The sequence below is a fragment of the Rhodococcus jostii NBRC 16295 genome, assembly GCF_001894825.1.
Lineage (GTDB): Bacteria > Actinomycetota > Actinomycetes > Mycobacteriales > Mycobacteriaceae > Rhodococcus_F > Rhodococcus_F jostii.
This window is the reverse complement of record NZ_BCWY01000009.1, coordinates 1-101,676: the sequence shown is the minus strand read 5'-3', so window position 1 is coordinate 101,676 and position 101,676 is coordinate 1. Positions and strand designations below refer to the sequence as shown.

Annotated in this window: 83 protein-coding genes and 2 pseudogenes; 40 read left to right on the top strand and 45 right to left on the bottom strand. The window is 67.8% G+C overall.

Annotation, left to right across the window (positions count from 1 at the left end):
* Positions 1 to 34 precede the first annotated feature (34 nt).
* From RJ1_RS09190 to RJ1_RS09180, 3 genes are read right to left on the bottom strand one after another with little or no spacing between them, the layout of a single operon-like run.
* Positions 35 to 1,726, bottom strand: a complete 1,692-nt coding sequence (locus tag RJ1_RS09190; RefSeq protein ID WP_073359644.1) for an acyl-CoA dehydrogenase family protein — start codon at positions 1,724 to 1,726, stop codon at positions 35 to 37.
* A gap of 18 nt (positions 1,727 to 1,744) precedes the next feature.
* Positions 1,745 to 3,250 (bottom strand): class I adenylate-forming enzyme family protein, encoded by a 1,506-nt coding sequence (locus RJ1_RS09185; protein ID WP_073359643.1) that lies wholly within the window; start codon positions 3,248 to 3,250, stop codon positions 1,745 to 1,747.
* 20 nt (positions 3,251 to 3,270) lie between these two features.
* A complete protein-coding gene (locus tag RJ1_RS09180; RefSeq protein WP_073359642.1) occupies positions 3,271 to 3,906 on the bottom strand; it encodes a TetR/AcrR family transcriptional regulator C-terminal domain-containing protein in 636 nt (211 codons plus the stop codon).
* Positions 3,907 to 4,041: 135 nt separating this feature from the next.
* Between RJ1_RS09180 and RJ1_RS09175 the strand changes: the two genes are divergently transcribed.
* Complete coding sequence (locus tag RJ1_RS09175) at positions 4,042 to 5,853, top strand: ABC transporter substrate-binding protein/permease (RefSeq protein ID WP_073359641.1); 1,812 nt, start codon at positions 4,042 to 4,044, stop codon at positions 5,851 to 5,853.
* 4 nt (positions 5,854 to 5,857) lie between these two features.
* Positions 5,858 to 6,583, top strand: coding sequence for an amino acid ABC transporter ATP-binding protein (locus tag RJ1_RS09170; RefSeq protein WP_005249317.1), 726 nt, complete (start codon positions 5,858 to 5,860; stop codon positions 6,581 to 6,583).
* Between the two features lie 68 nt (positions 6,584 to 6,651).
* On the opposite strand, the gene RJ1_RS09165 is transcribed toward RJ1_RS09170, so the two are convergent.
* The 6 genes from RJ1_RS09165 to RJ1_RS09140 are packed head-to-tail and all read right to left on the bottom strand — an operon-like array spanning position 6,652 to position 14,386.
* Positions 6,652 to 10,041, bottom strand: a complete 3,390-nt coding sequence (locus RJ1_RS09165) for an NAD-glutamate dehydrogenase domain-containing protein (RefSeq protein WP_073359640.1) — start codon at positions 10,039 to 10,041, stop codon at positions 6,652 to 6,654.
* A gap of 43 nt (positions 10,042 to 10,084) precedes the next feature.
* Positions 10,085 to 10,948: a 5-oxoprolinase subunit C family protein gene (locus tag RJ1_RS09160; RefSeq protein ID WP_073359639.1), complete on the bottom strand. Its 864-nt coding sequence runs from the start codon at positions 10,946 to 10,948 to the stop codon at positions 10,085 to 10,087.
* Positions 10,945 to 11,595: a 5-oxoprolinase subunit B family protein gene (locus RJ1_RS09155; RefSeq protein ID WP_073359638.1), complete on the bottom strand. Its 651-nt coding sequence runs from the start codon at positions 11,593 to 11,595 to the stop codon at positions 10,945 to 10,947. Before RJ1_RS09155 ends, RJ1_RS09160 begins: the two co-directional genes overlap by 4 nt.
* Positions 11,592 to 12,347, bottom strand: coding sequence for a LamB/YcsF family protein (locus RJ1_RS09150; protein ID WP_073359637.1), 756 nt, complete (start codon positions 12,345 to 12,347; stop codon positions 11,592 to 11,594). Before RJ1_RS09150 ends, RJ1_RS09155 begins: the two co-directional genes overlap by 4 nt.
* Entirely contained in the window at positions 12,337 to 13,125 is a 789-nt protein-coding gene (locus RJ1_RS09145; RefSeq protein WP_073359636.1) for a putative hydro-lyase, read from the bottom strand. Before RJ1_RS09145 ends, RJ1_RS09150 begins: the two co-directional genes overlap by 11 nt.
* Positions 13,118 to 14,386, bottom strand: a complete 1,269-nt coding sequence (locus tag RJ1_RS09140) for an MFS transporter (protein ID WP_073359635.1) — start codon at positions 14,384 to 14,386, stop codon at positions 13,118 to 13,120. The genes RJ1_RS09145 and RJ1_RS09140 overlap by 8 nt, the downstream gene beginning before the upstream one ends.
* A 147-nt stretch (positions 14,387 to 14,533) precedes the next feature.
* Between RJ1_RS09140 and RJ1_RS09135 the strand changes: the two genes are divergently transcribed.
* Positions 14,534 to 15,247 (top strand): GntR family transcriptional regulator, encoded by a 714-nt coding sequence (locus RJ1_RS09135; protein WP_073359634.1) that lies wholly within the window; start codon positions 14,534 to 14,536, stop codon positions 15,245 to 15,247.
* 16 nt (positions 15,248 to 15,263) lie between these two features.
* Here RJ1_RS09135 and RJ1_RS09130 read toward each other — a convergent pair whose 3' ends face one another.
* Positions 15,264 to 15,959 (bottom strand): FadR/GntR family transcriptional regulator, encoded by a 696-nt coding sequence (locus RJ1_RS09130; RefSeq protein WP_073359633.1) that lies wholly within the window; start codon positions 15,957 to 15,959, stop codon positions 15,264 to 15,266.
* A 78-nt stretch (positions 15,960 to 16,037) separates the two neighbouring features.
* Here RJ1_RS09130 and RJ1_RS09125 point away from each other — a divergent pair, with 78 nt between their 5' ends.
* From RJ1_RS09125 to RJ1_RS09115, 3 genes are read left to right on the top strand one after another with little or no spacing between them, the layout of a single operon-like run.
* Complete coding sequence (locus RJ1_RS09125) at positions 16,038 to 16,793, top strand: (Fe-S)-binding protein (RefSeq protein ID WP_073359632.1); 756 nt, start codon at positions 16,038 to 16,040, stop codon at positions 16,791 to 16,793.
* Positions 16,790 to 18,271 (top strand): LutB/LldF family L-lactate oxidation iron-sulfur protein, encoded by a 1,482-nt coding sequence (locus tag RJ1_RS09120; RefSeq protein ID WP_073359631.1) that lies wholly within the window; start codon positions 16,790 to 16,792, stop codon positions 18,269 to 18,271. Before RJ1_RS09125 ends, RJ1_RS09120 begins: the two co-directional genes overlap by 4 nt.
* Entirely contained in the window at positions 18,268 to 18,879 is a 612-nt protein-coding gene (locus RJ1_RS09115; protein ID WP_073359630.1) for a LutC/YkgG family protein, read from the top strand. The genes RJ1_RS09120 and RJ1_RS09115 overlap by 4 nt, the downstream gene beginning before the upstream one ends.
* A gap of 43 nt (positions 18,880 to 18,922) precedes the next feature.
* Here the strand turns inward: RJ1_RS09115 and RJ1_RS09110 are convergent, their stop codons facing one another.
* Complete coding sequence (locus RJ1_RS09110; RefSeq protein WP_073359652.1) at positions 18,923 to 19,744, bottom strand: alpha/beta hydrolase; 822 nt, start codon at positions 19,742 to 19,744, stop codon at positions 18,923 to 18,925.
* Entirely contained in the window at positions 19,741 to 20,757 is a 1,017-nt protein-coding gene (locus tag RJ1_RS09105; protein ID WP_073359629.1) for a PHP domain-containing protein, read from the bottom strand. The genes RJ1_RS09110 and RJ1_RS09105 overlap by 4 nt, the downstream gene beginning before the upstream one ends.
* Positions 20,758 to 20,911: 154 nt before the next feature.
* On the opposite strand from RJ1_RS09105, the gene RJ1_RS09100 reads away from it, so the two are divergent.
* On the top strand, positions 20,912 to 22,981 hold the full coding sequence (locus RJ1_RS09100) for a PhoX family protein (protein ID WP_073359628.1): 2,070 nt from the start codon (positions 20,912 to 20,914) through the stop codon (positions 22,979 to 22,981).
* Between the two features lie 40 nt (positions 22,982 to 23,021).
* Here the strand turns inward: RJ1_RS09100 and RJ1_RS09095 are convergent, their stop codons facing one another.
* The 10 genes from RJ1_RS09095 to RJ1_RS09050 form a co-directional block, all read right to left on the bottom strand.
* Positions 23,022 to 23,837: an NmrA family NAD(P)-binding protein gene (locus RJ1_RS09095; RefSeq protein ID WP_073359627.1), complete on the bottom strand. Its 816-nt coding sequence runs from the start codon at positions 23,835 to 23,837 to the stop codon at positions 23,022 to 23,024.
* Positions 23,838 to 23,841: 4 nt separating this feature from the next.
* On the bottom strand, positions 23,842 to 25,791 hold the full coding sequence (locus RJ1_RS09090; protein ID WP_073359626.1) for a hydantoinase B/oxoprolinase family protein: 1,950 nt from the start codon (positions 25,789 to 25,791) through the stop codon (positions 23,842 to 23,844).
* Positions 25,788 to 27,890, bottom strand: a complete 2,103-nt coding sequence (locus tag RJ1_RS09085) for a hydantoinase/oxoprolinase family protein (RefSeq protein WP_073359625.1) — start codon at positions 27,888 to 27,890, stop codon at positions 25,788 to 25,790. The genes RJ1_RS09090 and RJ1_RS09085 overlap by 4 nt, the downstream gene beginning before the upstream one ends.
* Positions 27,891 to 28,068: 178 nt before the next feature.
* The gene (locus tag RJ1_RS09080; protein ID WP_073359624.1) at positions 28,069 to 28,722 is read right to left on the bottom strand and encodes an SRPBCC family protein; all 654 of its coding nucleotides are present in this window, start codon (positions 28,720 to 28,722) and stop codon (positions 28,069 to 28,071) included.
* Entirely contained in the window at positions 28,719 to 31,220 is a 2,502-nt protein-coding gene (gene cutA / locus RJ1_RS09075) for an aerobic carbon-monoxide dehydrogenase large subunit (RefSeq protein ID WP_073359623.1), read from the bottom strand. The genes RJ1_RS09080 and cutA overlap by 4 nt, the downstream gene beginning before the upstream one ends.
* Positions 31,217 to 31,861 carry a (2Fe-2S)-binding protein gene (locus RJ1_RS09070; RefSeq protein ID WP_073359622.1) on the bottom strand — a complete coding sequence of 215 codons (645 nt, stop codon included), beginning with the start codon at positions 31,859 to 31,861 and terminating at the stop codon, positions 31,217 to 31,219. The genes cutA and RJ1_RS09070 overlap by 4 nt, the downstream gene beginning before the upstream one ends.
* Before the next feature lie 2 nt (positions 31,862 to 31,863).
* Positions 31,864 to 32,775: an FAD binding domain-containing protein gene (locus tag RJ1_RS09065; RefSeq protein ID WP_073359621.1), complete on the bottom strand. Its 912-nt coding sequence runs from the start codon at positions 32,773 to 32,775 to the stop codon at positions 31,864 to 31,866.
* 76 nt (positions 32,776 to 32,851) lie between these two features.
* The gene (locus RJ1_RS09060) at positions 32,852 to 34,279 is read right to left on the bottom strand and encodes a uracil-xanthine permease family protein (protein WP_073359651.1); all 1,428 of its coding nucleotides are present in this window, start codon (positions 34,277 to 34,279) and stop codon (positions 32,852 to 32,854) included.
* 164 nt (positions 34,280 to 34,443) lie between these two features.
* Positions 34,444 to 36,144 carry a PucR family transcriptional regulator gene (locus tag RJ1_RS09055; RefSeq protein WP_073359620.1) on the bottom strand — a complete coding sequence of 567 codons (1,701 nt, stop codon included), beginning with the start codon at positions 36,142 to 36,144 and terminating at the stop codon, positions 34,444 to 34,446.
* 107 nt (positions 36,145 to 36,251) lie between these two features.
* The gene (locus RJ1_RS09050) at positions 36,252 to 37,355 is read right to left on the bottom strand and encodes an XdhC family protein (RefSeq protein WP_073359619.1); all 1,104 of its coding nucleotides are present in this window, start codon (positions 37,353 to 37,355) and stop codon (positions 36,252 to 36,254) included.
* Between the two features lie 177 nt (positions 37,356 to 37,532).
* On the opposite strand from RJ1_RS09050, the gene RJ1_RS09045 reads away from it, so the two are divergent.
* Positions 37,533 to 38,720 carry a CaiB/BaiF CoA transferase family protein gene (locus RJ1_RS09045; RefSeq protein WP_073359618.1) on the top strand — a complete coding sequence of 396 codons (1,188 nt, stop codon included), beginning with the start codon at positions 37,533 to 37,535 and terminating at the stop codon, positions 38,718 to 38,720.
* Positions 38,721 to 38,741: 21 nt separating this feature from the next.
* Here RJ1_RS09045 and RJ1_RS09040 read toward each other — a convergent pair whose 3' ends face one another.
* Positions 38,742 to 40,103, bottom strand: coding sequence for an amidase (locus RJ1_RS09040; RefSeq protein ID WP_073359617.1), 1,362 nt, complete (start codon positions 40,101 to 40,103; stop codon positions 38,742 to 38,744).
* 141 nt (positions 40,104 to 40,244) lie between these two features.
* Here RJ1_RS09040 and RJ1_RS09035 point away from each other — a divergent pair, with 141 nt between their 5' ends.
* Entirely contained in the window at positions 40,245 to 41,417 is a 1,173-nt protein-coding gene (locus RJ1_RS09035) for an MFS transporter (protein WP_073359616.1), read from the top strand.
* 60 nt (positions 41,418 to 41,477) lie between these two features.
* Here the strand turns inward: RJ1_RS09035 and katG are convergent, their stop codons facing one another.
* From katG to speB, 4 genes are all read right to left on the bottom strand, one after another.
* Positions 41,478 to 43,706: a catalase/peroxidase HPI gene (gene katG / locus RJ1_RS09030; protein WP_073359615.1), complete on the bottom strand. Its 2,229-nt coding sequence runs from the start codon at positions 43,704 to 43,706 to the stop codon at positions 41,478 to 41,480.
* Positions 43,707 to 43,742: 36 nt separating this feature from the next.
* On the bottom strand, positions 43,743 to 44,186 hold the full coding sequence (locus tag RJ1_RS09025; RefSeq protein WP_073359614.1) for a Fur family transcriptional regulator: 444 nt from the start codon (positions 44,184 to 44,186) through the stop codon (positions 43,743 to 43,745).
* A 132-nt stretch (positions 44,187 to 44,318) separates the two neighbouring features.
* Positions 44,319 to 45,065: a glycoside hydrolase family 25 protein gene (locus tag RJ1_RS09020; RefSeq protein ID WP_073359613.1), complete on the bottom strand. Its 747-nt coding sequence runs from the start codon at positions 45,063 to 45,065 to the stop codon at positions 44,319 to 44,321.
* Between the two features lie 47 nt (positions 45,066 to 45,112).
* A complete protein-coding gene (gene speB / locus RJ1_RS09015; RefSeq protein WP_240319854.1) occupies positions 45,113 to 46,228 on the bottom strand; it encodes an agmatinase in 1,116 nt (371 codons plus the stop codon).
* A gap of 108 nt (positions 46,229 to 46,336) precedes the next feature.
* Between speB and RJ1_RS09010 the strand changes: the two genes are divergently transcribed.
* From RJ1_RS09010 to RJ1_RS08995, 4 genes are all read left to right on the top strand, one after another.
* The gene (locus RJ1_RS09010) at positions 46,337 to 46,957 is read left to right on the top strand and encodes a helix-turn-helix domain-containing protein (RefSeq protein ID WP_073359612.1); all 621 of its coding nucleotides are present in this window, start codon (positions 46,337 to 46,339) and stop codon (positions 46,955 to 46,957) included.
* A gap of 93 nt (positions 46,958 to 47,050) precedes the next feature.
* The gene (locus RJ1_RS09005) at positions 47,051 to 48,508 is read left to right on the top strand and encodes an amino acid permease (RefSeq protein ID WP_073359611.1); all 1,458 of its coding nucleotides are present in this window, start codon (positions 47,051 to 47,053) and stop codon (positions 48,506 to 48,508) included.
* Positions 48,505 to 49,305, top strand: a complete 801-nt coding sequence (locus RJ1_RS09000; protein WP_073359610.1) for a carbon-nitrogen hydrolase family protein — start codon at positions 48,505 to 48,507, stop codon at positions 49,303 to 49,305. Before RJ1_RS09005 ends, RJ1_RS09000 begins: the two co-directional genes overlap by 4 nt.
* Positions 49,302 to 50,990 (top strand): flavin monoamine oxidase family protein, encoded by a 1,689-nt coding sequence (locus RJ1_RS08995; protein WP_073359609.1) that lies wholly within the window; start codon positions 49,302 to 49,304, stop codon positions 50,988 to 50,990. Before RJ1_RS09000 ends, RJ1_RS08995 begins: the two co-directional genes overlap by 4 nt.
* Positions 50,991 to 51,042: 52 nt before the next feature.
* Here RJ1_RS08995 and ggh read toward each other — a convergent pair whose 3' ends face one another.
* Genes ggh through RJ1_RS08980 form a run of 3 tightly spaced genes read right to left on the bottom strand, consistent with a single transcriptional unit; the run spans position 51,043 to position 54,675 of the window.
* Positions 51,043 to 52,380, bottom strand: coding sequence for a glucosylglycerate hydrolase (ggh, locus tag RJ1_RS08990; RefSeq protein WP_073359649.1), 1,338 nt, complete (start codon positions 52,378 to 52,380; stop codon positions 51,043 to 51,045).
* 47 nt (positions 52,381 to 52,427) lie between these two features.
* The gene (locus RJ1_RS08985) at positions 52,428 to 53,255 is read right to left on the bottom strand and encodes a class I SAM-dependent methyltransferase (RefSeq protein WP_073359608.1); all 828 of its coding nucleotides are present in this window, start codon (positions 53,253 to 53,255) and stop codon (positions 52,428 to 52,430) included.
* Complete coding sequence (locus RJ1_RS08980; RefSeq protein ID WP_073359607.1) at positions 53,248 to 54,675, bottom strand: amino acid permease; 1,428 nt, start codon at positions 54,673 to 54,675, stop codon at positions 53,248 to 53,250. Before RJ1_RS08980 ends, RJ1_RS08985 begins: the two co-directional genes overlap by 8 nt.
* A 166-nt stretch (positions 54,676 to 54,841) precedes the next feature.
* Here RJ1_RS08980 and RJ1_RS08975 point away from each other — a divergent pair, with 166 nt between their 5' ends.
* From RJ1_RS08975 to RJ1_RS08955, 5 genes are all read left to right on the top strand, one after another.
* Positions 54,842 to 55,048: a heavy-metal-associated domain-containing protein gene (locus tag RJ1_RS08975; protein ID WP_073359606.1), complete on the top strand. Its 207-nt coding sequence runs from the start codon at positions 54,842 to 54,844 to the stop codon at positions 55,046 to 55,048.
* 109 nt (positions 55,049 to 55,157) lie between these two features.
* Positions 55,158 to 56,063, top strand: coding sequence for a DUF8832 domain-containing protein (locus RJ1_RS08970; RefSeq protein ID WP_073359605.1), 906 nt, complete (start codon positions 55,158 to 55,160; stop codon positions 56,061 to 56,063).
* Positions 56,063 to 58,333 carry a heavy metal translocating P-type ATPase gene (locus RJ1_RS08965; RefSeq protein WP_073359604.1) on the top strand — a complete coding sequence of 757 codons (2,271 nt, stop codon included), beginning with the start codon at positions 56,063 to 56,065 and terminating at the stop codon, positions 58,331 to 58,333. Before RJ1_RS08970 ends, RJ1_RS08965 begins: the two co-directional genes overlap by 1 nt.
* Positions 58,330 to 58,650 carry a metal-sensitive transcriptional regulator gene (locus tag RJ1_RS08960; RefSeq protein ID WP_073359603.1) on the top strand — a complete coding sequence of 107 codons (321 nt, stop codon included), beginning with the start codon at positions 58,330 to 58,332 and terminating at the stop codon, positions 58,648 to 58,650. Before RJ1_RS08965 ends, RJ1_RS08960 begins: the two co-directional genes overlap by 4 nt.
* 36 nt (positions 58,651 to 58,686) lie before the next feature.
* A complete protein-coding gene (locus RJ1_RS08955) occupies positions 58,687 to 60,774 on the top strand; it encodes a heavy metal translocating P-type ATPase (protein ID WP_073359602.1) in 2,088 nt (695 codons plus the stop codon).
* A 111-nt stretch (positions 60,775 to 60,885) separates the two neighbouring features.
* Here the strand turns inward: RJ1_RS08955 and RJ1_RS08950 are convergent.
* Positions 60,886 to 61,811: pseudogene (locus RJ1_RS08950) on the bottom strand (DUF2252 family protein); the annotation flags it as partial.
* Between the two features lie 185 nt (positions 61,812 to 61,996).
* On the opposite strand from RJ1_RS08950, the gene RJ1_RS08945 reads away from it, so the two are divergent.
* From RJ1_RS08945 to RJ1_RS08920, 6 genes are read left to right on the top strand one after another with little or no spacing between them, the layout of a single operon-like run.
* Entirely contained in the window at positions 61,997 to 63,031 is a 1,035-nt protein-coding gene (locus RJ1_RS08945) for an extracellular solute-binding protein (protein ID WP_073359601.1), read from the top strand.
* Between the two features lie 41 nt (positions 63,032 to 63,072).
* The gene (locus tag RJ1_RS08940; protein ID WP_073359600.1) at positions 63,073 to 64,131 is read left to right on the top strand and encodes an ABC transporter ATP-binding protein; all 1,059 of its coding nucleotides are present in this window, start codon (positions 63,073 to 63,075) and stop codon (positions 64,129 to 64,131) included.
* Positions 64,128 to 65,927 (top strand): ABC transporter permease, encoded by a 1,800-nt coding sequence (locus RJ1_RS08935; protein WP_073359599.1) that lies wholly within the window; start codon positions 64,128 to 64,130, stop codon positions 65,925 to 65,927. The genes RJ1_RS08940 and RJ1_RS08935 overlap by 4 nt, the downstream gene beginning before the upstream one ends.
* A gap of 21 nt (positions 65,928 to 65,948) precedes the next feature.
* Entirely contained in the window at positions 65,949 to 67,301 is a 1,353-nt protein-coding gene (locus tag RJ1_RS08930) for a class-II fumarase/aspartase family protein (RefSeq protein ID WP_073359598.1), read from the top strand.
* Positions 67,302 to 67,316: 15 nt separating this feature from the next.
* A complete protein-coding gene (locus RJ1_RS08925) occupies positions 67,317 to 68,372 on the top strand; it encodes a LacI family DNA-binding transcriptional regulator (RefSeq protein ID WP_240319855.1) in 1,056 nt (351 codons plus the stop codon).
* Between the two features lie 10 nt (positions 68,373 to 68,382).
* Positions 68,383 to 68,634: a recombinase family protein gene (locus RJ1_RS08920; RefSeq protein ID WP_240319856.1), complete on the top strand. Its 252-nt coding sequence runs from the start codon at positions 68,383 to 68,385 to the stop codon at positions 68,632 to 68,634.
* Here the strand turns inward: RJ1_RS08920 and RJ1_RS47555 are convergent.
* The 3 genes from RJ1_RS47555 to RJ1_RS08910 all read right to left on the bottom strand — a co-directional run bounded on the left by RJ1_RS47555 (position 68,567) and on the right by RJ1_RS08910 (position 71,670).
* Positions 68,567 to 68,809: a hypothetical protein gene (locus RJ1_RS47555; RefSeq protein ID WP_240320048.1), complete on the bottom strand. Its 243-nt coding sequence runs from the start codon at positions 68,807 to 68,809 to the stop codon at positions 68,567 to 68,569. The two genes, RJ1_RS08920 and RJ1_RS47555, sit on opposite strands and share 68 nt — an antisense overlap.
* A 129-nt stretch (positions 68,810 to 68,938) precedes the next feature.
* Positions 68,939 to 70,645: an FAD-dependent monooxygenase gene (locus RJ1_RS08915; protein WP_073359597.1), complete on the bottom strand. Its 1,707-nt coding sequence runs from the start codon at positions 70,643 to 70,645 to the stop codon at positions 68,939 to 68,941.
* Positions 70,646 to 70,707: 62 nt separating this feature from the next.
* On the bottom strand, positions 70,708 to 71,670 hold the full coding sequence (locus RJ1_RS08910) for an MBL fold metallo-hydrolase (protein ID WP_005249229.1): 963 nt from the start codon (positions 71,668 to 71,670) through the stop codon (positions 70,708 to 70,710).
* Between the two features lie 254 nt (positions 71,671 to 71,924).
* Between RJ1_RS08910 and RJ1_RS08905 the strand changes: the two genes are divergently transcribed.
* Together RJ1_RS08905 and RJ1_RS08900 are read left to right on the top strand one after the other, a co-directional pair.
* Positions 71,925 to 72,206, top strand: a complete 282-nt coding sequence (locus tag RJ1_RS08905) for a type II toxin-antitoxin system RelE/ParE family toxin (RefSeq protein WP_073359596.1) — start codon at positions 71,925 to 71,927, stop codon at positions 72,204 to 72,206.
* Between the two features lie 58 nt (positions 72,207 to 72,264).
* Entirely contained in the window at positions 72,265 to 72,564 is a 300-nt protein-coding gene (locus RJ1_RS08900) for a HigA family addiction module antitoxin (RefSeq protein WP_073359595.1), read from the top strand.
* A gap of 91 nt (positions 72,565 to 72,655) precedes the next feature.
* Here the strand turns inward: RJ1_RS08900 and RJ1_RS08895 are convergent, their stop codons facing one another.
* Positions 72,656 to 73,711 (bottom strand): YeiH family protein, encoded by a 1,056-nt coding sequence (locus RJ1_RS08895; RefSeq protein ID WP_073359594.1) that lies wholly within the window; start codon positions 73,709 to 73,711, stop codon positions 72,656 to 72,658.
* Positions 73,712 to 73,812: 101 nt separating this feature from the next.
* Between RJ1_RS08895 and RJ1_RS08890 the strand changes: the two genes are divergently transcribed.
* Complete coding sequence (locus RJ1_RS08890) at positions 73,813 to 74,718, top strand: LysR family transcriptional regulator (RefSeq protein WP_073359593.1); 906 nt, start codon at positions 73,813 to 73,815, stop codon at positions 74,716 to 74,718.
* Between the two features lie 7 nt (positions 74,719 to 74,725).
* Here RJ1_RS08890 and RJ1_RS08885 read toward each other — a convergent pair whose 3' ends face one another.
* The 3 genes from RJ1_RS08885 to RJ1_RS08875 form a co-directional block, all read right to left on the bottom strand.
* On the bottom strand, positions 74,726 to 75,457 hold the full coding sequence (locus RJ1_RS08885; RefSeq protein ID WP_073359592.1) for a sulfite exporter TauE/SafE family protein: 732 nt from the start codon (positions 75,455 to 75,457) through the stop codon (positions 74,726 to 74,728).
* Between the two features lie 48 nt (positions 75,458 to 75,505).
* Positions 75,506 to 76,534: a phosphotransacetylase gene (locus RJ1_RS08880; protein WP_073359591.1), complete on the bottom strand. Its 1,029-nt coding sequence runs from the start codon at positions 76,532 to 76,534 to the stop codon at positions 75,506 to 75,508.
* Between the two features lie 86 nt (positions 76,535 to 76,620).
* Positions 76,621 to 77,991, bottom strand: a complete 1,371-nt coding sequence (locus tag RJ1_RS08875) for an aspartate aminotransferase family protein (RefSeq protein WP_174694954.1) — start codon at positions 77,989 to 77,991, stop codon at positions 76,621 to 76,623.
* A gap of 220 nt (positions 77,992 to 78,211) precedes the next feature.
* On the opposite strand from RJ1_RS08875, the gene ald reads away from it, so the two are divergent.
* Positions 78,212 to 79,333, top strand: coding sequence for an alanine dehydrogenase (gene ald, locus RJ1_RS08865; protein ID WP_073359590.1), 1,122 nt, complete (start codon positions 78,212 to 78,214; stop codon positions 79,331 to 79,333).
* 103 nt (positions 79,334 to 79,436) lie between these two features.
* A complete protein-coding gene (gene pdxR / locus RJ1_RS08860; RefSeq protein WP_073359589.1) occupies positions 79,437 to 80,900 on the top strand; it encodes a MocR-like pyridoxine biosynthesis transcription factor PdxR in 1,464 nt (487 codons plus the stop codon).
* A 25-nt stretch (positions 80,901 to 80,925) separates the two neighbouring features.
* Here pdxR and RJ1_RS08855 read toward each other — a convergent pair whose 3' ends face one another.
* The 3 genes from RJ1_RS08855 to RJ1_RS08845 are packed head-to-tail and all read right to left on the bottom strand — an operon-like array spanning position 80,926 to position 84,283.
* A complete protein-coding gene (locus RJ1_RS08855) occupies positions 80,926 to 82,533 on the bottom strand; it encodes an amidohydrolase (protein WP_073359588.1) in 1,608 nt (535 codons plus the stop codon).
* Positions 82,533 to 84,029 carry a sodium:solute symporter family protein gene (locus tag RJ1_RS08850; protein WP_073359587.1) on the bottom strand — a complete coding sequence of 499 codons (1,497 nt, stop codon included), beginning with the start codon at positions 84,027 to 84,029 and terminating at the stop codon, positions 82,533 to 82,535. Before RJ1_RS08850 ends, RJ1_RS08855 begins: the two co-directional genes overlap by 1 nt.
* Entirely contained in the window at positions 84,026 to 84,283 is a 258-nt protein-coding gene (locus tag RJ1_RS08845; protein ID WP_073359586.1) for a DUF3311 domain-containing protein, read from the bottom strand. The genes RJ1_RS08850 and RJ1_RS08845 overlap by 4 nt, the downstream gene beginning before the upstream one ends.
* Before the next feature lie 176 nt (positions 84,284 to 84,459).
* Between RJ1_RS08845 and RJ1_RS08840 the strand changes: the two genes are divergently transcribed.
* The 5 genes from RJ1_RS08840 (at position 84,460) to RJ1_RS08820 (ending at position 90,253) form a co-directional block, all read left to right on the top strand.
* Positions 84,460 to 85,725 (top strand): PucR family transcriptional regulator, encoded by a 1,266-nt coding sequence (locus tag RJ1_RS08840; RefSeq protein ID WP_083400588.1) that lies wholly within the window; start codon positions 84,460 to 84,462, stop codon positions 85,723 to 85,725.
* A gap of 131 nt (positions 85,726 to 85,856) precedes the next feature.
* On the top strand, positions 85,857 to 86,585 hold the full coding sequence (locus RJ1_RS08835; RefSeq protein WP_073359585.1) for a GntR family transcriptional regulator: 729 nt from the start codon (positions 85,857 to 85,859) through the stop codon (positions 86,583 to 86,585).
* Positions 86,586 to 86,634: 49 nt separating this feature from the next.
* Positions 86,635 to 87,417 carry an IclR family transcriptional regulator gene (locus RJ1_RS08830; protein WP_073359584.1) on the top strand — a complete coding sequence of 261 codons (783 nt, stop codon included), beginning with the start codon at positions 86,635 to 86,637 and terminating at the stop codon, positions 87,415 to 87,417.
* Between the two features lie 200 nt (positions 87,418 to 87,617).
* Complete coding sequence (locus tag RJ1_RS08825) at positions 87,618 to 88,889, top strand: hydroxyacid-oxoacid transhydrogenase (RefSeq protein ID WP_073359583.1); 1,272 nt, start codon at positions 87,618 to 87,620, stop codon at positions 88,887 to 88,889.
* On the top strand, positions 88,886 to 90,253 hold the full coding sequence (locus tag RJ1_RS08820) for an MFS transporter (protein ID WP_073359582.1): 1,368 nt from the start codon (positions 88,886 to 88,888) through the stop codon (positions 90,251 to 90,253). Before RJ1_RS08825 ends, RJ1_RS08820 begins: the two co-directional genes overlap by 4 nt.
* Before the next feature lie 73 nt (positions 90,254 to 90,326).
* Here RJ1_RS08820 and RJ1_RS08815 read toward each other — a convergent pair whose 3' ends face one another.
* Positions 90,327 to 91,082 carry a sulfite exporter TauE/SafE family protein gene (locus RJ1_RS08815; RefSeq protein ID WP_073359581.1) on the bottom strand — a complete coding sequence of 252 codons (756 nt, stop codon included), beginning with the start codon at positions 91,080 to 91,082 and terminating at the stop codon, positions 90,327 to 90,329.
* 180 nt (positions 91,083 to 91,262) lie between these two features.
* Positions 91,263 to 93,071 carry a sulfoacetaldehyde acetyltransferase gene (gene xsc / locus RJ1_RS08810; RefSeq protein WP_073359580.1) on the bottom strand — a complete coding sequence of 603 codons (1,809 nt, stop codon included), beginning with the start codon at positions 93,069 to 93,071 and terminating at the stop codon, positions 91,263 to 91,265.
* 199 nt (positions 93,072 to 93,270) lie between these two features.
* Here xsc and RJ1_RS08805 point away from each other — a divergent pair, with 199 nt between their 5' ends.
* From RJ1_RS08805 to RJ1_RS08790, 4 genes are read left to right on the top strand one after another with little or no spacing between them, the layout of a single operon-like run.
* Positions 93,271 to 94,104 (top strand): IclR family transcriptional regulator, encoded by an 834-nt coding sequence (locus RJ1_RS08805; RefSeq protein ID WP_073359579.1) that lies wholly within the window; start codon positions 93,271 to 93,273, stop codon positions 94,102 to 94,104.
* A 10-nt stretch (positions 94,105 to 94,114) separates the two neighbouring features.
* The gene (locus RJ1_RS08800; protein ID WP_073359578.1) at positions 94,115 to 95,095 is read left to right on the top strand and encodes an AAA family ATPase; all 981 of its coding nucleotides are present in this window, start codon (positions 94,115 to 94,117) and stop codon (positions 95,093 to 95,095) included.
* 10 nt (positions 95,096 to 95,105) lie between these two features.
* Positions 95,106 to 96,818 carry a cobaltochelatase CobT-related protein gene (locus RJ1_RS08795; protein WP_073359577.1) on the top strand — a complete coding sequence of 571 codons (1,713 nt, stop codon included), beginning with the start codon at positions 95,106 to 95,108 and terminating at the stop codon, positions 96,816 to 96,818.
* Between the two features lie 43 nt (positions 96,819 to 96,861).
* Positions 96,862 to 97,545 carry a phosphonatase-like hydrolase gene (locus RJ1_RS08790; RefSeq protein ID WP_073359576.1) on the top strand — a complete coding sequence of 228 codons (684 nt, stop codon included), beginning with the start codon at positions 96,862 to 96,864 and terminating at the stop codon, positions 97,543 to 97,545.
* A 61-nt stretch (positions 97,546 to 97,606) separates the two neighbouring features.
* Here RJ1_RS08790 and RJ1_RS08785 read toward each other — a convergent pair whose 3' ends face one another.
* Positions 97,607 to 98,662, bottom strand: a complete 1,056-nt coding sequence (locus RJ1_RS08785; protein WP_073359575.1) for a LacI family DNA-binding transcriptional regulator — start codon at positions 98,660 to 98,662, stop codon at positions 97,607 to 97,609.
* Between the two features lie 183 nt (positions 98,663 to 98,845).
* Between RJ1_RS08785 and RJ1_RS08780 the strand changes: the two genes are divergently transcribed.
* Positions 98,846 to 99,784 carry a dihydrodipicolinate synthase family protein gene (locus RJ1_RS08780; protein ID WP_073359574.1) on the top strand — a complete coding sequence of 313 codons (939 nt, stop codon included), beginning with the start codon at positions 98,846 to 98,848 and terminating at the stop codon, positions 99,782 to 99,784.
* 291 nt (positions 99,785 to 100,075) lie between these two features.
* Complete coding sequence (locus tag RJ1_RS08775; protein ID WP_073359646.1) at positions 100,076 to 101,251, top strand: Nramp family divalent metal transporter; 1,176 nt, start codon at positions 100,076 to 100,078, stop codon at positions 101,249 to 101,251.
* A gap of 41 nt (positions 101,252 to 101,292) precedes the next feature.
* Here the strand turns inward: RJ1_RS08775 and RJ1_RS08770 are convergent.
* A pseudogene (locus RJ1_RS08770) lies at positions 101,293 to 101,676 on the bottom strand (GABA permease); the annotation flags it as partial.

Sequence of the window (101,676 nt, the reverse complement as noted above, 5' to 3'; positions counted from 1 at the left end):
ACGAGTCTCTGGACTCCTTAACCACGCACGGGCGCTATGCGCGTTTGAGGATGGACCCGAGGTCGGCGGCCGGGGACAGGGTGCCGTACTCGTGGGTGCGGTCGGGGCCGAGGCGGGCGTCGACGAATGCGTCCGCGACCGAAGCCGGGGAGAACCGAACCAGCAGCGACGCCTGCAGCGCGAGGGCCATCGACTCGACGACGGTCCGGGCGCGCAACTGGGCGGCGGCGGGGTCGAGTCCGGCGAGGTCACCGAGTCGGCGGCGGACCCGGTCGAGGTGCGCGTCCAACACGGCGTTGCTGCCGCGCGCCAGGTTCACCTCGGCGTCGAAGGCCGCGACGCTGTCGGGTTCGCGGGTCATCGCGCGCAGCACGTCGAGGGCGATGACGTTGCCCGACCCTTCCCACACGGCCATGACGGGCTGCTCGCGGTAGCGGCGGGCGAGGGGGAAGTCCTCGGTGTAGCCGTTGCCGCCCAGGCATTCCAGCGCCTCGTACGCGTGGTGCGGGCCGCGCTTGCAGATCCAGTACTTCGCGACCGCGGTCGCCAGCCTGCGGAAGCTGCGTTCCTGCTCACTCGCGTCGTCGTCGTGAGCGCGGGCGAGGCGCAGGGCGGTGACCGTCGCCGCCTCGGACTCGAGCGCGAGGTCGGCGAGCACCGACGTCATGGCAGGCTGATCGGCCAGCACGGCACCGAACGCCGAACGGTGCCGGGCGTGCCATACCGCCTCGGCCACCGACTGCCGCATGCCCGCGGCGCTGCCGAGCACGCAGTCGAGGCGGGTGCGCGCCACCATTTCGATGATCGTCCGGACCCCGCGTCCGGGTTCGCCGACCATGACGCCGACGGTGCCGTCGAGTTCGATCTCCGAAGACGCGTTGGACTTGTTGCCGAGCTTGTTCTTGAGCCGCTGGATGCGGAAGACGTTCCGGGTGCCGTCAGGCAGAATCCGGGGCAGCAGGAAGCACGACAGGCCTTCGCCGCCTTCCCCTTCCGCCTGCGCGAGGACGAGGAACGCGTCCGACATCGGCGCGGAGCAGAACCACTTGTGACCGGTGAGCAGGTAGTCGGCGCCGGGACCGCCGCGGCCGGCGGGTTTCGCGACGGTGGTGTTGGCGCGGACGTCGGAGCCGCCCTGCTTCTCCGTCATCGACATGCCGAAGATCGCGGACGCCTTGCCGGGCGCATCGAGTTCAGGGGTGTAGCTGCGGGACAGGGCACGCGGCTTCCAGATCGCGGCGACGTCGGGTTGCACATCGAGGGAGGGGATGACGGCGTTGGTCATCGAGATCGGGCAGGAGTGTCCGGGTTCGATCTGCGCGAACATCATGAAGGCCGCGGCGCGCGCGACATTCGCGCCCGGCTTCGGGTCGGCCCACGCCGACGTGTGCGCGCCGTGAGCTACGGCCGCGGAGATGATCCGGTGATAGGCGGGGTGGTATTCGACCTCGTCGATCCGGTTGCCCCAGCGATCGAACGTCTTCAGCTCGGGGATCACGGTGTTGGCGAGTTCCGCGTCGTGCTGGAACTGCGCGCTGCCGACGAGTGCACCGATGTCGGTGAGTTCCGGAGTGGCCCAGTCGGCGTCGTGACGCGACACCGCCTCGGACAGCACCGTGTCGAGGGTGAACTCGTTGACGTCGGTGCGGGGCACCGACTGGTTGAGCACGGTGTGCGTCCGGTGCGGAGCGGGGTGGGTGACGTTCGTGTCGGAAAAGGTAGTCATGGCACTGTCTTTCGTGAGTCAGCTCGCGGAGCGGATCAGATGCTTCTGGATCTTGCCGGTGGGGGTGCGGGGCAGCACGGTGGCGAACACGTAGTCGCGGGGAATCTTGTAGCGCGCCAGCCTGTCCGACAGATAGCCGCGGAGGTCGTCGGCCCCCAGGAGGTCGGGTTCGCGCCACACGACGTGCGCGACGACGGTTTCGCCCCACTCAGGGTGTGGGCGTCCGACGACCGCGACATCTACGACGCCGGGATGGCCGGAGATGGCGTCCTCCACTTCCTTGGAATAGACGTTCTCGCCGCCGGTGATGATCATGTCTTTCGCGCGGTCGACGATGAAGAGGTAGCCGTCGTCGTCCTTGCGTGCGAGATCGCCTGTGCGGTACCAGCCGCCGTCGGCGAACACGGCCGCGGTGGCGTCCGGGTCGTCGAGGTAGCCCTGCATCACGGTCTCGGTGCGCAACCAGATCTCGCCGATCTCCCCGGCCGGCACCTCGCCACCGTCGCTCGCGGCCAGGCGCATGTCCACGCCGGCCAGCGCGACCCGGCCGATCGATCCTGCTTTCGCAAGCTGCTCCTCCGGGTAGAGGACGGCTCCGACGGGACCGGTCTCCGTCATCCCGTACACCTGGTAGAAGTGGGTGGTCCGGTACGACTCGACGAGCCGGCGCGCCACGTCCGCGCCGATCGGCCCGCCGCCGTACAGCCAGGCCCGGACGCTCGACAGGTCGTAGTCGGCGAAGTTCGGCACGGCATTCAGTGCCGTGGTGTAGATGACCGGCGGTCCGAAGCACAGTGTGATGCGTTGTTGCTGAACCGCTTCCAGGAAGTGGACGGGATGGTACTCGCGGACGAGTACGACGGTGCCGCCCATGTAGAGCGTTGCCATCAGCCAATTGTTCAGCGGGGACGCATGCCAGATCGGGACGGCCATCAGCAGCCGCTCGTCGCGGGTGATCGACAATCCGAGGGCCGCCGTGGTCGCCACGAGCACGACGTTGCGGTGACTGTGCACGCAACCCTTCGGCGCGCCGGTGGTGCCGGACGTGTAAAGAATCTCGGCCGGGTCGTTCTCGCCGACTTCGATGCCGTCGATCGGGTCGACGTCGGCGATCGCGTCGTCGAAGAAGGTGTACCCCTCCGCGGCGGTGTCGGTCGACAGCAGCTGCACCAGCGTTTCCAGCCGTTCGATCACGGGCGCGAGTTCGCCGTCGAAGACGCACGCCTTCACCTGCGCGTGCCGCAGGATGTAGTCGACCTCGGGGGCCTGCATCTTGTGGTTGACGGGCACCACCACCGCGCCGATGCGCCAGGCGCCGAGCATCGCGTAGACGAAGCCCGGGGTGTTGAAGCACATGACGGCGACGCGGTCCCCGTGCCCGACCCCCAGCCGGCGCAGCAGGGCGGCGGCGCGGCGGCTGCCGTCCTGCACGGAACCATACGTATGGTCGCGACCCTGGAAATGGAGGAAGGCCTTGCCGGGGGTCTTGCGGACGTTGCTGTCGAATACGCGAACGATGTTCATCGCGCTCCTTGGAGAGGGGTTCAGTCGATGGAGGTGTTGAGGACGGTCTCGGGGATCTGCAGATTCGCGAAGATGACGGCGACGGCCTCCTCGAGTGAGTAGCCGAAGCTCTCGCCGGTGGCGGTCTTCTGGATCACCAGTCCGAAGATCGCCGACCAGAACGCCTTCGCCTCGACGTCGATGCCGGCGCGCAGTTTCCAGCCGGTGCGCATCAGTGTGCGGATGAGCGCGTCCTCGCCCGAGGAATGCAGAGTGCGGAGGGTGTCGGTGATGAGGTCGCGGAGTTCGCCGCGGCGGCCGGTCATGAGCATCGCTTCCACGAACAGTTCGACGCTGGGCGCTCCGGGGCCGAGGAGAGAGCCGACGAGTTTCTCCGTGTAGTCGCCGACGGTCTCGGCGGTCGCGGCGTCGTCCTCGGCACGCTTGCCGGCGCGCAGCACGGCGGCGCACGCGACTTCGACGAAGAGCCGTTCCTTGGAACCGTAGTAGTAGGTCACCTGGTTGGGGTGGGCCCCAGCGGCCGCGCAGATCTGCGTGATCGCGACGCCTTCGCCGTGTTCGAGGAACAGTTCGGTGGCGGCGGTGAACAGGGCGTCGCGGGTCTGACGACCGGACTCCCGGGTTGCGCGCGCTGCTCGGCCCGTCTGCGACACCATGACCGCCCTTCTACTTGTTTGTACGGCAAACAATAACTCGACTTTGTTTGTATGACAAACAAGGAGAGTGACGGGCGTCGCGCCGGACCTCCTCCGACCCCGGAAATACCGACTGCCAGGGTTACGCTGCTCACCATGTTTTCTTCCGTCGGAGCGAAGATCCGTGTGGTGGTGGCGCTACTGCTCACCGCCCTGCTGGCGCTGACCCTGTCGTCGTGTTCGAGTGACAGCAGTACGTCGGGATCGGCGTCGCAGGATCTGTGTTCGCCACCCGGCGTGGGGGCGGCCACCGCTGCCCCGACCAACCTCGCAGCCTCGGGCGCCGCGGCCGAGGACAAATACACCACCCCCGGTGTCACCCCCCTCGACCAGATCGACGCGTCCAAGCTGAACCTCATCACCCCGGGCGTGCTGACCGTCGGCACGCTGTCCGACGCGCCGCCGAGCATCTGTGTGAACTCGGAGAACCAGTTCACCGGTTACGACAACGAACTGCTGAGGGCCGTCGCCGACAAGCTGGGCCTGCGCGTCGACTTCGTCGGCACCGAGTTCGCCGGCCTGCTCGCCCAGGTCGCGGGGCGCCGCTTCGACGTCGGATCCTCGTCCATCACCACCACCGACGAGCGCCGTAACACCGTCGGGTTCACCAACGGCTACGACTTCGGCTACTTCTCCCTCGTCGTCCCCAACGGCGGACCGATCCAGGGCTTCGACGATCTGACCGCGTCCACCCGCATCGGCGTCGTCCAGGGCACCGTCCAGGACGACTACGTCGTGAACACGCTGAAGCTGAACCCGGTGAAATTCCCCGACTACGCGACCGCGTACGCCAACCTGAAGTCCGGGCAGATCGACGCCTGGGTGGCGCCGTCGCAGCAGGCCGAGGGTGCCATTGCGCCGGGCGATCCCACGTCGATCGTCGAGAACACCTTCAGTGTCAACAACTTCGTGGGCTGGGCCGTCAACAAGGAAAATCAGCCGCTCATCGACGCCCTCAACTCCGGGCTCGACGCCGTCATCGCCGACGGCACCTGGGCGCAGCTGTACTCCGACTGGGTGCCCCGCGAACTGCCCGAGGGCTGGAAGCCCGGCAGCAAGGCGGCGCCGGCGCCCGACCTGCCGGACTTCGCCGCACTCGCCGCCCAGAACGCGGACACGACACCCGAAACCCCGGTCGCGGAACCCAAATCGACGCTCCAACAGCTGAAGGACACGTTCTTCAACTGGGACCTCTACACGCGGGCGTTCCCCGACCTTCTGAAGACCGGTCTGCCGAACACGTTGATCCTGGCGCTGGCGTCGGGCATCGTCGGCACCGTCCTCGGCATGCTGCTCGCGATGGCAGGCATCTCCCGCACCCGCTGGCTCCGCTGGCCCGCCCGCGTCTACACGGACGTGTTCCGCGGTTTGCCCGCCGTCGTCATCATTCTCATCGTCGGACTCGGCGCCGGACCCATCGTCAAGGGGCTCACCGGCAACAACCCGTACTGGCTCGGTGCGGCCGCGCTGTCACTGCTCGCGTCGGCGTACATCGGTGAAATCTTCCGATCCGGCATCCAGAGCGTCGAACCCGGACAGCTCGAGGCGTCCCGGGCGCTCGGCTTCAGCTACCGGAAGTCGATGACGCTCGTCGTCGTCCCGCAGGGTGTGCGACGGGTGCTGCCCGCGCTGATGAACCAGTTCATCTCCCTGATCAAGGACTCGTCGCTGATCTACTTCCTCGGCCTGCTCGTCAGCCAGCGGGAATTGTTCGCCGTCGGCCGCGACCTCAACGCCCAGACCGGCAACCTGTCGCCGCTCGTCGCCGCCGGCCTGTTCTACCTGGCGCTCACGATTCCGCTGACGCACCTCGTCAACTACATCGACAACCGTCTGCGCACCGGGCGCGCCGACACGTCCGGCACGCTCGACCCGGTGGAACAGTCCATCGTCGTGGAAAGGGGATAAGGCGATGGCCGTCTCTCTCACTGGCACCGACCTGCATCTCGCGTTCGGCACCAACAAGGTGCTCCGCGGCGTCGACCTCCACGTCGACGCCGGCGACACCGTCACCGTGATCGGACCGTCCGGCTCCGGAAAGTCCACGCTGCTGCGCGTCCTCAACCGGCTGCACGAACCTGATCAGGGCGACGTCCTCCTCGACGGAAAGTCGGTGCTGAAGGACAACCCCGACAAGCTGCGGCAGCGCATCGGCATGGTGTTCCAGCACTTCAACCTGTTCCCGCACAAGACCGTCGTCGACAACATCGCCCTCGGGCCCCGCAAGCTCAAGGGGATGTCCAAGGACGAGGCGCGGTCGCTGGCGCTCGAGCAACTCGAACTCGTCGGGCTCGCCAACAAGGCCGACTCGCGTCCCGGCAACCTGTCCGGCGGGCAGCAGCAGCGCGTCGCGATCGCGCGGGCCCTGGCGATGAAGCCCGAGGTCATGTTCTTCGACGAGGCAACCTCGGCACTCGACCCCGAACTGGTGAAGGGCGTCCTCGCCCTGATGGCCGACCTCGCCAAGGGCGGCATGACGATGGTCGTCGTCACCCACGAGATGGGCTTCGCCCGCGAGGTGTCCGACACCGTGCTGTTCATGGACCACGGTGCCGTCGTCGAGACCGGCAAACCGGATCAGCTGTTCGACAAGCCCGAGACCGAACGCCTGCAGCAGTTCCTGTCGCAGGTGCTGTAGGCCGCTGCGCGGCTCGTGCGTGGTTAGGGAGTCCAGAGACTCCTCAACCACGCACGGGCGCGAAGCGCCTACCGCGTCATCGCCCGGATCCGCCTGGCCGCGACGGAGATCAGCGCCAACGTGGGTTCGGTGGCGACCTCCGACTCGATCTCGGTGAGCAGTGCACGCGCGCGGGCGAGGCGGGCGGCGTTGTGCTGCTCCCATTGGTCGACCTTGTCGGATGCGTCGTCGCCGGGTTCGCTCACCGACAGCGCGTCGAGGGTGATCGCGCGCAGCGAGCTGTACAGATCGTCCCGCAGCGCGAGGCGCGCGAGGGCGTGCCACCGGTCCAGCCGGGGCAGGGCCGTGACCGCGGTGAGCGCGGTGTTGATGTGCAGGTGCGCGGACAGCGCGAAGTACAACTCCGCGACGTCCTCGGCGCGGTGCTGTGAGATCTCCGCGATGTCCACGATGTCGAGGAGGCAGTACGTGTGCAGGAGATCCGCCACGTCGGCGGCGATCCCGGGCTCCGCACCCCGTGACGTCAGGGCCTCGGTTCGACCCTCGACCGCGGTGATCTCGTCACCCTGCAACCATTCCCGCACACGCGGACCGAGTTCGCGGACGACCGGCCGGTAACGGGCGATGGTGGCCTCGAGAGGCAGCGGTTGCGGGCGGTGCGTGGTCAGCCACCGCGACGCCCGGTCGATCAGCCGCTGGGTCTGCACCGTCAGCGCGTTCGTCCCGGAGGCCGGCGTCGTGTCGGCGGCCGCCCGGATCCGTTCGAAAGTCGCTCCGAGGTCGAAGATCTCGGTGACCGCCGTGAAGGCGTTCACCGCCTCCGCGGAGTCGGCGCCGGTCTCCTCGCGCAGGCGGAAGGCGAACGTCATCCCCGCCCGGTCGACCATGTCGTTGACGACCGACGTGGTGACGATCTCCCGGCGCAGCGGGTGCACGGCGACCGTGTGCGCGTATTCGCGGCCGAGGCGCGGCGGGAAGTAGTCGTGCAGCCGGCCGGCGTACACCCGGTTGTCGGGCAGGGTGGTGCCCGACACCTCACTCTTGATGAACCGCTTGACCTGCGCGGTGAGCTGCGCCAGTTCCGGGCTCGTCAGCCCCTTCTGCTCGCGTTCGAGTGCACCGAACTGAGCGGACGTCGGGAGCACGTCGATCGCGCGGTCCACGTGCCCGCGGCGTTCCAGGTCGTCGACCATGCGGGAGTGGAAGCTGACGAGCGTGCCTGCCTGCGCCCGGTTCAGGCTCATCATCTCGTTCTGACTGCGGTTGTCGGCGAGGACGAGCCTGCTGACGTCGTCGGTCATGTCGGACAGCAGTTCTCGACGGTCCTGCGCGGCGAGGGAGTTGTCCGCGGTGGCGCCCGCGAGGGCGATCTTGATGTTGACCTCGTGGTCGGAGCAGTCGACCCCGGCCGAATTGTCGAGCGCGTCGGTGTTGACGCGACCTCCGTTGCGCGCGTATTCGATCCGGCCGAGCTGGGTCAGTCCGAGGTTGCCGCCCTCGCCGACCACCCGGACGCGCAGCGCGGGCGCGTCGAGCCGGACGGCGTCGTTCGACTTGTCGCCGACGTCCGCGTGACTCTCCGAGGTCGCCTTCACGTACGTGCCGACGCCGCCGTTCCACAGCAGGTCCGCGGGAGCACCGAGGACGGCACGGACGAGTTCGACGGTGGTCAGTGCCCGATCGGTCTCGATGCCCAGCGCGCGCCGGGCCTGCGGGGTGAGGCGAACCGACTTCGCCGACCGGTCGACGATCATGGCGCCCTCGCTCAGGACCGCGCCGTCGTAGTCCTTCCAACTGGACCTGCCGAGCGCGAACAGCCGTGCGCGCTCGTCCCACGACCTCTGCGGGTCGGGATCGGGGTCGATGAAGACGTGCCGATGGTCGAACGCCGCGATCAGCCGGATGTGCGGGCTGAGCAGCATCCCGTTGCCGAAGACGTCGCCGCTCATGTCGCCGATGCCGACGACGGTGAAGTCGTCGGTGCGGGTGTCGACGCCCATCTCCCGGAAGTGCTGCAGGACGCTTTCCCACGCGCCGCGGGCGGTGATGCCCATCGCCTTGTGGTCGTAGCCGACGGACCCACCGGACGCGAATCCGTCGCCGAGCCAGTACCCCCGCTCGAGCGCGATCGCGTTGGCGACATCCGAGAACGCCGCCGTCCCCTTGTCGGCGGCGACCACGAGGTAGGTGTCGTCTCCGTCGCGCCGGACGATGCCCTCCGGCGCCATCACCTGCCGGGTGGTGATGTCGAGGTTGTCCGTCATGTCGAGCAGGCTCGAGATGAACTCGCGGTAGCAGGAGATTCCCGCGGCCAGCATCGCCTCCCGGTCGGTGGCGGCATCACCGGACGGGGTGGGCGGGTTCTTGACGACGAAACCGCCCTTCGCTCCCGCGGGCACGATGACGGCGTTCTTGACGGCCTGCGCCTTGACGAGTCCGAGGATCTCGGTGCGGAAGTCGTCGCGCCGATCCGACCATCGGATGCCGCCGCGGGCGACGTCGTCGAATCGCAGGTGCACGCCCTCCATCCGGGGCGAGTACACGTATGCCTCGTATTTCGGCCTCGGCAGCGGCAATTCGTCGATCGACGAGGAATCGAACTTGAATGCGAGCGCTGTCGTGGGACGGTCGCCGGCGAAGTACGTGGTCCGGGTGGTGGCGCGGATCAGGGAGAGCAGTGCCCGCAGGATCCGGTCGGCGTCGATTCCGGCGACGGCGTCGATCGCGGCGAAGATGCGGCCCTCGAGGGCGTCCTCCGCGGCGGTGTCGCGTTCGACGCCCGGGTCGAGTCGGAGCGCGTGGAATTCGACGAGGAGTTGCGTGATCGCAGTGTTGCTCAGCAGCACTCGTTCGACGTTGCTGCGGCTGTACGGGAGTCCGGCCTGACGCAGGTACGCCGCGTACGCGCGGAGGATGGTCACCTGACGCCACCCGAGCCCGGCGTGCAGGACGAGAGTGTTGAACCCGTCGACCTCGGTCTCACCCGTCCACGCCGCGCGGAACGCGTCCGCGATCCGGCGGTCTCGAGTGACGCCGTGGCCGTCCGTCACGGCGACCAGGTCGACGGTCAGGTCGTAGATCCAGGCACGATGCCCGTCCGGGCGGGTCAGCGCCGCCGGACGTTCGTCGAGGGCGTTGACGCCCAGGCTGGACAGGATCGGCAGAACCTCGTTGAGCGGTGCGGGTTTTCCGACGGCGTAGATCTTGAGGTTCTCGTACGGCGCGGACGCCTCGGTGGTGGTGAACGTCAGCGCCACACTGTCGACGTCGAGTCGTTCCACCTCGACGATGTCGCGGATCGCCTGTGCCGGATCGGTTTCGGTGGCATAGCTGATCGGCAGCGCGGACGCATAGTGGCGTGCGACCGCGGTGCCCTGGCGGTGCGGTTCTGTGAGCAGCGTGTTGCGCCACAGCTCGTGGGACCAGGGGGTGTCGAGTTCCGTGCCGATGGTGTTCATGACGATGGGGTGATCTCCTGTAGTGGGATCGGACCGAAGCCGATCACGCAGTGATGAAGCGAATCAGTTGACCTGGTCGGGCCTGGGCGATCCGGTCGATGTCCTCGTCCGCGACGACGCCGATGACGGGGTAGCCACCGGAGATGGGATGGTCCGGGAGGAACACGACGGGCTGCCCGCTCGGCGGAACCTGGATGGAACCGAGCGCGACACCCTCGGTGGGGAGTTCGGCCTCGGACGTCCGCACCAGCGCGGGCGCGTCGCCGTGCCGGTTCAGGCGGGCGCCGATGCGGTCGGTGTCCGGGGAGACGGCCCACGCACCCGTGGTCAGCGCGCCCGGGTTGGTGAACCAGTCTTCGCGGGGGCCTGCGATGACGCGGACCGACAGCGGTCCCGGGTCCAACGCGGGCAGCGGCGCGACGTCGACGTTCGGGAAGTTCTTCGTCCCCGTGCCGACGGGCAGAACGTCGTCGGGTTTCAACGCTTCCGGGCCGATCCCGGAGAGAGTGTCGCTGCTGCGGGAGCCGAGTACCGCCGGAACCGCGACGCCGCCGCGGATGCCCACGTAGCAGCGCAGGCCGACCTGCGCGTACTGCAACCGCAGCGTCTGCCCCGGGTGCATCACGATGACGCTCGCGTGGCCCATCGGGATTCCGTCGAGCAGCGCCGGCGCGGGCGCACCCGTGACGGCAACGGTGGTCACCGCACGCGCGCGCAGGGCGAGGCCGCCCATCAGCACCTCGATGCAGGCACTGCCCTCGTCGTTGCCGACGAGACGATTCGCCAACTTCGCGGACCCGCGGTCGGCGGCGCCGGACACGCCCACTCCCGAACTCAGGTAGCCGGGGCGGCCGAGATCCTGGATCAGGCTGAGCGGTCCCGTTTCGAGTACTTCGAGTTCACTCACAGTGTTTCCTCGTCGACGAATCGGACGCGACGTCCCGGCTGCAGCAGCGCCGGGGGCTCCGCGTCGAGGTTCCACATCGGGGAGTCCGTGGTTCCGATGATCTGCCATCCGCCGGGCGACGATCGCGGATACACCGCGCCGTAGCCGCCGGCGAGGGCCACCGACCCGGCGGGCACCACGGTGCGGGACTGGGCGCGGCGGGGAACGGTGAGCCGGTCGTCGCCGCAGCTGAGGTAGGCGAAACCCGGTGCGAATCCGATGAAGACGCAACGCCAGGTTGCCGACGTGTGGGCGGCGATCACGTCCTCGCGGGTGATCCGCAGATGGCCGGCGACGTCGGCGAGATCCGCGCCGTCGTAGCGGACCGGGATCGTGACCGGGTCGGAGTCGGATGCGCCGGTGGGATCGGATTCCGCGAGATCGACGGTCATCGTCCGCAACGCGCGGCGCACCTCGTCGAGGTCGGTCCGCGGTGTCGTCGTGACGAGCACCGTGCGCGCGGCGGGAAGGACGTCCTCCACACCGGGGACCGGTGTGCGGCGGAGCCGTTCGGTCAGCGACACGACCAGTGGTTCCGACTCGAGTTCGACGAGCAGGGCCCGGTCGCCCGCGGGGAGGATCCGGGTGGCGGCGCTGGGGGTGGTCATGTGAACGACCCGAGGGTGACGTCGGCGCTCTCCAGGGCGTGCCGGACCCGACGGGCCGTGCGCACCGACCCGGGGGTGTCACCGTGCACGCAGATGCTGTGCACCGCGACCGCGACCTGCTCCCCGTCGATCGCCTCCACCGTTCCGGTGGACGCCATCCGCACGGCCTGCGCGGCGGCCAGTTCGGGATCGTCGATGACGGCGCCCGGAACCGAACGCGACGTCAAAGTGCCTGCGGCGGTGTAGCGGCGGTCGGCGAACCCTTCGGCCACGAACTCGATGCCGTGGGTCTCCGCGGCCCGCTGCAGCTGCGAGCCGGGTGGGCCCACGAGTGCGAGCGGTTCGGTGAACTCGTCGATGGCCGACGCGACCGCATCGGCCCGCTCGTAGTCGAGCGCGGCGGAATTGTAGAGCGCACCATGCGGTTTGACGTACGTCACCGAAGATCCGGCAGCGCGGGCGAACACGGCGAGCGCGCCGATCTGGTAGAGCGTCTCGTCGCGCAGATCCGCCGGCGCCACCCCGAGTTCACGGCGTCCGAATCCGGCCAGGTCCCGGAATCCCACGTGCGCACCGATCGCGACCCCGCGTGCGGCGGCGTTCTCACAGGCCCGGCGGATGATCATCGGATCCCCCGCGTGAAACCCGCACGCGATGTTGGCGCTGGTGACGATGTCGAGGAGGGCCTCGTCGTCGGCCAGGCGCCACTGCCCGAAGCCCTCGCCGAGGTCGCAGTTCAGATCAATGCGCATCGGGGACCTCCAGGACGTACTCGCTGTCCGGGGTGTCGGTGATCAGCATGTACCCGGGTGCGTGGGTGATCGCGAACGGCAACCGCGACGCCATCACCGCTGCCTGCGGGGTGACCCCACACGCCCAGAACATCGGCACGTCGCCCGGCGCGAACGTCACCGGATCGCCGAAGTCCGGGGCCGCGAGATCGGCGATGCCGAGTTCCGCGGGATCACCGATGTGCACGGGCCCGCCGTGAACGGCCGGCATCCGCGCGGAGATCGCCGCCGCGAGGGCCACCTGGTGTTCGGGAACGGGCCGCATCGACACGACCATCGGTCCGCTCACCCGGCCTGCGGGCCTGCAGTCGCGGTTGGTGACGTACATCGGGACGTTGCTGCCCTGCTCGACGTGCCGGAGCGGTACGCCGGCAGCGGCCACCGGGTGCTCGAACGTGAAACTGCACCCGATGTGGAAGGCCACGAGGTCGTCGCGCCACAGCGCTGACACGTCCGCGGTCTCGTCGGCGAGTTCCCCGTCCTTCCACACGCGGTACAGCGGCAGGTCGGTGGTGATGTCGACGCCTTGTGCGAGCGTCGTCGTGCGGGACCCCACGTCGCCGACGTCGAGGACGGGGCACGGCTTCGGGTTCCGCTGCGTGAACAGCAGGACGTCGTAGGCCCAGTCCTCCGGGACGGCGATGAGATTCGTCTGCGCGAATCCGGGCGCCAGACCGGCGGTCGGGGTGATGCGTCCCGATCGGAATGCGGAGCGGAGGTCGGTCGGTGAGTCAGTCAAGTTGGATCCCGCGGGTCTCGGGGAGGAAGAACAGGGCGATCACCGCGATGGCGTACCCGAGGGCACCGAAGATCATCGCGCCGCCGATACCCAGCTGGGTGGCCGCCAGGAAGCCCACGACCGCGGGGAACACGGCGCCGACCGCGCGACCGAAGTTGTACGTGAAGCCCTGGCCGGTGCCGCGGGCGTGCGTCGGGTACAGCTCGGACAGGAACGATCCGAAGCCGCTGAAGATCGCCGACGTGCAGAAGCCGAGGGGGAAGCCCAGGATGAGGATCAACGTGTTCGCGCCCTCCGGCACCTGGGTGTACCCCACCATGAAGACGGCCGACAGCGCCGCGAACAACTGCATGGTCCGCTTGCGTCCCAGCTTGTCGGTGAGGATGCCGCCGCTGACATAACCGAGGAACGCGCCAGAGATCAGGATCGCCAGGTAGCCGCCGGTGCCGACGACGTCGAGTCCGCGCGAGTTCTTGAGGAATGTCGGCAGCCAGGACGCCAGCGTGTAGTAGCCGCCCTGCACACCGGTGGCGAGCAGCGACGCGAACACGGTGGTGCGGATCAGCGGGCCGCGGAAGATGGCTGCGAACGAACCCGTTTCCTTGCCCGCGGACTCACGACGCGCCGTGACGACCTCGGGGTCCTTCAGATTCCGGCGGACCCAGATGATGAGGAACGCGGGCAGAACACCGGTGAAGAACAGCACTCGCCAGGCGACGTCGGGATCGAACAGCTGGAAGACGATCGTGTAGACGATCACTGCGAGAGCCCAGCCGACCGCCCACGCGCTCTGGACGAACGCCACGGCCCGGCCCCGGTACTCGGCCCGGGCGTACTCGGCCACGAGAATCGCACCCGCCGCCCACTCGCCGCCGAAGCCGAGGCCCTGGAAGGCGCGGAAGACGAGCAGCGTCTCGAAGTTCTGCGCGAAGCCGCACAGCACCGTGAAGATCGTGTACGTCGCGACGGTGACCTGCAGTGTCCGGACCCGGCCGATCTTGTCGACGAGGACACCCGCGAGGGCGCCGCCGAGCGCGGACACCACCAGCGTCACCGTCGTCAGCAAACCCGCCTGACCTGTGGTGAGGCCGAAGTAGGCGGCGATCGCCGCGAGGCCGAGCGGGAGGACCTGGAAGTCGTAGGAGTCGAGCCCGTACCCGCCGAACGCGCCGACGAAGGCTCTTTTTCCCTTCGGCCCGAGGGTGCGGAACCAGTCGAAGGGGCGCGCCTGCGCGACCTCGGTCTGTGTATCTGTGGTCATGGCACCTCGCCTGAAGAAGGGATGTAACCGCCCTCACGTTACAAATCGTTCAACGATCCTGCAATACCCTGAGGGGATCGTTATCCTGGAAGAAATCGCGAAAAGGCGCTGACAACTATGCTTGCGGTCGAGATCGAAACCTGAGGAGTGGACTTGACCAGCTCGAATGCCCTTCGCGGCGATGCGCATTCCCGCCTGGCCGCTCACCGCGGCCTGCTCGAACGCACCAGCAGGACCACGCGGGTGGCGGGCATCCTGCGCGACGCGATCATCGACGGAACGTTCCGACCTGGGGCGCGACTCTCCGAACCCGACATCTGCGCCGCCCTCGACGTCTCCCGCAACACCGTCCGCGAGGCCTTCCAGATCCTGATCGAAGACCGCCTGGTCGCGCACGAACTCAACCGCGGCGTCTTCGTCCGCGTGCCCACCGCCGAAGACATCACCGAGCTCTACATCTGCCGACGCGTCGTCGAATGCGCCGGCGTCAACGGATTCGACCCCGAGACCGGCGACCTGTCGGGGGTGGCCGAGGCCCTCGCCCTGGCCGACGAGCGGCACGCCGTCGAGGACTGGACCGGCGTCGGGACCGCCGACATCCACTTCCACAGCGCCCTCGCGAGCCTCAACAACAGCAACCGCATCGACGAACTGATGCGCAGCGTGTGGAATGAGGCGCGGCTCGTCTTCCACGTCATGGACGACGCCCACCGATTCCACGGGCCGTACCTCACCCGCAACCACGAGATCTACGACGCCCTGGCCGCCGGCAACACCGAAGCCGCAGGTCAGCTGCTCAAGACCTACCTCGAAGACGCCGAGGCGCAGATCCTGGGGGCGTACCGCCCCGCGAGTGGTTGACGAGTCCAGAGACTCCTTAACCACGCACGGGCGCGAAGCGCCCGTAGAAGCCCTCGATGTGGTCCCGCACGAGGCCGGCCGCCTCGGCGCCGCGCCCGGCGCGGAGGGCGCCGACGATGCCGCGGTGCTCGCAGCGCAGGCCGGTCGCGACCGCCGGCCAGTCGTCGAGGAGCGGAACGGCCTCCATGACGTAGCCGTGAATGGAATCGCGGAGCGAGGCCATCATCGCCTCGACGAGGACGTTGCCCGCGAGGCCGGCCATCGCGACGTGCAGGTCGGCGTCGAGCCGGTGAAACGCCTCGGGGGACAGCTCCTCGTCGTCCATGGCGTCGAGCAGCGCGTCGATGGCCGAGAAGTCGAGGTCGCGGGACTGTTCGGCGGCTTCCTGCACCGCCCACGACTCGAGCAGCGTGCGCGTCTGGACGACGTCGCGGATCGGCAGGGTGCGCGTCGCCATGTGCAGTCGCAGGGCCGCGCCGATGGATGCGGCGGGGTCGGCGGCCACGATCGCACCGGCGTCCGGACCGGACCCGACCGCCGTGCGCACGATGCCCATCGCCTCGAGCACGCGAATGGCCTCGCGGACGGACGAGCGACCGACCCCCAGTTCCTCCGCGAGCGCCCGCTCGGCGGGCAACCGGCCGCCGACGGTGAGTTTGCCGGCCGCCAGATCCTGCTCGATGCGGTGCAGGACGACCTCGTGTGTGCGCACGATCGAAGTTTACCTGGTGTGGTCTGACCACAGTGCGCTACTGTGGTCAGACCACAGCCCAGCCCGGTTGGAGTACCGATGAGAATCGCCCTGTTCGCCACGTGCCTGGCGGATGCCCTGTTCCCCGAATCCGCCACCTCCACGGTCCGCCTCCTCGAGCGGCTCGGCCACGAGGTCGTGTTCCCGCCCAAGCAGACGTGCTGCGGGCAGATGCACGTCAACACCGGCTACCAGGCCGAGGCGCTGCCGCTCGTGCGTCACCACGTGGACGCGTTCGAGAGCGGACCGTCCTGGGACGTCGCCGTCGCCCCATCCGGGTCGTGCGTCGGATCCGTCCGGCACCAGCACGCGATGGTCGCCCGCCGGTACGGGGACGAATCGCTCGCGACGCGCGCCGAGGAGGTCGCGTCGCGGACGTACGAGCTGTCCGAACTGCTCGTCGACGTCCTCGGTGTCACCGACGTCGGCGCCTACTACCCGCACCGGGTGACGTACCACCCGACGTGCCACTCGCTGCGGATGCTGCGCGTCGCGGACAAACCGCTGCAACTGCTGCGTGCGGTGCGCGGGATGACCCTGATCGAACTGCCCGCCGCCGAATCCTGTTGCGGTTTCGGCGGAACGTTCGCGCTGAAGAACTCCGAGACCTCCACCGCGATGCTCGCCGACAAGATGGGCAACGTCCTGAGCACCGGCGCCGAGGTGTGCAGCGCCGGCGACTCGTCCTGCCTGATGCACATCGGCGGCGGACTGTCCCGGCTGCGCAGCGGGGTCCGCACCGTCCACCTCGCCGAAATCCTGGCGAGCACCGAGAAGATCGGGAGCAACGCATGACCACGTTCCTCGGCTCACCCACCTTCCATGCGGGCACCGGAAATATCCGGGGCACCGAATCCTTCCCCGAGGCCGCGCGGAAGTCCCTCGCCGACACCCAGCTGCGCGCCAACCTCGGCGCGGCCACCACCACCATCCGCAACAAGCGCATCGCCGCGGTCGCCGAGGTCGACGACTGGGAGGAACTGCGGCGGGCCGGCAGCGCCCTGAAGGCGGACGTGATGGCGCGGCTCCCCGAACTGCTCGCGCAGTTCGAGGAGAACGTCACCGCCCGCGGCGGCACCGTCCACTGGGCTCGCGACTCGGAGGAGGCGAACCGGATCGTCACCGACCTCGTCCGGGCCACCGGCTCCGACGAGGTCGTGAAGGTCAAGTCGATGGCCACGCAGGAGACGGGCCTCAACGAGCACCTCGAGGAGAACGGGATCGCGGCGATCGAGACCGACCTCGCCGAACTCATCGTCCAACTCGGCGAGGACAAACCGAGCCACATCCTCGTGCCCGCCATTCACCGCAACCGGGCCGAGATCCGGGAGATCTTCCTGAAGGCGATGCCGGGCATCGACCCGGACATCACCGACGACCCCCGGGCGCTGGCGATGGCCGCCCGGGCACACCTTCGGCGAAAGTTCCTGTCCGCCAAGGTCGCGATCAGCGGCGCGAACTTCGGGGTCGCGGAGACCGGGACCCTGGCGGTGGTGGAGTCGGAGGGCAACGGGCGGATGTGCCTGACGCTGCCGGACACGCTCATCACGCTGATGGGCATCGAGAAACTGGTGCCCACCTTCACCGACCTGGAGGTGTTCATGCAGCTGCTGCCGCGGTCGTCCACTGCCGAGCGGATGAACCCGTACACGTCCATGTGGACGGGGGTGCACCCCGGCGACGGGCCGCAGAACTTCCACGTGATCCTCCTCGACAACGGTCGCACCAACGTGCTCGCCGACGAGGTCGGGCGTTCCGCGCTGCACTGCATCCGCTGCAGCGCGTGCCTGAACGTGTGCCCCGTCTACGAGCGGGCGGGCGGGCACGCGTACGGGTCCGTCTATCCCGGTCCGATCGGCGCGATCCTCAGCCCGCAACTCACCGGGACCACCGGTCACGACGACCCGAACGCGTCGCTGCCCTTCGCGTCGACACTGTGCGGCGCCTGCTTCGACGCCTGCCCGGTACGCATCGACATCCCCAGCATCCTGGTGCACCTGCGGGCGGAACAGGTCGACTCCGAGCGGCACGGACTGCCGGGCGGCCAGGACCTCGCCATGAAGGCCGCGGGCTTCGTGATGGGGTCCGAGAAGCGGTTCGCCGCCGCGGAGACGGCGTCCAAGATCGGCCGGGTGCTGGCCGGGAAGAAGGGACGCATCACGTCGCTGCCGTACCCCGGATCGAAGTGGACCGCGAGCCGCGACCTGCCCTCCCCGCCGAAGGAAACGTTCCGACAATGGTGGGCCCGCACTCACGAGGACACGACACGATGACCGCACGCGAAGAGATACTGTCCCGGATCCGGTCGGCGCTCGCCGAAGCGCCTGCCCCCGAACCGGTTCCCCGCGACTACCACCGTGATGCCGTGTCCGGGCCCGGGGACGCCGAGCTGTTCGCCCACACCGTCGACGACTACCGCGCGCAGGTCTTCCATGCCGACGAGAGCACGGTCTCGAAGATCGTCACCGGGTTGATCGCGGAGGGGGCGCGGGCCGTCGTCCCGCCGGACCTGCCGGAGTCGTGGCGGCCCCGGCGTGACGTCGTCGTCGACGGTGCACCCGCCGAACTGTCCACACTCGAACTCGACGCGCTCGACGTCGTGGTCACCGGCTGCACCCTCGGGATCGCCGCCACCGGGACCATCGTGCTCGACGGCGGCGCCGGTCAGGGCCGGCGGGCGCTGACCCTGGTCCCGGATCACCACATTTGCATCGTGCGCACCGATCAGATCGTCGACACCGTGCCGCAGGCCTTCCAGACCCTCGACGCGACCAAGCCGCTGACATTCATCAGTGGTCCCAGCGCCACCAGCGACATCGAACTCAACCGTGTGGAGGGCGTCCACGGTCCACGGACGCTGGACGTCGTCATCGTGCGCTGACGCGCCGGTGCGTGGGGGGCGAGTGCAGAGACTCGTCAACCACTCACGGGGCGCGGAGCGCCCTCGCGGCGAGATCGGCGGTGGCGCGGACGATCTGCGCGCCGCCGAACATCACGTCGTCGTTGTGCCCGGCCCCGGCCAGCACGACGGTGTCGACGTCGCCGAGCGCCGCATCGGCCACGCGCGCACTCTGGCCGGGTGGGACGACGATGTCGGCCGTGCCGTAGACCACGGTGGTGGGCACGTCGATGCGGGTGACGAACTCCGCGACCGGAAAGCGGTCACGCAGCAGCAACCGAACCGGCAGGAACGGGTAGTGGTGCCGGCCGACGGAGGCGAGGTCGACGAACGGCGACCGCAGCAACAGGCCCGCCGGTGGATGCTCGGTGGCGAGTTCGGTGACCACGCCGGTTCCGAGACTTTCCCCGAAGTAGAGCAGCCGCTCCGGCGGCACCCGACGCTCGTCGACGAGGTGCCGGCGGGCCGCGCGGACATCGAGCGCCAGCCCGTCCTCGCTGGGGTGACCGGGGTTGCCGCCGTACCCGCGGTAGTCGAAGAGCAGCGTGGCGAATCCCGCGGCGGCGAGGTCCGACGCCAGCACCGCCCGGTCGGCCCTGTTGCCGGCGTTCCCGGCCGCCACGAGGACGGTCATGTGAAGGTCACTGCCCGCGGGTGGCACGTACCAGGCGCCGAGTTCGAGGCCGTCCGACGTGGTCAGCGTGACGTCCTCGGCCCCGGCGATCAGCTGGTCCGCAGGCGGCACCGGGGCGGTGTCGGGGAAGTAGATCAGTCGTCGCTGCAGCACCCACCCGGCGGCGATCAGCAGGGCCACGACCGCAACCGCAACCAGCACGACGCGGATCATCGCCGGATCGGCGCGCCGGTCCACTCCAACAACTCGGCCACGGGCAGGGTGTTGATCACATCCGACGGTTCGACGCCGCGTTCGGCGGCCCGCTCGCAGGCGTAGCCCTGCCAGGCGAGCTGACCGGTGGTGTGCGCGTCGGTGTCGATGGAGAAGAGGCAGCCGCTGTTCAGGGCCAGATCGATCAGACGACCCGGCGGGTCCCGCCGCTCGGGGCGGGAGTTGATCTCCACCGCGGTGCCGTACTCGCGGCACGCCTCGAAGACCCGTTCCGCATCGAACTTCGACTCCGGCCGCGGCCCCCGGGTGCCCTCGACCAGCCGGCCGGTGCAATGCCCCAGGACGTCGACGTGCGGAGACTTGACGGCCTGCAGCATCCGCTTGGTCGTCGTCGCGCGGTCGGTGTCCAGATGCGTGTGCACGCTGGCCACCACGATGTCCAGGTCGGCGAGCAGGTCGTCGTCCTGATCGAGGGACCCGTCGTCGAGGATGTCGACCTCGATCCCGGTGAGCACCCGGAACGGCGCGAGCTCGACGTTCAGTTCCGCGACCACGTTCAGCTGGGTGAGCAGCTGCTCCGAGGACAGCCCGTTGGCGACCGTCAGCCGTGGCGAGTGGTCGGTGATCGCGCAGTATTCGTGCCCCAGCGCGGCGGCCCGGTACATCATCTCCCTGATCTCGCACCGGCCGTCGGACCAGTCCGAATGGGTGTGCAGATCGCCGCGGAGGGCCTCGAGCAGTTCCGTTCCGCCGAGCCCGATCGGCTCCGCGGACCCGCGCAGATACAGCAGATACAGCGGCACCGATCCGGCGCACTCACGGATGATCGCGGCGGGCTCGGACCCGATGTCGGGCAGTGCCATCCAGCCGGCCTCCTCGAGGTCGGCGAGCTGCTCGGGGGTCGAGTAGGCGATCACGTCGGCGGCCCGCCGGAAGGCGGCGATCCTCGGGGCCTCGTCGCGCGAGCGTTCGAGCCAGAACGCAATTTCCCGCAGCGCTTCGACGGGGTCCATCTATCCATGGTGCACGGCTACGGGGCTGCTGGCTAGACGCAATTCCTCACGACTTAGGGTCGCCTCGTTGTCCGCACGTTCACACACACGTTCCCTTTCCCTCGCTTGTAACTCCTACGGTGCCGGAGTTGTCCACTTCGAATCGGGAGCCACGGTGAGTTTGAAACCCCTCGCACTGTTCGTCAACCACGACGGCGTGTCTTCGCGCGCATCCGTCACTTGCCAGTACAAGTGCGGAAACGCGTGCTCCCACGACGTGCCCAACACGTCGCAGGGCGAGTACTTCCGTGACATCGCCCGCACCGCCCTGTCCCGGCGCGGCATGCTCCGCGGAACGGGGATGGCCGTCCTCGCCGTCGGCGCCGGCAGCACGCTGGTGGCCTGCTCGGACGACTCCGGAAGCGGAAGCGGTTCCGCCACCGGCGGTTCGGACGGGGCAGCACCCGCGGGAACGAGCTTCGACGCCGTCGCCCCCAACACCGAGGACGCCGTCGTCGTCCCCGACGGCTACGAGCAGGCAGTCGTGATCCGCTGGGGCGACCCCGTGCTGCCCGGGGCTCCCGCCTTCGACTTCGACAACCAGACCGCCCAGGCCCAGGCGCAGCAGTTCGGGTTCAACAACGACTTCGCCGGACTCCTGCCGGTCGACGGCCAACCGAACACCTTCCTGCTGGTGGTCAACCACGAGTACACCACCGAGCCGTTCATGTTCACGGGTTACGACGCGGAGAACCCGTCACCCGAACAGTTCCAGACCGCGCTCGCCGCGCACGGGCTGTCCGTGGTGCAGGTGAAGGGCGAATCCGCCTCGGGTGCGCTCACTCCCGACTTCGGACCGTACAACCGGCGGATCACGGCGACGACGGAGTTCGTCGTCACCGGCCCCGCCGCGGGCAGCGACTTCCTGAAGACGTCCGCCGACCCGACCGGCACCACGGTGCTCGGCACCCTCAACAACTGCTCGGGTGGCGTGACCCCGTGGGGAACGGTGCTGTCGGGGGAGGAGAACTTCAACCAGTACTTCGCGAACGCCGAACTGGCCACCGATCCCGCGGTAGCCGCCCGGCTGAAGCGGTACGGCGTGGAAGGTGCTGCATCCGAACGCAAGTGGGAGCGGTTCGACAGGCGGTTCGACCTCGCCCAGGAGCCGAACGAGGTCAACCGCTTCGGGTACGTCGTCGAGGTCAACCCGTGGGACGCGACGTCCGCACCCGTCAAGCACACCGCGCTGGGCCGGTTCAAGCACGAGGCCGCCACCATCCACGTCACCGACGACGGCACCGTCGTGGCGTACAGCGGCGACGACGAGCGCTTCGACTACATGTACAAGTTCGTCTCCAGCCGCAGGATGATGGACGGCAACAGCCAGGCCGCCGTCCGCAACAACATGACGCTGCTCGACGCGGGCACCCTGTACGTCGCGAAGTTCAGCGGCAACTCCCCGGACGAGATCGACGGGTCGGGGACGCTGCCGTCCAGCGGCACGTTCGACGGCACCGGTGAGTGGATTCCGCTGCTGCGAACCGGCGAGGACGGCCGGGGCGAGTCACTCGTCGACGGCATGAGCGCCGAAGAGGTGGCGGTGTTCACCCGGCAGGCCGGCGACAAGGTGGGCGCCACCAAGATGGACCGCCCCGAGGACTTCGAGCCCAGCCCGACGACCGGCAAGGTGTACGTGGCGCTGACCAACAACACCAAGCGCGGCGTCGACGGCGCGGCGGCGGCCGACGAGGCCAACCCGCGGAACAACAACAAGAACGGTCAGGTCCTCGAACTCACCGACGACCACGCCGGCACCGCGTTCACGTGGAACCTGCTGCTCGTGTGCGGCGACCCCACGGAGGCCGACACCTACTTCGGCGGTTTCGACAAGGAGAGCGTCAGCCCGATCTCCTGCCCCGACAACCTGGCGTTCGACCCGCACGGCAACCTGTGGATCTCCACCGACGGCAACGCGCTGAAGTCGAACGACGGCCTGTTCAGCGTGGTCCTCGAGGGTGCGAACCGCGGCGAGACCAAGCAGTTCCTGACCGTGCCCAAGGGCGCCGAGACGTGCGGTCCGATCGTCGGTGAGGAGCGGGTCACGGTGTGTGTGCAGCACCCGGGCGAACTGGACGACGCGAGCGCCGACAACCCGGCGTCGCACTGGCCCGACGGCGGCGACACGCAGCCGCGTCCCGCCGTCGTGGCGGTGTGGAAGTCGGGCGGGCGGATCGGCGTCTGAGCACGTGAGTGGCAATGTGTGCCCCGGCACGCATTGCCACTCACGTGGCAGGGGCGGGCGGGCGGCCCAGCAGCGACTCGAACAGGGCGTTGCCCGCGAGGAACCCGAACCGGTCGTAGAAGTCGAACATCGCGGCGAGGCGGGCGCGACCGTCGTCCGTCAGGTCCCGACCGTGCCGCGACATCCACTCGTCGACGGACACCTGCTTCACCGACACCGGACTGCCGTCCCGGTCGCACAGATCCCGGACGCTGAGGGCTTCCGGACCGCCCAGCTCGTAGGTGGCGCCGTGGTGGATGTCGGGGCCCTCCGACAGCACACGCGCCGCCACCTCCGCGACGTCCGCGAGCCGGACGAACGAGAACGTCGCGTCCGGACTGTAGGGCAGTTCGACGGTGGTGAGCGAGCCGTCCAGCACCGCTCCGAAGTTCTCCGCGTACGCGCACGGCTGGAGGACGGTCCACCGCAGTCCGCCGCCGAGCGTCCGGAGCTCGTCCTCACAACGCGCCTTGTCGACGTGGTGGGGCATGAGCGGGGTGTACGGCCACGCGACGGAGTGGTAGACGACGTGCTCGACCCCCACCGAAGCGGCCGCGTCCAGGGTGTTCCGCAGCAGCGCCGGTTCGTCGGGGTGGACGTTGGGGGCGATGAAGTACACGCCCCGGCATCCTGACAGCGCCTCGGTCAGCCCCGCGCCCGTGACGAGGTCGACGGCGTGATCGCCGGAACGCCGGGCGGTGTGCACCACCCGGCGTACGTCGGCGAGCCCCTCGAGCGCCGCCACGACGGCGGCTCCGGTCTTTCCCGCAGCGCCGATGACGGCGATCTCGGCGCCGCGGGGGAGTGACTCGGTCATCGAATCACCGGTCGATGAAGTCGTACTCGGCGAACTTCGCACCGCCGGAGAGACGTTCGTAGCCGGGACCGCGGTCGAAGAACGGTTCGTCCAGTCCCCGCTCGGCGCGCATCTGCTCACGCAGGGTCTCGGTGGCGTCGACGTCCGCGACCGGCTCCTCCGACGACACTGCCAGCACGACACCGTAGTCGAGACGTGCACCCTCGGTGGACACCTTGCCCCACAGCACGTCCCGGACGACGTCCTCCACCGGACGGTCGAGGGGGTCGCCCCAGCCGCCGCCACCGGTCGTACGGATCCGCACCACCTCGCCGGCCTTGATCGGTTCGGCGTCGGTCAGCGCATCGAACTCGCGCTCGTTCGGGCCGTCCGGGTCGAGGACCACGGAGAAGGGACGTCCGGCCTTGCCGCCCTTGACTCCCCAGCAGGAGAGGATCGAGCGGTCGGCGATGGACATGAAGTTCGCATCCTTGAGCATCCGGATGTGCTTCTCGTAGCCGAGGCCGCCGCGGTAGCGTCCGGCGCCGCCGGAATCCTTCGCCAGTCCGAGCTTCTCGACGATGAACGGGAACCGGCTCTCGGTGAACTCGGTCGGCAGGTTCCGCGAGTCGGGGACGACGTGGATGGTGTCTTCGCCGTCTGCGTAGTGCCGGCCGCCCGAGCCGCCGCCGAGCACCTCTCGCATCAGGTACGAATGCCCGTCGAAGTCCTCGCCGTACACGCCGGTGTAGCGGATGGTCTCCTGGTCGGCGGGCATGTTCCCGTCGACGGCCTTCGCGACGACGCCGGCGAGCACACCGAGCAGACGCAGGATCACGAACGTCCGGGCGTTGGTGGGCGCCGGGAAGATCGGGGTGATCAGCGTGCCCTTTTCCGGGAACTTCATCTCGATCAGCGGCACCACGCCCTCGTTGACGTCGAGCTCCGCCATCCGCTCAGGACTGTCGGCGAGGTTGCGCAGGATCGGTGCGAGCCACTTGATGAGGAAGTTGCCGTCGGCGTAGTCACCGCAGTGGTTGATGGGACCCTTGGCCTGCGGGCCGGTGCCGTTGAAGTCGAGGATGAGGCGTTCGCCGCCCTCGTCCTCCGGTCCGGTCTTGGTGAGCGTGATCCGCTGCGTGTGCAGCATGGGCTCGTCGACGCCGTCGTGTTCGGCGTAGTCCTCCCACGTGTACTCGCCCTTCGGGATCTTGCTCAGGATCTCCCGCCGGTACGTCTCGGTGGTCGCGTCCATCATCGCGTCGAAGCACGCCTCGACGGTGTCGCAGCCGTACCGCTCGAACAGTTCGGTGAGGCGACGGGCGCCCATCAGGCACGCCGAGCATTCGGCGTCGAGGTCGGCGGCCAGCGCGTCGGGCATCCGCGAGTTGCGGGTCATGATGCGCAGCGCCGCCTCGTTGGGCACACCCTGATCCCACAGCTTGATCGGCGGGACCATCAGGCCCTCCTCGTACACGGTGGTCGCGCCCGAGGGCATCGATCCCGGGCAGCAGCCGCCGATGTCGTCGTGGTGGCCGAACGCCTGCACGAACGCGACGACGGACGGTTCCTCCTCGCCCGGCCTGGTCGCGAACACCGGGACGGTGACGCAGAGGTCGGGGAGGTGGCCGATGCCGCCTTCGGACAGGTAGACGTCGTTGTGGAAGTAGACGTCACCGGGCTTCATGGTGTCGAGCGGGAAGTCCCGGGCCACCGGGTGCACGAGCGCCGAATACGAACGGCCCGTGAGCTTCCGGAGGTTGCGGTCGTGGATGCCGGCGCGGAAGTCGTGGGCGTCGCGGATCATCGGTGAGCGGGAGGTCCGCGAGATGGACGTCTCGACCTCCATCTCGACGCTGGCGAGGTAGCCGGCGACGATCTCCACCAGCACGGGGTCGGGCGTCGTTCCGTCGACCGGTGTCAGCCGGTAGGGCTTGACCGCCTGCACTGCAACGGGTTCGGTGGTGACGGTCATCGGTTCGCTCCGTTCGAGTCGGCGATCTTGGTGATGCGGATGTTTCCGAAGGTGTCGATCCGCGCCTGGAAACCGGGGTGCACGGGGATGGTGGAGCTGAATTCCTCGATCACCGCGGGACCTTCGAGGACGTCGCCCGCGCCGAGCCGGGCCCGGTCGTAGACCTGGGTGGTGACCCACTCGTCGAAGTAAGCCGGACGGGTGCCGGTCACCGCGGATTCGGCTCCGATTCCGGCCGCGATCTCGTTGAGCGTCGGGCGCTTGATGGGGCCGATGCCGCTGACCCTCAGGTTCACCCACTCGACGTGCTGGTGCGGGTCGCCGCGGAAGTCGTAGCCGTACAGCTCCTGGTGCGCCTGGTGGAACCGTTCCGCGGCCTCGTCCATCAGCTCCTGCGTGACGGGACCGTCACCGATCGCCACCCGGACCTCGAACGCCTGGCCGAGGTAGCGGAGGTCGGCGGAGCGCGCGTACTTGCGCTCCGACTCCCCGAAGCCTTCGTCGGCGAGTGCGCGTTCCGCCTCGGCGGCGAGCGCGTCCAGCCCCGACTGCAGTTCCTCGATCTCCAGCCGGTCGTGCCTGCAGACGTGGGTCTGCACGTAGTCGTTGCGGACGTCGACGGTGAGCAGCCCGAAGGCGGACACGTTGCCGGGGTTCAGCGGGACGAGGACGTCCTTGAGCCCGAGGATGTCGACGAGCCGGCAGGCGAGCAGCGAACCCGAACCACCGAACGTCACCAGGGTGAAGTCACGGACGTCGAGACCGCGCTTGACCGTGATCTGGCGCAGCGCGTTGGCCTGGTTCCAGGCCGACACCTCGAGGATGCCGGTGGCGCAGGCCTCGAAGTCGAGCTTCAGCTGGTGGGCGAGCTGCTCGACGCCCTTGCGGGCAAGTTCGGTGTCGAGGGGGATCTCGCCGCCGAGCAGGTGGGGTGGGATGCGGCCGAGCAGCACGTGGGCGTCGGTGATCGTCGGTTCGCTGCCGCCCTTGCCGTAGCAGAGCGGGCCGGGGTCGGCGCCCGCCGACTGCGGTCCGACGCGCAGCGTGCCCTCGGGGGTCTGCCAGGCGATGGAGCCGCCCCCGGCGCCGACGGTGACCACGTCGATCATCGGGATCTTCGACGGGTACGCCCCCACCCGGCCCTCGGTGGTGAGCGCGGGCTCACCGCGAACCACGACGGTGACGTCGGTCGACGTTCCGCCGCCGTCGCAGGTGAGGACCTGCTCGACACCCGCGACGCTCGCGATGAGAGCCGCGCCGAGCGCCCCGGCCGCCGGGCCGGACAGCACCGTCGTGATCGGCTGGTGCACGACCTCCTTCGCGGAGAGCACGCCGCCGTTCGACTTCATCACGTAGAACGGGATGTCGCGGGCCTCGCCCTCGTCGGAGGAGAACTCGCGCAACCGGTTCGCGATGTTGTTGACGTAGTTGCGGATGTTCGGCTTCACGGCCGCGTCGACCAGGGTGGTGATGGACCGCTCGTATTCGCGGTACTCGCGCAGCACCTGGCTGGAGATGCTCACCGTGGCCTCGGGGTATTCCTCGAGCAGAAGATCCCGGACGCGGTTCTCGTGGCTGGGGTTGGCGTACGAGTGCATGAGGCACACGCCGATGGTGCGGATGCCGCGGTCGGCGAAGAAGCGGGCGGCCATGCGGACGTCGTCCTCGACGAGGGGGCGGATCTCGCTGCCGTCGAACGCGAGCCGGCCGCCGATGGTGCGGACGCGGTCGGCAGGGACGATGCGGTCGGGCTTGACCCAGAAGTACGAGTTGCCGTAGCCGTCGGGGACGGACTGCCGGGCGATCTCGAGGACGTGCTCGTACCCCTCGGTGGTGATGAACCCGAGGTTCTCGACCTTGCCTTCGAGGAGTTTGTTGGTGGCGACGGTGGTGCCGTGGCTGACGGCGCCGATCGCGTCGCCGGTCTCGCCGAGCTTGGCGAGCACCTTCTCGATTCCGGTGAGGAATCCCTGCGCCGGGTCGGCAGGCGTCGAGGGTGTCTTGGTGGTGACGACGGCTCCGGACTCCTCGTCCACAGCCACGACGTCGGTGAATGTTCCGCCGGTGTCGATACCGACCCGAATCTTTCTGGATTCCACGATTCCTCCTGGGCTCGTCTCTGTAAGGCAATTGCACCGCGTCCGCCGCCCGGTTTCTTTGTCACATATCGCCGAACTCACCGGTCCTCGTTCGGCGGTGCCCGCGACCCTCGCGCCCCGGACAGACGACAGCACCCCGAACCGGACGGTTCGGGGTGCTGTGTCGGGTGTGCGCGTGTTACTTCGGGCAGGTGCTCCGCACCAGGATGCCGCCGACGAGAACTCCGGCGAGCGCGATGCCCGCACCGAGTGCCGCCGACGCGAGAACGGTTGTCGTCGAGGCCCCCTCGAGCGACCGCACCGCGGTGGCGGCTGCCGCGGGAGCCGGGGCAGCCGCGACACCGGCGATCGCCGGGACCTCGCCCGCCGCGGCGGCGACCTCGGCCGGTGGGATGCCGTTGGCGATCACGCCGTCGATGCCCTTGAAGAACACCCCGGCCATCTTCTTCGCGACACCGGTGATCATCCGCTGCCCGACGCCGCCGACCATGCCGCCGACGACGGCGTCCGCGTCGTAGCTGAGCAGGGTGCCGCCGTCGCGTTCCTCGAGCCGCACCGTCACGTCGGCCTTCACGGTGCCGGGAGCGCCGGCCCCCGACGCCGTCATCACGAACGACTGGGGCCGATTCTGCTGCGACAGAATCACTTCACCGTCATAGGTGCCTTTGATGGACGCGACGCCCGCGGTGATGGACAACTTGTAATGGTTGTCGCTGAGCTGTTCGAGGGACTGCACCCCCGGGATGGTCGCCGCGAGGACCCGTCCGTCCTGCAGGTTGTCGTACACGGCCTCCGGTGGGGCCGTCAGTAGGGCGGTGCCGGCGATTCTCATTCGTTCTCCTTGCTCTGTGACGACGCGTGCGCGAGGCGAAGCTCGAACAACTCGGAAGGGGATATCGGCATGGACGTGATCGGGAAGCCTTCCGCGTCCTCGATCGCTGCCGCGATGACGGCGGACGTCGGAATGACGCCCGCCTCGCCGGCGCCCTTCATCCCGAGGGGATTGAGGCCGGACGGGGTGACGGTGTGGTCCATCTCGAGCGAGTCGGGCATCTCGGTGACGAACGGCATCAGGAAATCCATGTACGACGCGTTGAGCATCTGGCCGTGCTCGTCGTAGACGATCCTCTCGTACAGCGCGCCGCCGACACCCTGCGCGACGGCGCCCATGACCTGGCCTTCGACGATCCGCGGGTTGATGACGTTGCCGCAGTCGTGGATCACGGCATACCGGCGCACGTGGATTTCGGCCGTCACCGGATCGGTTTCGACGATCGCCGCGTGTACACCGGACGCGAACGTCGACGTCGGCGGCGAGTAGTACCCGGTGGCCTCGAGCCCGGGCTGTTCACCCTCCTGGACCGGCGGAATCGTCATGTCCGCATCGGCTTTCGCGAAACCGGTGGCCTGCCGTGACGCGTCGTCGAACGCGTAGCGCAGCGGGTTGGACAGGACGGCGACCACACCCAGCGAGATGGACGTGCCCTCGGCGCCGGGCAGCGTGCCGATCTTGCACACGTGCCCCCCGCGCAGTTCCAGTTCGGCGGGGTCGAGGTTCAGCGCCTCACCGGCGATCGTCCGGGCCTTCTCCGCCACCATCTGCGCGGCCACATGGAACGCCGAACCGGACATCACGGCGCCGCGGGACGCGAACGTGCCTACCGCGTAACCGAATCGGCGGGTGTCGCCGGTGACGATCTCCACGTCGGTGACCGGCACGCCGAGGTCGTCGGCGACGATCTGCGCGAACGCCGTCTGGTGGCCCTGCCCCTGGGTGGTCAGACCCGTTGCAGCCTTTACCTTTCCGGACGTCTCGACGAGGACGTGGGCGCCCTCGTACGGTCCCGGTCCGGTGCCCTCCACGTAGGCGCCGATCCCGATGCCCACGGCCCGGCCCTCGGCCTTCGCCTGCTTCTTGTACTCGGCGAACCCGTCCCAGTCGATGAGTTTCTTCAGCTTGTCGATACCTGCCTGGTAGTCGCCGGTGTCGTAGATCAGCGGGCGGCCGTCCTGGAACGTGAGGTGGAAGTCGTACGGCATCTCCTCGGGACGGATGAAGTTGTGCTCGCGGACCTCGATGACGTCCTTATCGAGGTACTTCGCGATCGCGTCCATCGCGCGTTCCATCGCGAACACGGCCTGCGGGCGGCCGGCGCCGCGGTAGGGCGTGACGATGACGGTGTTCGTGTACAGCGAGTACGCGTCCACCCGGAACGATTTCGGCTTGTACGGTCCGAGCACCTGCGTCGACGTGTTGAGCATGACGATGATGCCGTACGGCAGGTACGCGCCGTTGTCGTGCCAGAACGTGAAGTCGAACGCGAGGAGGGTGCCGTCGTCGTCGAATCCGACCGTCACCTCCTGGATCTGGCCGCGCTCGTGCGCGCTGGACACGAAGTGCTCGCGCCGGTCCTCGACCCACTTGACCTCGCTCGAGATACCCGCCGTCCCGAGTTGCCGCGCCGCCCAGGTGACCATGACCTCTTCCGGCCACGGGTGGACGATCTTGACACCGAAGCCGCCACCGACGTCGGGTGCGATGCAGTGGACCTTGTTGTGCGCCATCTTCAGTCGCGCGGCGATGGCCGCGCGCGCCGACGTCGACGTCTGCGTCGAGGTCCAGAACGTGAGCGCCTGCTCGTCGGTGTCCCAGCGCGCGTAGACGCCCTTGCCCTCCATCGGCATCGACGCCGACCGCTCGATCTCGAGGTTCAGAGTGAGCCGGTGCGGCGCCTTCGCCAGTTCGGCGTCCACGTCGCCGAAGCCGTGCTGCAGGTGCGCCGCCACGTTGTCGGGGACGTCGGGGTGCACGGCGTTGTCTGCCTGCCGCGCCACGTCGATGCCCACGACCGGCGGGAGCATCTCGTACGTGACGTCGATCTTCGCGCACGCGTCCTCGGCGATGTACCGGTTGTCGGCCACCACCATCGCGATCGCCTCACCGACGTGATTCACTTCGTCCTTGGCGAGCGGATACCCGTTGCGCGGGGCGGTGATCGCCGGATGCGGGATGAGGAGGGGCAGATTCTCGGCCATCTCCGGGGAGTCGTCCGCGAGGTCGTCGTACGTGTAGATCGCGTGCACGCCGGGCATATCCAGCGCCGCATCGACGTCGATGCCGGTGATGTGGGCGTGCGCGTGCGGCGACCGGACGAAGGCGGCGATGAGCGCGTTGTGCCCGAGGTCGTCGAGGTACCGGCCGTTGCCGGAGAGGAGTCGCGCATCCTCCGTGCGGGGAATCGGCTTGCCGAACAGCTTCTCGGATTCTACGGTCCCCGAACCGCTTTCCTTCGTGCGCGCCGGATCCGTGCGGGGTTTCGTGACGCTCATGCTCGCCCTGCCCTTCCGCCGACGGGGTTGGTGGTGCCCCGGACCTTCGGATCGAGAGAGGCGCGTGCCGTCTCGTCGTCCTTGCCGAGCGGGAATTCGCCCGAACGCTCGCGCTTGATCTCCGCGGCGCGCAGCACGGCCGCCCGGATGTTCTGGTAGCCGGTGCACCGGCAGAGGTTGCCGGCGATCGCGTCGGTGGCCTCCTCGCGGGTGGGCGAATCATTCTCCTCGAGGAACGCCGCGATGGTGGTGACGAAACCGGGAGTGCAGAAACCGCACTGCAGGCCGTGACAGTCGATGAACGCCTGCTGCACCGGATGCAGGGTGCCGTCGGGTTCGACGAGTCCCTCGACCGTGGTGACCTCCCGGCCCTCGAGGCTCGCCGCGAGGACGAGGCAGGAGCGCACCGGCTTGCCGTCGAGCAGGACGGTGCAGGCGCCGCAGACTCCGTGCTCGCAGCCCACGTGTGTTCCGGTCTGGCGCAGATGGTGCCGGATCGCGTCGGACGCGAGGGTCCGCGACGACAACAGCACCGTCTGCGTCACCGCGTTGAGTGTGAACGTCACCGCGACGTGCTGCTCGCCGGTGTCCTCCTGCAGTTCGGCGAGTTGCTCGTCGATGCTGCTCGTTGCCTTTGCCATGGTCACCTTCCTCCCGCCGACACGTGCACGGAGGCACCGTCGAGCACTGCATCCTGCGCGGCCGCGAACCCGACCCGGGCGGTCAGCGCCGCCACCAGCTGCGACCGGTACCGCGCCGTGGCGTGGATGTCGGGCTCGGTGTCGATCCGCTCCCGCGCGAACTCGGACAGATTCCGCCACAACGGGTCCCGGTCGTCCGTCGCGGACGCACCCCGCAGCACGTCCGTATAGTCGACGACCTCACCGAGCTCGCCGGCCGACACGTACGTCATCCGGGCCTCCGAAACCGCACCGCGTTCGACCCGCACCTGCGCCGCGACCCCGACGAGTGCGTAGTCGCCGTGCCTGCGGGCGATCTCGTCGATCGCTGTCCCGACACCGGGTTCGGCGGCCGGGACGGTGACGCTCGTGGCGATCTCGTCCGCCTCGAGCGTCGTCTCGAGCGGCCCGGCGAACAGGTCGGTCGAGCGGATCTCCCGGACCCCTCGCACCGAACGCACGGTGACCGAGCCGCCGAGCAGCGCCAGCACGGCCGGCATCTCGGCGGACGGGTCGGCGTGGACGATCGAGCCGACCGTCGTACCACGGTTGCGGATGGTCGGGTGCGCGACGAGACGCAGTCCGCGGCCGATCAGCGGCTGCACCTGGGCGGCGCCGCGGTCGGCTTCGAGCACCGAATGGGTGGTCAGGGCGTCGAACGTGACACCGAGTTCGCGTGACGACGACACCGCGTCCAGCCGGGGGATCGATCCGATGTCGACGAGGTGCGCCGGCGCGGCCAGCCTCATCGAGAGCAACGGGATCAGCGACTGCCCGCCCGCGAGAACTTTTCCCTCATGAGCCACGTCCGCGAGGATCTGACAGGCCTCGTCGATCGACCGAGGTCGGTGATAAGTCAGTGGCGACGGTTTCATTCCTCAGATCCTGCCCGTATCGTACGCTCGACGTTTCGTGAACTAGTGACAAAACTCACGTGCTGACGCTGGCAGATCACGTGAGCTGGCCTACCCGGTCCGGCACGGTTCCGTCGCCCGCGGTCGGCTTCGGGTGGTGACGGCCGGTGCCGGCGTCGTCGGCATCCTTCGGGGCGATGACGCGGCACAGGTGGTACATCCCGATCACCACGATCGTGCCGAGCGCGATGCCGCTCAGGGAGAAGGTGTCGTTGAACTTCAGCTCCGTGTCACCGATCGCGATGATCAGGCCTGCGGCGATGGGCATCAGGTTGAGCGGATTGCCGAAGTCGACGCCGTTCTCCTTCCAGATCTTCGCGCCGAGCAGGCCGATGATCCCGTAGAGCACCACCGTGATTCCGCCGAGCACACCGCCGGGGGTCGCGGAGATGACGGCACCGAACTTGGGGGAGAGGCCCAGCAGCATCGCGATCACACCGGCCGCGGCATACGCGGCGGTCGAGTACACCTTGGTCGCGGCCATGACGCCGATGTTCTCCGCGTACGTCGTCGTGGGGGATCCTCCGACGCTGGTCGCGATGGTGGTGGCCAGGCCGTCGCCGATCAGGGCGCGTCCCATCATCGGGTCGAGGTCGGTCTTGGTGATCTCGGCGACGGCCTTGACGTGTCCGGCGTTCTCCGCGATCAGGGCGATCACACCGGGCAGTACCAGGACGATGAACGTGAGACTGAACGACGGCGCGTGGATGCCCACGATGCCGTTCGCCTCGTCGGAGAACGGCGGCAGCCCGATCCACGACGCCGAGGAGACGCCGTCCCAGTTGACGCGGAAGTGTTCGGTGACTGCGCCGGCGACCGGGTCGTACGACGTGATCATGCCGGTCGTCAGGTCGAGCACCCACGACAGCACGTATCCGAAGAGCAGTGTCAGGAAGATCGCGACCCGCCCGAGGAATCCGCGCAGCGCGACGCTCGCCACCACCAGCACGACCATCACCGTCAACGCGACCCACTGGTCCTGGGGCCAGTACGTTCCGGCCACCACCGGGGCCAGGTTGAACCCGATCAGCATGACGACGGCACCGGTGACCACCGGCGGGAGGATCTTGAACACCACCCCGCCGCCGAGGAAGTGGATCAGCACGCCGATGCCGGCGAGCACGAGGCCGGATACCAGGATCGCCCCCGTCACCTGCGCCGACGTGCCGCCCTGGGCGCGGATGGCGGCGATGCCGCCGACGAATGCGGCCGACGTCCCCAGGTAGCTGGGAATCCGGCCCTTGACGACCAGGAGGAAGAACAGGGTGCAGAATCCCGACATCATCACGGCCAGTTGAGGATTGAGACCCATGATGATCGGGAAGACGAACGTGGCCCCGAACATCGAGACCACGTGCTGCCCGCCGAGTCCGATCGTGCGACCCCAGCTCAGCCGTTCGCTCGGGGCGACGACCTCCCCGGGCGCGATGGTCTTGCCATCTCCGTGCAGTGTCCAGATAGGCATAGGAGGACCTTTCAGACAGGTGACGGTGCTGGAGTGCCGGCGGCCAGCTTCGATGATGTGCCGCATGTCACAGTTGCACCTCGATAGGAGGGAAACGTTATTACAGCGTCAGCCACCCGGCGTGAGAAGAATCTGCCAGCGCGTGCCCGGCGAAATTGGCAACTTTAGGAATTGATGCCGCGCATCGCCATGATCTTGAGGGCGAGAGACAGATCGAGGCGCAGTTCGGGGTGATCGGTGAACGACCCGAGCATCTTCTCCAGCTTCACCACCCGGTACCGCAGGGTGTTGTAGTGAAAGTGCAATTGACGTGCGGTTTCGGCGATGTTGATGTTGGTGGCGAGCAGCACCTCCAGGGTGCGCCGCATGTCCTGCGCCTCGGATGTGTCCGCCGTCAGCTCACGCAGGGTCTCCTGCGCGAACGACTCGAGTTCGCGGTCGTCGTCGACGAGGCTCAGCAGCCGGTAGACGCCGAGGTCGTCGAAATGTGTCACCGCCCAGGCGCCGGTGATCTGCCGCCCCACCTTCAGCGCGGTCCGGGCCTGACCGTAGAGGGCGGGGATGCCGTCGACCGAGTCCGTCGGCCGGGACACGCCCACCCCGAATGCCCGGCGACCACCGCCGCCGGCGCCGCGCACGGTGGCGACGAGTTCGTGGACGAGGTTCATCGTGTCGGTGCCGACACCCATGAGGATCACCGTCTCCGTCGCCAGCGCGGTGACGGCGGCGCCGGTGTCGCGGCCCGCGACGGCACTCGTGAATGCCCGCGCCTGCCGTTCGACGAGCGGCATCCGGGGCATCGACGGTTCGTCCTCACCGACCGGATCGGGTTCGATCACCACGACGACCACCGGACGATCGAGATCCCAGCCGAACGTCTTGGCGTGCGCGACGACGTGCGCGTGCTCGCCGCCGCGGCCGAGCAGCAGGTCGCGGATGAAATTGGCGCGGTGCTTCTCCTCGACCGAGGAGACCACCAGTTCGCGGGCGACCACCAGGGCGCACACCGCCGCCGCCTGCTCGACGAGGTACAGATCCTCGCTGCGCAGTCGACGTCCGGTGCTGAACTGCACCAGCCGCCCGTGATCGATGCCGTTGGCCGAAATCGCCGACACCGCGATGGACTCGTCGCCCAGCCGGTGCAGACCGAGACCGCCCTCGGTGGAATCGGTGCGGACCCGCCCGGTGGAGTCGAGCGCCGCACTCGATGCCAGCCGAGTCAGCTCGGACTCGTCGCCGGCGCGGCACAACTGACGTCCGTCGGGAGTCGTGATCAGCACGGCTCCGCCCCATTCGCGGGCGACGGCGACGGAGAGTTCGGCAAACCCGCCGCCGGCCATCACGACGTCGACGAGCACTCTGCGCAACCGGTCTGCCTCGAACACGGCGTCGACCTGCCGGGCCGACAACTCCGCGAGGCCGCCGGACAGGGGGTGATCCTTCGCGTACAGATCGGAAACCACGACGACGGGAAACCCGAGTTCGTCGGCCGCATCGGACATCTCGGCCGGAAGCGCGGCGGTGTCGTCGTCGAGCCGGACCGCGAGCCCGGCGACGCCCCGCCTGTCGAGACGAGTGAGAAACGCGTCGATCGGCTCGACCAGCCGGCCGAGCACCGAGGTCGTGGTGATCAGCAGCTGCCCGCTCCGGAGCCACGGCCCGATGTCCGGCACCGCCATCACGGCGACGCTCGACACCTCGCGGGAGGTGCCGGTGTCGCCGGCCACCAGCGTCGGCGAGACGAGGAGATCGGCCCCCAGCACCTCGGTGAACGACTGCGCTGGAAGGTCGAGACCAGGCCCGGTGTCGGTGTCGGCGGCTGCGCGGAACCCGGGAGCGGAACTACCGGCATCCCTCGTCGTCACTGCAACACCCTGCTCACCTGATCCGACACTCGCCCCGGACGGCGCGAAAGTGTGACCATAAGTCCCCACCCGAATAGCCGTCAAACAATGACCACGTCAGACAATGATCACAGGGTGCACTCGGCCGGCCTGCCGGTGCCGGCGGGCGCATCGCGGTGAATCGGACCGGTCAGCTGCTGGAGTTCGAGCCCCGACGTGCCCCGGGTCGTTTTCATCATCTCGGCCAGGATCGACACCGCCGTCTCCTCGGGGGTGCGGGCGCCCAGGTCGAGGCCGATCGGTGAATGCAGCCGCGCCAATTCCTCGGCGGTCGTTCCCTGGTCCCGCAGCAGCGCGACCCGGCGTTCGTGGGTGGCCCGGCTGCCCATCGCGCCGATGTACGCCGCGTCCGACCGCAGGGCGAGCAACAGCAGCGGGATATCGAATTTCTCGTCGTGGGTGAGGACGGCGAGGACGGTCCGGCGGTCGACCGGTGCGGTCTCGAGGAACCGGTGCGGCCACATCACGACGACGTCGTCGGCGTCCGGAAAGCGGGCGCGGGTCGCGAAGACTGCGCGGGCGTCGATCACGGTGACGTGGTAGCCGGCGAACGCCCCCAGCGTGCACATGGCCGCGGCGAAGTCGATGGCCCCGAAGATGTACATCCGCGGTGGCGGCGCGAAGATCTCGACCATGCACACCATCTCGGACTGCAGCTGATAGACGACCGACTCACCGGCGTCGAGGCGACGGCGGACGCTCTCCACATCGGTTTCGGGCAGGTCGAGTTCGCCGACTGGTCCGCCTTCGGCGATCACGCAGCGCCGGGTCCGGACGCCGTCGCCCGTCTCCGTCACCACCGCAATCGACTCACCCCCGCGGATGCGGCCCGCCACCTGCGCGAAGTCCGGAAAGTCCGTCGGCCCGATGCGCTGCACGAACACCTCGATGGTGCCGCCGCACGTCAACCCGACACCGATGGCATCGTCGTCCGCCACACAGAACACTTCGGTGCGGCTGCGTCCGTCGGCGAGCACGTCCCGCGCCGTCTCGTACAGCGCGCTCTCGACGCATCCACCGGACACGCTTCCGAGCACCTCACCGGACTCCGACACCGCCATCGCCGCGCCCGGGGCCCGTGGGGACGACTTCCAGGTACGCACCACCGTGGCGAGGGCGAAGTTCTCGCCACGGTGGAACCACGATTCCAGGCCCGTCAGGATGTCGCGCATCGTCTCGTCCTCCTCGGGTTTTCGGTAACTCACGCTAACCGGCGGCGACCGGCCGTCGCGGCACACAATGCGCCGAAATCCCCAGCGGCCGCTTGTGCATTGTCGCCATCGCCATCGATCGGCGAGTCCGCAATTCTCGGACGGTCCCCTTCCTTCACAGAGAACCGAGGATCCACCATGAATCAGTTGCTCAGCGGGATCCGGGTCCTCGACCTCTCGCGGGCCCTCGCCGGACCGCTGTGCACGGCGCTGCTGTCCGACTTCGGCGCCGACGTCATCAAGGTCGAGACCCGTTCCGGTGGCGACAGTTCCCGGCAGTGGCCGCCGTTCGACGGCAGCGACAGCCTCTACTTCGCCTCCGTCAACCGCGGCAAGCGCTCGGTGGCGCTCGACATGCGCAGCGAGCAGGGCCGGACACTGCTGCGCCGCATGGCCGTTGACGTCGATGTCATCGTGGAGAACTTCCGTCCCGGCGTGCTCTCCGACATGGGACTCGACCAGGAATCGCTCGCCGAGGACAATCCGGGCGTGATCGTCATGAGCGTCAGCGGTTTCGGCCCCACCGGCCCGGAACAGTTCTCGCCCGGGCTCGATCAGGTGGCGCAAGGCATGTCGGGACTGATGTCGGTGACCGGAGCCGGCGACAACACGCCGATGCGCGTCGGCATCCCGATCATCGACACCGTATCCGGTATCTATGCGGCACTGGGCATCACGGCCGCGCTCGTGGCCCGCGGACGCGACGGCGCCGGCCATCACGTGCAGACATCCCTGCTCGAATCGGCGCTGTCGATCATGTCGTTCCAGGCGCAGGACTACCTGAGCACCGGACGCGTCGCGGAACCGAACGGAAACACGCACCCCACGATCACCCCGTACGGCACGTTCGACACCGCCGATTTCCCCATCATCATCGCCACCGGCTCGGACCGGCACTGGGTGTCGCTGTGCGACGTTCTCGGGGATCCCGACCTCGCCGTCCGGCCCGAATACCGCACCGGCCAGTCACGACTCGCGCACCGCGACCGGCTCACCAAGGAACTTCTCGAACTGCTGTCCGCGCGCCCGGCGGCCGACTGGGTGCGGCTCATTCGCGCCGCGGGCATTCCGTGCGGTCCCGTCCACACGATCGATCAGGCGTTCGCCGACCCGCAAGTGCAGGCACTGAAGATGGTGCAACCCGTGACCACCCCGGACGGCGGTGAGGTGCCGCTGGTGCGGGGTCCGTTCTGGGTGGACGAGGAAACCCTGCCGATCCGGAATGCGCCGCCCATGGTGCTGGGGCAGGACACGGCCGAGGTGCTGGGCGAATTCGGGTTGAGCGAAGAAGACATCCAGGGTCTCCGGCGGGACCGGGTGATCTGACACCGCGTCGGCCGTGGTCGCTCACAACCGGGCGGCCACGGCCAGCGCGACGTGCTCGCACCACGGCCGCGCGACGATCTGCACGCCGATCGGCAACCCGGACTTCGTGTTTCCCACCGGAACGACGACCGACGGCAGACCCGTCACACTGATCGCGCGGCAACTCGCCAGCGCCTGAGCCCACGTCAGCGAGTGCCCGTCGACATCGAACACGTCCTCGCCCAGCGGCGGCGCCGGAATGGAGGCGACCGGCAGCACGAGAACGTCGCCCATCTCCCCGAGCAGCCGATGCACCAGTTCCGACCGCTGCGCCCACAGTCGCTCGACGAGACGCCGGTCCACGTCCCGCACATCGGCGAGCATGGTGGCGATGTTCGTCCCGAAGTCGGTGCCGAGTTCCTTGATGTCGGTGTGGGTTTCGACCGAACGCAGCGTGCCGAACAGTGCGTTCCCCTCCGCCAGCGCCCCGCCCTCGTACGGGCGGGCACCGAGCCTTCCCACGACACCGGCAACGGCCGCGGCGATCTCCCCGCCTACGGGCACGGTGCCCTCACCGGGCGCCCACGTGATGTCGAGGCGTGAGAGGTCCACCGACTCCGGATCCGTCCACGGGCACCGGGGGGACGAGAGCACCCGCAGCACCAGCGCCGCGTCCTGCAGGGTTCGCGCCATCGGGCCGATCGTCTGCAGCGTGCCGTGCATGGTCGCGGGATTGGTCAGCAGATGGTCGCCCGACGGGACGCCGGGATACTGTCCGTCGGGGTCCACCCGGCCGATCGTCGGGCGCACCGAGCGCAGCCCCGTGCAGTGGGCGGGCCAGCGCACCGATCCGCCGAAGTCGGTGCCGAGACCGACCACACTCATCCCGGACGCGATCGCCGCCGCCTCGCCGCCGCTCGACCCCCCGGGTGAGCGGAGAACACCGTCGGGTCGGAGGGGGTTCACCGTGTACCCGAAGAGGTCGTTGTGCGTCAGGCCGCTCGCCCCGAACTCGGGGGTGTTCGTCTTCCCGACGAGAACCGCGCCTGCCGCCCTCATCGCGGCCACCGCGGGAGCGTCGACCCGCGGCACGTTGCGCTCGAGCACGCGTGATCCCGCCGTCGTCCGAACACCCGCGGTCGCGATCAGGTCCTTCACCGTGAACGGGACCCCGGCCAGCGGACCGACGTCCTCACCCCGGCCGATCCGGCTGTCGAGGTCGTCGGCGGCCCGGATCGCCTGGTCCTCGGCGACGGTGACGACGGCGTTCAGCTCCGGGTTCCGGGCCTTGATGTGCGCGAGATGCTCGTCCAGAACCTGACTCGCCGAGACCTCGCGGCTCCTCACCGCCCGGGCGATCGCGTGCGCGTCCACGCCGACCCAGCTGCCGTCGTTACCCCACACATATCCTCCTCGGCTCGTGCCCGGGGTCGACGCTAAAGGTCCCCGAACCCGCCGCACACGGCCAGTCTGCACAGGAATGAGTGCCCCGAGCTGTGAAGAGTTGATACTTCGCCGCGTGCCGGGCTCTGGGAGGATCGGGTGATGCTCTCGCCGTGGGTCCGCCTTGCCGCCGCGATGTTCGCGGTCAGCTGGGGTGCCAACCAGTTCGCCCCGATGCAGCTCGTCTACCGCGAGCATCTCGGTCTCGGAAGCGGCTCGTTCACCGCGATGCTGGCGTCGTACGTCGTCGGGTTGATCCCGGCCCTGCTGTACTTCGGGCGCGTGTCCGACCGGTTCGGCCGGCGAGCGGTGATCCTGCCCATGATCCCCGTCGGCATCGTCTCGTCGCTCGTGCTCATCGCCGGCGCCGCCGTCCCCGACCTGCTCTACCTGGGGCGGGTGCTGGCCGGACTCGCCTCCGGCATGGCGTTCGGCGCCGGTACCGCCTGGATGAAGGAACTCAGCTCCGCCGCGCCTGCCGGGGCGGGTGCGCGCCGCGCCGCCGTGTCGTTGTCCGCGGGATTCGGGTGCGGAGCCCTGTTCGCCGGGGTGATCGCGCAGTGGCTCCCCGTCCCCGAACTGCTCCCCTACCTGGTGCACATCGTGTTGATGGTCGGCGCCCTGGCGCTGGTGTGGTCGGTACCCGATGCGCGGGACCGTGTCACCAGCGGCACCGCGAAACCCCTGTCGGCGCTGTCGACCCCGCAGTTCCGGTGGGGCATCGCGCCGTGGACGCCATGGGTGTTCGGCGTCGCGACGGTATCGTTCGCGACCCTCCCGCCGCTGGTGTCCGAGTCACTGCGCTCCACGTCGGTGGCGTTCACCGGACTCGTGGCGGCACTGACCCTGCTCACCGGCGCCGTGATTCAGCCGTGGGCCACACGGTGGTCGCAGCGGGGTGACGCCGCCGGGATCCGGGTCGGCGTCACCCTCGGCGTGCTGGGGTTCGGCGCCGCGACCGTGGTCGCGTACACGGACGGCGCGCTGTCCGTCGCCGCGATCGTCGTCGCAGCCTTCCTCCTCGGGTCCTGCTACGGCATCCTGCTGGGTTCGGGGCTCGCGTCCATCGAAAAGCTGGCTCCGGCAGACGAACTCGCGCAGACAGTGGCCGTGTTCTACTGCCTGATCTACATCGGCTTCGCCGTCCCGTTCGTCATCTCCGTCCTCGCACCACACCTCGGATTCGCCACCTGCTTCGTCGGGGCGGCGCTGCTCATGCTGGTGTCCGTGGCGGTCGGACGGAAGGCGAAGGATCGGCACCTCACCCGCACGTGACCGACCCACAGCAGGGCACCCCGCGAGTGCCGAACTCGCGGGGTGCCGTGGTGTGAACGATCAGGCGACGTCGAACCGGTCGAGGTTCATGACCTTGACCCACGTGGAGACGAAGTCCTGCACGAACTTCGCCTTCGCGTCGTCGGTGGCATAGACCTCGGCCAGGGCACGCAACTGCGAGTTGGACCCGAAGACCAGGTCGACGGCGGTGGCGGTCCACTTGGAATCGCCGGTGACCCGGTCACGACCCTCGTACACGTTCTCCGCCGACTCGGACCCCTTCCACACCGTGCCCATGTCGAGGAGGTTCACGAAGAAGTCGTTGGTCAACGTCTCGGGCCGGTCGGTGAAGACGCCGTGCCCGGTCTGGCCGAAGTTGGCGTTCAGGGCACGCAGGCCGCCGACGAGCACCGTCATCTCCGGTGCGGTCAGGTTCAGCATGTAAGCCCGTTCGACCAGAAGGGCCTCCGCAGGCAACTTCTCTCCGGCGCGGAGGTAGTTGCGGAACCCGTCGGCCCTCGGCTCGAGTACGGCGAACGACTCCACGTCCGTCTGCTCCTGCGAGGCGTCCGTGCGTCCCGGCGTGAACGGGACCGTGACGTCGTGCCCGGCGCTCTTCGCCGCCTTCTCGACGGCCGCCGTTCCGGCAAGGACGATCAGGTCGGCGAGCGAGACCTTCGTTCCGCCGGACTGCGACGAGTTGAAGTCCTGCTGGATCTGTTCGAGGGTCTGCAGGACCTTCGACAGCTCGGCCGGGTTGTTGATCTCCCAATCCTTCTGCGGCTCGAGCCGGATGCGTGCTCCGTTGGCGCCGCCGCGCATGTCGGTGCTGCGGAAGGTGGCTGCCGACGCCCAGGCGGTGGACACCAGCTGGGAGATGGACAGGCCCGAGTCGAGGATCTTGCCCTTCAGTGCAGCGATCTCGTTGTCACCGATCAGCTGGTGATCGACTGCCGGAACCGGGTCCTGCCACAGCTGTGCCTCGGGAACCCACGGACCGAGATACCGTGTGGCGGGGCCCATGTCGCGGTGCAGCAGCTTGTACCACGCCTTGGCGAACTCCTCGGCGAACTCCTCCGGGTGATCGAGCCAGCGCCGGGTGATCTTCTCGTAGGCCGGGTCGATGCGCAACGAGAGGTCCGTGGTCAGCATCGTGGGAGCACGCCCCGCCGACGAATCGAACGGGTCAGGAATCGTGCCCGCTCCTGCGCCGTCCTTCGCGGTCCACTGCCAGGCACCGGCAGGGCTCTTGGTGAGCTCCCACTCGTAGCCGTACAGGACCTCCAGGAAGCTGTTGTCCCACTTCGTCGGTGTGGGGGTCCACACGACCTCGAGACCACTGGTGATCGCGTCCTTGCCCACACCGGTGCCGTAGGCGCTCTTCCAGCCCAGGCCCTGCTGCTCGATCGGGGCGCCTTCCGGTTCCGGACCGACCAGGTCGGCGTCGCCTGCGCCGTGGGTCTTGCCGAAGGTGTGGCCCCCGGCGATCAGCGCGGCGGTCTCCACGTCGTTCATCGCCATGCGGGCGAACGTCTCCCGGATGTCGCGGGCGGCTGCCAGCGGATCCGGCTGGCCGTTGGGGCCCTCCGGGTTCACGTAGATGAGGCCCATCTGCACGGCGCCGAGCGGACCCGAGAGTTCGCGGTCGCCGCTGTAGCGCTCGTCGCCGAGCCACGTGTCCTCAGGACCCCAGTACATCTCCTCGGGCTCCCAGATGTCCTCACGGCCGAATCCGAATCCAAAGGTCTTGAATCCCATCGACTCCAGGGCGCAGTTGCCGGCGAAGACGAGGAGGTCGGCCCAGGAGATCTGCTTGCCGTACTTCTGCTTCACCGGCCAGAGCAGCCGGCGGGCCTTGTCGAGGCTCGCGTTGTCGGGCCAGCTGTTGAGGGGCGCGAAACGCTGGGCTCCCTGACCGCCACCGCCGCGACCGTCCGCGATGCGGTAGGTGCCCGCGGCGTGCCAGCTCATCCGGATGAAGAGGCCGCCGTAGTGGCCGTAGTCGGCGGGCCACCAGTCCTGCGAGGTGGTCATCAGATCGATGACGTCGCGCTTGAGCGCCTCGACGTCGAGTGTGGCGAACTCCTCGGCGTAGTCGAAGTGTTCGCCCATCGGGTTCGACTTGGACGTGTGGGCGTGCAACACCGACAGCTCCGGCTGGTTCGGCCACCAGTCGCGGTTCGTCCTCGGGCGGTGCGCCGCCGGAGTGGGAGACGGGATTGCGGGGTTTTCACTTTCACTGGTGCTCCGAGTGTTTCCCTCGTGAGCGACCGGGCAGCTATCGGACACAACATTCCTTCCGGGAGAGACCAATTTGGGCTGTGGTCATGGATTCGATCGGGAAGTCTGGGATGTCGAGCAGTCGGGGCACAGGCCCCAGTAGACGACCTCGGCCTCGTCGACGAGGAAGCCGCTGTCGTCGGACGGTGTCAGGCAGGGCGCCTCGCCGACGGCGCAGTCGACGTCTGCAATGGCCCCGCAGGACCGGCAGATGACGTGGTGGTGGTTGTCGCCGACCCGCGACTCGTAGCGGGCAACGGAGCCGGGTGGCTGGATCCGCCGCACCAACCCGGCGGCGGTCACGGCGTGCAGCACGTCGTACACGGCCTGCCGGGACACCCCGTCCAGGACCGTGCGTACTGCTCCGAAAATCGTCTCCGTATCGGCGTGCGGACGTGTGTGCACCGCCTCCAGCACCGCGACCCGGGGGCGGGTCACGCGAAGTTCAGCACCACGCAGCTGCTCTGCGTAATCCGGCATCGACGGCACTCACACACTATGACTTACTTTTCTGGACTGAACCCAGACTTTGCGAAAATTAATGTCGCAGCCCCAGCTTATTCGCCTGGAGTGGCCGCCGGGAGGCAGGATTCGGCCCGAATTTCGGCGCCGTCGGCGGGTTCAGCTGCCGAACGGGGACGCGCTGTTGGAGTACCGCGCAAAGTCGCCCTGCGCCCCGCTGTAGACGTTGAGGTCGACGTCGCCGTTGACTCCGGGGATGCGACCGGTGCTGGTGTATTGCCAGAACGTCCAGTTGCTCCAGCCGCCGGGCAGCGGCCCGGGCACGTTCTGACCGTTGTAGTCGGCGATCCACAGCGGGTAGCCGGCGAACTCGTTCGTGTTCGCCATCGCCGTCCGCCAGAAGTTCGGATACGTGTAGATGATCGGCTGACGGCCGGTGAGCGATTGGACCGTGTTCAGGTAGCGGTGCGTCCAGTCGATCAGGGCGGCGGGCGGCAATCCGTTGGACACTTCCATGTCGAGGACGGGCGGCATGTCGCCGGGACCGTTGATGCCCAGCACCACCGTCGAGAAGAAGGCGGCCTGCGCCTCGGGCGACTGCGTCGGGTCGGCGTAGTGGTACGCGCCGCGGGCGACCCCGGCCACGCGCATGGCGAGGCAGTCCTGCACGAAGAACGGGTTGACGTAGCTGAGCCCCTCGGTGGCCTTGACCATCGAGAAGTCGTGGCCGGCGTTGCGGACGGCGAACCAGTCGATCGGCGACCCGCCCGGGTGCTGCCACGAGGCCACGTCCGGACCTCGGACGGGTTCGGCGGCCGCAGTCCCCGGCAACGCGGCGGCGAGCGCCCCCGCGAGCAGTAGTGGTGCGATCTTGGAGAACCTTCGGACCTTCACCCCGGTAGCCATGCGCCCGAGGGTAGTGCCTTCTCAGCGTCCGCACGCGCCAACGGAAATCACTTCGTCACGAACGCCGCCTGTCGGAGCGCCTCGCCGCGTGCGGCCCGTCCCGGCGCCGTCGATGCGTTGATCGCGAGGACCGACAGCAACTCGTACGCGACGTGCGCGGCCGCGATTCCGGTGATCTCGGCGTGGTCGTATGCGGGCGCGACCTCCACGATGTCGGCGCCGACCACGTTGAGGCCGACGAGTCCGCGCAGCGTGTTCAGCAACTCGCGGGACGTCATGCCGCCGGCCTCCGGTGTGCCGGTGCCCGGGGCGTGCGCCGGGTCGAGGACGTCGATGTCCACGGACACGTAGACGGGACCGCCGTCGAGCCGTCGGCGCATCCGTTCGACGATGCTCGCGACGCCGTCCACCTCGTAGTCGTCGGAGCGGATCACCTGGAAGCCGAGGACGGCGTCGTCCTCGAGGTCCTTCTTGCTGTACAGCGGGCCACGGATGCCGATGTGCTGCGAACGCTCGAGGTCGATCAGTCCCTCCTCGCTGGCCCGCCGGAACGGGGTGCCGTGCGTGTAGGGGGCGCCGAAGTAGGTGTCCCACGTGTCGAGGTGGGCGTCGAAATGCAGGACGGCGATCGGACCGTGGTCGCGGGCGAGCGAGCGCAGGATCGGGAGGGCGATGGTGTGGTCGCCGCCGAGCGTCAGTACGGTCGACCCGTCCTTGCGGAGGTCGGTGACGGCGCCGTCGACGGTGGCCAGCGCTTCCTGGATGTCGAACGGGTTGACGCCGATGTCGCCGAAGTCGGCGACCTGCTGCGCCGCGAAGGGGTGCACGTCGAGTGCCGGGTTGTACGGACGCAGGAGCTTCGACGATGCGCGGATGTGGCCCGGGCCGAACCGGGCGCCGGGGCGGTAGCTCACACCGGAGTCGAACGGGACACCCATCACCGTGACGTCGGCGCGGGACACCTCGTCGAGGCGGGGGAGGCGGGCGAACGTGCTGGGCTCGGCGTAGCGCGGGATGCGGGTCGCGTCGACGGGGCCTTGGATGCGGGTCGCGTCGATGGGGCCTTGGATGCGGGTCGCGTCGACGGGGTTCTGGATGCGGGTCGCGTCGATGGGGCCTTGGATGCGGGTCGCGTCGTGGGCCCTGGTGTCGTCTGTACTCATCGGAATCCTTCGGTGTGTGCCGGAGACGTGGCGTCGTCGTATCGTTTCCTTGGAACGCACTCTTGTCAACACCTGTTTCCTATACGAGACACAACGAAGGATCGATGCATGGCGAACGAGCTCGCAACCGAAGGTGCGTCGGGCGTCGACGCACCCAGGATCGGCCCCCGACTCAAGGCCGCCCGGCAGGCACAGCGCCTCACCCTCGACGAACTGGCCGCGGGCTGCGGCATCACCAAGGGCTACCTGTCGAAGATCGAACGGGACCACGCGAGCGCGTCCGTGGCCACGCTGGTGCGGATCTGCGCGGCCCTGAACATTCCCGTCGGGTCGCTGTTCGAGAACTCCGCCGCAGGTGAGGTGGTGCGCGCCGACGCGTATCCGCCGATCAGCTTCGGTGGCGAGCACATGTCCGAGTTCCTGCTCACCCCGTTCGGCGAGCGTCGCATCCAGTCGCTCCTGAGCAGGATCGAACCCGGCGGCGGCAGCGGCTCCGAGACGTACGAACTGCCTGTCGACGTCGCATTCGTCTATGTCGTCTCGGGCCGGATCGGCATTTCGTTCAACGGGCCGGGAGCCGGCGAGGACGTGTCGCTCGCGACCGGGGACGCGTTCACCTTCTCCCCGCAGCTGCCGCACAGCTTCCGCGCACTCGGCGACGACGCCGCGACCGTGCTGTGGATTCTGGCCCCGGCACTCCCGGACGACGTTCGCCCCACCTCCCGCTAGGAAACCACCAAGCGGTTTAGGAAACATGTGTTGACAGTCACGGCCTCCGCGGTCATTGTTGTCCACGTCACTCCACCGCTCAGGAGATAAAAGTTGGACATCACCAAGATTTCTCCGCGCCCGCTGGGAATGGCCGGCGCCCTGCGCGCCCGCAAATCGGTCGAAGCGATCGTGGCGCGCAACGACCAGGAACCCGGTCACGGACTCAAACGGTCCATGGGCCTGGTGCACCTCACCGCGCTGAGCATCGGCGCATCATTGGGGACGGGCATCTTCGTCATCCTCGGCGAGGCCACACCCAAGGCCGGACCCGCCGTGGTCCTGGCGTTCGTGCTCGCCGCGTTCACCGCGCTGTTCTCCGCCCTCTCCTACGCGGAACTCGCCGGCAGCATCCCCGTGTCCGGCAGCTCCTACTCGTACACCTACGCGACCATGGGCGAACTGTTCGCCTGGATCTGCGGATGGTGCCTGATGCTCGAGTACGGAGTCTCGGTGGCGGCCGTCGCCGTCGGCTGGGGTGAATACATCAACGAACTGCTGCAGGGCATGTTCGGCATCGCGCTTCCCACCGCGATCAGCGAGTCGCCGGGAGCGGGCGGCGTCGTCAACGTCCCGGCCATCGTCATCGTGCTGGTCGCGGTGGCACTGCTGACCCGCGGTGCATCCGAGAGCGCCGTGGTGAACACCGTCATGGTCGCGCTGAAGATCCTGGTACTCGTCTTCTTCTGCGCGGTCGCGTTCACCGCCTTCCGGGCCGGAAACTTCGCGCCGTTCATGCCCCTGGGCGCGGCAGGCGTGACCGCCGCCGCCTCGCAGGTGTTCTTCGCCTACATCGGCTTCGACGCCGCCTCGACCGCGGGCGACGAGGCGAAGAACGCGAAGCGCGACCTTCCCCGGGCCATCATCCTCTCGCTCCTGATCGTCACGATCCTCTACTGCCTGGTCGCGATCGCGGCCGTCGGCGCGATGCCGTGGCAGGACATCGCGGGCGAGGGCGCGGCACTCGCGACCATCATGAACGCCGCCACCACCAGCACGTGGCCCGCCGTCCTCCTGTCCGCGGGCGCCGTCATCGCCATCGCGAGCGTCGTCCTCGCCGTGTTGTACGGGCAGACCCGGATCCTGTACGCGATGTCCCTCGACGGCCTCGTTCCGCGGGTCTTCTCCCGCGTCAACCCGCGCACCCGGGTGCCCGTCGTCAACATCGTCGTCGTCGGCGGCGTCGTGTCCGCCCTCGCGGGATTCGTCCCGCTGGGCGAGCTGGCCGACGCGACGAGCATCGGCTCGCTGTTCGCGTTCATGCTCGTCAACGTCGCCGTCATCATCCTGCGCCGGCGGCACCCCGACCTGCACCGCAGCTTCCGCACCCCACTGTTCCCGCTGATGCCGGTCCTCGGCGTCGTGTTCTGCGCGCTGCTGCTGTTCGGCCTGGGCGTGTCGACGTGGGTGGCGTTCGCGCTGTGGATGGTGGTCGGGCTCGCGATTTACTTCGCCTACGGCGTCCGCAAGTCCGAACTCCGCAACAGCCCTGAGAGGGTGACGGCACCATGAGAGCAGCACTGTTCCAAGGACCCGAACTGTCCTTCGACGTCGCGGCGAACCTCGCCGCCATCGCCTCCGCCGCGCAGACCGCGGCGGCAGCCGGGGCGTCCATCCTCGTATGCCCGGAGATGGCGGCCACCGGCTACAACATCGGATCCCTGATCGCGGAGCGGGCCGAACCCGCCGACGGACCGATCGCGGCGAGGATCGCGGAGATCGCCCACGACTCCGGAATCGCCGTCGTCTACGGGTACCCGGAGGCGGACGACGGCGTCGTCTACAACAGCGTGCGCGTCGTCGACCCCTCCGGGACATTGCCGGCGAACTACCGCAAGACGCACCTGTTCGGTGATCTCGACCGCACGCACTTCGCCGCGGGCAACGAACTCGTGGTGCAGTTCGACCACAAGGGAATCCGCTGCGGAATCCTGATCTGCTACGACGTCGAATTCCCGGAAGCCGTTCGCGCACACGCCGACCGCGGCACCCAGTGGCTGATCGTCCCCACCGGTCTGATGAGCCCGTACGAGTTCATCGCGGAGAGCGTCGTCCCGACGCGCGCGTACGAGAGCCAGCTGTTCGTGACGTACGTGAACCGGTGCGGCACCGAAGCCGACCTCGACTACTGCGGATCCAGTTGCGCGATCGCGCCGGACGGCACCGAACTCGCCCGCGCCGGCCGCCACGAAGAGCTGGCGATCGTCGACCTCGACCTCGACGTCCTCCACCGATCCCGCCGCGAGAACACCCACCTCGACGATCGACGCGTCGACCTCTACCCCTTCCTGCAGGAGAAGACTTCATGACGATCCCCGTCACCCCGGACAGCACCGCCGCGGACACCCACGTCCCGCCGCTGACGATGTTCGGGCCCGACTTCCCGTTCGCCTACGACGACTACGTCACTCACCGCTCCGGCCTCGGCGCGGTGCCCGCCGACCGGCACGGCACCGAGGTGGCGGTGATCGGCGGCGGACTGTCCGGGATGGTCACCGCGCACGAGCTGATGAAGCTGGGCCTCAAACCGGTTGTGTACGAGGCCGATCAAATCGGCGGCCGGATGCGGTCCCAGCCGTTCGACGGGCATCCCGAGGTGGTCGCGGAGATGGGGGCGATGCGGTTCCCACCGTCGTCGACCACCCTGTTCCACTACCTCGACGCGATGGGGCTGCGGACCGAGGCGTTTCCCAACCCGCTCGCCGACGCCACCCCCAGCACCGTCATCGACCTCAAGGGCGAAAGCTACTACGCGCAGCACCTCGACGATCTGCCGCCCGTGTTCCGCGAGGTGTCGGACGCCTGGCAGCGCACGCTCGAGGATCACGCCGAACTGATCCCGCTCCAACAGGCGATCCGCGACCGGGACACCGCCGAACTCAAGCGGATCTGGAACGACCTCGTGGTCCGTCTCGACGATCAGACGTTCTACGGATTCCTCGCCGGATCCAAGCACTTCGCGTCGTTCCGGCACCGGGAAGTGTTCGGGCAGGTCGGTTTCGGAACCGGCGGCTGGGACACCGATTTCCCCAACTCGATCCTCGAGATCCTGCGCGTGGTGATCACCGCCGCCGACGACCACCACCGCGGCATCGTCGGCGGGTCGCAGCAACTGCCACTGCGGCTGTGGACGGACACCCCGACGGGGATGGCGCACTGGCCGGACGGCACGTCGGTGCGCGCCCTGAACGGCGGGTCCACCCGGCCGCGGGTCACCGAGGTCCGCCGCACCGCGCCGCACCGGTTCACCGTCACCGACGCGTCCGGGGAGATCCGCACCTACCCGGCCGCCGTGTTCACCGCGCAGAGTTGGATGCTGCTCAACAACATTCACTGCGATGACGACCTGTTCCCGATCGACCACTGGACCGCCATCGAACGCACCCACTACATGGGGTCGACCAAGGTGTTCGCCCTCGTCGACCGCCCGTTCTGGAAGGACAAGGACCCGGTCACCGGCCGCGACCTGGTCAGCATGACTCTGACGGACCGGATGAGCCGCGGCACCTACCTCCTCGACCACGGCGACGACAAACCCGGCCTGATCTGCCTGTCCTACACGTGGTCCGACGATTCCCTCAAGTTGCTGCCGCTCGACGCGACCGAGCGAATGAACCTCATGATCAAGTCGCTCGAGGAGATCTACCCGGGCGTCGACTTCCGCAGCCACGTCATCTCGACGCCGGTGACATTGTCGTGGGAGACCGAACGCGATTTCATGGGTGCGTTCAAAGCCAACCTCCCCGGCCACTACCGGTACCAGGAGCGGCTGTTCAGCCACTTCGTGCAGGACGACCTCGACCCCCGGCACCGCGGAATCTTCCTCGCCGGCGACGACATCTCCTGGACCGCGGGCTGGGCCGAGGGCGCCGTGCAGACCGCACTCAACGCCGTCTGGGGCGTGATGCACCACCTCGGCGGCGCCGCACCCGTCGACAATCCCGGCCCCGGCGACCGGTACGCCGACCTCGGCCCGATCCGGTTGTGCGACTAGCGCCCGTGAGTACTTATTAACGTCCCGCGGTTAATAAGTACTCACGGAGGCGTCAGCCCAGCCAGTCCAGGACTGCGGCCGCGGTCCACGACTGCTGCATGCTGCCGAGGGGCTGACCGGTGAACGGTTCGTAGTATTCGGCGAAGCTGCCGTCGCTGGCCTGCCGCAGGCCCTCGGACCGGAGCAGGTGCGCGCGTTCGGCCCACCCGCGGCGGGCGAAGGCCCAGGAGAACAGCCACGTCATCACCGGCCACACCGGGCCGCGCCAGTACTCGCGCGGGCGGAAGTCGCCCGACACCGGCGACGTCGACGGCGGCAGGGCGTACCGGAGGTCGGGGTGGCCGCAGAATTTCGGTCCCTCGAACGTGCGGACGAGGGCGCGTTCGGCGTCGCGGCTCAGCCCTCCGCACAGGAGGGGGGAGAACATGGCGAGGGTTTCTGTGGCGATCCACCGGCCGCTGCGCAGATCGAAATCGCGGGCCGCCCCGGACCGTTCGTCGGTGGTGGTAAGGACGCCCTGCCGGAACCGGGCCGCCCACCCGTGCAGTTCCCGGACATCCGAGTTCGGCATGGAGTGCTCTTCGCCGATGGTCGCGAGCACCTCGCAGGCCATCGAGAACACGGCGCTGACGAACACGTCCTCGACGGCGAAGCTCATGGCGGTGGCAAGTTCCGCGTCGTCGTAGCGGACGGTCTTCATTTCCTCGAGCAGCCACAGGTAGCGGTCGTATTCGCCGTTGGACGGCCGCTGTCCCGTGTCGGTGACGTGGGACAGGTCCTCGCGCAGATACGTGGGCATCGCACCGGCCACGACGTTGGCGTACGAGTGGTCCCACCGCGGCGAGTTGTCCATGCCCGACTCCCAGCCGTGGTACAGCGCGATCCGGCCGTTGCCGTCGAGGTCGCGGGCGTTGGCCAGCCAGCGGTGCCAGCGGACGAGGTCGGGCCAGCGGCGGTCGAGGAATTCCTCGGCGACGGCCCGGGTGCTGCGTCCGTGCCTGCGGGAGTGGTCGAGGATGCGTTGCACGGCGATGGCGTGCACGGGCGGTTGGGTGATCCCCGACGTCTGCGTTCCGCTGGGCGCGTGGGCGGCGAGGGTCCCGCACTCCCACCGGCCGGGTCCGGGGAAGTACCCGTCCACCCCGTTCGCGAACACGATGTGGGGGATCATCCCGTTCTTCCACTGCGCCGACAGCAGGGTGTCGAGTTCGACGACGGCCCGCTCCACGCTGAGGGGTGCCAATCCGACCGCGACGAACGCGGCGTCCCAGCTCCACATGTGCGGGTACAGGCGCGGCGCGGCGCTCGTCATGGTGCCGAGGTCGTTGCCGCGAAGCAGGTACGCGGCACGTGCCGCGAGCTGTGTCGGGGTGAATCCGCGGTCCGCCATTGCACCATTCTGCTGCCGGTCGACCCACATCGCTCGTCGGGCGGGGTTCAGCCCGCGAATCCGCACAGCGTCAGCGTCGGGCGCGAGTTGCGCAGCGGCGGCAGTTCCGACAGCGCGCGGAGCGTGGTCGAACCCCACAGGCCGCGCCCGAGCGGCAACATCACCTCCCGGGTGAACGCGATGTCCGGCACCCGGGCGGGCAGTTCCGCCGCCTCACCGGCGGACAGGTGGAACGGCATCGGCGGGACGGTGTAGCCGCCGCGAATCCTCATTCCCTTCTGCGTTTTCCGGCTGAACCATTTCGGTACCGAATCGAACACCATCCGGCCGCCGGGGAAGCGCCGCGCGCAGTCGCCGATCAGGGACAGCGACGCGTCGGCGGGCAGGTACATCAGCAGTCCCTCGGCCGACACGAACACACCGCGGTCGGTGTCGACGTGGTCCATCCAGGAGCGGTCCAGTGCCGACTGCGCGAGCGTGGTGACGTTCGGCTCGTCCGGCAACAGTTGCTTCCGGAGCGCGATCACCTGGGGCAGGTCGATCGACACCCACCGGACGTCGGGATCGGCGATCCGCCAGTAGCCGGTCTGCAATCCCTCCCCGAGTGCGACGACGGTGCCGCCGGGGCGGTCGGCGAGGAACGCCCGGATCTGCTCGTCGAAGGCCCGCGCGCGGAGGGCGTGGGACTGACTCGGTTTCCCGAACTGCTCGTACGGATAGTCGAGCGTCTCGTAGAGCGTCACGGCGAGCGGGTCGGCCAACGTGCCGTCGGGACGGGACGCCTCGACCGCACGGTTGCGGAGGGTCCACATCATCGTCGCGGACACACCGGTCAGGGTGGTCGCGTCCACCCGGTTCCGACCGTCGTCAGCCATGCGGCACCGGGTCGGGGTTCTCGAGCTTGGAGTGTTTCCGTGAGTAGAAGAAGTACACGATCAGGCCGAGGATCAGCCACACCCCGAACCGCAGCCACGTCTCCCACGGCAACGACAGGATGAGCCAGCCGGAGAACACGACGCCGATGATCGGGACCACCGGCATGAAAGGAAGTGTGAAGGAGCGGGGGACGTCCGGGCGGGTGCGCCGGAGCACCGCAACTGCGATGCACACGACGATGAACGCCGACAGGATTCCGATGTTGGTGAGTTCCGCGACGGTGTTGATGGGGAGGAATCCGGCCAGCAGCGCCGACCCGACGCCCACGATCCACGTGACCCGGGTCGGCACCTTGCGCACGGGGTGCGTCTTCGCGAACCATTCCGGGAGCAGGCCGTCCCGGCTCATCGCGTACCACACGCGGGTCACCCCGAGCATGAACGTGAGGACGACGGTGATGATGCCGACGATCGCCCCGACCGCGATGATGTTGGCGACGCCGGGCATGCCCACCGATTCGAACGCGGTCGAGAAACCGCTCTCGGGGCTGATCTCGGTGTACTTCTGCATCCCGGTCAGCACGAGGGTGACCAGCACGTACAGCGTCATCGCGATGCCCAGCGAGTACAGGATCGCCTTCGGCAGGTGCTTGGTGGCGTCCTTCGATTCCTCCGCGGCCGTGCTCATGGCGTCGTAGCCGAACACGGCGAAGAACACGGTGGCCGCGCCGGTGAACACGGCGGCGGTGCCGAACGGGAAGTAGGGCGTGTAGTTGGCGCTGTCGATGTGGAAGACGCCGAGCACGATGATGAGGACGACCAGCGCGACCTTGATCGCCACCGCGATCGTCTCGAATCGGCCGACGCTGCGGATTCCGCGGGACAGCACCCACGCGGTGCCGAGGCAGAACAGGGCCGCGAAGACGTCGAACACGTGCCCGTCGCCGGTGCCCAGCGCGCCCATCATCCAGTCGGGCAGGCTGATGCCGATCTGGTCGAGCAGGAACCGGAAGTACCCGGACACGCCGATCGCGACGACGGCGGCCACCGCGATGTATTCGAGCAGCAGGTCCCAGCCGATGAACCAGCCCACGATCTCGCCGAGTGCCACGTAGCCGTAGGTGTAGGCGGAGCCGGCCCTGGGGATCATTCCGGCGAACTCGGCGTAACACAGTGCGGCGGCGGCACTGGCGATGCCGGCGATCAGGAAGGAGATCAGGACGGCCGGGCCGGTGACGGAGTGCGCGACCGAACCGGCGAGCGAGAAGACGCCGGCACCGATGATGCCGCCGACGCCGATCGCGGTGAGCTGCCACAGGCCGAGCGATTTGGTCAGCCGTTCGTCGGCGGGAGTGTCGTCCTCGACCTCGGTGAGGGGTTTGCGGCGCAGCAATTGGGTGCGCAACTTGTCCATCGACATTGCCGGGCTCCGTTTCCCAGTGGGGTGAGATGCGGTACCTCACTCAATCACTTTTCCGGGCGTGTGTGTGAGGGCACGCGGGACGCGGCACACGCTTGCGGAAATACGGTAGGGGGGTATGGTAGTTCTCAGATACGGCATCGATATCCCGAAGAGAGGCAGAACTGTGAGCACCTCGAGCGTCACCGTGACCGGCATGACCTGCGACCACTGCGTGTCCTCGGTTACCGAGGAGATCAGCGCCCTCCCCGGCGTCACCTCCGTGGACGTCGACCTGGCCACCGGCAAGGTCGTCATCGACAGCACCACCGACCTCGATCCGAGTGCCGTCGCGGGTGCGGTCGAGGAAGCCGGATATTCCGTCGCCGGCTGAGCCGGCATCTCCAGCACAGCCGGCTGAGCCGGCATCTCCAGCACAGCCGGCTGAGCCGGCATCTCCAGCACAGCCGGCTGAGCCGGCCACTCCACCACAGGAGCCCGTCATGAACGCAACCGGCAAGTTCGCCGGATTCACCGTCGGCCTCGTCGTGATCTTCGGCGCCGCGCTCGCGCTCGGGTCGGTCGCCGGCCCGGATGTCGCCGAGCCCGCCGCGCACATTGCGGAGGACGACGGACACGGCACGGCGAGCCATGACACGGCAAGCCATGACGCCGTCGCGGACGCGACCCCGGGCGGACTGACGCCCACCGCCGACGGCTACACCCTCGAACTCGCATCCGACCAGGTCACCGCCGGTCCCGCGGTCCCGCTGCAGTTCCGGATCACGGACCCGACGGGGGTACCCGTTACCGACTACACCGTGGAGCACGAGAAACTGCTGCACCTGATCGTCGTGCGCCGGGATCTCGCCGGATTCCAGCACGTTCATCCGACGCTCGACGCGACCGGCACCTGGAGCGTTCCCCTCGACGTCGGGCGCGGCGGCGACTACCGGGTGTTCGCGGACTTCACCCCGGCCGGCGACGAGGCACTCACGCTGGGCACGGACCTCCGCGTCGCGGGCACCTACGACCCGCAGGAACTTCCCGCTGCCACACCGACCGCCACCGTGGACGGCTACACCGTCGCTCTCGACGGCATGCTCCGACCGGGCGAGACGTCGAACGTGACGCTGTCGGTGAGCCGCGACGGACAGCCCGTGACCGATCTGCAGCCGTACCTCGGCGCATACGGTCACCTGGTGGCGCTGCGCACCACCGACCTCGGATACCTGCACGTGCACCCGGACGGGCATCCCGGCGACGGCGTCACCGCGGCGGGTCCGGGGATCGACTTCGCCGTCACCGCACCCAGCGCCGGCGACTACCGGCTGTTCCTGGACTTCCAGCACGCCGGCGCCGTCCACACCGCCGAGTTCACCGTGACCGCCGCACCGGAGGAGAAGTGATGACCCGCTCCACCGACATCGCGGCACCGCCCGACTCCCAAATCGAACTGGCCATCGGCGGCATGACCTGCGCGTCGTGCGCCAACCGCATCGAGCGCAAGCTGAACAAACTCGACGGCGTCACCGCGACCGTCAACTATGCGACGGAGAAGGCCCGCGTCCACTACGACGCCGCCGACGTGTCGCCGGAGGATCTGGTCGCCACGGTGGAGCAGGCCGGGTACACGGCGCGGCTGCCCGAGGTGAAGCCCCCGACGCCGGAGGACGAGGATCCGGCGGCGGAACTGCGGCAGCGGCTGCTGGTGTCGGCGGTGCTGACGGTGCCGGTCATCGCGATGGCGATGATCCCGGCGCTGCAGTTCACCAACTGGCAGTGGCTCTCGCTGACCGTCGCCGCCCCCGTCGTCGTGTGGGGTGCGTGGCCGTTCCACAAGGCCGCCTGGACGAACCTGCGGCACGGCACGGCGACGATGGACACCCTGGTGTCGATGGGCACGCTCGCCGCGTTCGGCTGGTCGCTGTATGCGCTGTTCTGGGGCACCGCCGGCATGCCGGGGATGACGCACCCGTTCGAGCTCACCATCGCGCGCGTCGACGGGACCGGCAACATCTACCTCGAGGCCGCCGCCGGCGTCACCACGTTCATCCTGGCCGGCCGCTACTTCGAGGCCCGCGCCAAACGGCGGGCGGGGGCGGCGCTGCGGGCACTGCTCGAACTGGGCGCGAAGGAAGTGTCGGTGCTGCGTGACGGCACCGAACAGCTGATCGGCATCGACCGGCTCGAGGTCGGCGACCTCTTCGTGGTCCGTCCCGGTGAGAAGATCGCCACCGACGGCGTCGTCGTCGAAGGCTCGTCGGCGGTGGACGCGTCGATGCTGACCGGTGAATCCGTGCCCGTCGAGGTGTCACCGGACTCCGAGGTGGCCGGTGCCACCGTCAACGTCGGTGGCCGAATCGTGGTTCGCGCCAGCCGGATCGGATCGGACACCCAGCTCGCGCAGATGGCGTGGATGGTCGAGGACGCGCAGACCGGCAAGGCCGAGGTGCAACGACTGGCCGATCGGATCTCCGGGATCTTCGTCCCGATCGTGATCGCGCTGTCGGTCGCGACCCTCGGATTCTGGATCGGCACCGGCGGTTCGATTGCCGCCGCGTTCACGGCCGCCGTCGCCGTCCTCATCATCGCGTGCCCGTGCGCGCTCGGACTCGCCACCCCGACCGCCCTCATGGTGGGCACCGGACGCGGGGCGCAGCTGGGCATCCTGATCAAGGGACCCGAGGTTCTGGAATCGACGCGGCGAGTCGACACGGTGGTGGTCGACAAGACCGGCACCGTCACCACCGGCACGATGTCGCTGCACGCGGTGGTCGCCGCGGACGGGCAGGACGAGGAGCAGGTTCTCCGGTTCGCCGGCGCGCTCGAGGACGCGTCCGAGCACCCCATCGCACGAGCGATCACCCGCGGCGCGAGGGAACGGTTGACGACTCTCCCGGAAGTCGACCAGTTCACCAACGTCGCCGGGCTCGGCGTCCAGGGCATGATCGACGGCCACGCGGTGGTCATCGGCCGCGCGAAGCTGCTCCGCGACTGGTCGCTGCACCTCACCCCCGAGTTGCAGCGCGCGGTCGACGCGGCCGAGTCGGAGGGCAGAACGGCAGTCGGGATCGGTTGGGACGGCCAGTCGCGCGGCGTGCTCGTGGTTGCCGATACCGTCAAACCGACGTCCCGCGAGGCGGTGTCGCAGTTCCGCGAACTCGGTCTCACCCCGATCATGCTCACCGGCGACAACAGGTCCGCGGCCCGGGCCATCGCCGACCAGGTCGGTATCGACGAGGTCATCGCGGAGCTACTGCCCCAGGACAAGGTCGACGCGATCAAGCGTCTGCAGGCCGAGGGCAAGGTGGTCGCGATGGTCGGCGACGGGGTCAACGACGCCGCCGCGCTCGCGCAGGCCGACCTCGGTCTCGCCATGGGGACCGGCACGGACGTGGCCATCGAGGCCAGCGACCTCACGCTGGTGCGCGGCGACCTCCGGGCCGCGGCCGACGCGATCCGCCTGTCTCGCACGACGTTGAGCACGATCAAGGGAAACCTGTTCTGGGCCTTCGCCTACAACGTCGCGGCGTTGCCGTTGGCGGCGGCAGGTCTGCTCAACCCCATGCTGGCCGGTGCCGCCATGGCATTCTCTTCGGTGTTCGTCGTGAGCAACAGCCTGCGACTGCGCCGCTTCCAGCCCCTGACCACTCCCACCCGAGGGGAACAATCATGACCGAGCAACCGAACACCGACCACGACCACGCAGCCGGTCACGGGTACATCAGCGCCAAGGACGACTACCTCAAGCGCCTGCGCCGCATCGAGGGTCAGGCGCGGGGCCTCCAGCGGATGGTCGAGGACGAGAAGTACTGCATCGACATCCTCACCCAGGTCTCCGCGATGACGAAGGCGCTGCAGGCCGTGGCACTGGGTCTGCTCGAAGACCACATCAGCCACTGCGTCGTCGACGCCGCCGTCGCGGGCGGAACCGAGGCGGACGCGAAGATCAAGGAAGCCACCGACGCCATCGCACGACTGGTGCGTTCCTGAAACCAGACCCCGAGAGCAGCTTCCGAGGGAGCAGGCATGTCTCACGATCACCAGCAGCAGGAAGTGGAACAGGTCCGGCACACCGGACACGACAGTCACGACGCACACAGCGGCCACACCGATCGGCACGCCGGTCACGGGGCGCACGGTGAGGTGTTCCGCCAGAAGTTCTGGGTAAGCCTGGCGCTGTCGGTGCCGGTGGTGGTGTTCAGCCACATGTTCGCCGACCTCCTCGGCTACCCCGTCCCCGACTTTCCCGGGGCGTCCTGGATTCCGCCGGTGGTCGGTACCGTGATCTTCTTCTACGGCGGCGCGCCGTTCCTCACCGGCGCGTGGAGCGAACTGAAGTCGCGGCAGCCGGGCATGATGCTGCTGATCGGCATGGCGATCACGGTCGCGTTCCTCGCGTCGTGGGTCACCACGCTGGAGATCGGCGGGTTCGACCTCGACTTCTGGTGGGAACTGGCGCTTCTCATCGTGATCATGCTGCTCGGTCACTGGCTGGAGATGCGGGCGCTGGGGTCGGCGTCCGGCGCCCTCGACGCGCTCGCCGCGCTGCTGCCGGACACCGCCGACAAGGTCACCGACGACGGCGTCACCGAGGTGCCCGTCTCCGAACTCGCCACGGGCGACCGGGTACTCGTCCGGGCCGGCGGCCGCATCCCCGCCGACGGCACCGTCGAGGACGGCCGCGCGGAGGTCGACGAGTCGATGATCACCGGCGAATCCACTCCCGTCCCACGGTCGGTCGGTGACACCGTCGTCGCGGGCACCGTCGCCACGGACAGCGCACTGCGAATCCAGGTGGGCGCGGTGGGGGAGGACACCGCCCTCGCCGGCATCCGGCGACTGGTCGCGGACGCGCAGTCGTCCTCGTCCCGTGCCCAGGCCCTCGCCGACCGCGCCGCGGCGTTCCTGTTCTACTTCGCCTCGATCGCAGGACTTCTCACGTTCGTCGTGTGGTCGCTGCTCGGCAACGTGGACGAGGCCGTCGTCCGGACCGTGACGGTTCTGGTGATCGCCTGCCCGCACGCCCTCGGCCTGGCGATACCCCTCGTGATCGCCATTTCCACCGAGCGCGCCGCGAAGGCGGGGGTGCTGGTGAAGGACCGGCTGGCGCTCGAACGTATGCGGAACGTCGACGTCGTCCTGTTCGACAAGACCGGCACCCTCACCCAGGGCCGGCACGCGGTCAGGGGTGTCGTCGCCACCGCCGGTGTCGGCGAGACCGAACTGCTGGCCCTCGCCGCGGCGGTGGAGGCCGACAGCGAGCACCCGGTCGCGCGGGCCATCGTCGCCGAAGCGGCCGCGAAGGTGCCCGCGGACGAACGACGCACCGCCACCGACTTCCGGTCGCTGCCCGGCCGCGGGGTGCGCGCGAGGGTCGACGGCGAGGAGGTCGCGGTCGGTGGGCCCGCAATGCTGGCCGAGGTCGGAGTGGCTGTCCCCGAAGACATCACGGCCACCACTAGTGCCTGGATCGACCGCGGCGCCTCCGTCCTCCACGTCGTCCGCGACGGCAAGGTGCTCGGTGCGGTGGCGCTCGAGGACGCCGTACGCGAGGAGTCCCGCCAGGCGATCGACGCGCTGCACGCCCGCGGCGTGAAGGTCGCGATGATCACCGGCGACGCCCGCCAGGTCGCCGACGCCGTCGCCGCCGATCTCGGGATCGACGAGGCGTTCGCCGACGTGCTGCCGGAGAACAAGGACGCCGAAGTGGCTGCGCTGCAACAGCGCGGCCATCGGGTGGCGATGGTCGGCGACGGCGTCAACGACGCGCCCGCACTCGCCCGCGCGGACGTCGGCGTCGCCATCGGGGCGGGCACGGACGTCGCCATCGAATCGGCCGGTGTCGTCCTCGCCGCCGACGACCCCCGCGCGGTGCTGTCGATCATCGACCTGTCGCAGGCCAGCTACCGCAAGATGTGGCAGAACCTGGTGTGGGCCACCGGCTACAACATCATTGCGGTGCCGCTTGCCGCCGGTGTCCTCGCATTCGCCGGGGTCGCGATCTCCCCGGCCGTCGCGGCGATCCTGATGTCGATCTCCACCATCGTCGTCGCACTCAACGCCCAGCTGCTGCGAAGACTGGATCTGGATCCCGCACGGCTGAGCCGGAACTGACCGCGGGCTGCGTCGGCCTTGCTGGCGCCCTCGCGAACGCGAACGCCCGCCCGTGCCGAACAGCGCCGGGAGTCGAGTACAGGTCGGGGGCGGATCTGTTGTCGCTCGACATCATGCTCCCTGGTGCGCGGTGATCCGGCCGTCGTCGATCGCCTTCCGTAGCGCGGCGTGGTTCGTTCTGGTCGGCGTAGGTTTCGGCGAATGCGGTCAGCGCTTTGTCGAAATCGTCGTCCGAATCGAGGTAGCCGGCGATGGCGAACCGGTCGCCTGCGCGGGCATGTGCGTACGCGAGTGCCCGGGCGCACAGCCGGCCGTAGAGGGCCGTGGTGTCGGGATTCATGGCTTCGATGACGGCGGATCCTTTGCCGTCGCGCAGTTGGCAAATGTAGAAGTCCCGCACCACGCCGTCGGTGTCGGGACCCTGCTGCCAGCCGAGGAGGATGTCGCCGGCCGCCTGCATCAGCGGTTGCCCGGTCACGACGCGTTCGCCCTGGTTCGTGAAGGCCGGGCCGTCCAGGTATCCGGCGAGGACCGACGGTTGCGCCTCCTTGGCCTGCAGGAACAGCGGGTCGCCATCCGGGCCGCGGAGCAGGATGATCCAGGCCCGGGTGCCGACACTGCCCACCCCTACGACTTTCCGTGCCGTTACAGGTACTCGAATCGATCGAACAGGACACGTCGGGCGGCTGCAGAGTGTCACGGTCGTCGCGCAGTCGCCGGATCAGCTCCCAGTCGACCTGTTCGGCTTCGGTTTCGCTGAAGATCTCCTCGATCGGCACGATCAGCGGTGGCGTGCTCACGATCCGCGGCTGCCCGTCCACCAGAGTGGTGAGTTTGGACAGCGCCTTCAGGCTGTCGCGCCCCGGATTTGTCGAGCGTCTTCCGCACGCGTTTCCGGGTCGAGGAGTCCAGGACGTCGCGGTACTCGTCCAACTGGGCGGCGGCATCGATGTGGGAGTACAGGCCGCGAGCTCGCCGCGCTCGGCCTGGTAGGTCATGGTTTCGCGGTATTCGGCCGCGCAGGCACGGGTGGTTTTCGGAATTCACTGTCGCCGAAGTCCGGGGTTGACAGCCGCGATGGAGGGTGGTTATCTAGGTCACAGATCGTCTGGTAGATCGATCTATCACATTCTTACGAAGCCGGATCGACTCCACATCTCGGGAGCTCCGGCTCAGCACAGCGAGGCGGCCGAAGGTCGTGCTCGGAAGGTAGGAGCACTTCATGAGGATCCGGCTGATCGCCGCCTTGGGCGTCATTACGGCCCTGGTCCTGGGCCTGTCCGCGTGCGGGCTGTCCTCGGGACCGAACTCGGTGGCCCTGACCATCTACACCTCGCGGCCGAAGGTCATCGCCCAGCAGGTCGTCGACGCCTTCGAGGCCGCCCATCCGGAGTACAAGGGGCGGGTGCAGATGCTCACACTCGGTGCCAGCGAAGTCCTGCAGCGTGTCCGCGCCGAGAAGAACCGCCCGCAGGCGGACATCTGGTGGGGCGGAACCTCCCAGCAGTTCGGGCAGGGCGTCGACGCCGATCTACTCACCCCTCCGCCGGCTGAGGTGATCGACCGGGTCCCCGAGCAGTACCGCGGGGCGGACAATCTGTGGCTCGGTGAGATGCGGATGGCCGAGGTCATCTTCTACAACAACACGATGCTCACCCCCGAGCAGGCACCGAAAGACTGGGGTGACCTGGTCGAACCCGACATGCAGGGAAAGATCTTGCTCCGCGACGTCGCCGCGTCCGGCACGATGCGCAGCATCTTCTCGGCCCTGATCGGCCGCGCCGCGGCCGAGACCGGCGCACCCGATGCCGGCTACGACTTCCTGCGAGCGCTGGACCGCAACACCAAGGACTATCCGGCCAACCCGAGCGATCTTTACCTGCGCATCCAACGGCAGGAGGCCCCGGTCAGCATCTGGAATCTGCAGGACATCCTCGTCCAGCGCAGCAAGGGCGCTCCGTTCACTCCGGTCATGCCCGCCTCGGGCGCCCCCGTTTTGCTCGATGGGGTCGGCAAGATCAAGGACGGACCGCACGGGGAGACCGCCGACACCTTCCTGAACTTCCTCCTCCAACCGACCACTCAGCAGATGTTGGCGGACAAGTCCTTTCAACTTCCGACCGTGCCGCTCGAGCAGCCTCCGTCCTGGCTGGCCGAGGTCGGACTCGACGAGATGCCGGTCGACTGGCACACGATCAACGAATTCGAAGCCGGATGGATGGACTACTGGGTCCAGAACATCAAGAACCGCAGCTGAACTCGACCCCGTACCCACCTCTTTTCACTGGAGCATTCGCCGTGATACCGATCAAACTCGACGACATTCACAAGAACTACGGCACGACCACGACCATCCAGATGGACACCACCATCGCCGCCGGTGAGCTGTTCACCCTCCTGGGCCCCTCCGGCTGTGGGAAGTCGACGCTGCTGCGGATCATCGCCGGCTTCGTTCCCCCGACCAGCGGCCGGGTGCTTTTCGGGGACAAGGACGTCACCACCATGCCGCCGAACAAGCGGGACACCGGCATGGTGTTCCAGAACTATGCGCTGTTTCCGCACATGAGCGTCGCCGAGAACGTCGCGTACGGTCTCAAGGCCCGCAAGATCGACAAGACGGGCCGCGGTCGGCGTATCACCGACGCCCTCGCGCAGGTCGGTCTCGCCGGCTACGAGGACCGCCGCATCGAGCAACTCTCCGGGGGGCAGCAGCAACGCGTCGCCCTGGCCCGCGCGGTCGTGATCTCGCCGTCGGTGCTGCTGCTGGACGAGCCCTTGTCGAACCTGGACGCCAAGCTGCGGGAGGAGACCCGCACCCAGATCCGCCGCGTGCAGACCGAAGCGGGCATTACCTCGATCTACGTCACCCATGATCAGGCCGAGGCGATGGCGATGAGTGACCGGATCGCGGTCCTCGACGCCGGCCGGGTCCACCAGATCGCCTCCCCGCAGACGATTTACCACCGCCCCGCAACGGAATTCGTTGCCCGCTTCATCGGCCGAAGCAACGTCTCCGCAGTGGTGGTGCTCGCGGTCGATGCCGACTCCGCACGGGTGGGCCTCGCGGACGGGACCGAATTGACCGCGCCGTTGCCGGACTTCGGGCCCGTCACCGCCGGTGACCGGCTGGCGGTGTCCCTGCGCCCGGAAAACCTCGACTTCGTCGCCCCCGAGCACGGACTGTTCAAGGGCCACATCACCGAGGTCGAATTCACCGGCGCCACCAGCACCTACACGGTGGCCTCCGGCGACCGGACCCTGCATGTCACCATCGCGGACCGCGTGGACCGACCCCAGGTCGGCGACAACGTCTGCGTCGGCGTGACCTCCGGGCAGCCCTGGCTGGTGCAGTCATGAGCACCCCGGCCGCGATCGATCAACCTCCGTTGCCCCACACCGCCGCCGCTTCCGCACCGCCTCGTCCACCCCGCAGGTCACTGCGGTCGAGGCTGCCCGGGAGTTCCTCGGACCGGTTCGTCTACGTCCTCGCCGCCCCGGTGCTGGCGATCCTGGCGTTCTTCGTCGTCATCCCGATGGCCTACACCGCGATCACCAGCACCGGCGGTGACGGTGCCGCCGACAACTACGGCACCTTCCTCTCCGGCGCGTCCGGCACCGCGCTGATGCTGTCGGTCGGGATCTCCGTCGCGTCGGTGCTCGGGTGCGGCCTGGTCGGGTCGGCGCTGGCGATCCTGCTCAACCGCTTCGACTTTCCCGGTCGCCGGGTCCTCGAGACGGTGGCGATCCTGCCGATGGCACTGCCACCGCTGATCGGTGCCGTCTCGTTCGTGCTCCTCTACAGCGAGACCGGGATCGTCCCCCGGGCACTGTCCCAGTGGTTCGGTGTCGACCCCGCGACGGTGTCGGTCAGCGGCGTCGGCGGCGTGTTGCTCGTGCACGTGTTCACCATGTACCCGTTCTTCTACCTCCCCGTCGCCGCCGGGCTTGCCGGGATGGACTCCTCACTCGAGTCCGCCGCCTACAACCTGGGCGCGAGCCGGTGGCGGGTATGGCGGACGGTGCTGCTGCCGATGCTCACCCCCGCCCTGGTCTCCGGTGCCCTGTTGACGTTCATGATCTCGATGGCCTCGTTCACCGCCCCGCAGCTCTACAACGTGCAAACCCTGACGATGCAGATCGTCTCGACCAAGACCGTCGGCAACCAGGAACTCGCGGCCGCGCAGGCCACCGTCCTGGCGATGGTGTCGATCTTGTTCCTGATCGGCATGAAGTGGTACCAGGGCCGGCGCACCCACCGCAGCCTCTCGAAGGGGATCCAGCGTGACCGCACCGTCAGTACAGGACCGATCCGGATCGTCGCCGGGATCGGGACCGCGGTCCTGACCGTGCTGCTGATGGCACCGGTGCTGACCATCGTCCTGGTCTCGTTCTCGGTCGACAGCTCCTGGACCACCCAGGTCATCCCGCCGACCTACACCCTCGGCAACTACACCACCCTGTTCACCGACCCGGCCAGCCTGCTGCCGATCTCGGTGAGTGTGCAGATGAGCTTCCTCGCCACGATCGGCGCCATCACCATCGGTGCCTGCGCCTCCTACGTCGTCGCCCGCTGGCGCGGGCCCGGCCGCAACACCGTCGACATCATGGTCATGCTGCCCTGGGCACTGCCCGGAACGGTCATCGGCGTCAACCTCGTCAACGCCTTCAACGAACCCCAGCCCAGCAACCTCGGGTTGTCCCTGGTCGGAACCCTCTGGATCCTGCCGATCGCCTACTTCGTCCGCTTCGTGCCGCTGGTGTTCCGGTCCACGAACGCCGCCCTCGACACCATCGACCCCTCTCTCGAGGAGGCCGCCCGCAACCTCGGCGCCGGCCCACTGTCCGTGTTGCGCACCGTCACCATCCCGCTGGTGTCGAAGGGCATCCTTGCCGGAGCCCTGCTCGCCTTCGTCGACGGCGTCGGGGAATACGTGGCCTCGGTGGTCATCTACCCGGCCAGTTACCCGCCGCTGTCGGTGGAGATCTACAACCGCATCTACTCCTCCGAATTCGGCACCGCCGCCGCCTACGGCACGCTGCAGATCGCCCTCATCCTGGCCGTGCTCATCATCAACAGCCGACTGCAGGGCGACCGGCGCGGCCGCCGCGGCAAAGCCGCCGCCGTCGCCGCCACCGCGGTCCCCACCACCTGAACGAGAAGGCGACACCCGCTCATGAAGAAACGCTTCACCTCCGCGCGAGTGCCCGGCACCGGCATGGAGCAACTGTTTTCCACACCCGCACGCTGGCAGGCCTGGCTCGACGTCGAGGCCGCCCTCGCGAGGGCCCAGGCCGACCTCGGGCTCATCCCGGCCGACGCCGGGAAGGCGATCAGCCGGGCCTGCGATCTCGACCGACTGGACTCAGACCGGATCAACGCCGAGATCGACCGGACCAGCCACCCCCTGATGCCCCTGATCGTCGAACTGGCCCGAGCGGCCGGCGACGACGGCGGTTGGGTGCACTGGGGAGCCACCACCCAGAACATCACCCAAACCGGGGATGTCCTGCTGCTGCGGCGCGCCCACACGATCATCTGCGGCCAGATCACCGACATCCTCACCGTGCTCGCCGATCTCACCGAACGCGGGGCGGAGATGATCATGGCCGGCCGCACCCACGGCCAGCACGCCGTCCCCATCACCTTCGGATTCAAGACCGCCGGGTGGATCGACGAATACGTCCGGCACCTCGACCGTCTCGATCAGATCAGTCCCCGCCTGTTCGTCGCCCTCCTCGGCGGCGCCGCCGGCACCTCCGCCTCCCTCGGTGAGGATCCCGGCACCCTGCAACGGGCCGTGGCCACCGACCTGGGCCTGACTCCGATGGCGGTGCCGTCCCGCAGCATCAGCGACCACTTCGCGGAGTTCGTCACCGTCCTCGGCCTGATCGCCACGACCAGCGGCAAAATCGCCCGCGAAATCTACCAACTCATGAAGACCGAATATCACGAGGTCGAAGAACCCGTCCCCGCCGGAACGGTCGGCAGTTCGACCATGCCCCACAAACGCAATCCGCAACTGTGCCAGGACATCATCGGGATGACCGCCGAGATCAGGGCGCTCGTGCCGCTCGCCCTCGAATCGGCAATCAGCGAACATGACGCGGACAACGCCCCCTCCGCCCTCTTCGACGTCGAGCAACACGCGTGCGAGTTGACCGCGGACACGCTGGCCCGCATCCACCTGATCGTGGCCAACTTGCAACTCGACCCCCGACGGATGCGCAGCAACCTCGACCTGTCCGGCGGCATGATCGCCTCCGAGGCCATCATGCTGCGCCTCGGCGAAACCATCGGCCGACAACTCGCACACGAAGTCGTCTACGACGCAGCGCAGACCGCGAGCACCACCGCGACCTCGTTCACCGATGCCCTCGCCGTCGATCCCCGCATGACCTCCCAACTCGACACCGACACCATCAAGAATCTCCTGCAGCCCGACTCCCACCTAGGATTAGCTCCCGCGATCGCTCACCACCAAGCGATCCGCGCCCGTGAGATCGTGGTTTCACGCCGCGAGAATTGACCGGAGGTAGTACCGATGCCCGCGACCGACGACCGCACCAAACCGGCGACACTGCTCGACGTCGCCGAGCGCGCCGGCGTGTCGCGGGCCACCGCCTCCCTGGTCCTGCGCGGAACCGGGCGGGTCTCCCAACCCACCCGCGACCGCGTCTTCCAGGCGATGACCGACCTCGGCTACATCTACAACCGCGGCGCCGCGTCACTACGCACCCGGGAAAACAACGTCATCGGGGTACTGGTCACCACCGTCACCAACCCGTTCTTCGCCGAAGTCATCATCGGCCTCGAAGAACGCCTGGGCGAACTCGGCTACGTCTGCCTGATCGCCAACACCCTCAACGACACCACCCGACAAGACCAACTGATCACCTTCCTCCAGGAAACCAGCGTCGCCGGCGTCGTCATGGTGCCCGCCTTCGGCACCGAACCCGCCGCCATCGACACCCTCACCGCCCGCGACCGGCCCCTGCTCTTCCTCACCCGCCGCATCGGCGACACCGGCAACCTCTACATCGGTACCGACGACATCACCGGCGGCCGCCTCGCCACCGACCACCTGATCTGGCACGGCTGCAACACCATCACCTACCTCGGCGGCCGGGAAGACGCCATCGCCCGGCACGACCGCATCCACGGTGTCCGCGAATCCGCCGCAAACCACGGCTACAACCCGGACTCGTTGTCCTTCATCGCCTCGCCCACCAACGCCCGAGGTGGACTCGCCGCCGCTCGCGAACTCCTGCAATCCGGTACACCGATCGACGGCATCATCTGCCACAGCGACACCGTGGCCCTCGGCGCCTACCGCGCCTTCCACGACGCCGGACTCGCCGACACCGTCAAGGTTGTCAGCTTCGACAATGTCGACAACGCCGAACTCATCGAACCACCCCTGACCACCCTGTCCTCGAACCCCCGACAACTCGGCCGCACCGCCGCCCAACAGATCTACGACGAACTCAACAACGAAGAAGGCACCGACACCACACTCATCGAACCCGAACTGATCATCCGGCGCTCCTGCGGATGCCCACTCCCCCCGGCCCATGGCGAACCCCTAGACGACCGGTAGCAGCTGGAAAATGGTGAACAGCCGCGGCTCGGGGATCGTCGAAATCCATCGTCCCGACCATCAGGTCGATGCGTTGCGTCGGCCCGGGGTGGCCGCGGAGAACATCCACGTCGACCACGCCGGAGGGACGAAAGCGTCACGGCCCGAACTCGATCTGGTGCTGAAGCGATTGCGTGGAGGCGACGTTCTGGTGATCACTCGGTTGGATCGGCTCGGGCGGTCAGTGCGTGCACTTGATCACGCTTGGCGCCGATCTTCCTGAGCGCGGCATCGGACTGAAGGTGCTCGAGCAGGGGATCGACACTGCCACTGCCGAGGGCCGCGCGATGTTCGGGATGCGCGGCCCGGGGCAAGGGCGGTACCGGCACGCTGTCGGTCAACGGCGACAAGGTCGGCCAAGGCCGTATCGACAAGACCGTGCCGGTGTACTTCTCCACCGACGACACCTTCGACGTCGGCGAGGACTGGGGCCCCATCTCGCCCACCTACGACCCCCCCGTTCACCTTCACCGGCACCCTGAAGGAGGCCACCGTCCACACCGAGTCACCCTGACAATCACAACGATTCACCGCGGACCACCCACTCGATCCACGGAAACCTCCGCGCGAACAGCTGCTCCGAAGACTGGATCTGGATCCCGCACGGCTGAGGCGGAACTGACCGGTGTCGCGGGGCTGCCGGAACCGTTCAGTCTTCGCAACGCCGACACCAGCCCGTCGACCGTGTCGGTGACCGCTGCGATGTAGGCGTCGGGGCGGATGACCCATACTTCACCGGGCTTCGCACCCAGCGCGGCGGTGAGGACTCCGATGCTGTCGATTTCCGACAGCCGGACGAGGCGGATCGGCGTGTGCACGGCGTCGAGGGCGGCGGCGCGGATGTCGTCGACGCTCACATCGTCGCCGACGAGGAGAAGGATTCCGCGGCGGGCGATCTCGCGGAGGCGGGTACCGCCACCGCCGCGCAGCGTTACCGGGGTGTCGGGTACGAGGATTCCCGGCGCGGCGGCCGGAGTGCAGCCACGGTCGGGACGCCCGCTGAACGGCCGTCCCGGATCGTATGTGGTCAAGGATGATTCGATGTACCAGAACGGCTCGGCGAGGCGACCGCTGTCGACCTGTGCCCGGGCCTGCGAGTCGGTGACCGCCGCGGTGAGCACCTCGCGTCGATGCCGGTGCTGGTCCTCGGACTGCGGGACGAGGAAGTCCATCGTCGCCGTGGTGACCGCGATGTTCTCGACGGCCGCCGCGTGCCGCTCGGTGTGGTAAGTCTCGAGCAACGACTCGTCGGCCCAGCCGCGGAGGACGAACGCGAGCTTCCACGCCGCGTTCTCGGCGTCGGCGACACCGGAATTCAGGCCGCGCGCCCCGAACGGCGACACGATGTGCGCGGCGTCCCCGGCTAGCAGCACCCGGTCGACACGCATCCGGTCGGCGACCCGGGAGTGGAAGCGGTACACCGATTTCCACACGATGCGGTAGTCGGTGTCGCCGATGATCTTCCGGATCCGCGCGTCCAGCGCGCCCGACCGCTCCTCGGCCGCGAGGTCGTAGTCGCCGGGCACCTGCCAGTCGATGCGGAACGTCGAGTCCGGGCACGGGTGGATGAGCACCTGCCTGCCCGGGTTCCACTCCGGGTCGAAGTAGAAGCGGCGTTCGTCGGCCCAGCCGGGGATGTCGGCGGCGATGTCGCAGATGAGGAACTTGTCGTCGAACGAGCGGCCGTCGAACGTGACACCGAGCTGCTGTCGGAGCGCGCTGCCCCGCGACCCCACCGCGACCACGGCGTAGTCGGATGCGATCACGCGGGCACCGGAGTCGGTGCGGCAGGTGATGGTCACGCCGGACTCATCCTGGTCCACCGACGTGACCTCGTGTCCCCAGCGCACGTCGATCAGCGACGAGCGCGCGATCTGCTCGTCGAGCAGTTCCTCGGTGCGGGCCTGCGAGATGTTGACGAACGGCGGGAACGACGAGATGCCGCGGTCGACGAACGTCTGCGCGAACAGTTCGTGGTCGCGGTGGAACGTGCGGGCGCATCCCCACGTCACGCCCTCGTCGGCCAGTTGCCGGCCGACGCCGATCGCGTCCCACACCTCGAGGACGTCCCGCTGCTGGCAGATGGCCTTCGATCCGATCGGGTCGCGTTCGGCACGGCCGTCGAGCAACGTGACCGGTATGCCCCAGCGGGCCAGCAGCAACGCCGTCGTCTGCCCCACCGGGCCGTTGCCCACGACGGTGACCGTGCCGCCGCGGGTGTGTCGTCTTCCCATGATCCTCGCCTTGTCAGTATGAAACGGTGACGGACGTCAGCCCCGTGAAACGGTGACGGATGTCAGCCCTGCAGCTGGTCCCAGACCTCGCGGTCACGTTCGGCGGTCCAGATGACGGGCCGTTCGATACCCGACAGTTCGTCCCATACGCGGGAGACGTCGAACGGGAGGCAGTGTTCGAAGATCGGCCAGTGCCCATACTGCTCGTTGAGTGCGGCGTGGGTGGCCTCGAACGCCTCCTTCAGGGTGCCGCCGCGCTGCTGCACCGCCCCGACCTCGGCCAGCATGACCTCGATGAAGTGGCGGGTCTGCTCGATGGCGGCGTCGACGGCCTCGCGACCGTGGGAGACGGCGCCGCGTCCGCCGATCAGGACCTCGGCGCCGAGCGCCTTGATCCGGTCGAGGGTGCCGGTGGACCAGTCGCGGTGGAAGGCGTCGCCGGTGTAGAGCGCGGCCTGCGCCTCGACGAGGTCGCCGGCGAAGAGGATCTTCTGCTTCGGCAGCCACGCGGTGATATCGCCTTCGGTATGACCGCGGCCGAAGTGCTGGAGCACCAGGTCGCCGCGGCCGCCGCCGAGGTCGATGGTGAGTTTGTCGGCGAATGTCAGGGTGGGCCAGGTGAGCCCGGGCACGGAGTCGGCCGCCTTGGCGAGGCGCGGCATGCGTCCGAATTCGCTTGCCCAGTCTTCCTTTCCACGCTCCTCGATGAGGGCGCGGGTGGTCTCGTGCGACACGATGGTCTCCGCGTCGAACGCGGACGCACCGAGCACGCGGACGGCATGGTAGTGCGACAGCACCAGGTAGCGGACGGGCTTGTCGGTGTGCTCGCGCAGCTTGCGCAGCCAGTCCTGGGCGGCCACCGGGGTGGCGAGCGCCTCGAAGCAGACGACGAAGTCTTCGCCCTCGATGGCGCCGATGTTGGGATCCCCCTCGGCGGTGAGGGCGTACACGCCGTCGGCGAGCACTTCGAGGGTCTGCTCCTTCTCACCGAGGTCGGCCGACGAAGCGAAGCTTGTGGGGCTCATGCGATCCACCTAACTAATCAAAGGTTTGATTGATGGTGGTCACAGTAACCCGGATCACAAAATAATGAAAGCCTTGATCAAAATTTGTTCGCCGGGAGCCCGGCCGCCCTGGGTCCCCACCGAACGAACGGGACGCTCGTTCGATCTGACGCAACGAGCGTCCCGTTCGTTGCGGGGTCAGTACGGCGCCCGGGTCGGCAGCCGGCACATCTATAACGTTGCGCGTTATTAACGCAGCGCGTTATAGTTGTCGGGTGATCGAATCGTTCGGCGACAAAGAGACCGAGCGGGTCTTTCATCGGCAGTTTTCGAGCATGCTTCCGCAGGACATTCAGCGGGCCGCGCGCCGGCGCCTCCTGTTGATCGACGCGGCCACCGACGTCAACGACCTGCGGGTGCCCCCGGGCAATCGCCTGGAGAAGCTCTCCGGTGACCGGTTGGGGCAGTACAGCGTTCGGATCAATGATCAGTACCGCATCTGTTTCAACTGGCGCGCCACAGCCGCGTACGACGTGGAAATCACCGACTATCACTAACCACCCGAGGGGAGCCGACGCTCCATCCGACCACAGAACCGACAAAGGAACACCGATAATGACTGCAGACCTGAGCCCCATTCACCCCGGTGAGATCCTCCGTGAGGATTTCCTCGAGCCGTTCGGGATCACACAGAACCGTCTCGCCACGATCATCGGTGTTCCGCCGCGACGGATCAACGAGATCGTGCTCGGAAAGAGGTCGATCACCGCAGACACCGCTCTACGGCTGGGGAAGGCATTCGGCAACAGTGCACAGTTCTGGCTCAATATCCAGGCCAGCTACGAGCTCGCCATTGCGGCCGACAAGCTGGGCGACACCCTCGCCAAGATCCCGCGTCTGTCGGCTTCGAGGTAGGCACGACGCCGAACGAACGGGACGCTCATTCGATCTGACGCAACGAGCGTCCCGTTCGTCGCGGCCGGGGCGCGGCGGGGTGGGTGCGATATCACCCCACCAACAGCACGCCGACCAGCGCGATCGATGCCACCCAGAGCGTGGAGATGGTGGCGAGGACGAAGGGGCGGGCGCCGACCTTCTTGATGGTGGAGACGTGGACGCCGGCGCCGAGGGCGAACATGGCGGCGGTGAGGAGAGCGGTCTGCACGATCTTCGCGTCGGCGAGGAGGCCGGCGGGCAGTACGCCGATGGACCGCAGGCCGACGCAGGCGAGGAAGGCGAGGACGAACAGCGGGATCAGCGGGGGACGCTTCACGTCGGCGTCGGTGCCGGCGAGGGAGCGCTGCCGCACGCTGAGGACGGCCATGACCGGCGCGAGCATGAGCACGCGGGCGAGTTTCACCACGGCGGCCACACCCAGGGCGGCGCCGCCGATCGCGCCACCTGCGGCGACGACCTGCGCGACCTCGTGGATCGATCCGCCTGCCCACAGGCCGGCGTCGGTGTCCGACAGCCCCAGCGCCCGCGCCAGCAGGGGGATCGCCGGGATCATGAGGGTGCCGAAGATGACGACGAGCGCGACCGCGGTGATCACCTCTTCCTCGTCGGCGTCCACGACACCGTCCACCGCCGCGACGGCGGCCGCACCGCAGATCGAGAAGCCGCAGGCGATGAGCAGCCGTTGCGTCCAGCTGAGGCCGAGAAGCTTGCCCGCGAACATCGTGCCCACGATCCCGAGACAGACGATCGCGACCACGACGACGATGACGCCCCAGCCGAGTCCGAGAATGTCGCTCAGCATCAACTGGAGTCCGAGGAGGGCGATGCCCACCCGGAGAAGTTTCTTGGCTGAGAATTGCAGTCCGGGACGAAGGCGCTCGGGCAGGTGCGCGACGTTCGACAGGACGGCGCCGAGCACGATGGCTATCAGCAGCGGGCTGACCGTCGGCAGCAGCCGGCCGACGCCCATCGCGAGGGCGGTGGCGACGGCGCACAGCGCGAGGCCCGGAAGGAGAGTGGCCGTGGCGGTCTGCAGTCGCGGCAGCGTTCCCGTGCTCTCGACTCGCTGTTCCTCGGACTTCGATTCGCTCAGTTGACTACTCATGTGTACACGGTCCGCCAGTCCGGCACTCCGCGGTAGCCGTCATCTCGACATGAACACATATCATTCTGATATGTCTTGCGCCGGGGTCATATACTCGACGTATGTCCCGCAGATGGCCCGAGTTCCCCGTTCTGGAGTTACTCGTCGGCGTCGACGACCACGGAAGCCTCAGCGCTGCCGCCAGACTCGTCGGAATGGCGCAGCCGAATGCGAGTCGCGCCATCAAACAACTCGAGCGCCAGTTCGGCATGACACTGTTGCAGCGCAGCCCGACGGGCTCGATACTGACGCCGCAGGGGACCGTCATCGCGCACTGGGCGCGCCGGGTGCTGTCCGATACCCGCCGGATGCTCGACGTGGCCGAGGGCCTGCGTGCGGAACGCGCCGCCGAGTTGACGGTGGGTGCCAGCATGACGGTGGCGGAACACCTGATGCCGGGGTGGCTGGGGCAATTCCGCCGGTTGCACTCCGACGTCACCATCCATCTGCAGGTGCACAATTCGACTCAGGTGTTCGAACGGATCAACAGCAGAATCTGCGATGTCGGGTTCGTCGAATCGCCGACGGTGCCACGCCCGCTCAAGAGTCTCACTGTTGCACGCGACCGATTGGTCGTCGTCGTTCACCCCACCCATCCGTGGGCGCGGCGGCGCAAGGCCCTGTCCATCACCGAGTTGGCCATGACTCCACTCCTGGCCCGGGAGCCGGGATCCGGCACCCGGACCACCCTCGACGTGGCGTTGCAGGAATACGACCGGGCGGCACCGCTTCTCGAACTCGGGTCCGCCGCCGCGATTCGCACCAGCGTGCTGGCCGGAGTCGGTCCCGCCGTGATGAGCACCCTCGCCGTGGCGGAGCAGGTCGCCTCCGGTGAGCTGAAGGTGATCGACGTCGACGGACTCGAACTCGACAGAGTCCTGCGGGCCGTGTGGCGCGGCGCGCGTCAGCTCGACGGTCCCGCAGGCGAACTGGTGCGGCTGGTCCGCCGGGTCGGCGCCGAGAACTGAGCGACGCTCATCCCAGAAGGCAGGTCGCCGCTCCGGCAGCGATCACCAGCACGATGACCGCGGAGCGAAACACGCCCGGCGGAAGACGGCGGGCGATCGCCAGTCCGGTGACGTTGCCGATCAGCGCGGCCGCGACGAAGACCGGGAGCCGCGGCCAGAACATCGACTCCGTGATCTCGTCACGGAACCACAGGATGGAGAGCGCCATGATGTTGGCGACGATGAAATAGCCTGCGAGGTCGGCGATGAACGCCAGCGGAGGCAAGCGCGCTCGCATCAGCAACAGGACCGGCGGCGGTCCGTTGAGGGACGTCGTCGTTCCGAGGTAGCCACCCACGGAACCGGTGAGGACGTGCGCGGTCGTCGACGGTGTCCGGGTGGTGTCCGAACGGGTCGGGAGGGCCATCGCCAGCCCGCACAGCATCACCACGATTCCCGCTGCCGGTTTCAGATACTGCTCCGGCAGCAGACCGAGGGTGACCGCACCCAGCCAGGCGCCGGGCAGGCTGCCCCCGCCCAGCAGTGCCACCCGTCCCCAGCTGATGTGTTCTCGCAACTGATAAGCCGCGCCGATCCGCGTGATCAACCCGGCCATCAGATTGACGAATACCACTTCGGGAACGTCGAATCCGATGATCAGCATCACCGGTGTCGCGATCAGTGCGGTCCCGAACCCGGTGGCGCCGCCGATGACCGACGCGATGCCGATGCACAGGGCACCCACGAGGAGCATGGTCATCGCGACTCCGTTCTCGATCCGGTGGCACGGTGTGTGCCGGTCCGACGCTCAGGTGGCGAGGGATTGCACTGCACTCACCAGGGCCATCAATTCGATGTCGCTGGTGGTGCACCCGCGGGAGAGGTCGTTCCACGGCGCGGCCAAGCCTTGCAGGATCGGCCCCAAGGCTATTGCACCGCCGAGTCGTTGGGCAATTTTGTATCCGATGTTGCCGGCATCGAGATTCGGGAACACCAGCACGTTCGCCCGGCCGGCGACCCGCGAGTCGGGCGCCTTGGACGCACCGATCTCGGCGACGAGCGCGGCATCGAACTGCAGATCTCCGTCGACATGCAGTTGCGGATCCCGGACGCGTACCAGTTCCGCGGCCTCGCGGACCTTCTCCACGCGCGGATGACGGGCGCTGCCCTGGGTGCTGAACGACAGCATCGCCACGATGGGTGTCTGCTCGGTGAGATGGAAGTGGGTGGCGCCCGCCGCCAGCGCGATGTCGACCAGTTCGTCGACCGTGGGGTCGGGCACGACGGCACAGTCGGAGAACGTCAACTGCCGACCGTCCGGCAGCAACATCAGGAACGAACTCGACAGGATGCTCGACCCGGGGGCGAGCCCCACGATGCGTAGTCCGGCCCGCAGCACGTCGGACGTCGGCCTGCCCGCACCGGCGACACCGGCATCGACCACTCCGGCACGCAGCGCCGCCGCGGCGAGGCACACCGGGTCGGACAGCGCCGACTCGATCCGGTCGGGGTAACGGGCGAACCCGGCTTCGACGGCTCCGCGGATCGCGGGGTCTGCGGCGGCATCGGCGATGTCGAGAACGAGCTCCTCGGCCAGAGGGATACCCGTAACCTCGGCGATGCGCCGGATGACGTCCCGCCGCCCGAACAGTCGCGGCGAGACGACACATTTGTGGTGCAGGGAGTGGGCGGCGCGGATCGCGCGTTCGTCTTCGCCGTCCGCGAGACCGACGATGCGGTTCTGCCCGCGCAGAGCAGCGACCCAGTGATCGATCAGCGATGAATCACTCTGTCGTGCAGTGCCGGTAGGTGGTACAGCGGTGACGCCCGGGGCCATGGCCTCGCTCTCCCGTCGATACGAAGAGGGGTGGCGGCCGTCGATGGTCGACGACCGCCACCCGCTGGAATGAGGGAACTCGTTCCCTACGGCTGGATTGCCTTCTCGATGTCGGTGAGCATGCTGTCGATTCCGTGGAGCAGTTCCGAGAGCACCTCGTCGTCGGCGACGAGTGGCGGCGAGATCATCAGCATCGTGGCGCCGCGATCGTCGCCGCGGAGGATCACCTTGGTGCGGGCGAACGCTTCCGGCAGCACCTTGCGCAGGACGGTCAGCGACTCCTGCTCGGTGAACTCGCGGCCGCTGTCGCTGTCGGCCATCAGCTCGATCGCGTAGAAGAACCCGGTTCCGCGCACGTCCTTGACGCAGCGGTGCGCACCCATCAGCGAGTCGAGTGCGGTCCGTAACTTCGGGCCGCGAGCGGCGACGTTGCCCAGCACGTTCTCGTCCCGCATCGCGGTGATGTTCGCGACCGCCACCGCGGTCGACACCGGGTGCCCGCCCCACGTCGCGCCGTGGGTGAACACGCCGCCCTTGGGTGAATCGTAGAGCTCACGGACCAGCTGTTCACGCACGATGAGACCACCGAGCGGAGCGTATCCGGACGTGGAGCCCTTCGCGAACGTGATCATGTCCGGCACCACGCCGGTGAGACCGTGCCCGAACCAGTGCCCGAGGCGGCCGAACGAGCAGATCACCTCGTCGGAGACCAGGAGGATCCCGTGCTTGTCGCACAGCGCGCGCAGCGCGGGCCAGTACCCGTCCGGCGGGACGAGGGCGCCGCGGCCGTTCTGCACCGGCTCGGCGAAGACGGCGGCGATGGTCTCGGCGCCCTCCTCCTCGATGACGGCCTCGATGGCGGCGATGCAGTCGAGCTGGTCGGCCGGGCCGCAGTCACCGATGAATCCGAGGGTGTTGGGTACCGAGCGGACACCCGGCAGCAGCGGGCCGAACGGGTCTTTGATCTTGGGCAGCTGTGTCACCGAGAGGGCGCCGAGAGTGGTTCCGTGATAGGCCATCTCGCGGCTGATGATCTTGGTTCGCTGGGGGTTACCCTGGCTGCGGTGGTACTGCCGGGCGAACTTGACCGCGGTCTCCACGGCCTCGGATCCCGAGTTGACGAAGAACGTCGTCCCGAGGTCACCGGGCGCCAGGTCGGCGATGAGCGCGGAGGCCTCGATCGCGGGAATGTGGGCACTGCCCCAGTTCGAGGCATACGCCAACGTGCCGATCTGCTCGCTCGCCGCCCGGGCGATGTCGTCGCGGCCGTGACCGATGTTCACGCAGAACAGACCTGCCAGACCGTCGAGGAAACGGTCCCCCTCGGTGTCGATCAGGTAGCTGCCCTCGCCGCGAACGAACACCGGAAAGTCGCTTTCCCAGGTGTCCTTGCGGGTGAAATGAGGTCCGAGGTGCCGGCGGGCTCGTGCTCGCAATTCGGTAACGTCCACGACCATCTCCTTCGTTGTCGAATGGCTGTGACCCACAACATACCGACGAGGCAGACCGCAGGTCAGGGCCAGAAGAGCGGTATTCGATGGGTCCAGACTGGTCCCCGCAGACGGCGCCCAACTGGTCCTTCTGGTCCCATGCCAGAGTGATCCAGACTTCGGTATCGCTCGGGCACCACGACTTGTGGTCGGAGCGGCGAACAGCCCCAGCTAACGGAGGTCTCAGATGAGGATCGGTATCCCCAAGGAAGTCAAGAACCACGAGTACCGGGTGGCGGCCACTCCCGCCGGCGTGCACGAACTGGTTGCCCACGGACACGACGTGTTCGTCGAACGCGGTGCGGGGGAAGGCTCCTCGATCGGCGACGACGCCTACGGTGCCGCCGGCGCGAAGATCCTCGACACGGCCGATGCGGTCTGGCAGAGCGCGGAACTGGTCCTCAAGGTCAAGGAGCCCATCGCGGAGGAATACCACCGGATGCGTTCGGACCTCACGCTGTTCACCTACCTGCACCTCGCCGCGGGCGAGGAGTGCACCCGAGCCCTGCTTTCCGCCGGAACCAATTCGGTTGCGTACGAGACCGTTCAGCTTCCCGACGGTTCGCTGCCCCTGCTGTTCCCGATGAGCGAGGTCGCCGGCCGGCTCGCGCCCCTGGTCGGTGCGCAGGCACTGATGCGACCGGAGGGTGGCCGCGGCGTACTGATCGGCGGCGTGTCCGGTGTGTCCCCGGCGCGCGTCGTCGTGATCGGTGCCGGCGTATCGGGCATGAACGCCGTCGCCGTCGCCGCCGGCACGTGGGCCGACGTCGTCCTTTTCGACAAGAACGTCGACAAGCTGCGCGCCGCCGACCGCATGTACCAGGGCCGGATCCGCACCCTCGCCGCCAACTCCTACTCGATCGAGCAGGAGGTCATGCAGGCCGACCTCGTCATCGGCGCCGTGCTCGTCCCCGGTGCGAAGGCACCGAAGATCATCTCGAACTCGCTGGTCTCGCGGATGAAGCCGGGCAGCGTCCTCGTCGACATCGCGATCGACCAGGGTGGTTGCTTCGAGGATTCGCGTCCCACCACCCACGCGGAGCCCACGTTCAAGGTCCACGACTCGGTGTTCTACTGCGTGGCGAACATGCCGGGAGCGGTGCCCCACACCTCCACGTACGCACTCACCAACGTGACCTTGCCGTACACCCTGCAGATCGCCGAGAAGGGCCTGGCCCGGGCGGCGCGGGAGAACGCTGCGCTGCGCGCCGGAGTCAGCACGGTCGCCGGCCGCCTGACGAACGACGCCGTCGGCGCCGCTCTGGGAATCGAGTCGGTCAACGTCGACGAAGCGCTCGACCTCGTTTGATTTCACCGCCGGCCCGGCATACTGAGGAGTGCTCGTACGAGAACTTCTCGGCGTGCCGGGTCGGCCTTCGTCGGGCCACTCCGCGATCTACAGGAGGCGATGCGTGCCGAGAACACTGATCGAGATCGACCGCAATTCCGCCGAACCGCTGTATCGCCAGGTTCGGCGGGCGATCGAACACGGCATCGCCAACGGACTGTTCGATCCCCGGCATCGTCTGCCGAGTTCGCGCGAACTCGCGGTCGATCTCGCGATCTCCCGGAACACGATCAACCTGGCCTATCAGGAACTGATCGCCGAGGGACTCGTTCAGAGCCACCAACGCTCCGGCATGTTCGTGAATCCCGACATGATCGAGACGCTGGCCTCCGATGCCCGCGCCACCATCCCGCGCATCGACTGGTCGTCCCGCATCCGGCGCTACCCCGACGCCGACGTCCCCCACATCGAGAAGAACGTCGACTGGCACAGCTACCCGTACCCGTTCCTGGCCGGGCAGATCGACATCCGCAGCTTCCCGGCCCGCGCCTGGGTCCGGTGTCTGCGCGACGCGCTGTACCAACCCCACGCCTACGCCAGTCTCCAGGACAGCGTCGGGGCGGACGACCCGATGCTGATCGACATGATCCGCCAGCACCTGCTGCCGTCGCGCGGCATCGAGGCGAGCGCCGACGAAGTGCTCGTCACCGTCGGCTCCCAGCAGGGCCTGGACCTCGTCGGCCGAGTTCTGCTCGGACCTGAGCATCGGGTCGCCATCGAGAACCCCGGCTACCTCGACGCGCGACACATCTTCCTGCGCACGGGCGCCCAGGTGTACGGCATCGACGTCGACGCGCACGGCCTCCGCCCGCCGGAGACTCTGCGCGGCACCGACCTGATGTATCTGACACCGAGCCATCACCATCCGACCAACGTGACGCTCGGCATCGACCGGCGTCAACGCCTGCTGCAACTCGCCGCCGAATCCGGCACCGTGATCGTCGAGGACGACTACGACAGCGAGTTCCGCTACCACGGCAGCCCCAGCCCAGCGCTCAAGGCGCTCGACTCCAGCGGCGACGCCGTGTATCTCGGTACGTTCTCGAAATTCCTGGCCCCCGGCCTGCGCCTCGGCTACCTCGTCGGTCCCGCGGATCTGGTGCGTGAACTGCGCAAAGCCCGCCGGTACATGCTGCGGCACCCACCCGGTCACCAGCAGCGGGCCCTGGCGATGCTCATCGACAGCGGGGAGTACCACCGGGCGCTGCGCCACCACCGCACCCAGATGAAACACAAGTGGGAACGCCTGTGCACGGCCGTGGACAAGTACCTGCCGTGGTCGCAGGAACCGTACCCGCCCGGCGGGGTGAGCCTCTGGATGACCGGGCCCGACGAACTCGACTGCCGCGCCGTCGTCCGCGAGGCGGAACAGCGCGGCGTCCTCGTCGAGCGCGGCGACATCTTCTACACCCAGCCGGTACCGCCCCGCAACCACTTTCGCATCGGCTACGGGGCGATCCCACTGCGCTCCATCGAAGAGGGGATTGCCCTCCTCGGTCAGGCCTGCGCGGCGAGTATGCGGCGCTAACCAGACCAGTTCCGCTGCGGCCGAATCACTCCGGCGTGTGCACCGACTCCCCGTCGACCATGACCATTGCGGGACGGGGCATTTCGGCGGTGCCGTCCGCGAGATCTCCGACGCTGCCGCCGAGCGCGACCAAGTCCGCGCGACGGCCGGCCATCAGGGTGCCGACACGGTTCTCGTCGTGCACGAGATACGCGCTGTCGACAGTCATTGCGCGGACCGCACGGTCCACCCTGATCCGCTGGCCGGCGCCCAGAACCGCACCGTCCCTCGTCATCCTGGTGACCGCTGTCCTGATGGTCGCGAGCGGATCCATCGGGGTGATCGGGCAGTCCGAATGCAGTCCGAATCGCAGTCCCAACTCGTCGGCGCAGGCGAGGGGATCCATCTCGGCCGCTCGTCGGGCACCGAGGAAGCGGTCGCGGTGCCGATCGCCCCAGTAGAAGATGTGGTTGACGAAGAAACTCACGCCGAGTTCGGCCTCGCGGATCGCCTCGAGGTCGCTCGGTGCGCTCACCTGGCAGTGTTCGATGCGATGCCGTCCCACCCGTTTGTCGGTGGTCTGAGCCCTGCTCAGTGCGGTGATCGCGGCTCCGACCGCCGCGTCGCCGTTGGCGTGCACTGCGACCTGTCCTCCTGCGCGGTGTACCCGCAGAACCATGTCGTCGAGTTGCTCCTGGGGGTACAGCAGGTCGCCGTGATGGCTGGGATCGCACGCGTAGGGCGTGCGCAGTGCCGCGGACAACCCCTGGATCGAACCGTCTGCCCAGAACTTCGCGCCGGCCAGCCGGAAGTGGGCTCCGTTCGTGGGTGCGTGCTCGAAGGCGACCGTTCCGTCGTCGAGGGCGTCGAGCGCGAGGTCGCCGCGCAGGAACCCGACGACGTGCACCGGCAACTCACCCGATGCGTCCAATGCGCGGTAGGCGGTCAGCTCCTGTGCGCCTGCGGAGAGACCGATGCCGAGATCGTGGATGGTGGTGATGCCCCGCGAACGCGCCAACTGCAGGCTGCGCAGCAGAGCGCTGTTCACCTCCTGCTCGGTGAGGGCGGGGACCGCTGCGGTGAGTCGCGACACCGCGTCGATCTCCCACGCCATCCCGGTCAGGCGACCGTCCTCCCCGCGAGGAAAGAGCGGGTCGTCCACCGCCACCGTGGATTCGTCGATACCCGCGGCGGCGAGCGCGGCGGTGTTGGCAACAGCGAAGTGTCCGCAGATGTGGAGGACGATCACCGGTCGGTCGGTGCTGACCGCGTCGAGGTCCGTCCTGGTCGGATGCCTCCCCTCGGCGATCTGGGTGTCGTCGTAACCCCACCCCCGGATCCATCCGCTGCCGGAGGCCGATGCCCGCAGGGCCTGTTGAATGTCCGCGATCGACCGGCACGGTGGTGTTCGGCAGTCCGCCCAGCCGTCGGTCAGGCCGGCATACGTGGGGTGGATGTGCGACTCGACGAGTCCCGGGATCACCGTGGCACCGGGCAGGTCGAGACGACGGGCACCGATACCGGCGCATTCCGCCATCTCCTCCCTGGTGCCTGTGGCGACGACGCCGGCGCCCTCGATGACCAGCGCTTCCACGATCGGAGACGAGGGGTTCTGGGTGTGGATCGAATCGGCGGTGAGCAACGTTCTGGTCATCAGGCACCCACTTCACTGTGTGCGGCCGTCGGTGCGACGGCAGGGACGGGCGTTCTACCGTCGGCGCGGAGGCCACGGACGGGATCGGTCGGCGGCCAGAACAACCGGGTCGATGCGACGAAGAGGATATTGAGGACCAACGCGGCCGCGCCGATGTTCACGCCGAGACCGGTGAGCCACTCGGACACGGGACCGTGCTTGTCGAGATAGAGCCACAGCACCACGACGTCGCCGAGCACCACGCCCATTCCGAGAGCAGACGGGCGTAGCTTCCACCCGAAGATCATGGTCGCGAAGACCACAGCCGCCTGGGTGACGCCGTAGTACGCGGTGTTGACCAGGGTCAGCAGCAGCTGCGGTGTTGCGAGCGTGAGCAGGAGCGAGATCGCGAGGTACGCCACGACGACTCCTCGCACCCAGATCCGTTGGCGAGATTCCGGGATACCGGTGATGATGTTGCGCGAGACGATCGCGCCGATCCCGAGCGCCGCCCCGCACAGCACCACGATCGCGCAGAGGGCCGCGCCGCCTGCGACGACACCGGTCAGCCAGTCGGGCAACAGTTGTCGCGACAACTGCAGGAGCACCTGGTCGGATTCTGTGCCCTCGAGTTTGGTGGGCAGCAGCGTGATCGCCCCGAAGGCGGCAGCGACGAGGAACGGGTACATGAGCATGTACAGCGGGTTGAACTTGGCGACCCGCTTGATCGTGGCCTCGGACTTCGCCGCGAGCACCGCCTGCACGATGATCGGGAAGATGAAGAACCCGACCGACTGGAACACGATCGTCGTCAGCACGAACGTCAGTGACGACCCGGTGACCGTGGAGTGTGAAGCCGAGCCGCCATCACTGGCTGCCGCCGCGGCGAACAACTTCTCGGTACCACCGGTCTCGACCACTGCCGCCAGTCCGATCAAGACGGCACCGAGCAACAGGGCGGTGTCCTTCACGTAGGACACGAACGCGGGTGCTCGCACACCGGACAACATGAGGAACAGCAGAGCGAGGGCGGCACCTGCGAATACCGCAACGGTGGGGTCGATGGCGATTCCGAGGCCGGTCAGTGCGATCTGCAGACCGGCGAGCTGAAGCTGGCCCCACGGGATGAGGAACACGACCGAGGCGATGGCGATCGTCAGTTCCAACCCACGCGACCGGAAGTGACGTCCCGCCACATCGGGCAGGGTCATGGCGCCGTATCGCTTGCCTGCACGCCAGAGGTACGGCGCGAAGAAGTATCCGATCGGGTAGGCCAGCAGGATGTACCCGATGAACCAGACGCCATAGCTGGCCCCGTGCGCATAGACGCCGCCGGGGAATCCGATCAGGGTGCCGATGCTGTACGCCTCGCCCGCTCCCAGGATGAAGACCAGCAGGGGACCGAACGACCGGCCGCCCACCAAGTAGTCCGAGATCTCCTTCTTGCTGCCGCGCCGCGACAACACACCGGCTCCGAGGGCGAGGACGAGCACGAGGGTGAAGAAGGCCGCGGTCATGACTGGTCTCCCGTCCCGGCGGTCGTGATCGCCGCTTCAGCGGCCTCGGCTGCTTCGAAATCCTTACGATCGAAGAACTTCCACGCGAGATGCAAGCACAGCGACGTGAGCGGCATCCACAGGAAGAGCCACGCGAACAGGATGGGAACTCCGAAGACCGTGGCCGTGGATCCGGACAGTGCGACGATGCCGCCCAGCACCCCGGCGAACGGGACTCCGATCGCGAGCAAGGCGCTTTTTGCCTCGTTTGACATGACTTCTGGGCTCCTAATCTGACGGTTGCCACCGGTGTGGTGAGTGGGTCCGGTGTCGGTCGACATGCGCTCTGCAATTAGTGTGGTCCGCATCACTCCCCTCGGGCCATGGGCGAATCCCGGAAAACACCGCGGCGGTTCGTGAAATTCACGGGAGTGCGGAATGCGAGGTGAGGGTGCCTGAATCCGTGGGCGGAGACACGATCCAGCGGTTGTGCCGTCAGGTCTCCGACGAGATCGAGTCGGTCACCGACCGGGCGGTGCACCAGATCCGCACCGAGCTGCAGTCGTACGCCGCCGTTCCGATCGACGAACAGCGCGGGTACATCAGCCGGCAGCTGACGGCGACGTTGCAGGCCGTGAGCGAGAACGAACCCTTCGCCGAAGACGTCCTCGAGCGGTCCCGCCAACTGGGCCGGCGCCGGGCCATGCAGGGTCTGCCGCTGTCCGATGTCATCGAGACGTACCACATCGCGTCCCGCGAATTGTGGAACACGATGGTGTCCCGAGCCGAGGAGCCGACCAGCGAACTGCTGCACGCGGGCGGCGTGATGTGGGACCTCGTCCACACCGCCACCAGCGCGGTCGCCGTCGGACACACCGACGCGACCCGCAGCGAACAGGCTATCCGCGCGGGGGTCCGGTACCGGTTCTTCGAGGCCCTCGCGAGGGATGCAGACGGCGACCACCGCGATGCCCGGGCACTCGCGGAAGCACTGGGCTTCGATCCCCAACTCGAGTTCCACGCGGTATGCCTCACCGCGGAGGAGTGGTCGGAAGCCCAGCTCGAGCGACTCCAGCGCACCCTCGACACGATTCCCGGCACCACTCAATGCAGCCGGCACGGCACCGTCATCATCGCGCTGAGCCAGCGCGCACCCGTCGATCACATCGTCCGCGAGATACAGCGCGATCACCCGGGCACCACGGTAGGAGTCGGATTGGACCGCCCCGGCCTGACCGGGGCGGCGATGAGCATCACGGATGCGCGCAGGGTGCTGCAACTGGCCTCACCGAGCGGCGAGGTAGTTCGTTTCGCCGACGAGTGGGTGGCCGCCACACTCTCGGACCATCGGGCCGAGCTCACCACACTGCTGGAGCCGGGGGTCGCCGTCGCCTCGGAGCATCCACACCTCGTCGAGGCGGTGTCGGCGTTCGCGCGCAACGGGTTCTCCATCAGCGCGGCGGGCAGGGACATCCACCTGCACGCGAACTCGATCACCTACCGGCTCGATCGTTGGCAACAGCTGACCGGCTGGGACCCGCGGACCCTCGACGGCCTGCAGCGGTCGATCCTGAGTCTCGAGCTGTTTCATCGCGATTCACGCAGTGCGGGCTCCCCACCGCGGGGTGACCAGCCGCCCTCCCCACTCGACACGTCACCTCCATTTGTTTCGCCGACAGGTGCGCGCCACCACGGTTCGCAAGCACCCGAGGAGTAGGCCGAGCCGGCTGAAGGATCAATGGCTACGCCAGAGGGCCTGCGGGCATCGGGCATGTTCGCTTCAGATGTAGCATGTTACCTGAGTAACATGCTACACGTTACTCGATCGAACGCGACTAGAGTGACGACGTGGTCGATTCTCCGCTCACTCTCCAGCCGATTGCTCGCACGGCCGAATCACTCACCGAGAAAGTGATCACCGGGGTGCTCGACGCCGTGCGCAGCGGACAAATGGTCCCGGGGATCCTGTACTCGGTCTATCAGGTCGCCGACGAGTTCGGAGTGTCCCGCAGCCCGGTCCGCGAGGGTTTGCTCCGGCTCGCCGATTCTGGACTGGTGCGGTTCGAACGCAATCGCGGATTCCGAATAATCCTTCCCCAACCTCATGAGATCGCAGAGATCTTCGCGGTCCGGCTCGCGCTGGAACTACCCGCCGTGCGCCGTGTCGCGCGTGAGTCGTCTCCAGCCCTGAACGAGCAACTCCAGCGTCAGCTGGACGATATGGAGCGCAGTGCCGCGGCCGGAAACGATGCGTTGTTCTCGAAACAGGACGAGCGACTGCACGATCTGATCCTCGCTGCCGCCGGCAACTCGCGCTCGCGCTCGATCATCAGCAACCTTCGGGAGACAACGCGACTGCTGGGCGCATCGACAGCCGACCGCTCACGCACACTCGAGGACATCAACGCCGAGCACCGCCCAGTTGTCGAGGCGATCCTCGAGGCGGATTCGTCTGCGGCCGAGAGCGCATTACGGCGACACATCCTTCACACCGGAACGCTCCTGGTAGAACAGGCGGCGGCCGATCAGGGCGCCGGCCAGGACTGCAACGAGATCTGGGTATCGGTCATCGACTGAGTCGGTAACATCGGCTCACCGGCAGGCATGACAAGGATGGGGTCGCGCAGTGAGCGAAGAACTGCCTGCGGGCACACAGTCCGTCGGCCGAGCGCTGGCCGTGCTCAAGTTGCTCGCATCGTCGTCCGACGAGCTGACCGGCAGTGCGATCGCGGCAGAACTCCGATTGTCGTCCGGCACGGCCAACAGACTTATCCGAGCGCTGATCGCAGAGGGTCTCGTAGCGAGGAATTCGATATCCGACAGCTACTACCTCGGCAGCGGAACGGTGCTCCTCGGCCAGGCCGCACAACGCGGATTCGGCATGGACAAGGCCTTACCCATCCTGGAGCAGGTCAATGCCGAGACCCAGGAATCGGTGAACCTGTCGATCCGGGAAGGGTCGGAGTCGGTAGTGATGATGCGGGTGCAATCGACGCTCCCGCTGCGATTCGAACAGCACACAGGCGCTCGGTTCCCCCTGTACACGACGGCATCGGGCAAGGCCATCCTCGCGTTCTCTCCGCATGCCGAAACGTACGTCAAGACGCTTCCGGTCAAGCTCGCCAAGGTCACGCCGTACAGCCTGAGCACTCCCCGCGAGCTCTCCGAGCAACTGCGAGAGATCCGTACCCGGGGGTACAGCATCGACGAGCAGGAGAACGTAGAGGGAGTGCGTTGCGTGGGCGCCCCGATCCTGGATGCGAACGGAACCGCGCAGGCTGCACTGGTGATCCAGGTGCCCACTGTTCGCATGCCGAACGCCAGGGTTCGAACACTCGGAGAACGCATTCTTCAGGCAGCCAAGGAAGTATCACAGTTCATCCCGGTCAACCGGGCGATGTCTCACTGACCCGACGCCCTTCCGCGGGTCATCAGCCGGGTCTTGTGCAACCCCTGCCTCGCCGTAGTTCTGTGGCGGCCCAATCCGTTCCGCCTCTGGATCCATCAAATTCTTCGTGTGAGGCACTTCACATATCAGTGATCATGGCCTATCGTCACTTCACAGTGTGGGGAATGCCCCTACATGGTGACAGCGGAGGAGTCTCAACGATGTATCGATCGAACGAGAACGAGAGCGTCTTCACCTGGGCAGCACCGCCACTGAAGTTCGGCATCGGAGCACTGGACGAGCTGGGCGCCGAGCTATCGGCACAGGCTCTGGAATCGTGCTTGGTCATTACCGATCCGGGTGTTCGAAACACTGGGATACCCGACCGGATCCGCGAACAATTGGTCGCAGTGGGCATCAAATCGGATGTATTCGATGGCGTCGCAGTCGAGCCGACGGATGAGAGCATCAACGAGGCCGTCTCCTACGCCTCGGAACGGGAGTGGGACTGCTTCATCGCAGTCGGCGGAGGTTCCGCCATCGACACGGCCAAGGCCGTCAACCTCCTCACCACACACCCCGGAGAATTGCTCGACTTCGTGACCCCGCCGATCGGCGGAGGTAGGGCGCCGTGGCTTCCGCTGAAGCCCCTGATCGCCGTGCCGACCACCGCCGGCACCGGATCGGAATCGACGACGATCTGCGTCATCGATTTCCTCGGCCTGCACTTGAAAGCCGGTGTCAGCCACCCGAAGTTGCGACCGACGCTCGCCGTTGTAGATCCCCTGACCACCGTCTCTCTTCCCTCGCAGGTCACGGCCGCGAGCGGGATGGACGTGCTGTCTCACGCACTCGAGAGCTACACCAGCGTCCGGTTCGACGCCAAGCCTGCACCGGAAGACCCGATGAAGCGCCCCGCCTTCTGTGGTTCCAACCCGATCAGTGACGTCTGGTGCGAGCAGGCCCTCTCTCTGGTGGGGAAGTACCTGCGGCGCGCCGTAATGAACGGGCGAGACCTCGAAGCCAGGTACCAGATGGCGCTTGCGTCGACCTCCGCCGGAACAGGGTTCGGGAACGCGGGCACCCATCTGCCGCATGCCAATGCCTACCCGGTCGCCGGCGCGGTCGAGAACTATCAGGCCGAGGGCTACCCCCCAATGCCCATGGTGCCGCACGGACAGGCCGTATCCGCCACTGCCGCTGCGGTTTTCCGATGGACGTACCCGAGCGATCCCAGTCGGCACCTGCGCGCGGCCGAACTTCTCTCCGGCCAGACCTTCACGACGACCGATGGAGCGGACGCGCTCGCGCATGTCTTGAGCGAACTGATGACGGACATCGAAATGCCCTCCGGGTTGCGCAGTTTCGGCTACTCCGAAGAGCACCTCGACACACTGGTCGATGGAACGATGAAGCAGACACGTCAGCTGGCCGTCGTGCCCCGTCCGGTAACCAGGGATGCCCTCACACACATATTCCGGGAGTCGTTGTGAGCACTTCCCGAGACACCGAGCAGGAACCCTCGAAGTCCGAGATCCGCACCGTCGTGGCCTCGAGTATCGTCGGAACGACAGTCGAGTGGTACGACTTCTTCCTCTACGGCATCGCCGCCGGGCTGGTATTCGACAAACTCTTCTTCCCGGGGTCGGATCCGGTCGTCGGCACACTGCTTGCGTTTGCCACGTTCGCGATCGGATTCATGGCCCGGCCGTTCGGCGGTCTCGTCTTCGGGCACATCGGCGACCGCGTCGGCCGGAAGAAGACCCTGGTGGCAACCATGATGATCATGGGTGTGGCGACCTGCCTGATCGGGCTGGTCCCCAGTTACGCCACGATCGGTATCGCGGCACCGATTTTGCTGGTGGTACTTCGCCTCGCGCAAGGTATCGCAATCGGCGGTGAATGGGGCGGGGCGGTCCTGATGGCCGTCGAGTACGCTCCCAGCGGCAAGCGCGGTTTCTACGGAAGCCTGCCGCAAATCGGCCTCGCGATCGGCCTGATGTTGGGTACCGGTGTATTCGCGGTACTCAACCTGGCAATGTCGGAGGCTGCATTTCTCGCCTGGGGATGGCGGATCGCCTTCATGCTGAGCGCGATCCTGGTGGCGGTCGGCCTCTTCATCCGCCTCAAGGTCATGGAGACTCCAGCCTTCCGCAAGCTCGAAACGGTAGAGGAGAAGGCTACTGTGCCTGCTCTGGAACTGATCAAGAGCCCGCAGTCGCGGCGAAACATGTTGCTGGGAATGGGCAGTCGATGGGCCGAGGGCGTGGCCTTCAATACGTGGGCGGTTTTTGTCATTGCGTACGGCACCGGCACGCTGCACCTCAGCCGACAGACCCTGCTGCTGGCGGTGATGGCCGCGGCGGCGACTATGGTCGTATTCATCCCGATCTTCGGAAGGGTGGCAGACCGTTTCGACCGCAGACACGTATTCGCGGCGGGAATCGTGATCCTCACGGCTGCGGCTTATCCCGCCTTCGTCCTTGTCGGTACCGGAAATACAGCGGTCATCGTCGTCACGATCGTATTGGTCCTCGGGGTCCTCTATCCGATCGTCTACGCCCCCGAGTCGTCGCTGTTTGCGGAACTGTTCCCCACCCGAGTCCGCTACAGCGGTATCTCCGTCGTCTACCAGCTTTCGGGAATCGTGGCATCCGGGCTGACACCGCTCGTGCTCGCTTCCCTCCTCAGTTCGGCAACCGGTGGACTTTCACTGATAATGGGATACACCGTGGCGGTAGGGGTTGTCAGTACCGTGTGCACACTCGCCATCCGCCGTCGGGACATCTACACCGAGGGCACGGACGCACAATCACACCCTGACGATGCGGCAATGTCGCGGATAGCCTCGACCTGACGCACGGCCGCCGTGGCCCCGACTCGGGTTCGACCGAGGGCGGGGCCACAGCGCTGCGATCGACCACACCCGATCAGCGCAACGCCACCTGCACCAGCACGGCGATGCCGAGGACTCCGAGTAGCCAGAGGACGCGTTGACGAACGCGGTCGGCGGTGGTGCGGGCGAACATCCATTTGCCGGCGGCTGCGCCTGCCAGGCAGAGGGGGATGAACAGCGCGGTCTGGGCGAGGACCGGTGTGGTGAGCAATCCGCCGGCGGCGGATCCTGCGACGCCGAATGCGTCGATGCCGAGGAAGAACACCACCAGCGAGGCGCGGCCGGCGACCACGTGTGAGGACGCCGAGAAGTACATCAGGATCACCGGTGGGCCACCCAATGCGAAGCCGCCGTTGAGAAGTCCCGAAACGACGCCGGTCGCGGTGGTGCTGCCGGGGCCCGGGAGGGAGGCGCGGTCGGGCACGACTGCCATAGCCACCGCTGCGGCGACGATGGAGAGTCCGAGCAGGATGCGGACGAGGTCACCGGACAGCTGGGTGAGCAGCCACATTCCGACGGGCATCCCGATGAGGGTGCCGGCGAACAGCCACCGCAGCGACTGCCAGTGCACCTGACGCCACACCTGGGGCAGCATCGCCGCACTGGAGACGACTTCGAGGATGAACACCGTCGGGATCACGGCGGTCGGCGGGAGCAGCACCACCAGTCCCGCCACCCACACCATCGAGCCGCCGAATCCGCCGAATCCGCGGACCACGCCGCCGGCCACGATGATGAGCAGCGCGAGAGCGATCGCGGGCATCGAGAGACCCCACACTGTTGATGCCACGAATCGCCACCGTTCACTTCCACTTCGTCATTACCTTCGACAACGAATTGTGGGAGGTCCGGGCCGGCAGGACCAGATCCAGTCCGCGACGGATCGTCGGTACCAGGACGCACGAAGGTGGCCCCCGGCGCTGGCTGCGCCGGGGACCACCTCACGGGTGTGGGACTACACGGTGTGGGACTACACGTAGTCCTTGTACTTGTCGAGCAGGCGCACCGGCTTCGACAGCGCGTCGCGGCGGAAGGGGTCGCCCAGTTCCCGGGTGCACATGATCTCGATGACCGTCGTCTTGCCCTCGTTCATCTGCGCGGCGACCGCGCGCTGCAGCGCCGGGCCGACCTCTTCGAGTTTGTCGACGACGATGCCCTCGGCACCCATCGCCTGCGCGATGCCGGCGAAGGATTCGCTCTCGAGCTCACCCGCGACGAAGCGGCGGTTGTAGAAGTCGACCTGGTTCTTCTTCTCCGCACCCCACTGACGGTTGTGGAACACGACTGCGGTGACGGGGATGTCGTGGCGGACCGCGGTCATGACCTCACCGAGGCTCATTCCCCAGGCGCCGTCGCCGGCGTACGCGATCGCCGGCCGTTCCGGCGCCGCCGCCTTCGCGCCGATGACGGTGGGCAGTGCGTAGCCGCAGTTGCCGAAGCTCATCGGGGCGAGGAAGCTGCGCGGCTTCTCGAACCGCAGGTAGCTGTTGGCGACCGAGTTGATGTTGCCGATGTCCGTGGACACCATCACGTCCTCCGGCATCGCCTTCTCCAGCTCACGCAGCACCTGGCGCGGGTGCAGCCAGTTGCCGTCCTCGCCTTCCTGTTCGGCGATCATGTCGAGGCTGAACGGATCGCGCTCGTGGGTCCACTCGTCGAGTTCCTTCTCCCACGCGGCCTTCTCGGCGTCGATCTTCTTGCTGCGCTCCTCGCGGTTGGTGTCGCACGCGAGTGCCTTGCCCTCGAGCCGCTCGGTGAGCGCCACTGCGGCGGCCTTCGCGTCGCCGCAGATCCCGACGGACACCTTCTTGACCAGGCCGAGCATCTTGTGGTCGGCATCGATCTGGATGATCTTGGCGTTCTTGGGCCAGTAGTCCATGCCGTGCTGCGGCAGCGTGCCGAAGGGGCCGAGGCGGGTGCCGAGCGCGAGCACGACGTCGGCCTGGCTGATCAGCTTCATCGCGGCCTTCGACCCCTGGTAGCCCAGCGGGCCGGTCCACAGCGGGTGGCTCGCGGGGAAGGAGTCGTTGTGGAGGTAGCTGTTGACGACGGGCGCACCGAGACGCTCCGCGAGTGCCTTGCACTCCTCGACGCCGTCGGCCATGACCACGCCGCCACCGGAGACGATCACCGGGAATTCGGCCTGGGCCAGCAGTTCCGCTGCCTCGTTCAGGCTCGTCTCGCCGCCGGGACCGCGGTCGAGCCGGGTGGGCTTCGGGATCTCGGTCTCGATCTCACCGTAGAAGAAGTCGCGGGGGATGTTGAGCTGCGTGGGGCCCATCTCCGACATCGCGCGGTCGAAACAGCGGCCGGTGAACTCGGCCATGCGCTTCGGGTTGTTGACGTGGCCCTGGTACTTGGTGAACTCCTGGAACATCGGGAGCTGGTTGGCTTCCTGGAAGCCACCCAGACCGGTTCCCATGGTGCCGGCCTCGGGGGTGACGATGACGACGGGGCTGTGCGCCCAGAATGCGGCGGCGATGGCCGTGACGCAGTTGCTGATGCCCGGACCGTTCTGGCCGATCACCATGCCGTGCCGCCCGCTGACCCGGGCGTATCCGTCGGCCATGTGTCCCGCGCCCTGCTCGTGGACGACCGGGACGAGTCGGATTCCGGCGGGAGCGAAGATGTCCATCGCATCCATGAACGCGGACCCCATGATGCCGAACATGTCCGTCACGCCGTTGGCAACCATCGTCTCGACGAACGCCTCTGACGGTGTCATCTTCTGTACACCGGTAACCGCGGTGCGATCGGCACCGTTCTTCTTCTTGCTCATGTGTGATCCTCCTTCAGGGGCGCGCCGGAAACGGCAGAGAATGTCAAAAATCGGAACGTTTCGTTCGTGATTTTGTGATGTGCAGTGACTGTAGGCCACGTCACACGCTCCGTCAATGAATGTTCCTAAAACTGGAACGGGATGTATGATTTTTCGATACACGACGCGTAAGCGCCGCCATTCCGTCCGAGGAGGAACCGTGGGTGAGATTCACCGGATCAGCGAGTCGAACGGGCACCCGACCACGGAGCTGCCCGGAGACACCCCGACGCTGCGCCTGTTCGCGCTGCTCGAGATGATCGCGTCCAAGGACCAGCTGTTCACCTTGCAGGGGCTCGTCGAGGAGACGGGCATGGCCAAGCCGACCCTGCACCGCATGCTCCAGCAGCTCGAAGGAGCCGGACTCCTCACTCGACAGAACAACGGCCGGCACTACGGCACCGGGGTCCGCCTGCGCCGCTTCGCCGAGAACCTTCTGCTCAACGACACGCACCACGGCGCCCGGCACGCGATCCTCCGAAACCTCGTCGCGGAACTCGGCGAGAGTTGCAACGTGACCACCCTGTCGGGCAGCGAAGTGGTATACCTCGATCGCGTGGAAACGCCGGAGCCCCTGCGGTTTACGCTTCACGCGGGATCGCGGGTTCCCGCGCACTGCTCGGCGAGTGGCAAGATGATCCTGTCGCAACTCAGCCCGGCGCAGCGCGGGCGGCTGCTCGGTCGGATGCCGCTCGAGCGATACACCACCAAGACGGTCACCGACGTCGAGCTCATCGAAGCCGAACTCAAGCAGGTGCGCCGGGACGGCTACGCGATCGACGACGAGGAGTTCCTGCCCGGCCTGGTGTGCGCGGCGGTGCTCGTCCCGTGCGCCACAGGCAATTCCAATCTCTGCATCGCAGTCCAGGCCCCGGTCATGCGACTCACCCCCGACAAGGCGCTCAAGCTCCTTCCGGCACTGCGGCGCGCAGCTGATGCTATCGGTGAGATCGAGAACGAGGTCACGGGCATCGAATCGACAGAAATGAACTGAAGGAGGGCGCATGCCCGAAATGACCACCGCGGCCCCCAGCCACCTGGTGTCCGTGCGCGAACTGTTCGGCCTCGACACCGACCGGACGGTGCGCGCGTTCCGCGAACCCGTCGACCACGTCCCCGACATCGACCCCGCGTACCGTTTCGATCACGCCGTGACGACCGCCTTGCTCGCCGGGTTCGGCCGGAACCGCCGGGTGATGGTGCAGGGGCTGCACGGCACCGGCAAGTCCACGCACATCGAGCAGGTCGCGGCCCGGCTCAACTGGCCGTGCGTCCGGGTCAATCTCGACGGACATCTCAGCCGGCTCGACCTGATCGGCCGGGACGCCGTCGTACTCCGAGAAGGCAAGCAGGTCACCGAATTCCAGGAGGGCATCCTGCCGTGGGCGCTGCAGCGGCCCGTCGCCCTGATTCTCGACGAGTACGACGCCGGGCGTCCCGACGTCATGTTCGTGATTCAACGCATCCTCGAGCGCGACGGAAAGCTCACGCTGCTCGATCAGAACAGGGTGCTGTCCCCCCATCCGGCCTTCCGCCTGTTCGCCACCGCCAACACCGTCGGCCTGGGCAATCTCAACGGCCTGTATCACGGTGCGCAGCGGCTCAATCACGCTCAGATCGATCGCTGGAACATCGTCGCGACCCTCGATCACCTACCCGCAGAACAGGAGATCGACATCGTCGCCGCCCGGGTGCCGTCCCTGGACGACCCCGCAGGCCGGGACCTCATCGCATCGATGGTCGCCGTGGCCAACCTGACCCGCAACGGTTTCCGGGTCGGCGACCTGTCGACCCTGATGTCTCCGCGCACGGTGATCACCTGGGCCGAGAACATCGAGATCTTCCGCGATCCGGCGCTGGCATTCCGGCTGTCGTTCGTCAACAAGTGTGACGAAGCCGAGCGGCCGATCGTCGCCGAGTACTTCCAGCGCTGCTTCGACGCGGAACTGGACGGGTCGGCGACGCTCGCCACGAGCGTGGCCTGAGTCCGCGGTCATGGCAGAACTGTCCGCACTGCCCGACTCGGTCCGCCGTCAGCAGCAGGTTCACGAACTCTGTGCCGCCTCGATCCGGGCCCTCGCAGCCCAGGGCGAGTTGCACTTTCGTGGACCGGTGCTCCATCGCGGACACCGGCGCGTGCCGATGCCCGCCCCGCATCTGCACCCGACCTTCGCCCGCGACGACGTCACCTCCTTCCGCGGCGCGAGCGACGGCATGGCCCTGCGACTGCTCCACACCGATCCCACTGTGCATCGGAGCCTGTGCCCGGAGGACACGCCGGGCCGGCTGATCTTCGAGACCCTCGAACAGTTCCGCGTCGAATCGCTGGCCGACGACGCCATGGGCGGGGTGCGCGCGAATCTGGCTCACCGCTTCGCGCAGTGGTCGCAGGACTTCGTGGCGTCCGGGCTGACGGAGACCGTGCACGGCATGCTGCTGTTCACGGTGACGCAGATGTGCCGGGCCCGGATCACCGCCGAGCCGATACCCGAGTCGACGCAGGACCTGATCGAGTCGACCCGGTTCGCCCTGGCCTCCGTCCTCGGTGACCACCTGCCCCCGCTGCGCCGAACCCGATTCTCGCAACACGACTTCGGTATTCATGCCCTGGCCGTCGCCGACGTGATCGGCCGCCGGCTGGAGTCGGCCGCCGACCCGGACGACTCCGACGACGCCGGCCGCGACGAGCAGGCCGCGAGCTTCTCCCTGATCTTCGACTTCGAGCCGGACGAGCACGAGGCCTTCGCGACCGCCGCGTCGGGGCACAGCCGCGCACTGGGTGACAGCGGGGACGGATACCGAGTGTTCACCCGCGCCTACGACGAGACACGCGACGTCGCGTCGCTCGTCCGACCCGAACTGCTCCAGGACTACCGCCGGCGGCTCGACCTCACCATCGACAGCCGGCACCTCAACGTCCGGAAACTCGGACGGCAACTGAAGACTCTGCTGTCGGAACCCGTCCGCGACGGGTGGGAAGGCGGACGGGAAGAGGGCTACATCGACGGTCGCCGGCTCGCGCAGCTCGTCACCTCGCCCACCGAACGCCGACTCTTCGCCGCCGAACGCACCGAACCGCGGACCGACGCGACGGTGACCTTCCTCATCGACTGCTCGGGCTCCATGAAGGAGTTCAGCGAACCGGTTGCGGTCCTGGTCGACGTGTTCGCGCGGGCACTCGAACTGGCCGACGCCCGCTGCGAGATCCTGGGATTCACGACCGCCGCCTGGAACGGCGGCCGAGCCCGCAAGGACTGGCTCCGGTCCGGACGTCCCGGCAACCCGGGACGTCTCAACGAGGTGCGGCAGCTGGTGTTCAAGGACGCGGAGACCACCTGGCGCCGAGCGCGTCCCGCGATCGCGGGGCTGCTGAAGAACGACCTGTTCAAGGAGGGCGTCGACGGTGAGGCCGTCGACTGGGCGTGCACACGGATGCGCGACCGCGCCCCGGGCAGGAGGCTCCTGTTCGTGATCTCGGACGGCAGCCCACTGGACGGCGCCACCGCACTGGCCAACGACGAGTTCTACCTGGACCACCACCTGCAGACGGTGGTCGAGCGGCACGAGGACGAACGGGCCGTCGAGGTGTGCGGGCTGGGGGTCGGGCTCGACCTGAGCCCGTACTACGACCGGTGCAGGACGCTCGATCTGTCGCACGGAACCAGCAGCGACGTCATTGCCGACGTGCTGTCGATGATCGCCCACTGACAGGCGTACCTGTGAGTGGCTCAACAGTGAAGGAGTCACACCCATGACCGAACACCGGGTTTCGCTGGTGACCTTGGACATTGCCGGCACGAGCGTCGACGAGGGCGGGGCCGTGTACGTCGCGTTGCGCGACACCGTCGAGAACTACCTCGGCGCACCGATTCCGGACGATCGGTTCGACCGCTGGAAGGGCACAGGAAAACGACAGGCCATCGAGGGGCTGCTGCGTGAGAGCGGCGTCCCGGCAGACACGGCCGTACTCGATTCCGTCGAATCCGAGTTCACCGCCATGCTCCTCGGCGCGTACCGGAAGACCCCGCCGACCGCGCTGCCGGGAGTCGCCGACGCCTTCGCCACGTTGCGGGAGCGTGGCGTCAAAGTCGTTCTGCAGACGGGATACTCACGCGGCATCGCGGAACCGCTGCTCGAGCAGGTCGGCTGGGAGATCGGGAGAGACATCGACGGCATGATCACCAGCGATCAGGTGCGGATAAGCCGGCCGTCGCCGTATCTCATCTTCCGTGCGATGGAACTCGCAGGAGTGCAGAGTGTCGACGAGGTCCTCGTCGGCGGCGACACCCCCAACGATCTACGGGCCGGAACGAACGCCGGAGCGCGGTACGTGGTGGGTGTTCTGACCGGTGCCCACGAAGCCGAGACCCTGCGCCCGGAGCCCCACACGCACATTCTGGACAGCGCAGCGAAGATCCCTCAGCTGTTGGGCTGATCGACCACCGTGGGCCGGTTCTGCTGTCGTGCAGCAGAACCGGCCCACAGTCGTGCCGCGGTCAGTGCCGCGGGTCGGAGCCCCGGTGGGGACCGGATGACTTTCGCGGGATCAATGTGGGCAGCGCACGCCTGATCGGGTTCTCGACGGGTGCCTGCATGAGCATCAGATCGAGTGCCGTGGCAGCGATCTGATCGAAGGGTGTGCGCACCGACGTCAGCGGGACCGGCAGCAGGTGCGCCAGCGGGATGTCGTTGTATCCGACGAGTGCGACATCGTCCCCGATCGACAGCGACGATTGATGGGCCGCCGCGAGGACGCCGATCGCGAGGTTGTCGTTGGCCGCGAAGACCGCGGTAGGACGAGTGGCGGAGCCGAAGAGTCGGCGTCCGGCTTCTTCGCCGCTCTCGATACCGAAGGTGGTTTCGACGATCCACTCTGGGTCGACGGATATCCCTGCCTCCCGCAGCGCCCTTCGAGCGCCTGCGAGACGGCCGGTGGCGGTGGACGTGAAGAGCGGGCCGGACAGCACGGCGATGTCGGTGTGCCCGAGATCGATCAGGTGGCGGACGGCGAGGTAGCCGCCGGCTTCGTCGTCACCGATCGAGGACGGGCTGATGCCGTCGGTGCGCAGGACGAGTGCGTGGGGCACTCCCTGTTCGCGCAGTTCGCGCGGCAGGGGATCGTCGCGTCGGCTGGAGGCGATGATCAAGCCGTCGACGTTCCGGGCCAGGAGGGTGCGCGCCGCCTCGGCTTCGTGGGTGGGATCGTCACCGGTGGTTGCGACGACGGTGAAATAGCCGAGCCTGGTAGCCGCCCGGCTGATCGCCTCGAACATCAGCGCCATGACGGTGTCGCTCAACCGCGGGACGAGCACTCCGATCGTGGCGGTCTGGCCGCGTCGGAGACTGGAGGCGAAGGTGTTGCGGCGGTAGCCGAGTTGATCGGCGACCGCGCGCACGCGCTCGGCTGTCGCCGATCGGGACGGCGGCACCCGATCGTCGAGCACCCGGCTCACGGTCGAGGTGCTGACCCCTGCCGCGTCTGCCACCTCCCGCAGCGTGACCACTCTGCTCTTGTCCCGCCCCCGCGGCGCCGCGCTTCCGTTCGCTTCCATCGTGTTCCTATCTACCGCCTCTGGCGGTCCGTCGAGCTGCCAAGAAAGCCTGATCACACCCGGTTCAGCATCGTGACCCTTGACACAGTTCACCATCGTAGCGCACGATGAAATCGTTCACGGGAACGTTCCCGGGAACGTTCCCACTCAGTCGCAGCACCTTCGAAGAGAAGCGAGAACATCGTGACGACACTCGACCTCCGCGGACTCGTCCCGGCCCCCGTGACCCCCTTCAAGCGGGACGAGACCCTCGACTTCGACGCGATCCGGCGCCTCGGGTCGTGGCTGGCAGGCGTGGACGGCGTCAAGGGCCTGGTCGTCCTCGGCCACGCCGGTGAAGGCACGTTCCTCACCCAGGACGAGCAGGCAGCCGTGATCTCCGCGTTCCGGGAGGCAGTCGAGGACCGGCTCCCGATCATCGCCGGCATCACCGGTGAAGGAACCGCGGTCGCCGCCGACGAGGCAAAGCGCGCAGTGGCCGCCGGTGCCGCTGCCGGTCTCGTCTACCCGTCCCACGGATGGCTGCGGTTCGGCTTCCAGAAGGGCGCACCGCAGGACCGCTACCGTCAGATCCACGAGGAGTCCGGGCTCCCGCTGATCCTGTTCCAGTACCCGGACGTCACCAAGGCCACCTACGACCTCGACACTCAGCTCGAAATCGCCGCCCAGCCGGGGGTGTTCGCCACCAAGAACGGCGTCCGGAACATGCGCCGCTGGGACACCGAGATCCCGGTCCTGCGCCGCGAGAACCCCGACCTGCAAATCCTCACCTGCCACGACGAGTACCTGCTGCACACGATGTTCGACGTCGACGGCGCGCTCGTCGGCTACGGCGGACTCGCACCCGAACCTTTGGTCGAGCTCATCGCGGCCGGCAAGGCCAAGGATTACGCCGCGGCCCGCGCCATCCACGACCGGCTGCTCCCCGTCACCCGCAACGTCTACCACCGCGGCTCGCACATGGAAGGCACCGTGGCGCTCAAGGAAGGCCTCGTCGCCCGAGGCATCCTCGAACATGCCACCGTCCGTCCGCCACTGCTTCCCCTGGCCGAGGGTGCCGGCGCCGAGATCGCCGCCGCACTGCAGTCTGCCGGGCTCACCTCCGTCGCCGCCTACGCCTGACGATCCAGCACGCATCTTCACGGGCGACGGTGCCCCTTCCGCCCTCGCCCACGCGGTCGCCGGTCATCCCTGCGAGCGACCGATGTCACCGCCGGCCCGCCACCCTCCTCGAGGTGAGCGGGCCGGCGCGGAAGCACTCCGAGTTCCTTCCAGAAAGTAGGCTCATCGATGAGTCAGCCCTCTCGCACATCAGTCGATTCGGTCGGAGGCGCGTCAGTGGTCGCAAGCAGTCCACCGCCGCCCGAGGGTCGGACCCGGCCGCAGCGGAAGTACTGGATCCGCACCCTCGCCATGGCCGGTCCCGCGTTCATCGCAGGCGCATGGCAATTCGGCCCCGGCAACCTCGCCAGCGCAGTCCAGGCCGGCAGCGAATACAGCTACTCACTCATCTGGGTCATCGCCGTCTCGACGATCTTCATGCTCGTCTACGCCGACATGAGCGTGCGCCTCGGCATCCGCACACCCGTGTCGATGATCAGCTCCGTCAAGGACGTGCTGGGCCGGCGTGTCGGTGTGGCCGCCGGCATCGGAGTTTTCGTCATCACCCTGTGTTTCTCCGTCGGCAACGCCGTCGGTTCCGGGCTCGGCCTGTCCATGGTGTTCGGTGGTTCCCCGATCATATGGTCCGCGGTCTGCACCGTCTTCGTGGGTCTGATCCTGTTGTTCCGCAACGTCTACCGCACCGTCGAACGTGTCCTGCTGGTGATCGTCGCGCTCCTGGCGGCCACTTTCGTCTTCAGCGCCATCATCGCGAAACCCGACTGGTTCCAGGCAGTGAACGGACTCGTCCCCTCCATCCCGCCCGGCGGGCAACTCCTCGTCGTCGCCCTGGTCGGCACCAACTTCTCGCTCAACGCAGCGTTCTTCACCTCCTACGGCACCCATGAAAGGAAGCGCACCGCAGCCGAATACCGCCAGACGACCATCGCCGACACCGTCCCCGGGATCGTGGCACCCGGCATCATGACCTCGCTCGTCATCATCGTCGCCGCCGCCGTCCTCGGCCGGCAGAACACCGAAGCGACCACCCTCGCCGGGCTGGCCAGGATCTTCGAACCCATCGCCGGGCCGATCGGCTCGACGATCTTCGCGCTCGGGCTCTCGGGTGCCGCGTTCTCCGCCATGGTCGCCAACGCCACCGCAGGCGGAACCATGCTCTCCGACGGACTCGGCAAGGGCCCGTCGCCGAGCACGGCAACCGCCAAGCGCACCAGCGCCGCGATCCTCGCCTTCGGCCTCCTGATCACCGTCTTGTTCACCAAGTCACCGGTGCAGCTCATCATCTTCGCGCAGGCTCTGACCGTGCTGATCGCACCCTTCCTGGGATTCCTGCTCTTCGTGATGAGCAACAACTCCCAGCTGATGGGCAATCTCCGGAACACGTGGTGGAAGAACGTGATCGCCGCCCTCGGCTTCGTCTCGATCCTGTCGCTGTCCGGACTGCTCGTGTACGAGCTGCTCAGCTGACGCGGCACCGCCTCGTCACGTGGATCCCGGCGCCGGGGTCCTCACGGGGTGGGAGCGGAGACGCTCGGGGTGAGAGGCCGGGAGTTGCTCCGCTTGCCGCGGCGCCGGAACCGGTAGGCGATCAGGGTGATGACGAGGGCCGCGACGCTCAGCGAGATCTGCGAGCGGGACGAGTCGACGAAGAACATCGATACCAAGACAGCGAGGATGCCGCCGGCGGCGAGGATGGACAGGTAGGGGAACAGCCACATCTTCAGGCGGAGCTGTCCGACTTCTTCGCGAGTCATCAGGCCGCGCAGCTTGATCTGCGACAGCGCGATCATGAGGTACACCATCAGGATGGTGGCACCGGACGCGTTGAGCAGGAACACGAAGACGGTGTCGGGCGACAGGTAATCCAGTCCGATGCAGGCGAACCCGACGAG

Bases quoted from the DNA above. Each gene is read 5' to 3' on its own strand.
- RJ1_RS08775 (WP_073359646.1), top strand. From the start codon at position 100,076: ATGGCCGGTCCCGCGTTCATCGCAGGCGCATGGCAATTCGGCCCCGGC.
- RJ1_RS08785 (WP_073359575.1), bottom strand. From the start codon at position 98,662: ATGGAAGCGAACGGAAGCGCGGCGCCGCGGGGGCGGGACAAGAGCAGA.
- ggh (WP_073359649.1), bottom strand. From the start codon at position 52,380: ATGGCGGACCGCGGATTCACCCCGACACAGCTCGCGGCACGTGCCGCG.
- RJ1_RS09175 (WP_073359641.1), top strand. From the start codon at position 4,042: ATGTTTTCTTCCGTCGGAGCGAAGATCCGTGTGGTGGTGGCGCTACTG.
- RJ1_RS09080 (WP_073359624.1), bottom strand. From the start codon at position 28,722: ATGAGAATCGCCGGCACCGCCCTACTGACGGCCCCACCGGAGGCCGTG.
- RJ1_RS09165 (WP_073359640.1), bottom strand. From the start codon at position 10,041: ATGAACACCATCGGCACGGAACTCGACACCCCCTGGTCCCACGAGCTG.
- RJ1_RS08845 (WP_073359586.1), bottom strand. From the start codon at position 84,283: ATGTCAAACGAGGCAAAAAGCGCCTTGCTCGCGATCGGAGTCCCGTTC.
- RJ1_RS08995 (WP_073359609.1), top strand. From the start codon at position 49,302: ATGACGATCCCCGTCACCCCGGACAGCACCGCCGCGGACACCCACGTC.
- RJ1_RS08900 (WP_073359595.1), top strand. From the start codon at position 72,265: ATGACTGCAGACCTGAGCCCCATTCACCCCGGTGAGATCCTCCGTGAG.
- RJ1_RS08955 (WP_073359602.1), top strand. From the start codon at position 58,687: ATGTCTCACGATCACCAGCAGCAGGAAGTGGAACAGGTCCGGCACACC.
- RJ1_RS08790 (WP_073359576.1), top strand. From the start codon at position 96,862: ATGACCGAACACCGGGTTTCGCTGGTGACCTTGGACATTGCCGGCACG.
- RJ1_RS08855 (WP_073359588.1), bottom strand. From the start codon at position 82,533: ATGACCAGAACGTTGCTCACCGCCGATTCGATCCACACCCAGAACCCC.
- RJ1_RS08945 (WP_073359601.1), top strand. From the start codon at position 61,997: ATGAGGATCCGGCTGATCGCCGCCTTGGGCGTCATTACGGCCCTGGTC.
- RJ1_RS09010 (WP_073359612.1), top strand. From the start codon at position 46,337: ATGGCGAACGAGCTCGCAACCGAAGGTGCGTCGGGCGTCGACGCACCC.
- RJ1_RS09000 (WP_073359610.1), top strand. From the start codon at position 48,505: ATGAGAGCAGCACTGTTCCAAGGACCCGAACTGTCCTTCGACGTCGCG.
- RJ1_RS08965 (WP_073359604.1), top strand. From the start codon at position 56,063: ATGACCCGCTCCACCGACATCGCGGCACCGCCCGACTCCCAAATCGAA.
- cutA (WP_073359623.1), bottom strand. From the start codon at position 31,220: ATGAGCGTCACGAAACCCCGCACGGATCCGGCGCGCACGAAGGAAAGC.
- RJ1_RS08930 (WP_073359598.1), top strand. From the start codon at position 65,949: ATGAAGAAACGCTTCACCTCCGCGCGAGTGCCCGGCACCGGCATGGAG.
- RJ1_RS09095 (WP_073359627.1), bottom strand. From the start codon at position 23,837: ATGACCGAGTCACTCCCCCGCGGCGCCGAGATCGCCGTCATCGGCGCT.
- RJ1_RS08795 (WP_073359577.1), top strand. From the start codon at position 95,106: ATGGCAGAACTGTCCGCACTGCCCGACTCGGTCCGCCGTCAGCAGCAG.
- RJ1_RS08985 (WP_073359608.1), bottom strand. From the start codon at position 53,255: ATGGCTGACGACGGTCGGAACCGGGTGGACGCGACCACCCTGACCGGT.
- speB (WP_240319854.1), bottom strand. From the start codon at position 46,228: ATGAGTACAGACGACACCAGGGCCCACGACGCGACCCGCATCCAAGGC.
- RJ1_RS09020 (WP_073359613.1), bottom strand. From the start codon at position 45,065: ATGGCTACCGGGGTGAAGGTCCGAAGGTTCTCCAAGATCGCACCACTA.
- RJ1_RS09035 (WP_073359616.1), top strand. From the start codon at position 40,245: ATGCTCTCGCCGTGGGTCCGCCTTGCCGCCGCGATGTTCGCGGTCAGC.
- RJ1_RS08920 (WP_240319856.1), top strand. From the start codon at position 68,383: ATGGTGAACAGCCGCGGCTCGGGGATCGTCGAAATCCATCGTCCCGAC.
- RJ1_RS09190 (WP_073359644.1), bottom strand. From the start codon at position 1,726: ATGACTACCTTTTCCGACACGAACGTCACCCACCCCGCTCCGCACCGG.
- RJ1_RS09090 (WP_073359626.1), bottom strand. From the start codon at position 25,791: ATGACCGTCACCACCGAACCCGTTGCAGTGCAGGCGGTCAAGCCCTAC.
- RJ1_RS08970 (WP_073359605.1), top strand. From the start codon at position 55,158: ATGAACGCAACCGGCAAGTTCGCCGGATTCACCGTCGGCCTCGTCGTG.
- RJ1_RS09120 (WP_073359631.1), top strand. From the start codon at position 16,790: ATGACCACGTTCCTCGGCTCACCCACCTTCCATGCGGGCACCGGAAAT.
- RJ1_RS09125 (WP_073359632.1), top strand. From the start codon at position 16,038: ATGAGAATCGCCCTGTTCGCCACGTGCCTGGCGGATGCCCTGTTCCCC.
- RJ1_RS09070 (WP_073359622.1), bottom strand. From the start codon at position 31,861: ATGGCAAAGGCAACGAGCAGCATCGACGAGCAACTCGCCGAACTGCAG.
- RJ1_RS09110 (WP_073359652.1), bottom strand. From the start codon at position 19,744: ATGATCCGCGTCGTGCTGGTTGCGGTTGCGGTCGTGGCCCTGCTGATC.
- RJ1_RS08885 (WP_073359592.1), bottom strand. From the start codon at position 75,457: ATGACCATGCTCCTCGTGGGTGCCCTGTGCATCGGCATCGCGTCGGTC.
- ald (WP_073359590.1), top strand. From the start codon at position 78,212: ATGAGGATCGGTATCCCCAAGGAAGTCAAGAACCACGAGTACCGGGTG.
- RJ1_RS09105 (WP_073359629.1), bottom strand. From the start codon at position 20,757: ATGGACCCCGTCGAAGCGCTGCGGGAAATTGCGTTCTGGCTCGAACGC.
- RJ1_RS09045 (WP_073359618.1), top strand. From the start codon at position 37,533: ATGAATCAGTTGCTCAGCGGGATCCGGGTCCTCGACCTCTCGCGGGCC.
- RJ1_RS08875 (WP_174694954.1), bottom strand. From the start codon at position 77,991: ATGGTCGTGGACGTTACCGAATTGCGAGCACGAGCCCGCCGGCACCTC.
- RJ1_RS08825 (WP_073359583.1), top strand. From the start codon at position 87,618: ATGTATCGATCGAACGAGAACGAGAGCGTCTTCACCTGGGCAGCACCG.
- RJ1_RS08800 (WP_073359578.1), top strand. From the start codon at position 94,115: ATGCCCGAAATGACCACCGCGGCCCCCAGCCACCTGGTGTCCGTGCGC.
- RJ1_RS09060 (WP_073359651.1), bottom strand. From the start codon at position 34,279: ATGCCTATCTGGACACTGCACGGAGATGGCAAGACCATCGCGCCCGGG.
- RJ1_RS09185 (WP_073359643.1), bottom strand. From the start codon at position 3,250: ATGAACATCGTTCGCGTATTCGACAGCAACGTCCGCAAGACCCCCGGC.
- RJ1_RS08960 (WP_073359603.1), top strand. From the start codon at position 58,330: ATGACCGAGCAACCGAACACCGACCACGACCACGCAGCCGGTCACGGG.
- RJ1_RS09155 (WP_073359638.1), bottom strand. From the start codon at position 11,595: ATGACCACCCCCAGCGCCGCCACCCGGATCCTCCCCGCGGGCGACCGG.
- RJ1_RS08980 (WP_073359607.1), bottom strand. From the start codon at position 54,675: ATGTCGATGGACAAGTTGCGCACCCAATTGCTGCGCCGCAAACCCCTC.
- RJ1_RS09180 (WP_073359642.1), bottom strand. From the start codon at position 3,906: ATGGTGTCGCAGACGGGCCGAGCAGCGCGCGCAACCCGGGAGTCCGGT.
- RJ1_RS09115 (WP_073359630.1), top strand. From the start codon at position 18,268: ATGACCGCACGCGAAGAGATACTGTCCCGGATCCGGTCGGCGCTCGCC.
- RJ1_RS09170 (WP_005249317.1), top strand. From the start codon at position 5,858: ATGGCCGTCTCTCTCACTGGCACCGACCTGCATCTCGCGTTCGGCACC.
- RJ1_RS08910 (WP_005249229.1), bottom strand. From the start codon at position 71,670: ATGAGCCCCACAAGCTTCGCTTCGTCGGCCGACCTCGGTGAGAAGGAG.
- RJ1_RS09065 (WP_073359621.1), bottom strand. From the start codon at position 32,775: ATGAAACCGTCGCCACTGACTTATCACCGACCTCGGTCGATCGACGAG.
- RJ1_RS09050 (WP_073359619.1), bottom strand. From the start codon at position 37,355: ATGCGCGACATCCTGACGGGCCTGGAATCGTGGTTCCACCGTGGCGAG.
- RJ1_RS08890 (WP_073359593.1), top strand. From the start codon at position 73,813: ATGTCCCGCAGATGGCCCGAGTTCCCCGTTCTGGAGTTACTCGTCGGC.
- RJ1_RS09140 (WP_073359635.1), bottom strand. From the start codon at position 14,386: ATGACCACAGATACACAGACCGAGGTCGCGCAGGCGCGCCCCTTCGAC.
- RJ1_RS08915 (WP_073359597.1), bottom strand. From the start codon at position 70,645: ATGGGAAGACGACACACCCGCGGCGGCACGGTCACCGTCGTGGGCAAC.
- RJ1_RS08880 (WP_073359591.1), bottom strand. From the start codon at position 76,534: ATGGCCCCGGGCGTCACCGCTGTACCACCTACCGGCACTGCACGACAG.
- RJ1_RS08895 (WP_073359594.1), bottom strand. From the start codon at position 73,711: ATGAGTAGTCAACTGAGCGAATCGAAGTCCGAGGAACAGCGAGTCGAG.
- RJ1_RS08850 (WP_073359587.1), bottom strand. From the start codon at position 84,029: ATGACCGCGGCCTTCTTCACCCTCGTGCTCGTCCTCGCCCTCGGAGCC.
- RJ1_RS08935 (WP_073359599.1), top strand. From the start codon at position 64,128: ATGAGCACCCCGGCCGCGATCGATCAACCTCCGTTGCCCCACACCGCC.
- RJ1_RS08925 (WP_240319855.1), top strand. From the start codon at position 67,317: ATGCCCGCGACCGACGACCGCACCAAACCGGCGACACTGCTCGACGTC.
- xsc (WP_073359580.1), bottom strand. From the start codon at position 93,071: ATGAGCAAGAAGAAGAACGGTGCCGATCGCACCGCGGTTACCGGTGTA.
- RJ1_RS09150 (WP_073359637.1), bottom strand. From the start codon at position 12,347: ATGCGCATTGATCTGAACTGCGACCTCGGCGAGGGCTTCGGGCAGTGG.